A 115,343-nucleotide genomic window follows, 5' to 3' on the forward strand; every position below is an offset into this window, starting at 1 on the left:
GCGGCCGCCGACGGCGCGAACAGCCCGGTGCTGCACTTCCCCCTCACGACCGGCCTGGTCCGCACACCCGACGGCACCCTGTACGCCCTCTACGCCGCAGGCAGCTCCGCGCTCACCGGCCTGTGGAGGATCCCCGCAGGAGGCAGTGCCCGGCAGGTCGCACACCTACCCGGCGACGGCCTCCCGAACGGCCTCGCCCTCTCCGCCGACCACAGCAACGTCTACGCCGCCGACAGCGTTCTCGGCGCCGTCTACCGCATCGACCTCTCCAGCGGCACGGTCACCACCTGGGCGAAGGGGCCGACGCTCCAGCCGACAGCGCAGCTCACACGCCAGGGACGGCGCCAACGAACTCCGCCCCCTTGTGGTGGGGATGCGTCGAGTGCCGGGCGCATCCCCACCACCGGCCAACTCAGGTGACGGTGATGCGCGCCACGGAGCTGGTCGCCGTCGCGAACCGTGCGGTCGCCCGCGTTACCACGCGATAGGAGAAGTGGCCCTTGGCCTTCTCCCGCAGGGTGAACGCCGCCGTGCCGGCGGCGGACTGGCGGGCGGTGGCCACGGTGTACCAGCGGCCGGACCGGTAGACCTGGAGGTCGACGAGGGCACGGGTCTCGCGGCTGGAGGCCGTCGCCGTGAAGCGGACCGTCTTGCCGTGGGCCACGCGTGCGGCCGACGCCTTCAGGGCCAGCTTGGGGGCGACCTTGACGGTGAATGTCGAGGTGGAGACCAACTGGCGCTTGCTGTCGGTGGTGACCGCCCTGTAGGTGGCGTTCTCCTTGGGAACGAAGTCGAACCACCTCCCGGTGCCGTTCGCGAGCGTGCTGGTCTTGGCCACCGTGTGCCACACACTGCTTCCGGCGTAGCGGGCCTGCAGCGCCACCGGACGCGAGGGCACCGCCTCGCTGAGGCCGCTGCGCAGCTGCACCGCGGCCGACACCTTCCGTCCCTGGACGACCCCGGCGCGGGGCAACTGCTGGACGAACAGCTGCAGTCGGTTGGGTACGACCGTGACGGTGGTCGCGGTGGTGTGGGAGGCGCCCGTGCTGTCGGTGGCGGTGACGGCGATCTGGTGCGTACCCAGGCCCAGACCGGCCTGCGGCAGCTCCTCGGACCAGTTGGCCTTCACGTTGTGGTACCTGCAGCCGTCCAGGCCCAGGGGGGTCCAGCAGCCGTCGCTCTCCCGGTGCGTGACCACGGTGCGGCCGTCGACGGCGATCGAGACCTCGGTCAGCCACTGCTGCAGGTACTGCGGGCCCGGCAGGACCGTGTTCCAGCCGTTCGGCAGCGCCGCGGTCCAGCTGATGCCGAACTGCGTGCCGCCGTTCTCGTCGAGGGTCCTGTTGTACGGATCCACGGTGACGCTGGGGCCGGGGCTGGCGGTGACGCTGAAGCTCATGGGGGCCGAGCGGTAGCCGTCGCGGTCCACCGCGACCGCAGTCACAGTCCGGTAGCCGGCGAGGCCCGCGAACGTCGTGGTGAAGGTGTAGGGCGCCGTGCTGTCGGTGGCCGCCGGCGTATTGCCGACGATGTAGTAGAAGTCCACATGGTCGATCGGTGTACCGTCCGCGGACGGTTGGGCGTCGACGGAGAAGGTGGTCGGCCCCCACACGACCGCCTGCCGGGCGGGGGAGACGGCGGTCAGGTGGGGATTGGCGGTCCGGACGGTGGCGTCGGTCTCCAGCGTGCGGCTCTGCTCGGGCGCGGTCCCGTCGGTGGCTGTCTCGTCCACGCTGACATGGAGGTTCACCGGGCCGTCGGGCAGGTTCTTGGTGTCCAGGTGGAACCAGGCGTAGTAGCCGTTGTAGGCGTACGCGGTCCCGGTGATCGTGGTTGTGCCTCCGGAGGCGTCGGTGATCGTCAAGGTGGCGTTGCTCAGGTCCTTGACGACGAAACCCGCGTCGGGTGCGATGTCCGCGCGGATGTCGACCTGCCCCCAGTAGGCACCGGACGGCAGGGGCGCCGGGCGGGCTTGAAGCTTGGTGTCGAACGATTCGTATGTGGTGACGGCGGTGATCCCCGTGGTGCTTCCGCCAGGAGCGGGTGACGGATCGTCCGCCCAGGCGGTGGCGGGAGCCGAGAGCGCGAGGGCCGCGGCAACGGCCACGGTCGGCAATACGCTGCTGCGGCGGCGTATGACGTGTATGACGTGCTCCTAGTTCGAACCCGCGGCCCGGCCGCAGGAAGTGAGGGCCGATGACCGGCCGGAGCAGTCTAGGAGCGCCCACCCCGTCCGACCAGGGGTGGCGTACCCGGTACGGCGCTGGGGCCGTCCCTTTCGTCCCCGGAGCGGATGCAAGGTCCGGTCCGATACCAGCACACGGCCTGACCAGCCTGAAGAAGACCGCGAGCAGACAGGCCCGCGACGGCGCCTGGGTGGCCGAGCCGGCCGGTGACGTCCTCAAGGGCCGGCCGAACGGGATGCGGCTGATCGTGCGCAAGGAACGCCCCCACCCCGGAGCCCGGTCGAGATTCACCGACGCCGACGGCATACGCCCGACCTGCTTCGCCACCGACACTGCGGACACCGCCACCGCGACCCTGGAACTGCGCCACCGCCAACGCGCCCGCGGGCGAGAAGTGGCACGTGACGGGGTACGTCTTCGCCTCCCCGTTCGGTGAGCCGCTGGTGGCCAGCACCGACCACGACAGATGGAAGTGATGCGGCTCACGGTTGGTCGTTCACGGCAATGGCGGCCCGCTACCAGCACATCACGGGGGCATCCGTCGGCGGCATCATCTGGGAGGTGGCACGGGGGAGCCCGGAGGCCCCCGGCAAAGCCCCGTTGAGACAGATGAGACTGCGAACGACCAAGGACCCGACCGCTGAGCGGTCGGGCCCTTCGTCTGCCCTGGTGGGCGGGTGCGAAGGATACGAGATTCGAACTCGTGAGGGGATGCCCCCAACACGCTTTCCAATTCTCCCGAACGGTGTCCGCCAGGGTTCACGCCTGTCCTGACCTGCGTTGGAGCGAACCGCTGGGCGGCGACTGGACCCGGCCGGATGGGGGCGGATGAGACCAAAATCGAGACCGGAGGAGCCGCCGTGTTGGGCCTGGGGGCCGCCCAGCGCCACTGAGGCAACCCCTGGCCGGCGACTTTGTAGGGAGGGAACGAGGCCGGGTGGCTTCAGCGGTCGGATGCCGCTTTGGAGGGCGGTGTGCTGCGCATCAACGTGTGCTTGGTGTCGATGAGTCGAGGCGCGATTTTAAGTTCGATCTCCTCGACGGGATGGACCCGTCCGTGGTTGTCCGCCTCCGCCCGCCAGACCCGGTACTCCGCGTCCGCGTAAGCCGGGTTGATACCGACTTCCCCCTTGGGGATCGTGCCGTTGAAGGGGATCACGATGTCCATGTGGTTCCAGTAGTTCCATGCCTGCAGGGCCTTGGATTCATCGAAGTAGTGGTAGAAGTCCGGGTAGCGGCGGAACGTGCGGAGCTCGCGGTGGATGAGGTGGCCCAGCAGGGGGCCGAACTGTCGTGAGGCACTTTTGAAGTCCCAGCGCGTGCGGTGCCAGTCGTCCGGTGTCTGTCCGGGGGTGAAGAGATGAGCCGCAGTGAGGTAGCTGATGCGTTCGATGAGGAAGGTACGGGCGTGCCGCCCGTCGAGCGTCGGGTCGAGGCCGGCGAGCAGGCCTTCGAGATCGTCCAGACGGGGTCGGAACCGGGAGAGGTCGAAGCGGCCGGGTGTTCCGGGGAACGCGCTGAACAAGAGCTCCTTGTACAGCCAGTTGTTGAGCTCTCCCTGCTCTGCGAGTCGGCATGTCTCCGGGGACCTCGAGTGCAGCATCAGGTACTCGGCCAGTGCTTCGAAGTAGATGTATCCGAGAATGGGGAGATTCTGGATGGCTGCGTCGAGGATGCGGGAGAACTCGTCCTCGCTGGAACGCCCACGATGAGCGATGGAGGCGGCCAGCGACAGGAACACGGCCGAGTTCTTGGTCCGCCCGACGACCGTCTCATGCAACTGGTGCCGTTCCTCCCTGCTTAGCAGCGACTTCAGACCGTGGTAGTTGTGGAGGTGGATCGATCCGAGCCGGAGGTAGTCCAGACCCGCCAGCTCACGGTAGGCGTGGGGCGGCATGGTGACCTCCAGCACCAGGGGGGTGGGAACCCGGTCCGTCGCGCCGGAGCGGCTCAGCGTGGCAGGTACCTCTTTGGTGAGGATGTACGAGGCCAGGTTGTGCATGCGGAGTCCGCCCGCCTCGGGGATCAGGGGCGCGCAGTAGATGCTGCCCACGAGGCAGCCGCCGGAGGGCCGGAGGGCACCGTCGTGCGTGATGTGCTCGAAGGCGTGGGTGACGTGCAGGAGGTGGATCTTCTCCGCCGTGCGCAGCATGTCGAAAAGGACGTTCGTCTTGAGCAACTGCCCGTTGGGTGCTTCGTCGCTGAGACGTGAGCACCATGCGGCCCGTTGTTCCGACAGTGAGCGGTCGGTGTCGGGTGCGTAGGCGGAAGTGGGCACAGCGTAGAGCTGGTGGGCGTCGGCCCACATGCGGTGGAGATCCATCGTGGTCACCCCTCATTTGTGGTGGACTCGAAGAGATCGAATACGAGTTGCACCGACGCGTTGTCCTCCGTCGCCGATTCGCCGTCGGCTCGGTGCACGGGGAGGACGTATTCCTGTGCCTTGCGCGCCAGGTGGAGGGGCAACGGCAGGGCCAGCATGTCGCGGTAGTCCGGTGTCATGCGCAGTTGGTGTGCCAGCACCGCCCAGGCTTCCGGGTCGTCTCCAGGCTGGCAGCCGACCACAGCGACCTCCAGCAGAGCGGGGTTCCAGGCGGGCTTGTCGGTGTCAATGGTCATTCCGGTCTTGCCGTCCCTTGTGTAGGGCCGGAAGGACCAACGGGATGCCATCACCGAAGACTTCGTCGCCGACGACGATTTGGGGGAGGTGCTGGAGAACACGCGGTTGTCCTCCTGCGCCGCAGGACTTCTCCAGAAGCCCTTCGCGATTCCGATCCGTTCGGCCGCCGCCTCGTCCCCGCCCGTCTCGGACGGCCCGTCGTAGGCCCACCACTGGGGAGTCTCGTCGCCCGAGCGGTCCCGCAGCCGGACGAGACGCAGATTCGGGCCCTGGACAGCCAGGCGTTGCACGGGCCCGCCGTGGATCTGCACACGGTCCTTCTGGACGACGGCGTTCTGAAGCCAGGGCCAGAACCTGCGGGAGTTCTGCGCGTGCACCAGAAGCAGGGTCGGGGTGTCCCTCAGGCTGAAGAGGAGCTCCTGGACGGCGCCGGCGACATGGGTGCGCTGAGCTTCGAGGCGTCCCGTAGCGGGTTGATCCTCCGGTGCAGCGGTGTCCTGGCCGTCGTCCTCCTCGGCGTCGTCGAACAGGTCGTCCGGCCGGTCCTCGTCCGTCGGGTCGCAGTTATCGGGTGCGTCGTCGTCTGACACTGGAAGCGTGGCCTGTTTGGAGAGCCGCAGGAGGAACTCCGCGTACGGGAGCCAGCTGCCGTTGATATGGTCCCAGCCCATCAACGCCTGGCCACCGCGCGCATCGGGCCGGATGCGGACAGCCACGGGCACGAGGCCGGACTCCCGGGTGGGGCCGTCCGCACGCCGTTTGACGAGCCAGAATGCCACGTACTGGATGCCGGCGGGAATCGCGTCACCGAGACTGTGCTGTGGAATGAGCCGATGGCCCAACTGGCGGAGGCCATCCTGCCAGCACGATTTGAGCTTCTCGAACCGAGCCTTGATGGCCTTCTCCCGATGGTCCGGGCGGCGCTGGGTGACGACGAACTGGGTGAGCCGACGGACGTCGCTGAACCCCAGGCGCAATGCGAATTTCGGGTCGGCGTCACGCGGGCCGTAGATCCGCCGATCCAGGATCTCCACGAGCGCCAGCGTGGGGAGCGCCGGGGTGCTGACCGGGTCCACCCGTCGGGCCACGTCCTCTCGACGCCGTCCGATCGCCGTGTGGAGCGCCGCTGTCTTCCGCTTCGTCTCCTGGGGGATGTCCAGCGAGGCCGCCAGTTCTCCGACGCGCTCCAGCCGGAGCTCAACAGTGAGTTCGGGAGTCTTCCAGACCAGTGTCTCCTGTCCTGGTTCACCCTCCGGGTCCGTTTCCTCGACGCCCAGGACGGCGGCCAGCGCCTTCACTCCGGCGTCCCGGTGGATCGTCGTGTTCCACAGGAACTCCAGCTGGAGCGGCAGCCCGTCGGTCAACTCGGCGAGGTTCCGGCGGAGTTCCACGTCCGCGCGTTGCTGTCGGTCCAAGGGTTCCGGATGCACTCCGGCGTCGGGCTTCGGCGGACGGTACGGGTGTGGATTGACGGGATACCGATCGGCGCGGACCAGGTCGGGGATCCTTGGCAGGCAAGCCGGCAAGGCGGCCTCGAACCATTCGGTCAGTGGCACCCGGTCGCCGGGCATCAACCCGGGCAGGACACCGTGCGAACCCATGTGGGTGCTGTGGACGACGGCCGCAGTCACGCCCTTCGTCTGCTGGAGCCATTCCGTCGGTCGGCGAGTCAGCTCCGAGGGTTCCGGCAGTGTCTGGTGGAACGGGATCCGGGAGAGGATCCCGTCACTGCCGCCAGCTTCCCAGCGAGGCTTGCCCAGCCTCCGGTCGTAGCGGGCCCGGGCCACCGAGAAGCGCTCGGAGACCCAGGAGTCCGGGGAATCGGCGATCCAGGGGGCGTCGGCCAGCAGGTACACGGATGTGGCGCGGGCAGGGGGGAGGTAGAGGCCACTCGTCCCAGTGCGGGTGGCCCACCTGCGGACACCGCTCCTGACGTGGATCCGGATGGCTCCATCGAAAGGCACGCTCTGGAGTGTGACGGCGATCAGTGCGGAGTACCACCAGCGGACGCCTTCCTTGTCGACGTGTTCCTCCGGCGGCCACGAGATCATCTCCGCGCCCCGATCGGAGGGCCTCCGAGCCACCCCGCGGAACCTGAGCGAACCGCCTTCGTGCACGAAAGGGTTCAGCGCCAGGGCCCGGGCGATCAACGCGTCGGGAAGCAGCTGGTAGAGCCGTTCTTCCGGTTGTGCGGTGCCGCCGGGCTGGGTGAGCGTCTGTGACAGCATCGCCACGTTCCGGCGCTCCCAGGTCAGTTGTCCAAGGTCGAGCTCCTCGTTGAGCAGGCGGCGGACCAGCTTTCCGTGGCGGGGCTCGGGCCGGAGGTCCCTCACCCATGCCCGGAAGAGAGTGCCGAATACGTCGGCGGGGACCGGGTGGTGGGTGTAGAGCCACGGCTCGTCGCGGGTCACGTCGATCCACTTCGCCACCGAGACCACTTCGGGAGCCAGGGCCTGGATCAGATTGTTGAAGCGGCCGATGGGTACGGAACGATGGCGCTCCGGCCTTCTGAGCCCCTGGCGGTACAGGTCGAGAAGGGCCTCGCGGATGTTTTCCGGCAGACTGAGCGTGTAGTAGGGGACATCCCACTGCGCTCCCTCGGACGGGGTGTAGGCGGCTGCCCGGACCAGGTTGTAGGGCTCAATGGCCATGTCGTTCTCCTCGTCGGGTCGTGCGGGAGCGGGTGTCCGACCGGTACTCGGGCGTCTCCTTGAGCGCGAGGTACAACGGCTCGTAGAGGGCGCGGACGAGTTGGCGGTCTTGGAGCGGCTTGCCCGGGTCGTCCGTCAGGTACGGCTTCAGGACGTGCAGCATGCTGGCCAGCAGGCCTGTGCGGAAGGTGTCGGGACCGCGTCCGGTGGCCTCGCGCTCCGCGAACTTGGAATCGACGAACACGACGCGCGCTGGTACCCCGCCGCGTACCAGCCGGCCGATGACCTGCCACATGACGACGGCCCTGTCCCAGGTGAAGGCCTCCTTCTCCTCATCCGACAGCGCCGGCCAGGCCATCGGGCGGGTGAGGAGCCGGCGCCAGTGCCCGCGGGCCTGGCTGCGGAACGCGCGTCCGGCGGCGTCCAGGCTTGCCGAGGAGGTGACCAGTTCGTCGAAGGAGCCGTCCTTCAGGAGATACCGGGTGACCCAGCTGTTGATGCCCTGCACGGCCAGATTGATGTCGTGGGGTCTCGGATGGGGGCGGGCGAGGAAGAAGACCGAGCCGATGGCGGCCTGCCCGAGATCATTGAGGATGTTGTGGCCCCGCTCCAGGGAGAGGAGCGGGGCGATAAGGATCTTGGCTCCTGTGGTGGCGAATCTCGCGACGTCACCGCGGCGCAGCATCAGGGGCTCGTCGTCCGTGTGGGGGAAGTCCGAGGCGTCCGGGGCGGTGCCGCCGAAGGAGACCTCGGCCTCGACGTCGTCGGCGACCAGACGGCAGACCTTGCCCTGCCACTGGGGGATCCCGTGCAGGAGCTTCGCCCCGATCCGCGCCTCCTCGTATGAGCCGACGAGGAGGAGAAGGCGCTTCCGGTGGCTGCTGGTGATCAGGTCCAGCTCCTGGTCGAGGTCGCTCCTCGCCCGGCCGTCGCGGGGGCGGGCAAGCAGGTCGAGCATCAGTTCCAGGACTTTCGGTCGCCGCTCCGGACGGGTTCCTGACAAGTGCAGGGGCTTGCCGTCCGGACCCTTCAGGAAGAGCTTGCGGAACGTCGTCTGCTGGATCGCCCGGCGTTCCCTGGGCGGCGCTTTGAGGATCGCGCCGACCGGAGCCAGCACGTGGGCGCCTGCGGCAGTGCCGGCCCAGCTCGTGCCCGACATCAGCAGGACGTGCGGTGGGGCCGTGTCCCCCGGACCGGTCATCTCGTGGAGTCCGAGAAGCAGAGAGCGGCCGACGCCCGCGCACCGGAAGAACCGCAGGACGGGGCTGCTGGTACCGGGAACGGCACCGGGTTCCTCCTCGCTCAGGAACTGGAATCCCAGGATGTTTCCCATCGGCGATTCGGGTACCAGCGGGCTGAAGTCCGCCGGTGGCCGTCGCGACAGCTGGTTGTCGGTCGCCTCCAGGTTGAGACGGGCTTCGACCAGCGGCCACAGGTCCGTGAGGACGTCGAGACGGTGCTGGAGCACCGCGAGCAGGAGCATGAACTCCAGCCGGTGGGTGCGAGTCGGGAGGTCGATGCGTCCGTCGAGAGGATCCCAGAGCAGGCCGGACAGGGTCGTCTGGGCACGGCGATGGGTCTCCTCGTCGTCCAGCGTGTGGAGGAGGTCCTGGGTGAGTCGTACCAGCTCCGCATGGTCCGGATCAGTGGGGCGGTGGTCACCCAGAGGGTCGTCGCGGAACTCGTCGAGGAGGGCCGTCACCGCATCCCGTCGGGCTTCCCGCTTGTCCTTGGGGCCGCTGTCCGTGGGCTCCTGAACGTCGGACTCCTCCGGGTCGTCCTCGGTGTCGGTGTCGGTGTCGGTGTCCGGATCGAGATCGGGTTCCTCGTCCTGGTCGTCCTCCGGCTCGTGTTCACCGCGGAACCAGTCGTCCACGAGCTTCTGCTGGATCGTCCAGGTGCTGAAGTAGTCGGCTTGCACCCACGAGCTCAGCTTCTCGTGGCGCATGAGCATGGAGTAGATCCGGTTGGTCGCCGCGATCACCAGGGTGAGGGCTGAGGACCAGCGCACGACATCGGAGTCCGAGAGCTGGAGCCGGCCCCGGCGAGCCAGTTCGTTCGCGGTGTGGCTCTGCAGACTGTCGAGCCAGGAGTCGGGCGAGCGTCCCACCAGGGTGGCCGAGGGAACGAACATGCTGTCGAGCTGCATCTGCACCCGGTCGGCCTCGTCGATGACGATCAGATCGCTGCGCTGGACGGCGACCTCCAGGAAACGTGCTCGCTCCCGGTTTTGGTGGCTGGGCACGAGCCCGTAGAGAAGGCTTGCCGGGTTGGCCACCCAGATGTCCGCGTCGACCAGTTCGCCAGCGCCGCGTTGTCGTGGACAGCCACCCCAGAGTGGGCAGCCGTGTGCACGGGCGTCGGCCGGGTCGTCCGTGGTCGCGGCCGTGTCCCCTGAGGCGGATTCGAAGCCATGGGCGGACGAGGGGTCCGTGGAGGGCCGCTCGATGGGATACAGGCTGGTGCAGGGGGCTTCGGAGATCTGCGGCGGTCCCGTCGCCTCCAGGCCTCGTAGAGCGTCGAGCGGGCAGGCCGTGCTCAGATAGGTGAAGTGCTCGGCCTTGTGGGTGAGTAGGCTGCCGGTGCCCCGGGATGAGAGCCGACGGTGCATGCGCTGAGCGTTTCTGGCCCGGGTGGAGGTGCCGAGCACGGGGGCGGCCTTGATGACGTGCAGCTGGCGCAGCATCTCGAGGAGGCTCAGTTGTTCCGCGACATCGCCGACGACGACGGCGACCTTCCTTCCTTCGCGGGCGAGGTGGACGCTCAGTACGTCACGCAGAGTGCTCTTGCCCGCGCCTACCATGCCGACGAGGTGCAGCAGCCCGTCGACGGAAAGGCTTCGGCCCTCGACGAACTCCTGACCGACGGGGTCGAGGACGTCGAACTCAAGCCGGTCCACCCGGTAGTGCCAGGTCTTGTGTTTCTCCTTGATCTTGAGCTTGAGGTCCATCCATTCGGCCGTTGCGAGCAATTCGTCACGGCTGACCTCGACGGGATCCTTCCTAGGTACCGGAGTGTGTAGGGCATGCGGACGTGCCTCCAGCACGGGCAGGTAGTCGGGCAGGGAGACGGAGGTCTGGAGCTTTCCCTGGACGAAGCGGTAGGCCTGACCGGGCTCGGCGAGGGGAAGCCTGTCCCGGAGGTAGAACAGCGGCTCACTGGTCAGCGCCTCCTCGTACACGTTCCAGCGGCCCGGCGCCACGGGGTTGGCCACCCGCTGCGGAGGTAGTGAGGGGTCGGGGACGGCGTAGCCGCGGACCTCCTCGGGAAAGGAGCGGTACTGCTCGAGAGCCCGCTCCCAAGTGCGGGGCCGCCTGAGCCGCCACATTTGGTGGCGGGCGATCCGGAACGCCCGGCGGCGCTCCAGAGTGTCCTGACGGACGAGGCCGAACCGGTAGCCGCCGAGCAGGGTCCACGCGGACAGGGCGGGTTCCCCGGGGCAGAGGCGTTCCAACAGGTACAGGGCGAGCTCAACCACGCACAGACGGGTCGCGTGCCGCCGACCGGTCCCGGTCGGCCAGGCCATGTGGATCTGCGGCCTGAGTTTTGCGTACCACGAGGTTCGGTCGCGCATCAGAAGAGTCCTTCCGCTGGAGGGGGAGGCTCGGTTGGGGCGTGGCGGTCGGGAACTGCGGCCAACTGTTGGCGTGCGGCCCGTACGAGGTCGTCGATGCCCACGAGTTCGAGGCGGGCGGCGCTCGGACTGGTCTCGTGGATGCGGAACCTGTTCTGGTACCCGGTATCCGCCTGGAGCCTGATGCGTGGTACCGCCCAGAAGCAGCGGTCGTACGGCGGGTCTGCGGCCGGTGGCCGGGCTGAGGTTCCCAGCAAGGCGGCGCTGGACCAGTCCTTGACCTCCACCGCCCACGACTGTCCGCAGGGGAAGCGGACGTGCAGCCCGTAGGTGCCGTAGGAGGGCCACAGTTGTACGACGGCCCCGTACTTCTGCAACCGTTTCGCCAGTTGCCGTTCCAGGACCCCCGGCCCGGACACCCACTGACGAAGCGGGCGGATCAGCAGGTGGGTTCCGCCGTTGTCGTCCGCCTGGTACTCCCTGCCCCGTTTGACCGTGCCCCGCAGCCGGCACGCGTCCCGCTCGCAGACGAGTTCACCGTCCACCGTGGGGTGCAGCAATGTGCGGCAGTGTCCACAAGCCGTGTAGGTCCTGGTGTCGAGGTCCAGATGACTTGCCGGTGCGGAGACGTAGAGGTCGCGCAGCGGGGCTGCCAGGAGTTCGAGGCCCGTTCCGTCGCTGGGGAGTGTCGCCAGTTCGCGGCCGGTCAGGACGGGACGGTTGATCAGCAGCTCACGGAGGGCCCGGTATGTGTCGGGGCTGTCGTTGTCACGACAGAGTTCGGCGGCGTCGTCCATGGCCTGGCGCCCGACCTGCTGCGCGGTGGGGTCGACGCCGCTGAGTGCCAGTTCGTAGCAGATCTGAGTGGGTTGACGTGTATCCCGGTCCACTAGACGGGAGCCCGGCGGTGCGAGGTCGGGCGGGACGGGGAAGGACAGGTTGTCGATCGTTGATGTCGAGCACCACTCCACCAGCTGTGGGACGCTCTCCGGGGGATCGGCCTTCATGAGCAGGCAGGTGAGGACGACGCCGTCCAGGGCCTGCTGCACCGGAGGAGCGTACGGCAGGGCGAAGGTCCCCGGGTTGGGCACCTCGCTGAGGTGGACGATGGCCGTCGCGATGCCGCGCAGAAGGAGAGCCCCCTGTCGGTCGGGCCACCCCGGCGTGGCGGGGTGGTCGAACGAAGCCGTTCGAGTCGGAGTGTTGCGTGGTTGCCGCAGGCCCGGGATCACGGCTGCACCCCCTGCTCGGACGGTGTGCCGGGCGGCGGGTTGGGCTGGCACCACTCGACCATTTCGCAGTACCGGCAGTACCGGCCCGGCCGGGGCAGTGCGGTCGTGTCGGCGTGCCAGTCGACCGCCAGGTCGTGGATGACCTGGCGGGCTTCGGCCCGGTGCAGGGGGTCCGACGGATCCACGATCACCAGCCGGGCTACGTCAGGGCCGAGCAGTTCGAGCTCGACCCGAGAAGTCGTGAGGTCGCCCTGGGCGCGTTCCATGAGCAGGACGGCGAGAGCCAGTTGGGGTACCTCGCGGAGCAGATCGGTTTCGCTCGAAAGGCGGAGCCGTGCATCGGTCTTGACCTCCCGGTAGACCCAGGAGGCGCCGTCCCGGTACAGCAGGTCGGACTTGGCGGTCACGAGCACGTCGGCGGCGGTGTCGTGCATCATGATGGATTTCTCATGCACGAGCGTCGTCACCGTGGACAGCCGGTAGGGGCAGTGCCGTGCGTGGGCCGCCACCATCCGTGACCCGGTGCCCGCTTCTTCCAGGGGCACCGTCCACTTCCCGGCCGACCAGGGAGAGTTGCCGTCCGGTGCGTCCTCCGCCCGGCAGGCGACGCCCGGATGGCGCTCGTGCTGCTCTTGGATCCAGGCGTGTACAGCATGGCCTCGGACGACGGTAGGGGTGAGGGAGCGACCGGTCCGGTCCGGCAACCTCAGCCGGCGGAGGCGTTCACGGGCGGCGCACGCTTCGTCGCGGCCCGGCCGCCCCGCGTACGAGCGGCCGTTGGTGACGGACCAGATCCGGCGGGGTCGTGTGGTGTCCTCGATTCCGAGGAGGCCGGTGGTGCGGCGAAGCGCGGGGCAGACGGGTACGAGCTTGCAGTCCTCGCAGTCGTACCCGGGGACGAACTCACCGGAGGAGACAGCGCTGGCGAGCTGCGGCCTCCCGATCCTCTGGTACCGCTCCTCGATCCTCCCAAGCGTTTGTTCGTCCACCAGCCGTCGCGTTCCGTCGAGGCAACTGACCTCGCGGATGCGGACGAGATCGGGCAGTCGGGCGCCGTCCGGGGTGTCGGTTTCGAGTGGTTCGGCGTTCTCCTTCCAGCGGAACCATTCCGGCAGCCGGTGCGGGGTCCCGAAAGCGAGGACCATGGCGGTGGCGGCCAACTGGCCCTCGTCGGGCTCTGTTTCGGACAGCGGGCCGGCGACAGGGATCCACAGTTCGCGGACGGATCCGTCCGGTGAGGTGTATGGGCGACCCCAGGCGCACTGCTCGTAGCGGCGTGCGCCCCGTTCGTCGGGTTCGTCCAGGGGCGTCACCCGCACCCAGGGGTGGCGTACCGGAATCAGGCCCTGGTAGCCGCCAGCCAGGTACTGCGTGACCGCGGTGCGGGTCCATGTGGCGAGGGCCGGGTCCGCCGCCGGGCGGTCGCCCTTGGCCTGCAGCGCAAGGGCCAGTGCGGTCGCGACCGCCACGTCCTTGTACTCGATCAGGTTCAGCGCGTCACCCGCCGGGCCCAGGTTGAAGTCCTCACGGGGGTCGGCCTTGTAGCCGGGCAGTGGTCCCGCCGGAGGCTTGAGTCCGGGGCGGGCCTTGAGGGCGGTCTTATATCCGCACCGCCGTTCCGGCGTGCGGGCCGATCCCGCGAACACGCGGATTAGGTCGGTGCGGCCGCTGCTGTGGGGCGGGGGTAACCAGGTTGCCACGGTGGTCTCCAGGTCTGGACGGGCTTTGAGGGAGCACCATGAGAGCATGATGTGTGAAGTGTGTCAACCAGCTCGTTTGGGTGACTTGACTACACGGTATTCTTCCGCTTCGATACGAATCGAGTAGAGGGAGTTAACGATGACGAGTGGTGCGATGGTTACGGCCGCGGAGATCGCGCGTATCGCCGGTGTCGGGCCCGCTGCTGTCAGCAACTGGCGCAGACGGCACCCCGACTTTCCCGGCCCCGTAGCGGGGACGGCCGTAAGCCCACAGTTCTCACTCGACGAGGTCGTGGCCTGGCTCCGGGAACATGGACGTGCCGTGACGGTCTCGCCCCTCGGCGAGCTGTGGCGGCGGATGAATGCGATGCGCGACCCCGCGCGTCCCGCCGCGGTGCTGGCGTCCACTGGGGCCGTGATCGCGGGCGAGTGGCAGCCCGGCCGAGGCGACGACGGAACCGACCTGCCTCAGGAGTTCGTCGACCAGGTGGGGCGGCTCAGCGCCGACCTCGGCGCGTCGGAAGTGTTCGAAGCGTTGCTGGACCGGTGGACCCAGGCCCACGCACGGCAGGTGGAGGTCACGTCGGCACCCATTGCGGCTCTGATGGCCGAGGTGGTGGCGGCCGGCAACGGTGCGACCCCGAGGACGGTCCTCGATCCCGCGTGCGGGACGGGCGGACTGCTCAGCGCGATGGCCGATGGCGGAGCCGAGTTCCTGTACGGTCAGGACCTTGACCCCGACCTCGCCGAGGTGGCCCGGCTTCGGCTCCGACTCAGGTCCGATGCGGAGTCCGTGCTCGCGGCGGGCGACTCGCTACTCGACGACGCCTTCTCCGGACACCGCGTCCAGGCCGTCGTCTGCAATCCGCCCTTCGGCCAGCGCTCCTGGGGGCGGAACGAGCTGGGCTACGACTCGCGCTGGAGCTACGGCCTTCCTCCGAACGCGGAACCGGAGCTGGCGTGGCTCCAGCACGCGCTGGCCCATCTCGACAGCGACGGGTACGTCGCTATGCTGATGCCTGCGGCAGCTGCCGTGCGGCCGTCCGGGCGACGTATCCGGGCCGAACTCGTGCGTCGCGGAGCGCTGCGCGCGGTCGTCGCGCTGCCGTCTGGCGCCTCGTCCGTCCACGGGATGGGAACCCATCTCTGGCTCGCCGGGCCGCCGGATGACAACGGCTCGCCGCAGGTCCTCCTCATCGATGCCGAAAGCGTTCCCACCTCGGCAGTCGACGGAGCGGACGGGGCGGGCGAGTGGCCGCTGGTCCACCGCGTCGTGGTGTCCCAGTGGCGGGCGTTCCTCGACGGATCCGGGTCCGACAGCGAGGTCTGCCGGATACTGCCGGCGCACGACCTCCTCGACAACGAGGTCAACCTCACCCCGAGCCGGTACGTCCAGCGGGAGGTTGGCGACGCCGTCGACCTTCGGCGATTGGAGGAGGACCGCTCGCGTTTCGGGCAGGATCTGATGAAACTGTCGGCCGGTCCGCCGGTCGTGGCGGAAGCTGTTGCCGAGCCCCCTGCCCTGGCTTCGCTGGACGACCTCGTGCGCACGGGCGCGGTCCGGATGTGGCGCGGGACGTCCAGGCGCGATTCCGCGCGGGAGGGATTGACCGAGCACCCGGTCATCACCGTGCATCAGGGAGTTTCCCGTACGGCGCCGACGGGGCGGGTCCTTGCCCTGCCCGAGGAAGCGGTTGCCGAGGGCGATGTCCTGCTGTTCACCGGAGGAATTGAGGGAACCCGTCCGGCCGACCCGGCGGAGTACGGGGCTGTGCCGGGCCCCGGAGTCACGGTGCTCAGACCTGACCCGTCGGTGGTCGACAGCTGGTTCCTGGCGGGGACGCTCGCCCACGGTGCGAACAGGCGCTACGCGGGAAGCACGTCGAGTTCCGGCAGCCGCACGAGGATCGACAGCGCCCGCCTCTCCGTACCGGTCCAAGGCCTGGACGAACAACGGAGGATCGGGCGGGCCTTCCAACAGCTGGCCCGGTTCAACGAGTCCCTGGACCGGTTGGCCGGGGACGGGCGCGACATGGCGCAGCGACTGCAGGACGCCTTGGCCGACGGCTCCGTCGGGCCGGCGGAGCCGTCGCATAGGTGATCGCAGGCGCTGGGGCAAGGAGCCCCGGAGCGTCGACGTACGGCTCGGGAAGATCCCGGGAAATGGTGGAATCAGTGCTGAAATCCCGCAGAGGACTGGTGCTGGCCGGTCGCTACCGTCTGGATGAGTTCCTCAGCCCCGGGGGTATGGGCGAAATCTGGAAGGCGTACGACGAGAGGATGGAACGTGTCGTTGTCGTCAAATTCCCCCAGCTGCACTCCGTGCACCCGCGAGGTCAGAGGGAACTGGTCAAGCGGTTCGCACAGGAGGTGATCGCGACTGCCAGGGTCGAAGTGGCGGGGGCCCTGCAGATTTTCGACTACGGCGAGGAGGATGGTTACCCGTATCTGGTCATGGAATACATCCGAGGGTTGACCCTGAGGGATTTCATGGCGGAGCATGGCGCGTTGGAGCTGAGTGTGGTGGCCAGTGTGGCCGTGGGAATCTGTCACGTGCTGGCGGAGGCGCATGCGTTGGGGATCGTGCACCGGGACATCAAGCCTGAGAATGTCATGATCACGGAGCGGGAAGGCCTGATCAAGGTCCTGGACTTCGGTATCGCCCGATTCGCCGAGGAGACAGGCAGGACCAGACTCACGAAGACGGGGGACATGCCGGGTACCGTCGACTACATGGCCCCCGAGCAATTCGAGGGGCATGTTGCCACGGTGTCGTCAGACCTGTACTCGCTCGGCTGCGTCATCTACGAAATGGCGGCAGGGCGGCCGGTATTCAAGGGGGCCAGCGCCTTCGACTACCAGCGGTGGCACCTGTACGAGTCACCGATTCCGCTGGAACGGGTGAACCCCGACTTCCCGCGCCAATTCCTCGATCTGGCCGACTCGCTCCTGAGCAAGGACCCCGCCGACAGGCCCGGTACTGCGGACGAGGTCAATCGTTGTCTGCGTAGGTATCTGCCGAAGAGCGGGAGCCCCGCCCCCGAAGGCATGATCGAGCACGACCCGACCCTGCCGTACTCGAATCCGTGCGCCCCGATGAAACCGGTGTCCGATGCACGGAGGCGCGCCACCACCATGCCGACGACCCCGGTGTTCCGGCACCGTGATGAGGTCGAGGCCCTGCGCCGGCAGGCCGGGGAAGTGATGCTCAGTGACCCGGCCCGAGCGGCGAAACTGATCAAGGACCGGCTGCCCGCCGCGATGAGGCACTACGGGAGGATCGACAACCACGTGCTGGACCTGCGCTTCCAGCTGGCCGAAGCCCTGGAAACCGGGGGACACCGCAGCGAGGCCTTCCACACCTACAAGGAGGCGCATCACGACACTGATGGGGTGCCGGCGCTGGAGAGGTACGTCAAGGAGGCCTCGGAGGGAATGCGGCGATGCGAATGAGGCGAGCGGCGAAGGCGTTGCCCTCATACACTTCCTAGTCGATCGTGTCGGTGGGATCCTGCTCCGCCTCGCGCAGCAGCTCCAACTCCTTGTGGCGATCCGACCAGCGGGCGACGCTCCGGTCGATGTGATCGAGGTCCTCGCGCAGGGCGGCAACCGCAGCAGGGTCCCAGCCCTCTTCTTCGACCTGGCTCCTGCCGCCGACCTGCTGCGGTACGGCCGCCATGACCTTCACGTTCCTCTGCAGGGAGTCCACGGAATTCCTCACCGACGCCCAGCGGACGGCGGCGGCCGGGTAGCCCACCGCAGCCTCTGCGAGGGGTTCACCGGTGTAGGCGTGACGTACCAGGCTGTCGGTCAGTTCCCGGTGGCTGCCGGTGGCTGTGACGACTCGGTGGCCCGACTCCCCGACCTCGTACAGCTTGTCGCCCCGCCGTCCGGCGCGAACGACCTCGTAGGCCTGGAGGATGCCCCGGCGACAGGAGAGCATCGCCCGGAGCACCGTGGCAGGGGACCGGTCGTCCTCGTCCCCGGATCCGCCGAAGATCTCCCGCTGCAAGGCCATCGGCTCCGCCACCGCCATGTAGTAGACCGCCTTCACCGCGAGTTCGGTCTGGGCGACGCTCAGCCGGCCGTCATTGCCGTGACCGAGGCCGGCCTCCTCGAGCGCCTGGTCGCGCAACTGCTCGAGGGCCCGACCTCCCCCCTCATCGGATTCGATCAGGGGGCCGGCGGGCAGGTCCTCGATCTCGGGCAACCGGTAGACGCGCTGCAAGGCCGCCCGACGGGACCGGATGAAGCCGAGGTCGCCCTCCTTCCCGGCGCGCAACGGTCGGAGGATCAGTTCGACGGCGATGTCGACGCGTTCCTCGCGCTTGGGCCTCAGCTTCGCGGTCAGCGACCTGATGCCTTCGTTCACCCGCCGGCTGGTTCCGACACCGCCGCCCAACAGGGACTTGACGATGCTCGCGGCCCTGACGTCGGAATGGCGGCTGAGCCCTTTGGCGAGCACCTCCTCGGCCGTGACCGTCGCGGCGAACCAATGCTTCTCCGCGTCCGTGATGTGGGCTGGGCCGGTACGTGCCGGTTCGACGAGGCTATCCAGGACGGCGTCCGCCTTCGCTTCGTTCTCCACCGCGGGCCCGTAGGGCCTCGGTGGGCGGATGTGCGTCAGCCCGATGAAGTTGCGAACCGCGGTGTGGAAGCGCTGATTCGTCTGCGAGTGCGGATCGAAGCCCACGACGACTCGTGCCGGGACGGTGAGGGCACGCAACTTCTGGCGCTCATCCTCGCGAAGGCCGTCCCAGCCCTGCTTCTGCGCGTGCCGGATCCATCGGTTGATCTCCTTCCGGTACTTCCGGTCGTCGCGCCCCCATTCGTAGGCCACCCTGCAGGGTGAGTAGTCGAGGAGCGAGTGGACCGCACTCACACGGCTCGAACCGTCCGCGGCCACCAGCAGGGAGGCGCGGGGATGTCCATTGGCATGCACGACGGTGAGCGCGACCACCGTCAGCGGCTGCAGCACACCCTCCGCGGCGATGTCGTACGCGAGTGGGTTCTCCCGAAGCAGGCGATCCTTCGTGTCCTCAAGGCGCTGTGCCAACAGATCGGGCGTCGGGATGCAGAGTTCGAGTTCGGCGTCACGGCCGATCAAGGACCCCGGTTCGGGAGTGGTCGCCACTGTGCTGCCGGAACCGCCGAGCGGGTACTGGCGACGCCCATATTCCCGCGGGTTGGCGGGATGGGGGATCACCGAGGCGGACCAGAGCCGGGTCTCGACGATGGACAGGGTTCCGCCCTGCACTCTCAGTTCCGTTGCCTCGGTCAGCTTGCGCCGCATGTCGTCCGGGCGTACGGCGGATCGTGCCAGTGTCCAGGCCGCAGCGTCGGAGAGCCCTCGCGTCGACAAAGCGGTCGCCAGGTTGTCCACCGCTGTCGGTCGCGGCAGTTTGTAGGCCAGTGGCCGCCATCCTGACAGGGTCTCGTCTTCTCCGCCGATGGGTTCATCGTTCATGGATTGCTTCCTTGATGCGATCCACGAGAAGCAGTGCCTGCCGTGCGCGTCGCCGGTTCTCGCGGCTCTCCGGATTGTCGGACGGCTTGAGCGACAGCCGTGTGGCGTGTTCGCTGAGTGCGGCGCGCACCTGGTACCAGCCCTCGAGGGACAGAGGCACTACGTAGAGCCTCTCGCCGTTCACATTGATGACGTCACAGTGCTCTTCACGCTCCGCGATGCCTGTCCAGTGCGCGGCCAGGCGGCCGAGCGTGATCCCGTCGTCCCGGCCGTCATGCGCGGCCTGTTCAGCCGGTGGTCGGCAGTCCCACACAGCCTGCTGCAGAACAGCGGCCACCAGATTCACCTGGGACTGGTCGAGGGGAATGGGATGGTCGATCGTCTCGGTTAAGAGAGCGCTCCAGAAGTCGACCGATGAGTCCATCGGCGTGCGGCATCCGACTGCCCGGTCGTGATCGGACCGGGCAGAGCGAGAGCGCGGACATGCCGACCGCCGACCTCCACCCGTGTCGATCGCCGTACAGAAAAGCACGGGACCTCTGATGCCGTCCGGGCCCTGCATCATCCGGCCCGAGGGGGAGACTGAGGATCGTCCCTTTCCCGAGGGAGCACGGCGAGGCGACCGGGCTTCCGGCCTGTACCCGTGGCCGAGGAACGCGATTGCCATGATGAGAGGCGTCGAACCAGTCGCTCGCAACCGAGGGTAGTCAATACATCGCTCTTTGTGCAAAGCGGCGCTTTGGTCTCTTGGGGGAGCTGGAGCCGTTCACCGGAGACGGCTCGGCCCCGCCTGAATCCTTGATCGGGCTGTTCCGCAGTCCGTCATTCACCACCACCGCCTTGATGGCTGTGATCGGTTTGAGGGCGGCCGTCTGTGGTCCGCGCCGCTGCTTCCCCATGCTTCGGCAGGTTCGGACGGTAGCCGGACCCCAGAAGCGCTCAGGGTGTTGGCAGGGCGGCAACGGCAACCAAAACTGCAACCTGGGACGACGTTGGCCCGGACCGCTCAGCGGTCCGGGGCCTTCATCTGCCCAGGTGGGCGGGTGCGGACGATACGTGATTCGAACTCGTAAGGGGTTGCCCCCAACACGCTTTCCAACTGCTCGTCTGGGGGCTCAGGATGGCCGCCGACGTCCTGACCTGCAGCGGATATGTTCGACCGCCGCCGCCCGGACCGGCTGAACGGGGGTGAATGCAACCCCGACTGCAACCCTCGGGCCATCCCCACGGTCGCCCGCCTGTCGCCCTGCCTGGTGCTTGGAGCGTGTTCGCATAGAGGAGGGCCACTGACGTGTTCTCAGCAAATGATCTCCGCCAGCCGCATCGGCGACATCGCCCGCGCCGCCCTCGTCCTCGGGCGGAATCTGAAGTGATCTTCACTGAGAAACGTCACTCGCCGCAGGGCGGCCTGCCGTACTCTGCGGTAGCGGACGCCGACGACGTCATGCCGTTGCACGCCCTCGCGGGGAGGAGATCGCATGCAGGACTTTTCTGACTCGATGGAGGCCGCCGGGCCGGAGGGGAACGGCCGGAGCGATACCGTCGACTCAGCCGCTGCGGACTGTCCGTCACCTCATTCGGGTAGCAACTCGGCGGCGGCATCGACGGTCCTGGTGGAGGTGCGGCCTGGGGTTGCCGTCGCCTTCGGGGAGGTCCCTGCGGAGCTCATCGCGGAGCTCAAGCTCGATCCGGTCGACTTGGGGCTCGTGTCGGTTGACGACCGCGTGCGGATCTCGGCGGCCCTCGCCTCGATCGGCAACACGGCGACCGTGGGCGGCAACTTCGCAAACGCATTCGCCAGTGTGGAGGGGGTATACAGAGTCGGTGACGCGACGCGGGCGTTTCTGAGCGCCGGCGGAACGCTCGCCGTCAAGGACGGCGCGAATCTCGGAGCGGTGTTTGCCAACGGCCGGATAGTTCATCAGGCCCGCTGGATTCCTGTGACTGCGGTGAGCGCGGCGGGGGTCGCGGCCGCGATCGGGCCGGCACTGGCCATGGTCGCGCTTCAGATGATGCTGAGCCAGGTCGCAGGCCTCGTCAGAACCAACATCGCGCTGACGAGCGAGGTCCTCACGACCATGCGCCACGGGCAGTGGGCCGAGCTGACCGCACTCGTCGACACCGTCGATCGCGCAGTCGGCCGCGCGCGAGAGCTCGGATCGGTCACGACGACCGAGTGGGAGAAAGTCGCGGCTAAAGAGGACACCTTGCGTAAGCAGCGCGAGACGTACCGGCTGAACGTCGGTGAACACGTCCGCCAACTCGGCTGGCTCGACACACACGGCCGACGCCAGTATCTCGACACGAACGCCAAGGCAATCATCTTCGACGCCCATGCCCTCCTGTCTTCGCTCAAGGCATGGACCGGATACCAGACGCTCCACGCTGCGCGTGCGAGGGCCGCTGGACGCGAAGAAGCCGACGAGGCACGGCTCGTCGAGATCATCGAGCGCGAGACCGGCGAGGAGCTCAGCTCCGCCCTGGCCGAGACAACGAGCCTCGTCGACTCGCTGGCGCGGGAGCTGCGAATCATCGCCGAGCTCCCTGGACGCGTGCCGCTGATCGGGAAGCGGAAGGACGCGAAGAAGGCCCGCCTCACCAGTGCCCAACTCCTGGAGGCAATCCAGCCTCTTGCCGACGCTCTCCATCCACCAGTCCCGCCGCTCGAAGCTCCCGACGTTGTCTGCGCGCCCAAGTCACTGGATCTCGAGCGGTACCTTCGCATCCTGCGATGGTTCCTCAAGGACGGTGAGACCCTCCGCGTTCTCGGCCTCGATGCCCCTGCCCGGATCGGTGCGATCCTCGATGGAGCAAAGGAGAAGGTGGCGCCGGCGGTGGACAAGGGGGCGGCGAGGAATCTGGTCGCCGTCACGGATCGCCGCATCATCACGGCCAGGACGAACGCATTCCTCGGGCAGGGCGAGATCGGTCAGGAGATCCCGATCGACCGGGTGCGATATGTCCGGGCACCGGCCGCACGGGACGGAAGCGGGCGCTCGGTGATCGACCTCATCACGTCCGAGGACAACATCCGGTGGCACTTCGACTCCGACACCGACAACACTCATGTGGCCGCGCTCGCCGCCGTGCTGGCCGAGTCGATGAACATCCCGGACGACGAACAGGCTCAGCTCCGACGGCCGCGCCACGCCTCGCCGGAGGCGGGCACGAAGGGGGAGAGCGCCGGTATGAGGTCTGTGGAACCGTCTGGATCCGAGGCCCCCACCGGCGATGCCGTGTAAGTAGTTGTTAGCGAACCAGAGCATGTTGGCCTCGACTGCGGCCCAGCCTTCGCGGCCGGTGTCGGGGTCGTGGAGGAGCCCGACGTCGACCGCAACCGCGCGGGGCAGATCCTCGCCCGTGGCGGCCGACAGCCGTTAAGTGAATGCGCGGACCTCGCGCTCGTGGCCGTCGCGGTGAAACGGTGCGGTGTCGAATCGGCCGGGGACGGCGTAGGGGACTGCTGAACCTGGCCGAACAGGGGTGGATGAGACCAAAACTGAGACCAGGCAGGGCTCGGCGGCACCAACTACGCCGCCTCGCACTACAAGGACGCCGACGGCAAGGAGTTCGTCCTGGTCGGGGCGGCCAAGGGGGGTGGCTCAGAAGAGGCTCCCGCTTGATGGTCCCGGAGTCTCGTCCGACCCCACCCCCCTTCCCAGCTCTCGGCGCCCGGTCGGCCTCAGCGTCCGCTCGCCGGCGACTGAGGGAGGTTCATTCGGAGACTGGGGTCTCGGGCTTCATCTCGTATGAGTTCTGGAGGGCCTGGGGTCGGGTCCCAAGACCCTCCGTGACCTTTCGCTCCCACGGAACCTTCTGGAGGTGCTTGGTCTCCTCGATCATCGATTTGGGCTCCAGGTTGCGGTAGCTGTCGACCTCGCCGGCGGCAACCGCGGTCATCGTCGCGTATACCGGCTCAGGGTCGAACTGCGCTCGGGGGAACGCGAGTTTCGCGTAATCGAAGAGCCGCTCGGACGGGTCGTCCTCCCAACTCTCCCAGGTCTGGAACATTCGGTCATTGAAGCCGGTCAGGAACGGCCCAGGGTTGATGGTTGCAACCTCGATGCCGAATTCCTGCAGTTCATACGCCATGGTCTCGGCAATGGCTTCAACGGCGTGCTTGGAGGCGGAATAGATGCCGGTGAATGGGTTGACGTTCAGGCCTTCTCGAGAAGAGACCCAGACGATTCTTCCGGCACCCCGCTTGACCATCTGCTTCGCGATCCCCTGGGTGAGAAGAAGCGGTCCGACGACGTTGACCTCGAACTCGTGGCGGATGTTGAAGGCGGGGATGTCGACAGTGGAGCCGCCCTCGCCCACGCCTGCGTTGTTCACCAAGATCTCGACGTTCCACGCCAGCGCCTTCCGCCGATCGCCGTCATCGGTGACATCGAGTTTCTCGACCTGCAGGCTCACTCCTCGTTCGGCCGCCTGACGCTTGAGCGTCTGGACCTGCCCGTAGATCTCCACCGCTGCGATAACGTCAAAGCCCTTCTCCGCCAGTCGCATGGCGACTTCGTGCCCGAACCCGGAACCTGCGCCGGTGATGAGTACCTTCCTCAGTTCCGCCCTGCTGGCCATGGTGATGAGATTCCCTTCGGGCTGAGCGAAAGTTGATGGCGGAACCAGCCGACGCGACGTTGAGCTGCATGGCCGCCCGCTCGAGACAAGATGAGCACCACCCTCCAGCGAGGCCATGGGCGAACGCCCGCCGCGTTGCAGTGATCGCTGCATCGGTGTTAGCGGCCGAGCCGACTGCGATAGTCAATTTGGTTATTTCGCCGGTGGGCGGATCCATTGTCGGGCGGGTTTTACTATCCTCGGCGTGGCGCCACGCGCCACCGATCCACAATTAGCCCGGATGGACGGCGCCGACGCATTGCCGCAGCGCCTCCGCAACGGGACCGCGCGGCACCGGCACCCTCGACCGCCGCATCGGCGAACTCTCCGAACTCGACCGCCACCAGGTCCCCGACCACGCACGCCGCCTCATCGAAGGCTGCAAGCTCCCGACCCGCCGTACCCGGAGCGCCGCCTATGGGCCTCGCAGCCATCGGCTTGCCTCCATCAGGATCGATGGCGCTCGCCGTATCCCTGCCGGAGCGGTACGGGACTTCGTCCAGAGCCAGCCGGCGGAGGCTGCCTCATGACCAGCGTCGTGGTCGTGGTGACGGTGGGCTGCATTGGCGAAGAACAAGCTCACGGAGGTCTTTTACACAGTCGCCGACGCCGTGAACGACTGGCTCACATACGGCCTGGCTGGCCGCCTCCACGGCCACAAGTACGCCATCGATGCAGCCGTGGCAGGGATGGCACTCCGACAACAACGGCCGGTGATCATGCTGACCTCGGACATCGACGAATGGCCAGGCTCTGCGGTGATCGCGTGCGGCCCGTGGGCGTGCAGCCAGACGACCACGAAGCCGGAGAACGACGACGTGAAGCGTCCGGGCCATGTCGACGTCCAGGCTCCCCCATCGCACGGTCGAGGCGAGCAACCGGGCGTAGGCACGGATGATCAGGTCGCGGAAGTCGCGCCAGCCGAAGCCCTTTGCTTCGCCCTCGCGCCCGCGATACCGCCAGATCGCGTAGCCGTGGCGGAAGCAGCCGCGGCCTTGACCGTCCTCGGTGCCGGCGCCTGCATCGCCAGCATCGAGCCGTGGGCGAGATCAAGGAGGCTCGCGATCCGGCGGTCGCGCGATTCTGCCGACCACGCGAGCAGCAGGTCGGTCGGGGGCAGGCCGGTGACCGGGACCCCTACGACGGCAGAGCCGAGGCGGTCAGTGACGCTGTGACCTACAACGACTACGAGTCTTCCGAGTGCGACGCGATCGATGAGCTCGTCCAGGCTGGTCACGGGGCATTCGGGCACGTAGGCGGGGTCGCTGCGCAGGCGGGCGAGGGAGATGTCGGGCCGCTCGGCGAGGGGATGGTTCGCGGGTAGGAGGGCCACCGGATACTCCTGGGCGACGTCGCTGCTCTCGAGGTCGCGGAGGTCCTCGGTCGCACAGAGCAGGGCGACGTCGGCTTGCCCGGCTCGTACGGCTGTGGCCTGATCACGCGTGAAGATCAGCTGCATCGTGTCGTGGCCGTGGTGTGTCTCGTAACGGCGGTGGAGGTCACGCAGCAGCCCCGAGCCCATGCCCGGGGCGACGGCGATGCGCAAGGCGCCGTTTGCGGCATGGATCGCTCGCTGGGCAGCGCGGTCGATTGCCTGCAATGCCTTGCGGGCGTCGGTCAGGAAGACCTTGCCCGCAGGCGTGAGGCCGACGCGTCGGCTGGTCCGCTCGAACAGGGCGACACCGAGGCGTCGCTCCAACTGTGCGATGGCGCGGGACAGCGGTGGGGGTGCGATGCCCAGTCGTTCGGCGGCGCGGCTGAAATGCAGCTCCTCGGCGACCGCGATGAAGTATTCGAGCTGTCGAACCTCGAGACGATCCATACCTTCAGGGTAATGATCTGTGTGGAAGTCGGCATCGCTCCCTCCGCTTGCTGGGCGGCACGCTGGACTCGTTCTCAGACCGGCAAGAAGTCAGAGGAGAGAAAGATGGACGACGAGCGCGCGGTGGCCCAGGTGCTGGCCCGGTACGTGCGAGCGGCCGACCATCGCGACGGCGCGGCGATGTCCGCGCTGTTCGTGGAGGACGCTGTTGTCGAGATCTACTACAGCAACGGCGGTACCCGGGAGAAGCTCGCCGAGATCACCGGAGCGGAGGCCATCGGCAACGCCGTCGCCGGGATGATGGTGCCGCACCCGCCGCGCGGGTGGAGTCACCACACGACCCAGGACCACCTCGTCGAGGTCGACGGTGACGAGGCGGCACTCGACGCCCAGTTCGTTGTCTTCAGCATCCAGGGCGACGAGCGTCCGGCCGACGGCTGGCCCGCGGGGGCGTTCGGCGCGCAGGGCACGATCACCCCGATCGAGTCGGGCTACTACCAGCCCCGACTGCGTCGGGTTGACGGCGCCTGGCGCATCGTCCACCACACGATCCTCCTGGACCAGCCCATGGCCTTCCCGGGGGCGTGAGATACCGGTGGCGACAACCGAGCTGCGGCTCTTCGCGTCAACACTCTTTACCTCGCTCAGCGGTCCGCCGCGAGACGCTGTGAGGCATCGGGCCAGGGCGTGGGCTCCTGCGCGTCCTCGGCCAACGTGATCTCCTCCTCCCACCAGCCGGCCCCTTCCAGCCATTTGGTCAGCCACGCTGCCAGGGACGGCGAGTCGAGAAACCATGCTTCGGCCCAGTCGTCAGGGCCCGCGTTCGGCTCGAAGAGCAGAACGGGCGCTGCGGGATCCAAGCAGTCCACGGCGGCATACATGCCGCAGCCCCAGTCCAGGATGGGCAGCACTCCCCGAGGCCAGTAGCCGGAGGCAGCCCTGCGGAGGGGGCCGTACTCCGACACAGCCGTCCGTCCCTGTCCGATCAGGGGCAGCAGGGTGTACTCCGGGCCGAAGCCCCCGTTGGCCACCTGCCGGTACAGCAGACCGAGAAGCGTCGGCAGGGCGAAGCCGAGCTCACCCTCGGCAGCCGCGACGTCCTGGTCCGTGACGCAGGCAGGCAGAGACTCTGCCTGCTGGACGGCGCGTTCACGGACTCGCCGCACCAGGTCGGAAAGGTCGCTCATGCTTCTGCCGCCTGATCGGTGAGGTTTCGAGTGACGATGTGCGCCGAGTCCGGAGCAAGCCGGTAGATGCCCTGCAGGCTCAGGGCGCGCAAGAGCCGTCCGTCCTCGACGTACTTGAGCTTTCGCTCACCGCGCCGCCAAGTGGAGGTGAGTTGTTCCAGGCAGTCACCCGGCAGGGGCGCGTCGAACCGGATCGGGGTCCCCGGCGCACCGAGCACGACTTCCGAGATGCACCCGCTCTTCGACGGGTGCCAATGGATCAGCTTGGGATAGTCCTCGTCGGCCAACTCCGCGCCGGCTCGGTCGTAGTCGACGATCTGCCGAACCTCCATCGCGCAGACCGTGTAGAGCGCGGCCTGCCAGGCACGGATGGCGAACACCCGGCCACCAGGCACCACCCCGCGGCACAGGTCATTGGTCCACAACACGGTGTAGGAGTTCGCCACGGAACGAAACGTAGCGGTAGGCACCGACACGGCCACAGACTGGAGCAGCGGTGGGGCACCACAACCGTGCGGAACGCGCGACACCAGGGTGCAGAGATACCCTCGCTGATCCCAGGAACGGATCTGCGCTCCGGTTTCGCCCGGGCGCTCAGCTCCCGGCCCCGCCCGGACGTGATCGTCGTGCTGACGGACGGTCAAACCCCTTGGCCCTCAGCCCAGCCGCCCTGCCGCACCGTCGTTGGTCTCTTCCCCCGTCCAGCGAGGGCAGTGGACGAGGAAAACCCCGACTACACCCCGGACAGCCCACCACCCTGGGCCCGCGTTGTCACCATCAGCTGAGAAGGCGCGGTCGCCCGCATTGGGAGCCGACGCAGCGCCGGCCATCGGATTTCGGCGCGGGTCACTCACAGCCTCGGAACGGACGAGCGTCGGGCCATCAACGCCTGATCCGCCACTGCGACCACAGCATGACGAAGGCCCCGACCGGAAACCGGTCGGGGCCCTCATCTGCCCAGGTGGGCGGGTGCGGAGGATACGAGATTCGAACTCGTGAGGGGTTGCCCCCAACACGCTTTCCAAGCGTGCGCCCTAGGCCTCTAGGCGAATCCTCCGTGGGAGAGCTTACTAGATGCCGGAGGGTGCTCGCGAACCACTACCCGTGACCGGTGGGGGGTCCGAGCCGCGGTTCGGAGTGGGCGTGGGATCCGCTACTCTGGTGCCAGCCCCTCGTGCGGCGTCATCTCGCTGAACCCCCCCAGGGCCGGAAGGCAGCAAGGGTAGGTGAGCTCTGGCGGGTGCACGGGGGGTCCTGTCGTCTGGGGGGCGGTGGACGGGGGCGCCGGTTGTCGGTCCGTCCCTATATCGTCGGTGGCGTGTCTCTAGCCCTGTACCGCCGCTACCGCCCCGAGACCTTCGCGGAGGTCATCGGTCAGGAGCATGTGACCGGTCCGCTCCAGCAGGCTCTCCGCAACAACCGGGTCAACCACGCCTATCTCTTCAGCGGCCCGCGCGGCTGCGGGAAGACGACCAGCGCACGCATCCTGGCCCGCTGCCTCAACTGCGAGCAGGGGCCGACTCCCACCCCGTGCGGGGTGTGCCAGTCCTGTACGGACCTGGCGCGGGGCGGTCCGGGCTCGATCGACGTCATCGAGATCGACGCGGCTTCGCACGGTGGTGTGGACGACGCGCGCGAGCTGCGTGAGCGGGCGTTCTTCGCGCCTGTGCACAGCCGGTACAAGATCTTCATCCTGGACGAGGCCCACATGGTCACCTCGGCGGGGTTCAACGCCCTGCTGAAGGTGGTCGAGGAGCCCCCGGAGCATCTGAAGTTCATCTTCGCGACCACGGAGCCGGAGAAGGTGATCGGGACCATCCGGTCCCGCACCCACCACTACCCCTTCCGCCTGGTCCCGCCCGGCACCCTGCGGGACTATCTGGCCGAGGTCTGCGGCCGGGAGTCCATCCAGGTCGAGGAGAGCGTCTTTCCGCTGGTCGTGCGAGCCGGGGCCGGTTCGGTCCGGGACTCGATGTCGGTGATGGACCAGCTGCTGGCCGGGGCCGGCGAGCAGGGCGTGACGTACAGCATGGCCACCGCCCTGCTCGGCTACACCGACGCCACGCTGCTGGACGAGGTCGTGGACGCCTTTGCCGCGCATGACGGCGCCACCGTCTTCCGGGTGGTGGACCGGGTGGTGGAGGGCGGGCACGATCCGCGGCGGTTTGTCGCCGACCTGCTGGAGCGGCTGCGCGATCTGGTGATCCTGGCGGCCGTGCCGGACGCGGCGGAGAAGGGGCTGATCGACGCCCCGGCCGACCGGGTGGAGGTCATGGCGGGCCAGGCCCAGGCGTTCGGCCCGGCCGAGCTCAGCCGGGCCGCCGACATCGTCAACACCGGGCTCACCGAGATGCGTGGCAACGCCGCGCCGAGGCTCCAGCTGGAGCTGATCTGCGCCCGGGTGATGCTGCCCGGGGCGTACGACGACGAGCTGTCGTTGCAGGCCCGGCTGGACAAGCTGGAGCGGCGGGCGGCCCTGGGCGGGGTCGCGGCACCGGTGGCGGAGCCTGTGCATGTGCAGGTGCAGCAGGCGCCCTCTGCCCCGGCGGTCCAAGCCGCACCGCCGCAGGCTGCCCCCGCCGCCGCCCCCGAGCCGCCGAGGGCCCCTGCGGGTGCACCGGCGCCCGCCACCGCGCCCGGCGCCTGGCCGATCCCGCGCAGTTTCTCGCCCGGTGGGAGCGCCACCCCGCCGTCGGCACCCCCGGCCGCCCCGCCAACCGCACAGTCGACCGCAGCCGAGCCGCCGCAGCCCGCCCCGGCCCAGCCGGTGTCGCCGCCGCAGCCCGTGGCCGCCCAGCCGTCCGCCGCCCAGCCGTCCGCCGCCGCGCAGCAGGGAGCGGCGCAGATCCGGCAGCTGTGGCCGCAGATCCTGGAGGCGGTGAAGAACCGGCGCCGCTTCACCTGGATCCTGCTCAGCCAGAACGGCCAGGTGGCGGGCTTCGACGGCAGCGTGCTCCAGGTGTCCTTCATCAACCCGGGCGCCCGTGACAGCTTCGTCAACGGCAAGAGCGATGAGATCCTCCGCCAGGCGATCGCCGACACGCTGGGCGCCGACTGGCGTATCGAGGCCATCGTGGACCCGTCCGGCGGCTCCGCGCCGCCACCCTCCCCGGGCGGCGGTGGCAGCGGCGGCAATGGTGGCGGTGGCGGCTGGGGCGGCGGCGGTGGCTTCGACGCCCCACGGCCCGCCGCGCCCGCACCGGCCCCCGCGCAGAGCCCGGCGCCTGCACCGTCCCCGGCCCAGCAGACGGCTCAGCGCACCTCCGCGCCCACCACCCCGGCCCAGGCTCCGGCACCCGCCCAGGCCGCCCCCCGCCCCCTCCGCCGGTCGCCCCCGAGGACGACATCCCGGAGGAGGACGACCCGGACCTCAACGAGGAGGCGTTCTCCGGCCAGGACCTCATCGTCCGGGAGCTGGGTGCGACCGTGCTGGAGGAGATCCGACACGAGTAGGTCGACGGCCAGGGCGGCAGCGGCCGTCCCCGGAGGCCGTCCCCGGAGGCCGTCCCCGGTCGGCGGAGCCAGCACGTAGGCTCGACATGTCGTACGACGTCGTCATCCTCAGGTAGGAGTGAGCCGTGTTCCCCGGTGGTGGCCAGCCCAATATGCAGCAGCTGCTCAAGCAGGCGCAGAAGATGCAGGAGGAGCTCGCCCGGGCCCAGCAGGAGCTGGCCGAGGCGAAGGTGAACGGTACGGCGGGCGGTGGCCTGGTCGAGGCGACGGTGACCGGCGCGGGTGAGCTGGTGGCGCTGACCATCGCGCCCGCCGCTGTGGACCCCGAGGACACCGAGACCCTCGCCGACCTGGTGCTGGCGGCGGTACGCGACGCGACCGCCACCGCGCAGAAGATGCAGTCCGACCGGCTCGGCCCGCTCGCGCAGGGTCTCGGCGGTCCGGGCGGGGGCATCCCGGGCCTGCCGTTCTGACCATGCCGTTCTGACCATGCCGTTCCGAGCTGTGCCGTTGCCGGTTCCGCCGGATCGGACAAGAACGTCACAGGTTTTTCGGGCGTCGGACGGTGTGTCCGGCGCCCGGCTCGTTGGATGATGGCCACGGACGTCCGCCGTCGGCGGCGGCTCAGGGAAGGCATGACGTGTACGAAGGCGTAGTTCAGGACCTGATCGACGAACTGGGCAGGCTGCCCGGCGTCGGGCCCAAGAGCGCGCAGCGGATCGCCTTCCACATCCTGCAGGCGGACCCGGTGGATGTGCGGCGTCTGGCCCACGCCCTCCAGCAGGTCAAGGAGAAGGTGCGGTTCTGCGCCGTCTGCGGCAATGTGGCCGAGTCCGAGCTGTGCCGGGTCTGCCAGGACCCGCGCCGCGACCCGGCGCTGATCTGCGTGGTCGAGGAGCCCAAGGACGTGGTGGCGGTGGAGCGGACCCGCGAGTTCCGCGGCCGCTACCACGTGCTCGGCGGGGCGATCAGCCCCATCGAGGGGGTGGGCCCGGACGACCTGCGCATCCGTGAGCTGCTGGCGCGGCTCGCGGACGGCACCGTGACCGAGCTGATCCTGGCCACCGACCCCAACCTGGAGGGGGAGGCGACGGCCACCTATCTGGCCCGGCTGTGCAAGCCGATGGGTCTCAAGGTGACCCGTCTGGCCAGCGGCCTGCCGGTGGGGGGAGACCTGGAGTACGCCGACGAGGTCACCCTCGGACGGGCCTTCGAAGGGAGACGACTGCTCGATGTCTGACGCCGTACACGCCACCTCTGGCCATGCCCCGGGTGCGGAGCCGGACGAGTTCGCGGTGCAGATCGCGGACTCGGTCAACAGCTTTGTGCTGGCGCTGCACGAGATCGCCAAGGGCGACGAGCCCGGCAGCGCGGTCTCGCTGATGCTGCTGGAGGTCTCGCAGCTGCTGCTGGCCGGGGGCCGCCTGGGCGCGATCGAGGACGTCCTTCCGGACGACCGGTTCGAGCCGGACGCGGGCCCGGAGCCGGACGGCGACGACCTGCGGGAGAAGCTGGCCGAGCTGCTGGCACCGATCGACGTCTACCACGAGGTCTTCGACCCGTACGGACCGCCGGAGAAGCCCGCCACCTTCCGGATCTCCGACGACCTGGCCGGGGTGGTCACCGATCTGCGCCACGGCCTGACCCACTACCGCGAGGGCCGGATCAGCGAGGCCATGTGGTGGTGGCAGTTCTCCTACCTCTCTAACTGGGGCTCCACCTGCACCGGCGTGCTGCGCGCCCTGCAGTCGCTGGTGGCGCATGTCCGGCTGGACAGCCCGCTGGGCGACATCCCGGACGGTACCGACACCGACGACGACGGCCTCACCGACGAGCAGCTGGAGGCGCAGGCCGGGGCCCTGATGGCGGCCGAGCTGGGTCGGCACCGGCAGCCCCGCTAAGCGGGTGGACGGACCGTACCCTGGAACGGACGTCTCATCATGTGGAATATCGGCGGCCCCGGAGCCCTGCTCGTTAGACTGGGTCGACCGCAAGACACACCGATCGAGGAGCGCACGTGGGCCTTGTCGTGCAGAAGTACGGCGGCTCCTCCGTTGCGGATGCCGAGGGCATCAAGCGCGTCGCCCGCCGGATCGTGGACACCAAGAAGGACGGCCATGAGGTCGTCGTCGTGGTGTCCGCGATGGGCGACACTACGGACGAGCTCATCGACCTCGCGGAGCAGGTGTCCCCCATCCCTGCCGGACGCGAGCTCGACATGCTGCTGACCGCCGGAGAGCGCATCTCCATGGCGCTGCTGGCGATGGCGATCAAATCCCTGGGCCACGAGGCCCAGTCGTTCACCGGCAGCCAGGCAGGTGTCATCACCGACTCGGTCCACAACAAAGCGCGCATCATCGACGTGACGCCGGGCCGCATCCGCAACGCCCTGGACAAGGGCAACATCGCGATCGTGGCCGGCTTCCAGGGTGTCTCCCAGGACAGCAAGGACATCACCACCCTCGGTCGTGGCGGCTCCGACACCACCGCGGTGGCGCTGGCCGCCGCGCTGGACGCCGAGGTCTGCGAGATCTACACCGACGTGGACGGCGTCTTCACCGCCGACCCGCGCGTGGTGAAGAAGGCCCGCAAGATCGACTGGATCGCGTACGAGGACATGCTGGAGCTGGCCTCCTCGGGGTCCAAGGTCCTGCTGCACCGCTGCGTGGAGTACGCGCGCCGCTACAACATGCCCATCCACGTGCGGTCGTCGTTCTCCGGCCACGTGGGTACCTGGGTCAGCAACGAGAAGCCGACGAAGCCCGAAGGGGGCGAGATGGAGCAGGCGATCATCTCCGGAGTCGCCCACGACACGTCCGAGGCCAAGGTCACGGTCGTCGGGGTGCCGGACAAGCCGGGCGAGGCGGCCCGCATCTTCCGCGCCATCGCGGACTCCGAGATCAACATCGACATGGTGGTGCAGAACGTGTCGGCGGCTGCCACCGGCCTCACCGACATCTCCTTCACCCTGCCCATGGCCGACGGCCACCGGGCGATCGACTCCCTGGAGAAGGCCAAGGCCGTCGTCGGCTTTGAGTCGCTCCGCTACGACGACCAGATCGCCAAGATCTCCCTGGTCGGAGCGGGTATGCGTTCCAATCCCGGCGTCACTGCGGCCTTCTTCGAGGCGCTCTCGGGCGCGGGCGTCAACATCGAGCTCATCTCGACCTCCGAGATCCGCATCTCGGTGGTCACCCGGGCCGACGACGTCAACGAGGCCGTACGCGCCGTCCACACCGCTTTCGGCCTGGACAGCGAGTCCGACGAGGCCGTCGTCTACGGAGGTACCGGCCGATGACCGCCGCCGACCCCGCCCGCAAGCCCACCCTGGCCGTCGTCGGCGCCACCGGCGCCGTCGGCACCGTGATGCTGGACATCCTCTCCACCCGGGAGAACGTCTGGGGCGAGATCCGGCTCATCGCCTCCCCCCGCTCGGCCGGCAAGAAGCTGGTCGTGCGCGGTGAGGAGGTCGAGGTCATCGCGCTCTCCGAGGAGGCGTTCGACGGCGTCGACGTCGCCATGTTCGACGTCCCGGACGAGGTCTCCGCCCAGTGGGCGCCGGTCGCCGCCGCCCGGGGCGCGGTCGCCGTCGACAACTCCGGGGCGTTCCGGATGGACGACGACGTTCCGCTGGTGGTGCCCGAGGTGAACGCCCCGGCGGCCCGCAACCGCCCCCGCGGCATCATCTCCAACCCCAACTGCACCACCCTCTCCATGATCGTCGCTCTTGGCGCGCTGCATGCCGAGTTCGGCCTCAAGGAGCTGGTCGTCGCCTCGTACCAGGCGGCCTCCGGCGCCGGTCAGCCCGGCGTGGACACCCTGCGCGACCAGATCGCCAAGGTGGCCGGGACCGAGCTGGGCACCGCCACCGGCGACCTGCGCGCCGCCGTCGGCGACACCGGCCCCTTCCCGGCGCCGCTGGTGCTCAACGCGGTGCCGTGGGCGGGCTCCCTCAAGGAGGGCGGCTGGTCCTCCGAGGAGCTCAAGGTCCGCAACGAGTCCCGCAAGATCCTCGGCCTGCCGGACCTCCGGGTCTCCGCGACCTGCGTCCGCATCCCGGTGATCACCACCCACTCGCTGGCCGTGCACGCGGTCTTCGAGAACGAGGTCTCCGTCGAGCGGGCGCACGGCATCCTGCGGGAGGCCCCCGGCGTGGTGCTGTACGACAACCCGGGCGCGGGGGAGTTCCCCACCCCCAACGACGTCGTCGGCACCGACCCCACCTGGGTCGGCCGGGTGCGCCGTGCCGTCGACGACCCGCTGGCGCTGGACCTGTTCCTCTGCGGCGACAACCTGCGCAAGGGGGCGGCGCTCAACACCGCCCAGATCGCGGAGCTGATCGCGGCGGAGCTCAGCGCCGGCTGAGCGGCGCATCAGCGCCGGCTGAGCGCCGGCTGAGCGTCGACTGGGAATCGCTGAGGACTTCCTGAGTCCCACGCGCAACCGTTCGCACCTCCGGTGCGTGTCCCCCTCGGGGGAGTTCTGCGAACTCCTCCGAGGGGGCTTTGCTTTGTCCGGATAGGCCCCGGAACTGCACTGATGCCCGCGCGCGGCAGGAGGGGGGCACTGCGATGTCCACACGGCGGCCGATTACGGTGGTGCAACCACCGGCAGCCGTCGCCCCCGCAGCGCGGGCGGTGCGGGGCAGGCGGCGAAGAAAGAAGAAAGCCACCGGGGCAGTGCAACCGTGACGGGGGGTCGAGTGTCCAACAGTCGTGGCGGAGATGCTGGGTGTGGAGAGCAGAGGCGTCGGTGCGGCCGACGGCAGAGCCGTCCTGGGCCGCAGCGCCGTACAGCGCTCGGCCCTGCTCGCCCCCATGGCGGCGCCCGCCCGTCCCGCAGCCCGGAAGAGACCTGCCCTGTTCGCTCTCGCACCCGTCCCGGTCCCGGTTCCGGCTTCGGCGTCCGTCGGTGGAGCAGCCGTGATCACGCCGTTCCCGGCCGTGCTCCGACCCGCTGAGCGTGGCGGGGCAGCGACGGTGGAGACGGCCGCCGAGGGCACCAGCGTCGACCTGCTCACCGAGACCTACCGCGCGCACTACCGCTCCCTGCTCGGTCTCGCCGCCCTGCTGCTCGACGACACCGCCTCCTGCGAGGACGTCGTACAGGAGGCGTTCATCAGGGTGCATGCCGCCCGCCGCCGCGTCCGCGAGCCCGAGAAGACCCTCGCATACCTGCGGCAGACCGTGGTCAACCTCTCCCGCTCGGCCCTGCGCCGGCGCATCCTCGGGCTGCGGCTGCTGCCCAAGCCGATGCCCGACATGGCCAGCGCCGAGGAGGGGGCGTACGAGGCCCTGGAGCGCGACCAGCTCAAGGACGCCCTGCGCGGCCTCCAGCGCCGCCAGCGCGAGGTACTGGTGCTGCGCTACTTTGCCGATATGACGGAGGCTCAGGTGGCCGAGACGCTGGGCATCTCTGTGGGCTCGGTCAAGGCGTACGGCTCGCGTGGCCTGGCGGCCCTGCGGGTCCGCATGGAGGCGCAGACATGAGCGGCGGCGAACGCCCCGGCCTGCCGTCGGCCGAGGGCCCCGAACCCGGCATGCCGCAGGCACCCGGGGAGGCTCAGGAGCCCGGTGGTCCGGAGCGGAAGGCGCCGACCGGCGAACCGGTGCCGGCCGCCCACCTGCGGCTGGTACGGGACGCCTCCGCTGCTGTGGGCCGCCCGCAGACCGACCCCGACCTCGGCCATGAACTCGGCCATGAACTCGGCCATGAACTCGACGGTGGGTCTGACGGTCTGGACGCCGTGGAGCGCGAGATCCGCGCCATGCTGCGCAACGCCGTGGACGAGCTGCACCCCACGCCCGACGCCCTTCAGCGCATCCAACGCGCGGTGCCGCAGCGCCGTGCCCGCCGCCGCCAGGCATGGGTCGGCTCCGCCGCCGTGCTGCTGCTCGCGGTGGCGGCGGTACCCGCACTGCGCACCGCCGCCGGTTCGCAGAACCAGGGCCGGGTCTCGGCCGCCGGGCCGGTGCAGGACCCGGACCAGGGCGGTTCCGTTCCCTCCCCGTCGTGGGGCGACGGAGCCACCCCGCCTGCCGCCCTCCCCCTCCCGGGCACGACCACCCTCGCGCCGGGCGTCGGCGTCCGCGACCCGAGCGGCGGCTCCTTCGCGCTCTCCACCGAACCGGCGATGGGGCAGAGCGTCCCCGCTGCACCGGACGGCTGGCCGATCAACTCCGAGCAGTCGTCCCCGAAGGGCAGCGCCGACGCACCCGTCTGCCGATCCGCCCAACTGGGCGCGGGGACGACCCGGGTCGAGTCGGCCGACTCCAGCGGCAAGGTCTACGGCTCCTTCCTGGTGGTTAACTCCTCCGTCGAGTCCTGTGTCATCGACGGTGCCGGAACGGTATGGGTGAGTGCGGCGACCGGCACCGACGCGTCAAGGATCCCGATCCTGGTCCACACCGGCGGCGACCCCGCCACCGGGCTGCCCGACCCGTCGACCGGGTCCGACCGCCTGCTGCTCCAGCCCGGTGCCGGGTACCAGGTGCGGTTCGGCTGGGTGCCCGACGGCTCCAACAGCACCGCCTGTACCACCACCCCCAGCACCACCCCGAGCAGCAGTCCCAGCGAGGGCGACGGCCCCGCCGGGGAGACCGGGGGCGAGGGTACGGCGGCCGTCGCGGCCACCGCCACCGATAGCCAGGGGGCGGCCAGGAGCAGCGTCAGCCTCAGCCACACCCCGGCCGCCGGGGCCCCCATGGTGGGCCCGGCGACCATCCCCGGTGCCTGCTCCGGCACCGTCTACCGCACCGGACCGCTGCCCGCCGGCTGACCGGCCCGGCCTGCGGCCCCGGAGGGGACCTCGGAGGGGGAGGAGAAGCGGGGACGCGCCCGGCGGACGGTGTCCGGTGTGGGCGCGTCCCCGCTCCATACCCACCCGCCCGGCCGCCCGGCCGTGCCGCCGGACACTGGCTCTCGGCCGCCGAGGCTCGCCCTCCGCCGCCAGCCCGACTCGCCCCGGCTGCGCGACCGACACCGCAGCGGACCCCGCTGGCCCCCTGGTGCCCAGGGCCGGGGTGGACTCTGCCGTTGAGGCTCGCCCCCAGCTGTCGACTCGACCCGGGCTCCGTCCGTCGGGCATTGCAGCGATCGGCGGTCCCCTGCTCTCGGCCGCCGACGCCCCCAGCCGCCACCGTCCCGACTCGATACTTCACCGACACAACAGCCGACCCGGCTGGCCCCCTGGTGCCCGGGGCCGGGGCGCACTCGTTACGGTGGTGGTGTGTACCGGTTCCTCCTGACCCCGCGCTGGATCGGCATCCACCTCTTCGCGGTGACCGCCGTGGCCGTCTGCCTGTGGTTGGGGACCTGGCAGCTCGGACGGTTCGAGGAACGCGTCGAGACCCACCGCGACACCGGCCGGACCGCCGCCGCGACCACACCGGCCGCCCCCCTCGCCCAGGTGCTCGGCACCCCCGCCACAGTCCGCACGGACACCGTGGGCCGCACCGTCACCGCCACCGGTACCTACGACCCCGCCCACCAACTGCTGGTGCCGCAGCGCACCGTCGACGGCAAGCAGGGCTACTACGTCCTCACCCCGCTGCGTACCGCCGACGGCCATGCGGTCGCCGTGGTGCGCGGCTGGCACGCGGGCGACCCGCCGACCGCCGACAAGTCGCCCGTACCCACCGGACAGGTCACCGTCACCGGCCGCCTCCAGGCCCCCGAGTCCAGCAGCACCGGCGGCGCGGTCGCGGGCGGCCTGCCCGCCGGCCAACTGGGCATGATCAGCCCGGCCACCCTGGTCAACGTCCTGCCGTACGAGGTCTACGACGGCTGGGTCGCCGCCGACGACGCCCCGGCGGGCCTCACCGCCGTGCCCACCGTGCAGCCCGAGGGCGGCAACGGGCTCACCCTGCGGGCCTTCCAGAACCTCGGCTACACCCTGGAGTGGTTCGTCTTCGCGGGCTTTGTGGTCTTCATGTGGTTCCGGCTGGTCCGCCGCGAGGCCGAGGCCGCCCACGACCGGGCCCTCGGCCTGCTCCCCGAACCCGAGGAGCGGACCCCGGCACCCGGCACCGCCTGACCCCACCCGGCGGCCCGCCCCGACAGGTACGACCCCCGGAGGGTCACGGATGGACGACCGCGACTGGGACGCCCGCTACGCCGCCACCAACCTGGTCTGGGGTGCCGAGCCGAACCGCTGGGTGGCACGGCCCTCGCACCGGGCGGCACCCTGCTGGCGGTCGGCCACGACACCACCAACCTGACCGAGGGCACCGGCGGCCCGCAGGACCCCGCCGTCCTCTTCACCCGGGACGGCATCCTCGCCGACCTCGCCGACCTCGCCGACTCCGGGCTCCGGACGGTGCGCGCCGAACGCGTTCGCAGACCCGTCGCCGCTCCCGCCTCCGACGGCCCGCCCGCCGAGGCGGTCGATGCCTTGGCACGTATGGTCCGGCCGTAGGACATGCCGGGGGCTCTCCCCACCCCCGGCACACCAGCAGACCGGATCGAGCGGTCGCCCGCCAGGCCATAGCGTGGTGCGCACACCACCAGGGGGAGAACATCAGCGGAAGCACCCTGAAGCTCAAGGTCGACTGCGGCTGGGGCATCGGAACCTGCCGCGTCCACCATCTGGTGCAGGTCCCGCGCGGCGTCGAGGTCACCGTCAAGGGCGGCAACGGGGATGTGACCGCGTCCGACTTCACCACACCGCTCAACGTCACCGTCACCAACGGGGACATCTCCGCGACCGGGGTACGCGCCGCGTAGACCACCGCCGTCACCACCAACGGCGACGTCGACCTCTCCTTCGCCACCGCGCCCACCCAGGTCCGGGCCGCCTCGACCAACGGCGACGTCACCGTGCACCTCCCCGACGGCCCGTCCGACTACCGCCTGGACCTGCGGACCGCCGTCGGCGACACCCACCCCGGCGACGTACCCCGGTCGGACAGCAGCAGCCGCACCATCGCCGCAAGCACCACCACCGGCGACATCACCCTGCTCCACGACGGCAGCTGAGCCCGCCCCGGCCCCTCACCTGCACCGTTGGCCACACACAACGAAGCAGGGCCCTGCCGGATCTCTCCGGAAGGGCCCTGACTTTGTACTACTGGGTCGGGGTGGCGGGATTTGAACCCACGGCCTCTTCGTCCCGAACGAAGCGCGCTGCCAAGCTGCGCCACACCCCGGTGCCGCGCCGTCTCCGGCGCGACGAGTAGTACTCTACCGGACCGCTGGCGGGAGACGAAATCCGGTTTCGGGGTGGTGGGGCAGGGGGCTGCGCTGCTGGTCAGGGGCGGGGGACGAGGGTGAGGAGGGTGGCTTCGGGGGGGCAGGCGAAGCGGATCGGGGTGTAGCGGTTGGTGCCGCAGCCGGCGGAGACGTGCAGGTAGGAGCTGTGGCCGGAGGCGGCGTGGGTGGAGAGGCCCTTGACCCGGTCCGGGTCGATGTCGCAGTTGGTGACCAGGGCGCCGTAGAAGGGGATGCAGACCTGGCCGCCGTGGGTGTGGCCGGCCAGGATCAGGGGGTAGCCGTCGGCGGTGAAGGCGTCGAGTACCCGCAGGTAGGGGGCGTGGACCACGGCCAGGGAGAGGTCGGCGGAGGGCTCGGGGCCGCCGGAGACCTGGGTGTAGCGGTCGCGGCGGATGTGCGGGTCGTCCAGGCCGGTGAAGGCGATCTCCAGGTCGTGGATCTTGAGTCGGCCCCGGGTGTTGGTGAGGTTGAGCCAGCCGGCCGAGTCGAAGCCGTCGCGCAGCTGCTCCCAGGGGTTGTGGACCGCCCCCGAGATGCCTCGGCGTGCCCCGCCGTCCGCCGTGTTGAGGCCGTGGTTGCCGGAGAGGCGGGCGCCGATGTAGCGCAGCGGGTTCTTGGCGACCGGGCCGTAGTAGTCGTTGGAGCCGAAGACATAGGCGCCGGGGAACTCCATCAGCGGGCCGAGCGCGTCCAGGGTCTCCGGTACCGCTTCCGGGTCGGAGAGGTTGTCGCCGGTGTTGACCACCAGGTCGGGCCGGAGTGCCGCCAGGCTCTGCAGCCAGCGCTGCTTGCGGCGCTGGCCGGAGACCATGTGGATGTCGGAGACCTGGAGGATGCGCAGCGGCCGGGCGCCGCGCGGCAGCACCGGGATCTCGACTCGGCGGAGGCGGAAGGCGCGCACTTCGTACCCCGCCGAGTAGGCGAGGCAGGCGGCGCCGGTGGCGGCGATTCCCAGGGGGACGGCGTACAGCGGTCGCATCGGTCCATGGTCGCAGACGGCGGGTCAGCGTGGATCTGCGAGGGGCGGATGTGCGAGGGGCGGATGCGCGAGGGGCGGGCCGGCCGAGGTGTGCGGCTGCGGCCCGCCCCGTGAGGCAGGGAGAGGCAGGGAGGAGCGGGCGGGGTCAGTCGGTGGGGGCGCCCTTGGGCAGGCTGCGCGGTACGAAGGTGGTGGTCGCGGCCTTCTTCACGCCGTAGGTCCAGTTGAGCATCGTGGCGGCGTCCTTGAAGCGGTCCTTGGAGTCGTTCAGCAGCACGCCGATCACCAGGCGGCCGTTGCGGTTGGCGGCGAAGACCAGGCAGGGGCCGGCGGGGGTGCTGGTGCCGGTCTTGACGCCCACGGCGCCCTTGTAGGCGCCGAGCAGCTTGTTGGTGTTGTACCAGGTGTAGACCCGGCCGTTGGTGGCCTTCTGGCTGGTCTTGGTGCTGGCGACCACGGTGCGGAAGGTCTTGTTGTCCATGGCGTACCGGGTGAGCAGCGCCAGCGACCGGGGGGTGGTGTAGTTCTTGCCCTTGGACGATATGCCGTCGAAGGAGTCGTAGTGGGTGCCCTTCAGGCCCAGCGACTTGGCCTTGGCGTTCATCTTGGCGATGAAGTCCGAGGTGCGGGCGGCCATGGTCTTGCCGGTGCCGAAGTTGTCGGCGAGGGCGTATGCGGCGTCGCAGCCCGACGGCAGCAGCAGCGCGTAGAGGAGCTGCGAGACGGTGAGCTTGTCGCCGGTGCGCAGGTCCGCGGTGGAGGCGCCCTTGTTGGCGACGTAGCTGCGGTACTCCTTCTTGATGGTGATCTGGCGGTTGAGGTTCACGCCCTTGGTGCTCAGCACCACGGCGGCCGTCATGATCTTGGTGGTGCTGGCCATCTGCCGACTGGTGTCGGCGGACTTGCTCCACAGGGCCTTGCCGTTGGAGGCGTCGAGCAGGATGGCGCCCTTGGCGCCGATTCCGGAGGGCCCGGTGGCGGCCTGGGCCGGTGCGGCCGGGACCGCCACCAGCAGCGCGGCGGCGGTGGTCATGGCGGCGGCCAGGCGGCGGATGCCGGTGAACCCGGATCTCATGGGTGCTCCGTTTCAAGGCAAGTCTGATGATCGGACTGATCCGGGGAGTAGGACGTCCGATGGCCCGGAAGGGTTGTGCGCGGGAAGGAAGCCCTGGGGCGGGCCGAGGCGATCCGACAGGCTTCCCACAGGGCGGATATGACGTCACGTCACCTCATACCGGCCGACCCGGCGCCGGGGGCCCGCTTCAGGGCGCGGTCCTGGGGCGGCTGCGCCCGAACCGGTCGGCCACGCCGATAATGCGCGGCGGTACGGCGACGGGCGACGGCACAATGGGGGGTATGACGCTCAAGAAGCAGCTGAAGGACGACCTCACCGCTGCGATCAAGGCCCGGGACGAGATCCGCTCGTCCACGATCCGGCTGACGCTCACCGCGATCACCAACGCCGAGGTAGCCGGCAAGGAGGCCCGCGAGCTCTCGGAGGACGAGGTGCGCGCGGTGATCACGCGCGAGGCGAAGAAGCGCCGGGAGGCCGCCGACGCCTTTGCGCAGGCCGGCCGTACCGAATCGGCGGCGCGTGAGCGCGCCGAGGGCGAGGTGCTGGCGGGCTACCTGCCGCAGCCGCTGGGCGACGACGAGCTGGCCGCCCTGGTGGCCGAGGCCGTGAAGGAGGCCGCAGCGGGCGGTGCCGAGGGGCCACGGGCGATGGGCGCCGTGATGAAGATCGTGAACCCCAAGGTCGCCGGCCGCGCCGAGGGCGGCCGGGTGGCCGCCGCCGTGAAGCGGGCCCTGGTCGGCTGAGCGGGCCGTACGCATCAGCACACGCACCGGCAAGCCGTAAGCAGCAGCAAGGGGGCACCCCGGGAAACCGGGGTGCCCCCTTGCGCGGTGAGCAGTGAGCAGTGAGGGGAAGCGGCGGGATCAGGGGGCGGGAGTGTCCCCGTCGGTGCCGTTGTCCCCGTTGGCGTCGGCCTGGCCGCCGCCGAGGCCGGGTGGCAGCGAGAAGCCGCCGGGACCGGCGATGGTCTGACCCGAGGGCTGGCCCGGGCCGTGGCCGCGGCCGGGGCCGCGACCGGGCGCGCGGTTGTCGCCGGTCTTGTTGTCGTCGCCCTTGTCGTCGCCCTTGGGGTCGTCATTCTTGGGCTTGGGCGGCTCGGGCTTGGGGATGACGACGGTGGTGAACTGGCTGGCCGGAGTGTTGACGAGGGCTCCGGAGACGGCCGTCCGCCAGATCGGGCCCGGACCGTCGGCGCCGTAGACGCTGCTGAAGTACGTGCCGCCGATGGTGATGTTGCGCATCTCGCGGTTCTGCATCGGGTCGCCCAGCCACACCGAGGCGGCCAGGTCCGGCGTGTAGCCGGTGAACCAGGCGTTCAGCCGGCCGTCGGTGGTACCGGTCTTGCCAGCGCTCTGGCGGTCGGTGAGGCCGGCCTGCGTACCGGTGCCGTCCTGGGTCACGCCGAGCAGCAGGGTGTTTATGGTGTCAGCGGTCTTCTCCGACATCACCCGCCGGCAGGTGGACTTGGGGACGCTCAGCCGCTTGCTGCCGTAGGTGATGGAGGTGATGGCGATCGGGTTGCAGTAGGTGCCCCGGGAGGCGAAGGCGGCGTAGGCGCTGGACATGTGCAGCGGGGCGAAGCTCTCGGTGCCGAGGGTCAGGGCGCCGACCTGCTGGATCCGCTTGCCGGTGGCCGCGACACCCAGGCCCAGCTTCTCGGCCATCTTCTTTACGGAGCAGATGCCGATCTGCTGCTCCATCTGCACGAAGTAGGTGTTGACCGACTTGGCCATGGCCTCCTGCATCGCATAGGGGCCGATCTCGCTTGCGCTCTCGTTCGGCACCACCGCCCCTTCCACGTTGACCCATTGACCGTTGCAGGTCGACATGTTCGGGTAGGGCATCTTGTTCGGCGAGGAGAACACCTGGGTGGCGGGCATACCGCCGTCGATGGCGGCAGCGGCGGTGATCGGCTTGAACGTCGAGCCGACCTGCTGGCCGTTGGCAGTGCCGAAGTCGCTGCCGACGTTGAAGTTGACCTGGGTCTGGCCCTTCTTGGCGTCCAGGCCGTACGGGCGGCTCTGCGCCATGGCGAGGATCCTGCCGGTGCCCGGCTTGACCATGGTGACCGCTGCGGCGACCGGGTCCTTGGCGTACACCTTCTGGGTGACGGCCTTCTGGGCGCTTTCCTGGGCGGTGGGGTCGAGCGTGGTGAAGATCTTCAGGCCGCCACGGGAGAGCAGCTTGACCCGGTCCGCCTTGGTCTTGCCGAAGACCTTGTCGGTCTTGATCACGTTCCGCACGTAGTCGCAGAAGAAGCCCATGCCCTGCTTGGCGGTGATGCAGCCGTTCTGCGGGGGCGAGTACTTGAGGTTCATCGGGGTGGCGATGGCCTTCTCGGCCTCGGCCTCGGTGATGTGCTTGAGGTCGGCCATCCGCCGGATCACGGTGTCGCGGCGGGTCTTGGCGGCCTGCGGGTGGAGCGTGGGGTCGTACGCCGAGGGGTTCTGGACCAGGCCGGCGAGCATGGCCGCCTCGGGGAGGGTGAGGTCCTTGGCGTGGGTGCTGAAGTAGCGGTTGGCCGCCGCCTCGATGCCGTACGCCTGGTTCCCGAAGAAGGTGATGTTGAGGTAGTTGGTGAGGATCTCGTCCTTGGTGAGGTCCTCCTCCAGCTTGATCGCGTACTTCAGCTCCTGGATCTTGCGGCCCAGGGTCTGCCGGGTCGCTTCGAGGAACTTGTCCTTGTCGTCGCCGGCCTGCTCGACGAAGACGTTCTTCACATACTGCTGGGTAAGGGTGGAGGCGCCCTGGACGCTGCCGGACTCGGCGTTCTTGGTGATCGCGCGGAGCACGCCCTTGAGGTCGATGGCGCCGTGCTCGTAGAAGCGGGCGTCCTCGATGTCGACCTGGGCCTGGCGCATCACCGGGGCGATGTCGTCCAGCTTCACGATGGTGCGGTCGCGGTCGTAGACCTTGGCGATCAAGCCGCCCTTGGCGTCGTAGATATAGGACGCCTGGGACAGCGGCGGGGTCTTGAAGTCCGCTGGGATGCTGTCGAAGCTGTCCGCTGTGTTCTTCGCGGTGAGGCCGAGGGCGCCGGCGGCGGGGAGGGCCAGTCCGGCGGTGAGGAGGCCGGCCAGGACGCTGGCGCCGGCGAAGTTCACGGCGAGCTTGGCCTTGTCCAGGGGTGAGCCCGAGCGCTTCTGTGCCATGGGGAGAAGACTACGTCCTGGGAATCCCGGACAGCTGGCCATATGTTCGCTTAGGCTTGTCACAAGGTTGCGACAAGTTCCGTGATCGCTCAGTGCTCACTCTTGTGGGTGATGAGATTTGCCCGGATCGCGGGTGTATGCCAGGCGCGCTCCGGCGCCCGGAGGTCCCCGAAACCTCCGCTGGCGCACGGACCATGGCCCTCGGCTGCGGTCACTCCAGCGAGTGACGTCATGGGCACCCATAGTCCGTTCGGACCATTCGAGATTGGGCCCCGAGGGGCTGTTGCAAGTTCCCGTTCTTCCGTAACGTCCTCAACTGGCAGCGGTGAATATGCCGTTGCCGCCGTGGGGGAGCCTCGATTCGGGAGAGGACGGCGCCAGCATGAGCTGGGTTGACGACTGGAGTGCGCAGGCCGCCTGCCGCACGAGTGATCCGGACGAACTGTTCGTTCAGGGGGCGGCGCAGAACCGTGCCAAGGCGGTGTGCAGCGGGTGCCCGGTGCGTACCGAGTGCCTGGCCGACGCCTTGGACAACCGCGTGGAGTTCGGCGTCTGGGGCGGGATGACGGAGCGTGAGCGCAGGGCGCTGCTGCGGCGGCGGCCCACGGTCACCTCGTGGCGCAGACTGCTGGAGACCGCGCGGACCGAGTACGAGCAGTCGGTGACCACCGGCGCTCCGGACTACGCACAGGCCGGCTGAACCGCACCGCCTGAACCCGCACCGCCTGAACCCGCACCGCCTGAACCGCACCGCCATGGCACCGCGCTGCCATGGCACCGTCAGCCCCGGACGGTCCCCGGTACGGTTCCCGGTTCGGCTCAGGCCGGGGCGGCGCTCAGCCGCACCCCGATCTCCCGCAGGCCGTCCAGGTCATGGACGTCTCCGGGCAGCGCCGGTACCTCGGTGATGGGCACATCCGGGTAGACCGAGACAAAGCGGTCCCGGGTGCGCTGCTCACGCCCTATCACCTGCATCCGCTCGGCGTGCAGGCGCAGCAGCCCGGCGGCCAGCGACTCGGCGGCGGCTGCCGACCGGTCCGGCCCGTTCTCCGATCCCGCACCGTTCTCCGAACCGTTCTCCTCCAGGGCTTCGGCTCCGGCCAGCGCCCGCTCCGCAGTGAGCTGTGGGGCGCCGGTGGTGTGCACCCGGTTGAGCACCAGCCCGGCGAGCGGCATCCGGTCGGCCGCCAGCCGGTCGACGAAGTACGCCGCCTCGCGCAGCGCGTCCCGCTCGGGGGCGGCCACCACCAGGAACGCCGTACCGGGGGCCTGGAGCAGCTTGTAGGTGCGGTCGGCGCGCTCCCGGAAACCGCCGAACATCGAGTCCAGCGCGGCCACAAAGGTCTGCACATCCGTCAGCACATGGGCGCCGACCACCTTGTCGAGCACTCCGGTGACCAGCCCCATTCCGGCGCCGAGGAACTTCATGGCGCCGCGCCCGCCCACCTTGGCCGGGGCCATCAGCACCCGGATGAACCGCCCGTCCAGGAACGACCCCAGGCGGTTGGGCGCGTCCAGGAAGTCCAGCGCGGAGCGGCTGGGCGGGGTGTCGACCACGATCAGGTCCCACTCGTCCCTGGCGCGCAGCTGGCCCAGCTTCTCCATCGCCATGTACTCCTGCGTCCCGGCGAAGCCGGCCGACAGGGACTGGTAGAAGGGGTTCTCCAGGATCGTCCGGGCGCGCTCCGGGTCGGAGTGGGCGATGACGATCTCGTCGAACGTCCGCTTCATGTCGAGCATCATGGCGCAGAGCTTGCCGCCGGCGTCGGGGGAGACGCCCTTCACCGGACGGGGGGTGTTGTCCAGTTCGCTGAGGCCCATGGACTGGGCGAGCCGCCGCGCCGGGTCGATGGTCAGCACCACCACCCGGCGGCCGCGCTCCGCCGCCCGCACCCCGAGCGCTGCGGCCGTGGTGGTCTTGCCGACCCCGCCCGAGCCGCAGCAGACGATGATCCGGGTCTCCGGGGCGTCGATGAGCGCGTCGATGTCCAGCGTCGTGTCCTGAGTCGTGTCCGGCGTGGTGCCCTGAGCCGTGCCCTGAGCCGTGTCCGGTGTGGTGTCCTGAGTGCTGCCCGTGCCCGCGGTCACGCCGCCCCCCGCTTCTTCAGTTCGGCCGCCAGCCGGTAGAGGCCCCCGAGGTCCACGCCCCCGCCCAGCAGCGGGAGTTCATACGAGGGCAGGTCGAGTTGTGCCAGGTCGGCGCGTTGGTCGCGCTCCAGCAGCACCCGCGCGGAGTGCTCCCGGGCCTGGTCCAGCAGTGGGTCCAGCAGCGGCTCCACATGGGCGCGGACCGTGGCCGGGGTGCGGGACCGCCCGCCCAGACCGGCGTCGACCAGCGCCTGTGCCACCTCCTCGCGGTGGTCGCCGTCGACGGCGCGCACCGCCGCCTCGTCCAGCAGCGGCGGCCGGACCATGTTCACCACGATGCCGCCGACCGGCAGCCCGGCCTCGCGCAGCCCGCCGACGCCGTCCACGGTCTCCTGCACCGGCATCTCCTCCAGCAGGGTGACCAGGTGGACGGCGGTCTCCGGCGATCTGATGACCCGCATCACCGCCTGCGCCTGGTTGTATATCGGGCCGAACCGGGCCAGGCCCGCCACCTCGGTGTTGACGTTGAGGAACCGGGTCACCCGCCCGGTCGGCGGGGCGTCCATCACCACGGCGTCATAGGCGCGGCGGCCGTCCGGCCCCTTGCGCCGGGCGGCCTCGCACGCCTTGCCGGTGAGCAGCACATCGCGCAGCCCGGGCGCGATGGTGGTGGCGAAGTCGATGGCGCCCAGCTTCTTCAGCGCCTTCCCCGCGCGGCCGAGCTTGTAGAACATGTCGAGGTATTCGAGCAGCGCCTGCTCCGGGTCGATGGCCAGGGCGAACACCTCGCCGGTGGCGCCGCCCGGCAGGCCCAGCTGTGCCGGGGAGACCGAGGCGATCTTCCGCTCCTCGTAGGGGAGGGCGGCGATGCCGAAGAGTTCGGCGATGCCCTGCCTCCCCTCGACCTCGATCAGCAGGGTGCGGCGCCCCTCGGCGGCCAGCGCCAGGGCGAGGGACGCGGCGACGGTGGTCTTGCCGGTGCCGCCCTTGCCGCTGACCACATGCAGCCGGACGCCCTCCCAGTCCGGACCTCCATCCGGCGTGCGCGCCATGCTCGACCTCATCCCGCCCGGCTCCGTCCGCTTGTCCGCCTGGTGAACGCCTGCCCCGTTGAACGCCTGCCCGAACAGGGGAGTGCCCACGCGGCGAGCGTAACCAGCCCGCCCGGCGGATGGGGGGAAGCCCCCGGTGCGGAGGGGGATTTGCGGCCTTTTGTGTCGGACCTCACATGGGTGGCCGGGATGCCGGAGGGGCTGCCCGCCGCAGCCGTTAGAGTCGCCCCATGACCAAGTGGGAATACGTGACCGTGCCGCTGCTGGTGCATGCGACCAAGCAGATCCTGGACACCTGGGGCGAGGACGGCTGGGAGCTGGTGCAGGTCGTACCGGGACCCAGCAACCCTGAGCAGCTGGTGGCCTACCTCAAGCGGGAGAAGCAGGCATGAGCAAGGTCGAGAGCCGCCTGGCAGAGCTCGGCCTGACCGTGCCGGAGGTCGTCCCGCCGCTGGCCGCCTATGTCCCGGCCGTGCGCTCCGGCGACTTCGTCTTCACCTCCGGCCAGCTGCCGCTGGTCGCCGGGAAGATGGAGCACACCGGCAAGGTCGGCGACGAGGTCACCGCGGAGGAGGCCAAGGCGCAGGCCCGGATCTGCGCGCTCAACGCGCTGGCCGCCGTCAAGTCGGTCATCGGCGACCTGGACCGGATCGAGCAGGTCGTCAAGGTCGTCGGCTTTGTCGCCTCGGCCCCCGACTTCACCGGTCAGCCGGGCGTCGTCAACGGCGCCAGCGAGCTGCTGGGCGAGGTCCTCGGCGACGCCGGGGTGCACGCCCGCAGCGCGGTCGGCGTCGCGGTGCTGCCGCTGGACGCCCCGGTCGAGGTGGAGATCCAGGTACGGGTCTCGGCCGGCTGAGCCGTACCGGACCCGTACCGGACCCGTACCGGACCCGTTGGCGGCCCCGCGTCCCAGGGAGCGACCCGTTCGCTTTCCGGGCGCGGGGCCGTAGCATCCGCCCATGGGTGATCAGCACAGTGCGATGCCGCCGTCGTGGCCGGCCCGGATCAGGGCGCTGGCGGCCGGGGAGTACCAGCCGCCGCAGCCGCGCCAAGCCGCGACCGTGGTGCTGCTGCGGGACGCGGGCCCGGCGCCCGAGGCGTATCTGCTGCGGCGCCGCACCTCCATGGCCTTCGCCGCCGGGATGTACGCCTTCCCGGGCGGCGCCGTGGACCCGCGCGACGCGGAGCTGCATGTCGGCTGGGCCGGACCGCCGCCCGAGGAGTGGGCGCGGCGGCTGGGCACCGACCCGGCCACCGCGCAGGCGGTGGTCTGCGCCGCCGTACGGGAGACCTTCGAGGAGTCCGGGGTGCTGCTGGCCGGGCCCGACGGCGGCTCGGTCGTCTCCGACACCTCCGGCGAGGGGTGGCAGCGGGACCGGGCGGCGCTGGAGGCCCACGACCTCTCCCTCGCGGAGTTCCTGCGGGCCCGGAGCCTGGTGCTCCGCAGCGACCTGCTGGGCGGCTGGGCGCGCTGGATCACTCCCGAGTTCGAGGAGCGGCGCTATGACACCTGGTTCTTCGTCGCGGCGCTGCCCGCCGGGCAGCGGGCCGCCGACACCACCGGGGAGGCGGACCGGGTGGTCTGGATGGGCCCCGCCGAGGCGGTGGCGGGCGTCGAGGCGGGACGGATGGGCATGCTGCCGCCGACCGTCACGGTGCTGCGCGAACTGTCCCCGCTGACCACCGCGCAGGCGGCGCTCGCCGCGTCCGGCGACCGCAGCCTGGCCCCGGTGATGGCGGAGACCCGGGTGGACGGGGACCGGGTGACAGTGCGCTGGCCCGGGTACGAGCACCTCACGCTGGACTTCCCGGCCGGCACGGGCGGTGGACGATGACAGGCATACTCCCCGGCGCACCGCTGGCGCGGATCGGTGGCCCGGCGACCGAGCGGGCGGTCTGCGTACTGGCCCCCAACCCGTCCCCGATGACGCTGGACGGCACCAACACCTGGATCGTCGCCGAGCCGGGGTCGGACCAGGCGGTGGTGATCGACCCGGGGCCGCTGGACGAGGGGCATCTGCGGGCGGTGGTGCGCACCGTGGAGGAGGCCGGCCGCCGGGTCGCGCTGACCCTGCTCACCCACGGCCACGCCGACCACGCCGAGGGCGCGGGCCGCTTCGCCGAGCTGACCGGCACCCCGGTGCGGGCGCTGGACCCGGCGCACCGGCTTGGCGACGAGGGGCTGCACCATGGCGATGTGATCACCGTCGGGGGGCTGGAGCTGCGGGTGGTCGGCACCCCCGGCCACACCTCCGACTCGTTCTCCTTCCACCTGGTCGCCGACGGCGCGATCCTCACCGGCGACACGCTGCTGGGCCGGGGCACCACCATGGTCGCCCACCCGGACGGGCGGCTCGGCGACTACCTGGACTCGCTGCGCCGGCTGCGGGCCCTCGCCGCCGGGCACGGGGTGGTGACGGTGCTGCCCGGCCATGGGCCGGTGCTGGGCGATGCGCTGGGCGCGGTCGACTTCTATCTGGCGCACCGGGCCAACCGGCTGGCGCAGGTGGAGACCGCGGTGGAGGCGGGCCACCGCACTCCGGCGCAGGTGGTGGCTCAGGTGTACGCGGATGTGGACCGGGCGCTCTGGCCGGCCGCCGAGCTCTCGGTGCGGGCGCAGCTGGAGTACCTGGACGAGCACGGGCTGATCTGACCTGATCCGACCCTGACCGGGCCCGGGCGTCCGTACGGCGCAGGGGCCGGACACCGTATGGTCTCCGGCCCCTGCGGTCCGCTGCGAGAGGGGGGCTCAGCGGGAGCGGCGGGCGAGGCGCTCCACGTCGAGCAGGATCACCGCGCGGGCCTCCAGCCGCAGCCAGCCTCGGCCGGCGAAGTCGGCGAGCGCCTTGTTGACCGTCTCCCGGGAGGCGCCGACCAGCTGGGCCAGTTCCTCCTGGGTGAGGTCGTGCACCACGTGGATGCCCTCCTCCGACTGCACGCCGAAGCGCCGGGAGAGGTCCAGCAGGGCCTTGGCGACTCGGCCGGGGACATCGGAGAAGACCAGGTCGGACATGCTGTCATTGGTCCTGCGCAGCCGGCGGGCGATGGCCCGCAGCAGCGACATGGCGACCTCGGGGCGCGCGTGCAGCCACGGCTGGAGGTCGCCGTGGCCGAGGCCCAGCATCTTGACCTCGGTGAGCGCGGTGGCGGTGGCCGTGCGCGGGCCCGGGTCGAAGAGGGAGAGCTCGCCGATCATCTCGCTGGGGCCCAGGACGGCGAGCATGTTCTCCCGGCCGTCGGGCGAGGCGCGATGCAGCTTGATCTTGCCCTCGACCACCACATAGAGGCGGTCGCCGGGGTCGCCCTCGTGGAACAGCGATTCGCCGCGCGCGAGGGTCACCTCGGTCATCGAGGCGCGCAGCTCCGCCGACTGCTCGTCGTCGAGTGCCGCGAAGAGCGGGGCACGCCGCAGAACATCGTCCACGAGCTTCCTCCTGTTCGGCCGGGTCATCCGGCTCCCCATCATGCACGACGGGAAAACAGTGCGATCAATCACAAGGATGACGTATCCCCTGTCGATCATATGAGGAGGGGGGTGGTGTGTAGTGCCATACGGCCCGGATCGGGCACCTTCCTGATCGCTTTCCTGATCGCTGTCGGTGGTGGGCCGTAGGCTGGTCGGGTGTCCAAGACCCCTGTGCGCAGCCCGAAGCAGGAGAGCCGGCTGGGCATGGTCCGCCGGGCTCGGCGGATCAACCGTGAGCTGGCCGAGGTGTATCCCTACGCCCATCCCGAGCTGGACTTCGAGGATCCCTTCCAGCTGCTGGTCGCGACGGTGCTGTCGGCGCAGACCACCGACCTGCGGGTGAACATGACCACGCCCGCGCTCTTCGCGAAGTACCCCACGCCGGAGGACATGGCGGCGGCGGTGCCGGAGGAGCTGGAGGAGATGATCCGGCCGACCGGCTTCTTCCGGGCCAAGGCGAAGTCGCTGATCGGGCTCTCGATCGCGCTGCGGGACCGGTTCGGCGGGGAGGTGCCGGGCCGGCTGGAGGACCTGGTGACCCTGCCGGGGGTGGGGCGCAAGACCGCCAATGTGGTGTTGGGCAATGCCTTCGGCGTCCCCGGGATCACCGTGGACACCCACTTCGCCCGGCTGGTGCGCCGCTTCGGTTGGACGGAGGAGACCGAGCCGGAGCGGATCGAGGCGGCGGTCGGTGCGATCTTCCCGAAGAGCGAGTGGACGATGCTCTCGCACCGGGTGATCTTCCACGGCCGGCGGATCTGCCATGCTCGCAGACCGGCCTGCGGCGCCTGCCCGATCGCGGAGCTCTGCCCGTCGTACGGCGAGGGCGAGACCGATCCGGAGAAGGCCAGGAAGCTGCTGAAGTACGAGATGGGCGGCAAGCCCGGCCAGCGGCTCAAGCCGCCGGCCAACTTCCCCGGAGAGGCGGCGGCGATCAAGGCGATGGAGGAGGACTCCTGAGGATGGGCGTGGCGGTCGAGCGGGAGGGGCTGCCCGGTTGGCTTCAGCCGGTGCGGGACGCGGCAGAGCGGGTGGAGCCGCAGCAGTTGAGCCGGTTTCTGCCGCCGCCGGTGGGCGGACGGCGCTCGGCGGTGCTGATGCTCTTCGGCGAGCAGGCGGAGGGTCCGGACCTGCTGCTGATCGAACGGGCCAGGTCGCTGCGCTCGCACGCGGGGCAGCCGTCCTTCCCCGGCGGCGCGCTGGATCCGGAGGACGGGGACCCTAGCGGCCCGGGTCCGGTCAATGCGGCGCTGCGGGAGGCGCAGGAGGAGACCGGGCTGGATCCGGCGGGCATCCAGGTCTTCGGGGTGCTGCCAGACCTCTACATCCCGGTCAGCGACTTCGTGGTGACCCCGGTGCTGGGCTGGTGGCGGTCGCCCTCCCCGGTCGGGCCGGTGGACCCGGCGGAGGTGGCCTCGGTCTTCCGGGTGCCGGTGGCCGACCTGACCGATCCGGCGAACCGGGCCCGGCTGCGCCATCCCAGCGGCTTCACCGGGCCGGCCTTCCTGGTGGCGGGGCAGGTGGTCTGGGGGTTCACCGCCGGGGTGATCGACCGGGTGCTGCACTACAGCGGGCTGGAGCGGCCATGGGACCACTCCCGGGTGGTGCGGCTCTCCGAGGACGCCTTCGGCCTGGCGCTCGGGGAGCCCGACCGGGTCCAGGACCCCGGCCCGGAGCTGACCCCCGGCGGGTGACCCCGGCGGGCGGGTCTCCCGCACCCGCCGGGGTCGTACGACCGGTTTCTCCTGGTCACTCCATGCCCGGGCTACTCCATGACCGGGTTACTCCATGACCGGGATGGGGGCCTGCTCCGCCTTGTCCTGGTCCTGGCCGCCGCCGTGGCCGCGCAGCGGCACCTCGCGGATGAAGAACGCCAGCACCAGGGCGACCAGCACAAACGGGATGCCCACCAGGAACAGGTCGTCCAGGGCCTTGACGAAGCCATTCAGCACGATGTCCTGGAGCTGCACCGGCAGCTGCTCGATGGCGGCCCGGCCGCCCGAGGTCAGCTTCTCCTCGCCGCCTGCGGCGAAGCCGCCGCCGCCCTGTCCCTTGAGTCCGGCGGCAGCCACACCCTCGCTGATGTGGTGGTTGAGCCGGCTGGTGAGCACGGTGCCGAAGATCGCGGTACCGAAGGCGCCGCCGATGGAGCGGAAGAACATCGACCCGGCGGTGGCGGCGCCCATGTCCTTCATCTCGACCGAGTTCTGCACGGCCAGCACCAGCACCTGCATCACACAGCCCAGGCCGATGCCCATCAGCACCATGAAGAGGCCCAGCAGCCACATCGAGGTGTCCAGCCGGAGCCGGGAGAGCAGGACGAGCCCGACGATGGTGACCGAGGTGCCCAGCAGCGGCCACATCTTGTAGGTGCCGGTCTTGCTGATCACCCGACCGGAGATGATCGAGGCGGCCAGGAGGCCGATCATCATCGGGATCATGCGCAGGCCCGATCCGGTCGGCGAGTCGCCGCGCACCACCTGGAGGTAGATCGGCAGGTAGATGATGGCGCCGAACATCGCCAGGCCCACCACGAAGCCGATCCCGCTGGTCAGCGAGAAGGTGTGGTCCCGGAAGAGGTGCGGAGGCATGATCGGTTCGGCGGCCCGCCGCTCCACCAGGGCGAAGAGCACCAGCGCCAGCACGCCGCCGACGCCGAGCAGCAGGGTGGTGGCGGAGGTCCAGCCGTTGGCGGTGCCGCTCCAGGAGGTCACCAGCAGCAGCGCGGTGACACCGCCGACCAGCAGGGCCGCGCCCGCCCAGTCGATGGTGTGCTTCTGCTTCCGCTGGTCGATCTTGAGTACGGCGGCGGCCACGAAGAGCGCCACCACACCGACCGGCAGGTTGATGTAGAAGATCCACCGCCAGCTGAGGTGGTCGGTGAAGAAGCCGCCGAGCAGCGGACCGGCCACGCTGGACACGGCGAAGACCGCGCCGAAGAGGCCCTGATAGCGGCCTCGGTCACGGGGCGGGATGACATCGCCGATGATCGCCAGCGACAGCGACATCAGGCCGCCGCCACCCAGGCCCTGCACGGCGCGGAAGCCGATCAGCTGGCCCATGTTCTGGGACATGCCGGCCAGCGCGGAGCCGACCAGGAAGATCACGATGGCGAAGAGGTAGACGGGACGGCGGCCGATCTGGTCGGAGATCTTGCCGTAGAGCGGGACGGCGGCCGTGGAGGTCAGCAGGTACGCGGTCACCGTCCAGGACATGTGGTCCAGGCCGTTGAACTGGCTGACGATCTTCGGCATGGCCGTACCGACGATGCTCTGGTCGAGCGCGGCCAGGAACATGCCGAGCATGAGTCCGAACATCACCACCAGGATCTGGCGGTGGGTCATCGGCCCGGAGGTTTTCGCCGGGACATCAGCGGGGGGTATTGAGTCTTCTCGCACCATTTTAATTCTACCATATTTAGTTGCTTGGAGCAACTTCCCCTGATGCTCCCCTCATGAACCACCGGCTGGAATGGGGCGTATGCCCGCATGATGAGGGCCGCAGCGGGGGAGTCAGTGCATGGGCCCAACGCCCACCGCGCGAGGAGAGCCGTGGGAGGGTGTCCGGGTGAACGTCCTGGATGTACTGCTGATCGTCGCCGCTGTCGGCTTTGCCTGGTCCGGCTACCGGCAGGGGTTCGTGGTCGGCATCCTCTCGGTGGTGGGGTTCCTGGGCGGTGGGCTGGCCGCCGTCCAACTGCTGCCGCTGGTCCTGAAGCATGTCAGCCCCGGCACGGCCTCCTCGGTGGTCGCCGTGGTGGTGGTGATCGTGCTGGCCTCGATCGGACAGGCCGTCACCACCCACTACGGCTGGCAGTTGCGGGGCCGGATCGGCAGGCGGCGCGGCCAGGTCGTCGACGCCGCCGGCGGGTCGGTCGTCAATGTGGTCGCCATGCTGCTGGTGGCCTGGCTGATCGGCTCCGCGCTGGCGGGTACCTCGCTGCCCACCATCTCCAAGGAGGTCCGCAGCTCCCGGGTGCTCGGCGAGGTGCAGCAGGCGCTGCCCGCCAGTGCGCCCAACTGGTTCTCCGACTTCAGCTCGGCCCTCGCCCGCAATGGCTTCCCCCAGGTCTTCAACCCCTTCGAGAACGAGCCCATCACCGAGGTGGAGGCGCCCGACCCGGCGCTGGCCGGCAGCGTGGCGGTGGCCAACGCCCGGCGGTCCGTGGTCAAGGTGGTCGGTACCGCCACCAGTTGCAGCAAGACCCTGGAGGGCACCGGCTTCGTCTTCGCCCCGCACCGGGTGATGACCAACGCCCATGTGGTCGGCGGGGTCAATGAGCCCACCGTGCAGATCGGTGGCGTCGGCCGGCTCTACGACGCCACCGTGGTGCTCTACGACTGGCAGCGGGATGTCGCCGTCCTGGACGTGCCCCGGCTGGAGGCCCCTGCGCTGACCTTCGCCGGCGAGGCCGGCACCAACGACAGCGCCGTGGTGGCCGGCTTCCCCGAGAACGGCTCCTTCAACGTCCAGCCGGCCCGGCTCCGCGCCCGCATCCAGGCCAACGGCCCGGACATCTACCACCGGGGCCAGGTGGTCCGCGACGTCTACTCGGTGCGCTCGCTGGTGCGCCAGGGCAACTCCGGCGGCCCGCTGCTCACCCCGGACGGCCGCGTGTACGGGGTGATCTTCGCCAAGTCGCTGGACAGCCCCGACACCGGCTATGCCCTCACCGCCGCCGAGGTGCTGCCCGACGCCCGGCAGGGCGCCGCCTCCACGGCACGGGTGGACACCCAGGGCTGCGCGCTCTGAGCGGCGCGGACCTTTGAGCGGCGCGGCCCTCCGAGTAGCGCGGTTCTGCGAGCGGCGCGGTTCTGCGAGCGGCGCGGCCCCTGAACGGCCCGGCTCTGCAGGCGGCGTGGCGCTCCGAGTGGCACGGCGCTGGGGGCGGTGCGGGCTGATAGCGTCAGCGGCGCTCACCCGGTCGGCCCAGCCTCAGTCGGTGCCGCGCCCGGGCGGGCATGGGTCCAGGCGTGGTCAGCGCCCCAGCGGGGGCAGGGGGAGAGCCGGCGGCATGATGGGTCATTCGCACGCGGTCAGCGGAGCCATGCTCTACGCGGCCTCGGCACCGTTTCTGCCGCCGCTGCTGCTCGACATACACCTTCAGCCCAGCGACATACTGATGGGCACCGTGCTCTGCGCCGGCGCGGCCCTGCTGCCCGACCTGGACCACCACGACGGCACCATCGCCAACTTCCTGGGGCCGCTGTCCAAGCTGCTCTGCCGCCTGGTCGCCTGGATCTCCGGCGGCCACCGGCACGCCACCCACTCGTTCCTCTTTGTCGCGCTGATGTCCGCCGGCACCTGGGCGGGGATCAGCTACGCGGGGCGGTGGTTCACCCTGGGCATGACCTTCTTCCTGCTGGCCCTGGCGATCCGGGCGCTGCACCTCTGCCCGCCGGGCCATGGGACCTCGGCGTGGATCACGGTGGTCGGCCTGGCGGCGCTCGGCACCGCCGGCATCGACCGGTGGATGCCCAATGCGCCGGGCTGGCTCCCGTACGCCGTCGGCCTGGGATGCCTGGCGCACCTGCTCGGCGACTGCCTCACCAAGCAGGGCGCACCGCTCTTCTGGCCGCACCGGCAGCGCTACGAGACCGTGCTGATCAAGCACACCGGCAACAAGGTGGAGACCAAGGTGCTGGTGCCGCTGATGAGCGTCGCCACCGTGGCGCTGCTCTGGTTCACGGCGCTCTCCCCCACCGTGGTCGGCTGACGCCGCGCCGCCGGGGCGGGAGAAGCGCGGTCAGGCGCGGGTGCCCGGGCGGAGCCGGGCGGTCATCCAGCGGGCACGCCGCCCGAGGATGTGCGGAATGCCCAGCCGTCCGGCCTCCTCCGGGCGCAGCGCTGCTGGGCCCGGATCGGCGGCGGTCTGGTCGAGGGAGGGCGTCGGCGCGGTGGTCCTGCGCCGGGTCCGGGACGCGTGGGCACGCTCGTGCATCCAGGTCATGGAGAACCCATGCCCGTGGGGCCGCTGGGGTAATCGCCTGCGGGCGACTCCAATTGGCCTATGCACGTGTCCTATTAACTTATGGTCAGCATGTGAAGGTATGGTAGACGGCTGGTGTGTGGCTTACCGGTCCAGTGAGCCGTCCCGCAGCCAGGTCACCAGCTCCGAGGTGAACCCGGCCGGGTCCTCCTCATGCGGGAAGTGCCCGATGTCGTCCAGCAGCCGCCAGTGGTACGGCGCCTGGACGTACTCCCCGGACCCCGCCGCCGTACCGGTCAGCAGGACCGGGTCGAGGGCGCCGTGCAGATGGAGCGTGGGCACCCGCACCGGGCGCTTCATCCGGCGGGAGAACTGGAAGCCGTCCGGCCGTGCCATCGACCGCATCAGCCAGCGGTAGGGCTCGATCGAGCAGTGCGCGGTGCTGGGGATCTGCATCGCCTGCCGGTAGTTGGCGATGGACTTCTCGTCCAGCGCCGCGGTGGCCGTCCAGGCGTGCAGATAGCGGGCGACCTGCTCCGCGTCGTCCGCGATCAGCTGCCGCTCCGGCACCCACGGCCGCTGGAAGCCCAGCACATGCTCATACGCCGCCAGTTGCCGGCGGTCGCTGAGCAGCGCCCGGCGCAGCCGCCGTGGATGCGCCGCGGAGACCACTGCCAGCCGCCGGACCAGCGACGGGCGCATCACCGCGGCCACCCAGGCCAGGAAGCCGCCCGAGTCATGGCCGACCAGCGCGGCGTCACGCTCGCCCAGCGAGCGGATCACTCCGGTGATGTCCAGCGCCAGATTGGCCGGATCGTAGCCGCGCGGGGTGCGGTCGCTGCCGCCGACCCCGCGCAGGTCCATCGCCACCGCACGGAAGCCGGCGTCGGCGAGGGCGATCAGCTGGTGCCGCCAGGTCCACCAGAACTGCGGCCAGCCGTGCACCAGCAGGACCAGCGGCCCCTCGCCGAGCTCGGCGATATGGAAGCGGGCGCCGTTGGCGGCCACGTCCCGGTGCGTCCAGGGGCCGTCCAGGCGGACGTTCCAGGTGCCCGGGGCGGGGGACTGGGCGGGGTTCTCGTGGAGCGGCATACCGAGAGCGTGTCATATCGGGGCCCGGGCCGGGCCCGGCACCCGACCGGTGCTCCCTGCCCGGTCCGGCCTGCCCGAGCCTGGCTGCCCGATCCTGCCTGCCCGGTCCTGCCTGCCCCGCCGGATGGGGCCGCCGCCGCTCAGCGCTCCAGGACGGCGTGGATCTCCTGCTCGGTGGCCGGCCGGGGCCGGGCCTTCCTCAGGACGTCGGCGGTGGCCTTGGCGCCGTCGATGGTGCGCTGCGGCTTCTCGACCTTCTTGAAGGAGCGCAGCGCCAGCAGCCCGAGCACCGCCGCCAGCACCAGGTAGACGCCGGCCACGATCAGGAACGACCAGCCGAGGGTGATCCCCAGTGCGTGCAGGCCGTAGGCGAAGGCGAAGCTCAGCATCGGGATGGCCGCCAGCGCCACCACCCCGGCGACGGCCAGCGAGGTGCCGCCGGCCACCCCGCGCTTGACGTCCTGCCGGATCTCGGCCTTGGCGAGCGCGATCTCGTCGTGGACCAGTGAGGAGAGGTCGGCGGTCGCGGCCGAGAACAGCTGACCGAGCGAGCGGTCCCCGTCGCCGCTGAACGCGGTGCTCCCGCTCGTGGACAGGCCGTCGGCTCCTGCGGACATCGCGGTCCTCCTCGTTGGCAGTGCGTGCGATACGCCCTCAGATCATGCCCTTACCGGCCGTACGGCCACCACTCGACCCCTGCCCGCGTGGCGGGGCGTCACTCGGGCGGCGCCTCCGGGGCCCCGCTGCGGGGGTCGTTCTGGTAGACGTCGGGGATGCCGTCGCCGTCCTCGTCGCGCTCCTCCTCTTCCCACAGCTGCCGGTAGTGCCGGTTGCGCAGCCGCAGCAGCACGCACGCCAGCAGGGCGCAGAGCAGCGACCCGACCAGGACGGCCGCCTTGGCGCGGGCGGCCAGCTCCGGGTCGCCGGGGAAGGCCAGTTCGCTGATCAGCAGGGACACGGTGAAGCCGATGCCGGACAGGGTGGCCAGCGCGTACAGGTCGGCCCACTTCAGGGAGGGGTCGAGTTCCGCGCGGGTGAAGCGGGCGGTGAGCCAGGTGCCGCCGAAGACGCCGACCGACTTGCCGAGCAGCAGCCCCAGGACCACGCCCAGCGGCGCCGCCCCGGTGACGACCTCCCGCAGGGCGCCCGGCGAGACCGCCACCCCGGCCGCGAAGAGCGCGAAGACCGGTACCGCGAAGCCGGCCGAGAGCGGGCGCACCCGATGCACGATCCGCTCGGCCGGGGAGTGCTGCTCGCCCTTGTCCGGGGTGCAGCGCAGCATCAGGCCCATGGCCACCCCGGCCACCGTGGCGTGCACTCCGCTCTCGTGCATCAGCGCCCAGACCACCAGTCCCAGCGGTACATAGAGGTACCAGCCATGGACCCGGCGGCGGTGCAGCAGAAAGAAGACGACCAGCCCGGCGAAGGCGGCCAGCAGTGCCCAGAGCTTGATCGCCGAGGTGTAGAAGACGGCGATGACCAGGATGGCGCCCAGGTCGTCGACGACGGCGAGGGTGAGCAGGAACGCCCGCAGCGCGGACGGCAGATGGGTGGAGACCACGGCCAGTACGCCGAGGGCGAAGGCGATGTCGGTGGCGGTGGGGATCGCCCAGCCGGCCGGATCGCCGCCGCCGCCGAGGTTCACCGCCGTGTAGACCAGCGCGGGCGCGGCCATGCCGCAGAGCGCCGCGACCACCGGCAGCGCGGCGGCCCACCGGTCCCGCAGGTCGCCGACCGTCAACTCGCGTTTGAGCTCGATCCCGGCGACGAAGAAGAAGACCGTCAGCAGGCCGTCCTTGGCCCAGGTCTCCAGCGTCAGGTCCAGATGGAGCGGTGCGGCCGGGCCCACGGTGAACCCGCGGACGCTCTCATAGGTGTGCGGCCAGAGGTTCGCCCAGACCAGCGCCACCACGGCGGAGGCCAGCAGCAGGATGCCGCCCACGGTCTCGGTGCGCAGTGCCTCGGCGACCTGCATCCGCTCGGGGAGCGACAGGCGGCCCAGCAGGCGGCGGGACCTGGACGGGGTGGGCGGCACGGTGGCCACGCGGGGACCTCCTGGGCGGTCGGCGGCATGAGGATGCACCTGTGGTGCAGTGCCGACCAGACTTCCCGGCTCACCCTGGAGATTGCGCTATGTGGGACCACCCTACCGGGTGACGGGACAATTGCTCCTTCACTCTGGGAAACGCCGTCCGCCCCGGCGGATCGCTGGGGCGGACGGGAGCGGACGGGAGCGTGCGGGGGCGTTGCGGGGTGCTCAGTCCTCGCCGGGGGCGCTCGGCAGCTTGGCCTGGATGAGGTCCATCACCGAGGAGTCGGTGAGGGTCGTCACGTCGCCCAGAGCGCGGTTCTCGGCGACGTCGCGCAGCAGCCGCCGCATGATCTTGCCGGAGCGGGTCTTGGGGAGCTCGTGCACCACCAGGATCCGCTTGGGCTTGGCGATCGGGCCGAGCGTCCGGCCGACGTGGTTGCGCAGCTCGGCGACCAGGTCCTCGCTGTCGGCGGCGGTGCCGCGCAGGATCACAAAGGCGACGATGGCCTGCCCGGTGGTCGGGTCGGCGGCGCCCACCACGGCCGACTCGGCGACCTTGGGGTGGGAGACCAGCGCCGACTCCACCTCGGTGGTGGAGATGTTGTGGCCGGAGACCAGCATCACATCGTCCACCCGGCCGAGCAGCCAGATGTCGCCGTCCTCGTCCTTCTTGGCGCCGTCGCCCGCGAAGTAGCGGCCCTCGAAGCGCGACCAGTAGGTGTCCAGGTAGCGCTGGTCGTCGCCCCAGATGGTGCGCAGCATGGAGGGCCACGGCTCGGTGAGCACCAGGTAGCCGCCGGAGCCGTTGGGCACCTCGGCCGCCTCGTCGTCCACCACCGTGGCGGAGATGCCGGGCAGCGCGCGCTGGGCGGAGCCGGGCTTGGTCTCGGTGACGCCGGGCAGCGGGCTGATCATCATGGCGCCGGTCTCGGTCTGCCACCAGGTGTCCACGATCGGGCAGCGGCCGCCGCCGATGTTCTCCCGGTACCAGACCCATGCCTCCGGGTTGATCGGCTCGCCGACGCTGCCCAGCACCCGCAGGCTGCTCAGGTCGAACTTGGCAGGGATGTCGTCGCCCCACTTCATGAAGGTGCGGATTGCGGTGGGGGCGGTGTACAGGATGGTGACGCCGTACTTCTGCACGATCTCCCAGAAGCGGCCCTGGTGCGGGGTGTCCGGGGTGCCCTCGTAGATCACCTGGGTGGCGCCGTTGGCCAGCGGTCCGTAGACGATGTACGAATGCCCGGTGACCCAGCCGATGTCGGCGGTGCACCAGTAGACGTCGCTCTCCGGCTTGAGGTCGAAGACCGCGTGGTGGGTGTAGGCCGTCTGGGTGAGGTAGCCGCCGGAGGTGTGCAGGATGCCCTTGGGCTTACCGGTGGTGCCCGAGGTGTACAGGATGAAGAGCGGCTGCTCCGCGTCGTGCGCCTCGGGGGTGTGCTCGGTGGACTGGCCGCCGACCGCGTCGTGCCACCACAGGTCGCGGCCCTCGGTCCAGGCGGTCTCCTGGCCGGTGCGGCGGACCACCAGGACGTGCTCCACCTGGGGGCAGCGCTCCACGGCCTCGTCGATGGCGGGCTTGAGGGCCGAGGGCTTGCCGCGCCGGTAGCCGCCGTCGGCGGTGATCACCAGCTTGGCGTCGGCGTCCTGGATGCGGGAGGCGACCGCGTCGGCGGAGAAGCCGCCGAAGACCACGGAGTGCGCGGCGCCGATCCGGGCGCAGGCCAGCATGGCCACCACGGCCTCGGGGATCATCGGCAGGTAGACCGCGACCCGGTCGCCCTTGGCCACACCGAGCTCCAGCAGCGCGTTGGCGGCCTGCGAGACCTCGTCCTTGAGCTGGGCGTAGGTGAGGGAGCGGCCGTCGCCCGGCTCGCCCTCGAAGTGGATGGCGACCCGGTCGCCATGGCCGGCCTCAACATGGCGGTCGACGCAGTTGTAGGCGACGTTGAGCTTCCCGTCGGCGAACCACTTGGCGAACGGCGGGTTGGACCAGTCCAGGACCTCGGTCGGCTCTGTCGCCCAGCTGAGGCGGCGTGCCTGCTCCGCCCAGAAGCCGAGCCGGTCGGCTGCGGCCTGCTCGTACGCGGTGGCGGTGACGTTGGCGGCTGCGGCCAGCTCCGCAGGCGGTGCGAAGCGGCGCTCCTCCTTGAGCAGATTGGCCAGGCTCTCGTTGCTCAACGCGCACTCCTCATCGAGATGATCACGGGATGGTCCCATCGTCCCGCGGCCTAGCTCACCAGGCCAGGACCCATGATGACAAGGGGACCCCCGAAATTGGTGTAGACCTCTCTCGATTCAGGCGGCGCTGCCGGACTCCTCCGCGTCCACCGGCACAAACACCCCGGCCACCGGATCCAGGAGGTGGGCCTGGGCCGCGGCGAGGTCGAAGTACATCCCCGACAGGTGCAGCCGACCCTGGGCGGTCCTGGCCCGGACGGTGGGGTGCGCCGCCAGATTCTCCAACTGCTGCACCACATTGGACAGGCAGAGCCGCTCCAGCTCGTCCCCGGGGCGGTCGGCGAAGCGGGCCGGTGCCCGGTGCGCCCGGGCCAGCGACGCCCGGCCGTTGCGCAGCCAGCGGCCCAGCGAGGTGGGCGCGTCGGAGGGCCGGTGGACGCCCCGCAGCAGCGCCTGCATGGCGCCGCAGCCGGAGTGCCCGCAGACCGTGACGCTGCGGACCCGCAGCACCTCCACCGCGTACTCCACGGCTGCGCCCACCGAGTCGTCGGCCGGGTCCTCCGGGGCGCCGGGCCCCTGCGGGGGCGGTACCAGATTGCCCACATTGCGCACGGTGAAGAGGTCGCCGGGGCCGCTGCTGGTGATCATGCTGGTCACCATCCGAGAGTCGGCGCAGGTGATGAAGAGCTGCGAGGGGGCCTGCCCCTCCCGCGCCAGGCGGGCCAGCTCCTGGCGGACCAGCGGGGCGGTGTGCTGCTGGAAGCCCCGTACGCCGCCGAGCAGGCGGTCGAGTGGGCCGCCGTCGTCCTGCTGTTCTCGGGGGCGGTCCGACCAGGGCGTCCAGGGGGCGCGGCGAGGGTGGTGGTGGGGCGGGACGGCCGGCGTCGCGGTGGGCGGGGTGCCCGGGGCGTCGGTGGTCATGGTGTTCCTGTCGGTCGGGAACCATCAAGAACCGGCAAGGTTCGGTAAACGGAGAGTAATGACGGTGTCGCTCGGCGGCATCTCCGCAGGGCCTGGGCAGGGTGGAGGTTCGCTCTCCCGGGCGAGGCGGCCGGGGGGCCGGGCACAGCGCGGCGCCCCTTCCCGCCGGTACGGGAAGGGGCGCCGGGCCGCAGGGGGTGGGGCTGCGACGGGGAGGTGCGTGGCGGTCAGCCGACCCCGGCTCCGGCCACCGCTCCGGTCGCCAGGTGCCGCTGCTCGCCGAGGATGAAGTCCGGGTCGACCTGGGAGGCGAGGTCGGCGCCGGTCCTGGCATTGCCCCAGGTCTCGGCGTTCCGCCGGTGGAAGTGGACCATCTGGCGGGTGTAGCGCTCCCAGTCGCGGAGGGCGTGGGCGGCGTCCACCTCCTGCTGGAGCATCCGCAGGACGCCCCGGTTGCCCTCCTCCAGGTCGGCGAAGCGGGGCTCGGCGCCCTGCTCCAGCCGGCGCACCCAGTCGGAGTGGCCGAAGGCCGCGATCAGGTCGTCGCCCGCCTCGCGGCGCAGATAGGCGAGGTCGTCCGGACCCTGCACCTTGTTGCCGATCACCCGCAGGGCGATGTCGTAGTCGCGGGCGTACTCCTTGTACTGGCGGTAGACGGAGATGCCCTTGCGGGTCGGCTCGGCCGCCAGGAAGGTGACGTCGAACCGGGTGAAGAGGCCGGAGGCGAAGGAGTCCGAGCCTGCGGTCATGTCCACCACGACATACTCGCCGGGGCCGTCCACCAGGTGGTTGAGGTAGAGCTCCACGGCGCCGACCTTGGAGTGGTAGCAGGTCACCCCGAGGTCGTCCTCGGTGTAGGCGCCGGTGGCCATCAGCCGCACCGGGGCGCCGTCCAGGGTGACGGTGCGGGCGCAGCGCGCGTACACCGGGTTCTGCTCGGTGATCCGCAGCAGGCGGGAGCCGCTGCCGGGCGGCGTGGTCTTGATCATCTGCTCTGCGGAGGCGATCCGTGGATTGCCGCCGCGCAGGTACTCCTTGATGTGCGGCAGCTCGGCGCCCATCGAGGGCAGCGCGGCGGCCTGCTGCTCGTCCAGCCCGAGGGCCTGGCCGAGGTGCTGGTTGATGTCGGCGTCCACGGCGACGACCGGGCGGCCGGCGGCGGCGAGGTGGCGGATGAACAGCGAGGACAGCGTGGTCTTGCCGCTGCCGCCCTTGCCGACGAAGGCGATCTTCATGGTGCGGGCTTCCGTTGTGGGAGGGGGGCGGATGCTAGACGACAATAGTTATCGTCTCCGATAGTGCGTATCGTAGCGGCAGGTCGGCACTCTGTGATCGCTGAAGTATCCGAATGGTCCGAACGGGTGACGGCGTATCCACGGCGTATCCACGGCGTATCCACGATGTATCGACGGTGGGCGGGGACGTATCGACGGTGGGCGGGGCGGGCCCCGGCGGTGCCGTCCGCCCGGCCGGTCCGTACGCTCGACCGCGTGAGCACTGCTGCCGATCCCCTCGCCCCGCTCGCCGAACTGCCCGGCGTGCCACAGGCCGTCGCGGAGGTCCGCCGCGCCGTCGACCGGCTCTACGGCCACCGGGTGATGCGCCGCCGCGCGGCCGAGGTCACCTCGGAGGCGGCGTTGCGCGGGGCCCGCGCCTCCGCCGCCATCGAAGGCGCCGACTGGCCGCTGGAGGAGGTCCGCCGCCGCACCGACTTCGGCGTCGACGGCGAGCCCCGCACGGTGGGCGGGGCGCTGCGCCTGGCCGCCGAGGCCGGGCAACTGCTGAGCGTCTGGCGGACCTCGCCGTTGCAGGTGCTGGCCCGGCTGCATCTGCTGGCGGCCGGGGACGGCGCCGACGCCGTCGGGCGGCCGCGCCGCCCGGGGGAGGCGGCAGCCGAGGTGTTCCCCAAACCGCTGGCCGCCGCCGAGACCGCCGGAAGCCCGGCGGACTCAGCGGCCCGGCCGCTCCCGTCTGCGGCAGAGCTGCCGCCGGTGCCCTCCTCCGACGAGGTGGCGGCGCGGCTCGACCAACTGGCCGGACTGCTCGCGGCCCGCGCCGACCGCACCACCACCGCCGGGCCGAACGCCACGGCTGCCCCGGCGCTGGTGGTGGCTGCCGTGGTGCATGGCGAGCTGATGGTGCTGCGGCCGTTCACCTCGTACAACGGCCTGGTCGCGCGGGCGGCGCAGCGGATCGTACTGATCGCGGAGGGCCTGGACCCCAAGGCCATCTGCCCGGCCGAGGTCGGCTTCGCGGAACTCGGTACGGACGCCTACCGCGCCGCGCTGGGCGGTTATGCCTCGGGAAGCGCGGAGGGGATGGCTGCCTGGATCACGCACTGCGGGCAGGCGCTGCGGCTCGGCGTCCGGGAGAGCACGGCCGTCTGCGAGGCGATGCAGCGCGGCATGGTCTGAGGGGCATGGTCTGAGGGGCATGGTCTGAGGGGCATGGCCTGAGGGGCATGGTCTGGGCCGCTGGTCCGCTCAGGAAGTCCGGAACAGCACAATGCGGCGGCACCTTGTGGAGAGGTGCCGCCGCTGGCACAGCGGCCGAGTGACCATGCGTGCACCTGTCTCATGCCCATCAGGCGGGGATCTTTGCCCTTCGCCTGGTGCGGCGGCCCGGTTAGCGGGTCGGCTGCACGTGGGTGCCCGGCTGCTGTGCTCGGTCCGTGGGGCCAGGACTGCGTCATCAACGGTTCCTTAACGGTTCCGTCGGGTCTCGCGGGCCGTTGATTCCTTTGTAGCTCTCTTCCCGGGTAAGCGGAACCCCGCGTTGCTTTTCTTTACCTTTCGCGATCCGCCGGCAGGTGCTCCGTCAGGACGTCTGCGTACGGCGCCGGGAGCTGTACCAGACGAGCCCCGCCGCGGTGGCTGCGGCGCCGATGGCGGCGGCGGCCAGTACCGGACCGCTCGGCACCCGGAAGGTGGGGATCCGCTGCCGCAGCTGCACCGGACGGCTGAACGCCAGCACCGGCCAGCTGCGGGCCAGCGCCTCCCGGCGCAGCGCCCGGTCGGGGTTGACCGCATAGGGGTGGCCCACGGTCTCCAGCAGCGGCAGGTCGGTCACCGAGTCGCTGTAGGCGTAGCAGCGCTCAAGGTCGTAGTCCTCGGTGCCGGCCAGCTCCTTGATGGCGGCTGCCTTGTTCTCGCCGTAGGCGTAGTACTCGATCTCGCCCGTGTAGCAGCCGTCGCGCTCCTCCAGCCGGGTGGCGATGACATGGTCGGCGCCCAGCATCTCGCCGATGGGCTCGACGAGTTCGGCCCCGGAGCTGCTGACGATGACCACGTCGCGGCCGGCCGCGTGGTGCTCCTCGATGAGGGAGGCGGCCTCGTCGTAGATCAGCGGGTCGATCAGCCCGTGCAGCGTCTCGGCGACGATCTCCCGCACCTGCTGCACATTCCAGCCGCGGCAGAGCGCCGAGAGGTAGTCGCGCATCTTCTCCATCTGGTCGTGGTCGGCGCCGCCCAGGAGGAAGACGAATTGTGCGTAGGCGCTCTTCAGTACGGCCCGGCGATTGATCAGGCCGCCCCGATAGAGGGGCCTGCTGAAGGCGAGTGCGCTCGACTTGGCGATGATGGTCTTGTCGAGGTCGAAGAAGGCGGCGGTACGGGTCGGGCGGGGCGTCCGGAACGGCTGTTCCTCCGGGCGTCCTGAGGTTTCGGCCTGGTTCTCCACGAGGTCGAGGATAGGCGCCCGCCATTCGGCGTACTCCCTGGCGCGCGGGTTTGTGTTTCGGGGCCCTCGGGTACACCATGGAAGTCACGGATCGTTCGCGACCGTGCTAACCCGGTCCGACTCCTCCCCCCCCCGAGTCGGCCGTGGATGACGACCCCCGCTCTCCCCCCGGCGGGGGTCGTCGCACGTCCGGAGCCGTTTCGGCCGCATCATCGGCCGCCGTGCGGCGCCCGATCGGGCAGGGAACCGCACGGCTGGTCCATCCGCTGGCGAGAGGTCTCCGCCGCTCCTTCGTCACTCTGGGTTGTTTGTCACCGAGGGTGACCGGCTGTCCTGGCCGTCCCGATCTGTTGTAGCCGACCTGTGGTGGCTGTCCTGCCGTCCCGTTCCGTCCGCGCCTGTCGATCGGTGAGGACGTCTGTGGCCCGTCGGCGGTTCCCGCAGTCCACACGATGGCGTGGAAGCCACCCTTGGGGGTGAATCGAGTTCTCCACAGCCCCGGGTTATCCACAGCTTTTGGGCTGCTGCTGGCGGCAGTCGCCGGTCCGTCCCACCGTGGAGGCCGCGCGGTCCGACCGGTCCGCGTGGAACCGCACACGGGGAGACGACCATGGCAGAGCCGTCGACGGAACACGGGCCTTCCGAGGTCCCGCCGGTCACCGGACCGCTGATCATCAGCGCGGACGAGGAGCTGATCGAGCGCCTGCTCAGGCTGTGCGCGGCAGCCGGGGCCGAGCCCTGCGTCCTGCGTGGCGCCCCGCCCGACCGACGGCAGTGGGAGCGCGCACCGCTGGTCGTGGTCGGCGACGACCTCGCGGAGCGGTGCGCCGGGCTGCCCCGGCGGGGCGGAGTCCTGCTCATCGGCCGCGACCTCGACGACTGCGAGGTGTGGGTGCGGGCGGTCGGCGTCGGCGCCGACCATGTGCTCTTCCTGCCCGACGCCGAGGCATGGCTGCTGGACCGGATCGCCGACGCCGCAGAGGGCGTCGGCGCCCATGCGCTGACCGTCGCCGTGCTCGGCGGGCGCGGCGGCGCCGGGGCCTCCACCCTCGCCTGCGCACTCGCCGTGACGGCTGCCCGCGAGGGGCACCGCACCATGCTGATCGACGGCGATCCGCTCGGCGGCGGGCTGGACGTCCTGCTCGGCGGCGAGGGCGCCTCGGGGCTGCGCTGGCCGGACCTCGCCGGCTCCCGGGGCCGGGTCAACGGGCATGAGCTGGAGAAGGCGCTGCCCAGCCTGCACCGCCTGGCCGCGCTCTCCTGGGACCGCAGCGACACCCTGACCATCCCACCCGAGGCGATGCGCTCGGTACTGGCCGCCGCACGGCGGCGGGGCGGGCTGGTCGTCCTCGACCTGCCCCGCCACCTGGAGCCAGCGGCGGCGGAGGCCCTTGAACAGGCCGACACCGGCCTGCTGGTGGTCCCGGCCGAGCTGCGGGCCATGGCGGCGGCCGGGCGCGTCGCGGCGGCGGTGCGGATGCGCCTCGCCGATCTGCGGGCCGTGGTCCGGGTACCCGGCTGCGCGGGAATCGACGGCCGGGAGGTCGCCCGAGGGCTCCACATGGACCTGGCGGGTGAGCTGGCAAGCGAACCGGGCCTGACAGCGGACGTGGAACGGGGCACCCCACCGGGCCTGCGCGAGAAAGGGCCGCTCGCCCGCTTCTGCTCGGCCTTCCTCTCCCAGGCCGTGCCTCCGCCGGCGGCCGGACGGAGCGCGGTCGCATGAGCGGCGGGATCGGAACCCGGCGGCTCGGCAGGCGCCCGCTCGGCCTTGGGCCTGGTCCGGGTGTGGGTGTGGGTCCGGGTGTGGGGCCGCGTCCGGCGAAGTCCACCGGGGGTGCTGCCGGAGCTGAGGGGCAGTCCGCCGCCCTGGTCGACGCCGTACGGCTGCGCCTCGCCGAGCTGGGCGCGGAGCCCACCACGGCCTCGGTCGCCGCCGCACTGCGCGCCGAGCGGCCCCCGCTCGGCGGCAGCGACGTCCTGGAGGCCGTGCATGCCCTGCGCTCGGAGATCGTCGGAGCCGGACCGCTCGATCCGCTGCTCGCCGATCCGGAGGTCACCGACGTCCTGGTCAACGCGCCCGACGAGGTCTGGGTCGACCGGGGAACCGGCCTGACCCGGGCGGCGGGGATCTCCTTCCCCGACGCGGCCGCCGTGCGCCGACTGGCCCAGCGGCTGGCCACCGCCGCCGGGCGGCGGCTGGACGACGCCCGGCCCTGGACCGACGCCCGGCTGCCCGACGGCACCCGGCTGCACGCCGTCCTGCCGCCGCCGGCCGTCGGCTGCACCCACCTCTCGCTCCGGGTGGCCCGGCCGCGCGCCTTCACCCTGGAGGAGCTGACTGCGGCGGGATCGCTCTCCCCGAGCGGGGCGCGACTGCTGCGCGCGCTGGTCGCGGCCCGGCTGTCCTTCCTGGTCAGCGGGGGTACCGGCAGCGGCAAGACCACCCTGCTCGCCGCGCTGCTCGGGCTGGTGGACCCCGGCGAGCGGATCGTCCTCGCCGAGGACTCGGCAGAGCTGCGCCCGGCCCATCCGCATGTCGTCCGGCTGGAGGCCCGGCCGCCCAACCAGGAGGGACTCGGCCGGATCGACCTCCGCGAGCTGGTGCGCCAGGCCCTGCGGATGCGGCCCGACCGGCTGGTGGTCGGGGAGGTTCGCGGGCCCGAGGTGCTGGACCTGCTGACGGCGCTCAACACCGGCCACGAGGGCGGTTGCGGCACAGTGCACGCCAACACGGCGGCCGATGTGCCCGCGCGGCTGGAGGCCCTGGGGTCGATGGCCGGGCTCGACCGGGCCGCCCTGCACAGCCAGCTCTGCTCGGCCCTGGACGCGGTGGTCCACCTGGTGCGCCACCCCGGCAGCGGGCAGCGCCGGGTCGCCGAGGTCCATGTACTGCTGCGGGACCGGGCCGGGTTCGCGGTCACCGCCCCGGCCGCCGTGCTGTCGGCGGACGGCGACTGCCATCCCGGGCCCGGCTGGGGCCACCTGGTGGCGCGGTGCGCCGCCCGGGGCATCGACCCGGGCGGGGGTGGTCTCCGGTGAGCCCGTACGCCGCCGGGCTGCTGTGGGCGGCGCTGCTGGGGCTGCTCGCGGCCGGGGCACGCGGTGCGGTGGTCCGCCGAGGCCGTACCCGCCGCCGACGGCTGCTCGCCGCACCGGCCTCACCGGACGGCCACTCGGACGGCTCGCCGGATCGGCCACCGGCCCCCCGGCCGGGCAGCAGGATCGCTGCCGCGCTCAGGGCCAGGCGTACGCCCCGCTGGGCCGTCCCCGAACTCCTGCTGGTCCCGGCCGGGTTGCTGGGCGGCTGGTCGCTGGGCTCACCCGTCCCCGCGCTGGCCGCGCTTGCCGCCGTACACCCGCTGTACCGATGGCGGCTGGGACGGCAAGGGCGCCGCGCGGAATGGCTGCGGGAGGCTGCGGTCGTCGAGCTGTGTACGGCGCTCGCCGCCGAACTGCGCACCGGAGCGGTGCCCGGCCAGGCGCTGGAGTCCGCAGTGGCGCCGGGCGGGCCCACGGCGGAGGCGCTGCACCGTGGGGGCGTCGACACCACCGCGCTGCTCGCGGCGGCCCGCTTCGCCGGGGATGTACCGGCGGCGCTGCGGCGGACCGCCCGGCTCCGGGGCGCGGCCGGGGCGGCGGCGGTCGCCGCGTGCTGGCAGGTCGCGTCCGACAGCGGGGCCGGGCTGGCTGCGGCGCTCGACCGGGTCGCGGAGGCACTGCGGGCCGACTGCGCCCTGCGCGAGACCGTTCGCGGCGAACTGGCCGGCCCCCGGACGACGGCGCTGCTGCTTGCGGTGCTGCCCCTGTTCGGCCTGCTGCTGGGCAGTGCGCTGGGCGCCGAACCGCTGCGGATGCTGCTGCACACCCCGGCCGGGCTGGGGTGCCTGGCGGCCGGGGTGGCGCTGGAGGCCGCCGGGCTGGCGTGGACGGCGCGGATCGTGCGCGGGGCCGAGGGCGTGGGCGCGTGCGCGTGCTGACGGCGGCGGGTGGCGGGTGGTCGGGGTCGGTTCGGCGGGAGGAGGGGCGTGATGGCCGCTCAGGTGGTGGTCGGGGCTGCGGCGGCGGGCGTGTGCGGATTGCTCTGCGCTGCGGCGGCCGGGCGGGCACGGCGTATGGCGCGGCGCCGGGGTGCGGTGCTGGGCAGGGCGGTCGGGTCGGAGCTGCGACCACTGCGACCACGTCCCGGCAGGGTCCGGGCGGCGGCACAGCGGCTGCGGGCGGCGGACCGCCACTCGCTTCGGCGGCTGGCGCCCTGGGCGGCGGGCGCGGGAGCCGCACTGCTCGTCGGCGGGATCCCGGGTGCCCTGCTGGGCCCGGTCGCAGGGGTCGCCCTGCATCGCGTACTGCGGCGGATGCCGCCCGCCGGAGCCGGAGCGCCTGCGGCCGACCACCGCCTGGAGGCGCAACTGCCGCTCACCGCCGAACTGCTGGCCGCCTGCCTCGGGGCCGCAGGCGTCCCCTCGGACGCCGCCGAGGCCGTCTCGCGCGCGGTCGGCTCCCCGATGCGGGACCGGCTGGCAGCCGTGGCGGCGGAGCTGCGGCTGGGCGCGGACCCGGCCGACTGCTGGGAGCGGCTGGGCGACGGCTGCCCGGCCCTCGCCCCGCTGGGCCGCTGCCTCGCCCGGGCGGGGACCAGCGGTGCACCGCCCGCCGCCACCCTGGCCCGGCTCGCCGAGGAGCAGCGCGGGGCGGCGACCCGGTCCGCCACCGCACGCACCCGGCGGGCCGGGGTGCTCGCCACGGCCCCGCTGGGGGTGTGCTTCCTGCCGGCCTTCGTACTCATCGGCATCGTGCCCGTCGTCTCCGGGCTTGCCTCCGCCTTCCTGGCTCCGCGCTGAGAACCGTTCCACCCATCACCTGTGAGGAGACCTCCATGGCCATCACCCTCCGACTGTTTCCTCTGGCGCAGCCCCCGGTATTCGGGCTGTGCGGCCCGCGCCTGCGGTGGCTGCCGGACCGGCTCCGGCTGCCGGTCCGGCTGCGCCCGCTCGCGTTGCTGCTCCGTCGTCGGCTCACGGCCGGCCGGGGCCGGGACGCCGGAATGACCACCGCTGAATACGCTGTGGGAACGGTCGCGGCCTGCGGGTTCGCGGCCGTGCTCTACAAGGTGGTGACCAGCGACACGGTCAGTGGCGCAATCACCAAGCTCGTCCAGCGGGCGCTCGATGCGGGCTTCTGAGCGGTTCCGCAGGGGGCGGCGGCGCGGTCGGCCCGGCGTGGGGGAGGCGGGGTACGCCACTGCGGAGACCGCGGTCGCGCTGCCTGCGGTCGTCCTGCTCACCGCGATGCTGGTCTGGGGCGTGCTGGCGGCAGCCGCGCAGATCCGCTGCGTGGACGCCGCCCGGGTGGGGGCCCGGGCGGCGGCCCGTGGTGAGAGCGAGGCTGCGGTGCTGGCCGTCGCCGGGGAGGCGGCCCCGGCCGGAGCGGAGGTCCGCGTGGTGCGCGGCGCCGAGACGGTGCGGGTGGCGGTCGCGGCTCCGTTCAGGGGGCCGGGCGGGCTGGTGCGGGTGCTGTCGGTGCGGGTTGCCGCCGCGGCGGTGGCCGCCCGGGAGGACGTACTGCCGGATCTGCTTCCTGCTCCGCCGCCTGACTCGTCGCCGGGTGCTCCGTTCGGTCCGCCCTTGCCCGGTTCACCGCCCGGTTCACTGCCTGGTTCGCCGCCGGGCGGCCAGGGAGGTCGGCCATGACGCGGATGGCGGACGACCGGGGTTCGGCCACGGTGTGGCTGCTGGCGCTGGCGATGCTGGGGTGCTGCGCCTTCGCGGCCGTACTGGGCCTGGGCTCGGCGGTGGCGGCTCGCCACCGGGCTGAGTCCGCCGCCGACTTGGCGGCGCTGGCCGCCGCCCAGCGGCTGCTGCTGGAACCGGCCGGAGCGTGCGGGCGGGCCGAGCGGATCGCCGCCGCGCACCACGCCCGCCTGGCGGCGTGCGCGATGGGCGACGACGCGGTGGAGGTGCGGGTGGAGGTGCCGGTGCGCGGGCTGCCCGGTTTCTTCCCGCCGGCCGGGGCGCGGGCCCGGGCCGGACCACTCCGGGCCGAGGAGTCCGAACCGGGGACGCCGGCGGCCGTCGAGCCCACCACCTCCGCCGACCGGGACGGCCCCGGCCCCTACCCCGGCTCCGGCCCGGCGTTCCGACCGACCGGGTCAGACGGCGCCCGCGAGCAGCACATCCAGCAGCCGGACGGCCGCCGCCTTGTCCAGCGGGTCGTTGCCGTTGCCGCACTTGGGCGACTGGATACAGGACGGGCAGCCGCGTTCGCACTCGCAGGCGGCGATGGCCTCCCGGGTGGCCGTCAGCCACTCCCCGGCCCGCTGGAAGCCCCGCTCGGCGAAGCCGGCGCCGCCCGAGTGGCCGTCGTACACAAAGACCGTGGGCAGGCCCGTGTCCGGGTGCAGCGGGACCGACACCCCGCCGATGTCCCAGCGGTCGCAGGTGGCGAAGAGCGGCAGCAGTCCGATGGAGGCGTGCTCGGCGGCGTGCGCGGCGCCGGGCAGCTGCTCCGGGGTGATATCGGCCTCGATCAGCTGATCCTCCGTCACCGACCACCACACGGCGCGGGTCCGCAGCGTGCGGGGCGGCAGGTCGAGCCTGGTCTCGCCCAGCACCTCGCCGGTGGCGATCTTCCGCCGCAGAAAGGAGACCACCTGGTTGACGACCTCCACCGAGCCGTAGGTGAGCAGCGCGTCCCCCCACTTCACGGTGGTGTCGGTGCCCAGCACGGTGATCGCGGTGGTGTCCCGGGCAACGGTGGTGTACGGCGGGTTGGCCTCCTCCACGAGGGCCACCGAGCCTTCCAGGTCCAGGTCCCGCACCAGGTAGCTGCGGCCCTGGTGGAGGTGGACGGCGCCGGTGTGGACGGTGGCATGGGAGGCGGCCGCGTCGACCGTGCCCAGCAGCCGCCCGGTGTCCGCCTCGACGATCTGCACCGGAGCCCCGCCGCCGCCCCGAATGTCCACCGCGTCGGCGGCCCGCTCCCGCCGGGTCCAGTACCAGGCGCCACCGGCCCGCCGCCGCAGCAGTCCGCGCCGCTCCAACTGGTGCAGCAGCGGCTCCGCCGAAGGCCCGAACAGTTCCAGGTCGGCCGGTCCGAGCGGCAGCTCCGCCGCCGCCGCGCAGAGGTGCGGGGCCAGCACATGAGGGTTGTCGGGGTCCAGCACGGTGGACTCCACGGGCCGCTGGAAGAGCGCCTCCGGGTGGTGCACCAGATAGGTGTCCAGCGGATCGTCCCGGGCGATCAGCACGGCCAGCGCACCCTGCCCGGCACGCCCGGCGCGGCCCGCCTGCTGCCAGAGGGAGGCCCGGGTGCCCGGGTAGCCGGCCAGCAGCACCGCGTCCAGGCCGGAGACGTCCATCCCCAGCTCCAGCGCGGAGGTGGACGCCACCCCCAGCAGCCGCCCCGAGTGCAGGTCCCGCTCCAGGGCACGCCGCTCCTCGGCCAGATAGCCGCCCCGGTAGGCCGCGACCCGCCCGGGCAGCCGGCGGTCGATCTCGGCCAGCCGCTCCTGGGTCTGGAGCGCCACCACCTCCGCGCCGCGCCGCGAGCGGACGAAGACCACGGTGCGGGTCGCCTCCGTCACCAGGTCGGTGAGCAGGTCGGCGGCCTCGGCGGTGGCGGTGCGGCGTACCGGCGCCCCCTGCTCGCCCACCAGTTCGGTCAGCGGTGGCTCCCAGAGCGCGAAGACCAGGTCCCCGCGCGGCGAGGCGTCATCGGTCACCTCGGCGACCGGCAGCCCGGTCAGCCGGGAGGCGGAGGCACCGGGCTCGGCGGAGGTCGCGGAGGCGAGCAGGAAGACCGGTTCGGCGCCGTAGCGGGCGCAGATCCGCCGCAGCCGGCGCAGCACCTGCGCGACATGCGAGCCGAAGACGCCCCGGTAGGTGTGGCACTCGTCGACCACCACATAGCGGAGCGCCTTGAGGAAGGCGGCCCAGCGGGTGTGGGCGGGCAGGACGGAGCGGTGCAGCATGTCCGGGTTGGTGAGCACATAGGAGGCGTACTGCCTCACCCATTCGCGCTCCTCCACCGGTGTGTCGCCGTCGTAGAGCGCCGCGCGCACCCGGGGCGGCGCGAGTTCGGCGGCGCGGCGGCGCTGGTCGGCGGCGAGCGCCTTGGTGGGGGCGAGGTAGAGCGCGGTGGCGCCGCGTCCGTTGGGCGCCTCGGTGCCGTCCAGCAGCGCGCTGAGGACGGGCGCGAGGTAGCCGAGCGACTTGCCGGACGCCGTTCCGGTGGCGATCACCGTGCTGCGGCCCGCCAGCGCGAGTTCCATCGCCCGCGCCTGGTGGGTCCACGGACGCTCCATGCCGAGCGCCGCCGCGGCCTCGACCACCTCCGTACGGATTCCGGACGGCCAGTCCGCATGGCTGCCTGGCCGGGCGGGCAGGTGCTCCGTATGGGTGAGCCGATCTTGCCGTCCGCGGATGGTGGACAGCCTCTCAAGTACGGCGGCGGGTGGGCGGCTGCTGGGCGGCATAAGGACCCAGTGTGTCACCGTCGTGACGCAGAATCGTCGCAAGGCGTCGTGCTGCCCTGGTCGCAGGTGGTTGAATGCCATCGCGGGTGGCGACCGCCCGTCCCGGGCGGTCGAGATCGCAACGAAGCAAGGCAAGGTGCTGGAGGTTCCGTGGACCTGTCCCTGTCGACCCGTACCGTCGACGACCGCACAGTCGTCGAGGTGGGCGGCGAGATCGATGTGTACACCGCCCCGAAGCTGCGGGAGCAGCTCGTCGAGCTGGTCAACGAGGGTCACTACCACCTGATCGTCGACATGGAAGGCGTGGACTTCCTCGACTCGACCGGTCTGGGTGTCCTCGTCGGTGGCCTGAAGCGCGTCCGCGCGCATGAGGGGTCGCTGCGCCTGGTGTGCAACCAGGAGCGCATTCTGAAGATCTTCCGGATCACCGGCCTCACCAAGGTGTTCCCCATCCACAACACCGTGGACGAGGCCGTCGCGGCGACCGACTGAGCCGACGCGCCCCCGGGGCCGTCCGCACGCGGTGCGGGCGACCCCTGGGGCGCGGCTCACGGCAGCACGGCAACGATCCGAGGGGAAGCCATGGCAACCGTCGAACTCCGTTTCAGTGCGCTCCCCGAGCATGTACGCACCGCGCGGCTGGTGGCCGCCGCGGTCGCACGCCGCGCCGGGGTCGACGAATCCGTCCTGGACGAGGTGAGACTCGCGGTCGGCGAGGCATGTTCGCGGGCCGTCGGGCTGCACCGCCGCTCCGGGGTGGAGGACCCGGTGCGGGTCACCCTGGTGGAGCAGGAGAAGCGGTTCCTCATCGAGGTGGGTGACGGGGTCGGCCATGAGTCGGAGCCCGCCACCCCGGCAGCCGCCGGTGACACCGACGACTCCGCCGAGGACGCGATGGGCCTGGCCGTGATCAGCGGCCTGGTCGACGACCTGGACGTCGGCAGCGACGACATCGGCGGCGTGATCCGGATGAGCTGGCCGGTGGCGGTGCACGAGGTCTCCGTCTGAACCGCCGTCCGCACCGAGCACCGACGACACCGCGTACCGACGACACCGCGTACCGACGACTGACGAGGGGCGCCCCCGGCCGGGGCGCCCTTCGCCGTATGGCAGCCCCCGGGGCCGGAGTCCCGGGGCCGGACTCCCGGGGCCATTGGTCCTGCCGCGGGAAGGCCGCTCGCCCCGTTGGCCGGGAGCAGTCCGTCATTGGAGAATTGCCCGGAGTGGTGGCGAAGTGCTGTTGATGGCAGCGTTGTCGGTGCTGCTGGTCTGTTTTGATCAAGGGTTGGTCCATACAATCCTCGGCATTCGGCCGGTACCGCAGGGTCCGGCCCGATGTGTTGCAACGCCCGCACTGCCGAGCAGTTATGTGCGCACCGCTCAGGTCGCGGCTGTTCCTGCGGTTCTGCCCCGACCTCCTGGCCCACTGCGGCCGGCGGCGCCGATATGCCAGACGTCAAGGAGGACTGATGGCGGGGCTCATCCATACGGCAAGCACGCACGCATCGACCACAACCCTCCATCCACCGCTCGCCGACTCCCCCTCGGGCGTCCAGGCGGTCCTGACCGGCACCAACCTGACCCTGGTGGTCGTGGTCGGTGTGGTCGCCCTCGCGGCCCTGGGTGTCGCGCTGGTCCTGGTCCGCCAGGTACTCGCCCACGACCAGGGCACCGAGTCCATGAAACGGATCGCCGCCGCCGTCCAGGAAGGTGCCAACGCCTATCTGACCCGGCAGATGCGCACCCTCGGCATCTTCGCCGTGGCGGTCTTCTTCCTGCTGATGCTGCTCCCCGCCGACACCGCGAACCAGCGCATCGGCCGCTCGCTGTTCTTCCTGGTGGGAGCGGGCTTCTCGGCCGCCACCGGCTATCTGGGCATGTGGCTGGCGGTACGCAGCAACGTCCGGGTCGCCGCTGCGGCCCGCGCCGCCACCCCCGCCGCGCCCGCGATCAGCCCTACCGAGGGCGGCCCGACCACCGCGCCGGATGTGCGGCTGGTCTCCCACCGGGCCATGCGGATCGCCTTCCGCACCGGCGGCGTGGTCGGCATGTGCACGGTGGGCCTGGGCCTGCTGGGCGCGGCCGGGGTGGTGCTGATCTACCGCGCCGACGCGCCGAGGGTGCTGGAGGGATTCGGCTTCGGCGCCGCGCTGCTGGCGATGTTCATGCGAGTCGGCGGCGGCATCTTCACCAAGGCTGCCGACGTCGGCGCCGACCTGGTCGGCAAGGTGGAGCAGGGCATCCCCGAGGACGACCCGCGCAATGCCGCCACCATCGCCGACAATGTCGGCGACAACGTCGGCGACTGCGCCGGCATGGCGGCCGACCTCTTCGAGTCCTATGCCGTCACCCTGGTGGCCGCACTGATCCTCGGCACGGCCACCTTCGGCGACGACGGCCTCGCCTTCCCCCTGGTCGTCCCGGCGATCGGCGTCATCACGGCGGTGATCGGCATCTTCGCGGTCTCCCCCCGGACCAGGGACCGCAGCGGTATGACCGCGATCAACCGTGGCTTCTTCATCTCGGCGGCGATCTCGCTGCTGCTGGTGGCGGCTGCGGTCTTCGCCTTCCTGCCGTCCAGCTTCGCCGGGCTCGGCCATGTCCCGGCCTCGATCAGCGGCCACAGCGGCGACCCGCGCGTCTTCACCCTCGCCGCGGTCGCCATCGGCATCGTGCTGGCCGCGGTCATCCAGCAGCTCACCGGCTACTTCACCGAGACCACCCGCCGACCGGTACGCGACATCGGGAGGACCTCCCTCACAGGCCCTGCCACTGTCGTGCTCTCCGGTATCTCGGTGGGCCTGGAGTCGGCCGTCTACTCGGCGGTGGTGATCGGTGCCGCCGTCTACGGCGCGTATCTGCTGGCGGGCGGCTCCATCGTGCTGGCCCTCTTCGCGGTGGCGCTGGCCGGCACCGGCCTGCTCACCACCGTGGGCGTGATCGTGGCGATGGACACCTTCGGCCCGGTCTCCGACAACGCGCAGGGCATCGCCGAGATGTCCGGCGATGTGCACGGCGCGGGGGCGCAGGTGCTCACCGAGCTGGACGCGGTGGGCAACACCACCAAGGCCATCACCAAGGGCATCGCCATCGCCACGGCGGTGCTGGCCGCCACCGCGCTCTTCGGGTCCTTCACGGACGCCATCAGCACGGCGGTCGACAAGGTGGGCCCGGCGGCCCACGGCAACACCCTCTCGCTGGACATCGCGCAGCCCAACAACCTGGTGGGGCTGCTGCTGGGGGCGGCGGTGGTCTTCCTCTTCTCCGGTCTGGCGATCAGCGCCGTCTCGCGCTCCGCCGGGTCGGTGGTCTTCGAGGTGCGCCGCCAGTTCCGCGACCACCCCGGGATCATGGACGGCAGCGAGACGCCGGAGTACGGCCGGGTGGTGGACATCTGCACCAAGGACGCGCTGCGCGAGCTGGCCACTCCCGGTCTGCTGGCGGTGCTGGCGCCGATCGCGGTGGGCTTTGCGCTGGGGGTCGGCGCGCTCGGCTCGTTCCTGGCCGGCGCCATCGGCGCGGGCACCCTGATGGCGGTCTTCCTGGCCAACTCCGGAGGTGCCTGGGACAACGCCAAGAAGCTGGTCGAGGACGGCCACCACGGCGGCAAGGGCAGCGACGCCCACGCGGCCACGGTGATCGGCGACACGGTCGGCGACCCCTTCAAGGACACCGCAGGGCCGGCCATCAACCCGCTGCTCAAGGTGATGAACCTGGTCTCGCTGCTGATCGCCCCCGCCATCGTCAGGTTCAGCTTCGGCGCGCACGCCAGCGTGGCCCTGCGGGTCGCGGTGGCGCTGCTGGCGCTGGCCGTGGTGGTGGGCGCGGTGTACATCTCCAAGCGGCGCGGTGTCGCGCGGGGCGATGACGACGGCGACGAGGGCACCGTCACCCGATCAGCGGATCCGGCAGCGGTGCACTGACGTCCCGGGTCGGCTGATCCCCGTCGATCCGCCGACGCCTGTGGTGCCGCCCGGCCGTCCCTGCGGGGTACGGTCGGGCGGCACCACAGGCCCGGGGCGGATCAGGTCCCGATGTCCCGGCGCCGGAAGGCCCACGCCCCCAGTGCCACCAGCACCGCGCAGCCGAGGGCCAGCACCCCCGCGTCGGCCCACTGGAAGCCGTGCTTCAGCGGCTCCCCGCCCGCGTAGTAGTGGAACGGGGAGAGGGCCCGCGTCCAACCGAGGCGAATCTGCGGGCCGAAGGCGTTCAGCGCATAGGACACCACGCCCACTGCGGCGGTGACACCGAAGACCAGCCCCCGCCGCCCGACGAAGCAGCCGATGCACACCGCCAGGGCGCCGAAGAAGGCGCCCAGCAGCGCCAGCCCCAGGCACTGGGCGGCGAATTCGGCGGCCGAGACGGTGGTCAGCTCGGCCGGGCTGCGGATCGCCAGCATCATCAGCAGCACCGCGGCGGCGATGGCGGCCGAACCGGTGGCCAGCGCGCCGTACCGGTGCAGCACCAGCCGCACCCGGCCCATCGGGTGGGCCAGCAGCAGGTCCAGGAAGCCGGACTCCTCGTCGCCCGCGATGGCCCGGGCGCCGGTGGCCGCCCCATGGAAGAGCACCAGCAGCGGGATCACCACGCCGAACGGTGTGGAGCCCAGGTAGCCGGCGGCGGAGGAGAGGTCCTCCATGTTGAACGCCTGCTTGAGTCCGTCCGGGAGGCTGTCGGTGAGGTCACCCATGGCGCCGCCGACCTGCGGGTAGAAGCTCGCGTACATCGCCCCGGCCAGCGCGGTGCCCACCGTCCAGCCGATCAGCGGGCGGCGGCCGTCGCGCAGCGTCTGGCTCCACAGGGTGCGGGGCAGCCGGCTCTGCGGAGGGGGCTCAGGCGGCCTGGACTCAGGCGGCAGGGTCTCAGGCGGCGACGCGGTCGTCATGGCCAGCTCCGTTCCGGTAGTACGTGAAGAAGAGCTCCTCCAGGTCGGGCTCCTCGCACAGCAGCCCGGTGACGGTGTACCGGGCCGCCGTCTTGACCAGCGCGTCCGGGCTGCCGGCGATCCGGCAGCGCAGCCGGGAGCCGTCCACCTCGACCTCGGTGACGCCGGGCAGCCGGCGGAACTCCTCGGCCGGTGCCGGGCCGTCGAAGTGCAGCTCCACGGTCCGCACCGCGCGCTCGCGCAGCGCCGCCACGGTGTCCACGGTGACCAGCCGCCCCTCGCGGATGATCGCCACCCGGTCGGCGACCGCCTGCACCTCGCTCATCACATGCGAAGACATGAAGACGGTGCGGCCGTCCGCGCGGGCCTCCCGGACCAGGTCCAGGAAGACGTGCTGGACCAGCGGGTCCAGGCCGGACGTGGGCTCGTCCAGGATCAGCAGCTCCGGCTGGTGCATGAACGCCTGCACCAGGCCGACCTTCTGCCGGTTGCCCTTGGAGAGCGACCGGATGCGCGGCGCCGGCTCCAGGCCCAGCCGCTCCGCCAGCGCGTCGATCCGGCGCTCCGGTACGCCACCGCGCAGCGCCGCCAGGAAGGTCAGGCACTCACGTACGGTCTGCCGGCCGTCGACGGTGAAGTCGCCTGCGAGGTAGCCGATCCGCCGGTGCAGCTCCACCGCGTCGCCGCGCGGGTCGAGACCCAGGACGGTCGCCCGGCCGCCGCTGGGGCGGATCAGGTCCAGCAGCAGGCGGATGGTGGTGGACTTGCCCGCGCCGTTGGGGCCCAGGTAGCCGAACACCTCACCGCGTTCGACATCCAGGGTGAGGTCGACCAGGCCGCGTCGGCGGCCGTAGGTCTTTGCCAGCTTCTCCAGCTGGATCGCCTTGTCCATAGCAGAGAGGCTACTGAACCTTCAGTAATACGTGAAGCTTCAGAAGCGTTAAGATTCGCTATGCGGCGGCATCCAGCAGGAGGAGGGCATCCCATGGCCGATACATCCGCGACCGCCGAGCGGCTCGCGCTGGTCCTGACCCAGGCCGGAATGCAGCGGATGGCCGCCCGGGTGATGTGCGCCCTGCTCTACACCGACCAGGAGACCACCACCGCCGGTGAACTCTGCGAACAGCTCGGGGCGAGCGCGGGGGCGGTGTCGGGCGCCCTCAAGTCGCTGGTCTCGCTCGACCTGGCGGAGCGGGTCCCGGCCCCCGGCGACCGGCGCGACCACTACCGGCTGCGCCCGGACGGCTGGGCGGTCATGTCGTCCAGTCAGAACCGCCTGCTGGACGTCATGGTGCAGGCGGCGGAGGAGGGCATCCAGGCGGCCGGTGAGGAGAGCGTCGCGGGCCTCAGGCTGCGCGAGATGCGCGACTTCTACGCCTATATGCAGCGCGAGCTGCCGGCCCTGATCGACCGCTGGCATGAGCAGCGCGGGATGCGCTGAACCTCACATATCCGGAGGATCGGGCTTCGGGGCCGTCATGGGCCTCGCCCTGCCGTGTAGGTTCCCAGGCGGTGCACCACGACCGACCGTCAAGCCGAAGGGACCACTCCGGTGAAGATCAAGCTGCTGGCGCTGCCCGCTGCGGGCGCCCTCCTCGCCCTCGGTGCCACGGCGTGCAGTGACAACACCGCGCAGCTGGAGTCCTGGGCCAAGGCCGTCTGCGATGCCGCCAAGAACCCCATCTCGCAGGCCAATGCCGCACTCGCCGACACCGGCCGGGTCAAGCAGGGCGAGAGCCCCGACCAGCTGCGCAAGCGGCTCTCCGGTGACATCGCCGTCCTGGGGCAGGCCAACCGGCAGATCGCGGCGGCGGTGGACGCGGCCGGAGCGCCGAAGATCGACAACGGTTCGGGGTTGCAGCAGCAGGCCGTGGACGAGCTGGGCAGGGCCGCCGCCGGATACCAGGAGGTCCAGAAGAAGGTGGACGCGCTGCCGACCGGCGACCAGGCCAAGTTCGCCGACGGGCTGAAGAGCGTCGGGGACCAGGTGCAGCAGTTGGCTCAGCTCTCCAGCTCGGCCATCGCCAAGGTGCAGACCGGCGATCTGGGCCAGGCCATCGCCAAGCAGCCCGGCTGCAAGACGGCTGCGGGCGACTCCGCCTCCGCGCCTGCCTCCGGGCCCGCCGCCTCGGCACCCGAGTCGCAGCCCGCTGCGTCGTCGTCGGCGTCGTCCGGGTCGCCCTCGGCGCCCGCGTCGGCGTCGCCCAAGGCGTCGGCCTCGGCTCCCAAGGACTGAGCCGGGCCGCGCCGGGTGCGAGCGCCCGGCGCGCGGGCGGGGAGAATGGGCGCGTGACGACAAGCACCGCCCCCGCCGACCCGTACCTCCCGGCCCTCGACCGCGACCGCATCGCCCGCCTGCGGGAGGCGCTGCTGGCCGCCGACTTCACCGCCGACGGCTGCCTGGAACTGCTCGGCGCCACCGCGTACGCCGCGCTGGCACGCAGCGAGACGGTGCCCGCGCTGCGGGCCACCCGGGGCACCAGCCCGCTGGAGACCCTGGTCCGGCTCTTCCTGCTGCGGCAGCCGGTGCCGTACGAGCGCGCCGCAGCGGCCCTGCCCGCCGCAGACTGCCTGGCCGACGGCTGGTTGCGGCAGGACGGCGGCGAGGTGCGCGCCACGGTGGATGTCCGCCCGTACGCCAACGAGGTGGCCGGAGCCGAGAGCGCCGACGCCTGGGTGGTCTCCGACCTCGGATGCGCGGTCGGCGGCGCGGGCGGCATCGGAGCGGCCGGTGCCGCCTCGGGCGTGGCCCGCCGGGACCTGGTGCTGGGCGTCGGCGGGGCGTCCACCACGCTCGCCGGGATCACGGTCCGCCGACCGGTGCGCGAGACCCTGGACCTGGGCGCCGGCTCCGGGGTGCAGGCGCTGCACGCCGCCCGCCACTCCGGCCGGGTCACCGCCACCGACGTCAACCCCCGGGCGCTGCACTTCACCCGGCTGACGGTGGCGCTCTCCGGCTTCGGCAATGTCGAGACGGCGCAGGGCAGTCTCTTCGAGCCGGTCGGGGAGCGGCGCTTCGACCTGGTCGTCTCCAACCCGCCGTTTGTGATCTCGCCCACCGGGCGGTTCACCTACCGGGACGGCGGTATGCCCGGCGACGAGCTCTGCCGGCGGCTGGTGCGGGAGGCGGCGGACCATCTGGCGCCCGGCGGCTACTGCCAGTTGCTCGCCAACTGGCAGCACATCCGCGGCGAGGACTGGCATGAGCGGCTGGCCGAGTGGGTCGCCGGTACCGGCCTGGACGCCTGGGTGGTGCAGCGGGAGGTCCAGGATGTCGCCCAGTACGCGGAGTTGTGGCTGCGCGACGCGGGGGACCACCGGGCCGCCGCCGAGGCCACCGAGGCCACCGAGGCCGCCGGGAGCGGCTATGACGCCCGCTACGACGAGTGGCTGGACGCCTTCGAGTCCGCCAAGGTCGAGGGGATCGGCTTCGGCTGGATCACCCTGCGGGCGTCCGGCGCCGAGCAGCCCGCCGTCCATGTGGAGGAGTGGCCGCACCCGGTGGAGCAGCCGCTCGGCCCGCATATCGAGCGGTGGTTCGCCCGCCAGGGCTTCCTGCGGACCCGCGACGACGCGGTACTGCTGGCCGCCCACTACCGGCTGGCGCCGGAGGTGGTGCAGGAGCAGGTCGGTGCGCCGGGCGCGGAGGACCCCGAGCATGTGATCCTCCGTCAGAACCGTGGCATGCGGCGGGCAACCAAGGTGGACACGGTCGGCGCGGGCTTCGCCGGAGTCTGCGACGGCACGCTGGCCGCCGGCGACATCGTGGATGCCATCGCCCGGCTGCTGGGCGAGGACCGGGTGATGCTCCGCGACCGCGTCCCGCAGTCGCTGCGGCTGCTGGTGGAGCAGGGCTTCATCGAGCCTGTCGAGCCCGTCGGCCCGGTCGGCTGATCCGGCCGCGCGCGACTGTCCACAGCCTGTGGACAGTCCGCCGTAGGGGCCGTCCGGTCCACCCTTTTGTCGCCGTCTCTTCGCCCGCCGTACCCGCCGGGTCGGTGCCGCGTTGACCTGCCACCGGGATGCTCGGCACGGCAGCCGATCCGCAGCGGATCGGCCGCGGCGAGCGACACGGCGAGCGATGCGGCAGCGGGGGAGGGGCGGACGGGTGGAGGCACCGGCGGCGGTCACGGCGGGGGCAGTGTTCGCGCTCTTCGGCGGCGCGCTGCTGTGCTGGTGCGCCGCCGAGGTACGCCTGCGCCGGTATCTGCGCCACCACGGGGTCCCGGCGGTCGCCCGGGTGGTCGCCGACAGCCACGCCGCCGAGACCGACGACCCCACGCCCGCGCTGGCGTACAGCACCGCCGACCGCGCCGAGTCGCTGGTCTCCCGGCCGCGCGGGCACACCCCGCTGAGCAGGCCCGCCCGGCTCTCCCCGGGCACCCTGGTGCAGATCTGCTACGACCCCCGGCGCCCCGCACGGATGGCCCTGGCGGACGGCCTGCGTACGGCGCCCAGCGACGCTTTCTGGACGATTCTCGGCGTCGGCAGCCTCGCCGTCGGCCTGGCCGTGCTCCTCTCCGCCGTCGGCCGCTGAACCGGAGCGCAGACCGCAGCGCAGACCGCAGCGCAGTCCGGAGCGCACCGCAGCACCCGCAGCGCCGCGTCGAACCCGAGTGCCGAGAAAGTCTCCCGGGCCCGGCCGAGGCCCCCCGTTACGTAAAGGGCATGCCAAGAAACCGGTCCCGCCCCCGCTCAGGAGGTGGTCCGCGCGGCGGGAACACCCGGCATCGGGTTACCGTTCGAGTGGCGTCGGTCGGCCCCGCCGGTGAAAAAGCGGGATCCGTCCGTTTGACAAGGGTGGCCGGGGTACGGTCACACTCCGCAGTTGGGGGTGCGTCGTGCAACGCGGCGGGCCCCGGCGGAGGCCGGGTCGAACGGCGCGCGCCCGACACAGGAGCCGCGCATCACCGGCCGGCCACCACCCACGACCGGGAGAGAAGAGCAGAAGGTGTCCCCGACCAGCGAGACCGCCCGCGACGGACGTCGACTCGTCATCGTCGAGTCGCCGGCCAAGGCGAAGACGATCAAGGGCTATCTGGGCCCCGGGTACGTCGTCGAGGCGAGCGTCGGGCACATCCGAGACCTCCCCAGCGGCGCCGCCGAGGTACCCGCCAAGTACACCGGCGAGGTGCGCCGCCTCGGCGTCGACGTCGAGCATGACTTCGAGCCCATCTATGTCGTCAACTCCGACAAGAAGAGCCAGGTCGCCAAGCTCAAGTCGCTGCTCGCCGACGCCGACGAACTGCTGCTCGCCACCGATGAGGACCGCGAGGGCGAGGCCATCGCCTGGCACCTCCAGCAGGTGCTCAAGCCCAAGGTGCCGGTGCGCCGGATGGTCTTCCACGAGATCACCAAGGACGCCATCCAGGAGGCCGTCCGCAACCCCCGCGACCTCAACCAGCGCCTGGTCGACGCCCAGGAGACCCGCCGCATCCTCGACCGGCTCTACGGTTACGAGGTCTCCCCGGTGCTCTGGAAGAAGGTCGCCCGCGGCCTCTCCGCCGGCCGGGTGCAGTCGGTGGCCACCCGCCTGGTGGTGGAGCGCGAGCGCGAGCGGATCGCCTTCCGCTCCGCCTCCTACTGGGACCTGGTCGGCACCTTCTCGACCGGCCGCGCCGGCGACGCCGCCGACCCGGAGTCCTTCGGTGCCCGGCTCACCACCGTGGACGGCCGCCGGGTCGCCACCGGCCGCGACTTCGGCCCCGACGGCCGGCTCAAGGGAGCCTCCGCCCAGGTGCTGCACCTGGACGAGACGGCCGCCCGGGCGCTGGCCGCCGCCCTCGCCGACACCGCCTTCGCGGTGCGCAGCGTGGAGTCCAAGCCCTACCGGCGCTCCCCGTACGCGCCCTTCCGCACCACCACGCTCCAGCAGGAGGCCAGCCGCAAGCTGGGCTTCGGCGCCAAGCGCACCATGCAGGTCGCCCAGAAGCTGTACGAGAACGGCTTCATCACCTACATGCGAACCGACTCCACCACGCTCTCCGAGACGGCGGTGGCGGCAGCCCGCGCCCAGGTGAAGCAGCTCTACGGCGAGTCGTACCTGCCGGACGCCCCCCGGGTCTACGCCAGCAAGGTCAAGAACGCCCAGGAGGCGCACGAGGCGATCCGCCCCTCCGGCGACCGCTTCCGCACCCCGGCCGAGACCCGGCTCTCCGGCGACGAGTTCCGCCTCTACGAGCTGATCTGGATGCGTACCGTCGCCTCCCAGATGAAGGACGCGGTCGGCCAGTCCGTCACCGTCCGGGTCGGCGGGCACAGCGCGGACGGCCGGGATGTCGAGTTCTCCGCCTCCGGCAAGATCATCACCTTCCACGGCTTCCTCAAGGCATACGTCGAGGGCGCCGACGACCCCAACGCCGAACTCGACGACCGCGAGCGCCGGCTGCCCCAGGTCACCGAGGGCGACCCGCTGGCCGCCGAGCAGCTCGCCCCCGAGGGCCACGCCACCAAGCCCCCGGCCCGCTACACCGAGGCTTCGCTGGTCAAGGAGCTGGAGGAGCGGGAGATCGGCCGCCCCTCCACCTACGCCTCGATCATCGGCACCATCCTCGACCGGGGCTATGTCTTCAAGAAGGGGACGGCGCTGGTCCCCTCCTTCCTCTCCTTCGCCGTGGTCGGCCTGCTGGAGAAGCACTTCGGCCGGCTGGTCGACTACGACTTCACCGCCCGCATGGAGGACGACCTCGACCGCATCGCCCGTGGCGAGGCCAAGGCGGTGCCGTGGCTGCGCCGCTTCTACTTCGGTGACGGCGACGTCGACGCCGCCTCCGCCGCGCACGCCGGAAACGGCGACGGCGACCACCTCGGCGGCCTCAAGGAACTGGTCACCGACCTGGGCGCGATCGACGCCCGCGAGGTCAGCTCCTTCCCGGTCGGCGACGGCATCGTGCTGCGCGTCGGCCGCTACGGGCCGTATGTCGAGCGGAAGGGCGAGGACGGCGCCGAGCAGCGCGCCGACGTCCCCGACGACCTGCCGCCGGACGAGCTGACCGTCCAGCTCGCCGGGGAACTGCTGGCCAAGCCCACCGGCGACTACGAGCTGGGCACCGACCCCGCCACCGGCCACGCCATCGTGGCCAAGGACGGCCGCTACGGCCCCTATGTCACCGAGATCCTCCCCGAGGACGCTCCCAAGACCGGCAAGAACGCCGTCAAGCCGCGCACCGCCTCGCTGCTGAAGTCGATGTCGCTGGAGACGGTGACCCTGGAGGACGCGCTCCGCCTGCTCACCCTGCCCCGGGTGGTCGGCACCGACCCCGCCGACGACCAGGAGATCACGGCGCAGAACGGCCGCTTCGGCCCGTACCTCAGGAAGGGCACCGACTCCCGGTCGCTGGAGACCGAGGAGCAGATGTTCACCATCACCCTCGACGAGGCCCTGGCCATCTACGCGCAGCCCAAGCAGCGCGGTCGCCGCGCTGCCGCGCCCCCGCTCAAGGAGCTGGGCGCCGACCCGGTCAGCGGAAAGCCGGTGGTCGTCAAGGACGGCCGCTTCGGCCCGTATGTCACCGACGGCGAGACCAACGCGACGCTGCGCAAGGACGACGACGTCGAGACCATCACCCCGGAGCGGGGCTTCGAGCTGCTGGCGGAGAAGCGCTCCAAGGGCCCGGCGAAGAAGACCGCCAAGAAGGCCCCGGCGAAGAAGGCGGCGGCCAAGAAGACCACCACCGCCAAGGCCGCCACCACCACCAAGACCGCCGCCAAGACCGCCGCCAAGACCGCCGCCAAGAAGACGGCGGCGAAGTCCACCGCCAAGAAGGCCCCGGCGAAGAAGACCACGGCGAAGGCCGCTGCCCCGGCCGAGTCCGGCTCCGCCGGCCTCCCGGTCTCCGAGCAGGTCTGACCGGCCCGGTGGGCGGTCCCGGCAGCGTCCGGGCCGCCCACCGCCGGTCACAACCGTGTCATGAGCGCATATGCGGACAGTCACCTCTCCGTTTGAAGCGGCGCCGGACGGTTAGGCTGGCCGCATGACGCGTGACGAGCAGCCACAGCCCAGGGCCGAGGCCGCGGCGGCAAAGGCGCCGCCCACGTCAGCGCCGGCACCTTCCGACCCACCCGCCCCCGGGGCGGAGGAGCACGCCGCCGCCGGCGGCCCGCGCACCGCACCCGAGGTCGCCCCCGCCGGGACCCCGGGCGAGCGGGCCCGCGCACTGCTCCGCATCCGCCCCTACCGCCGGCTGTGGACCGCGCAGCTCATCGGCGGCACCGCCGACCGGCTCGCCCTGCTGGTCCTGCTGGCGCTCACCGCCCAGGCATCCGCCGCAGAACAGCTCTTCGGCGGCGGCTACCGGGGCCTGGCCTTCACCCTGGTCGCCGTGTTCGCCGCCCGCCTCGCGGCCACCCTGCTGCTCGGCGCGGTACTGCTCGCCCCCCTGCACGGCCTGCTCGCCGACCGGCTCGACCGCCGCTGGACCCTCATCGGCTGCGACGTGCTGCGCGCCGCCCTGGTCGGTGTCGCACCCTGGTGGATCGTCTGGACCGGCCACAACGCCGCGACCTGGCTCTTCGCCACCGTCTTCGCCGCCGGCGCCGCCGAGCGGGTGTGGAGCGTCGCCAAGAGCGCCACCGCCCCCGCCCTGCTGCCCGCCGCCACCCCCTACGCACCGGCCGTCGAGGCCAGGCCCGCCGGCTCCCAGCTGGCGACCGTACGCTCCCTCGACCTGGCCACCGGCTGGGCCACCGTGCCGCTGGCCGCCGCCGTCCTGGTCGCCCTCACCCTGGTCGGCAATGTCATCGCCACCGGCGCCGACTGGCTGCGCGCCCACCAGGCCACCACCGCCGCGCTCGGCGCCGCGCTGCTCTTCGCCGCCTCGGCCGTCCTGCTGTACCTGCGGACGCTGCCCTCCGGCCGCGGTACGGCAGCCGCCCCCCGCTCCCCGCTCCAGAGCCTGCGCGCCCCCTCGGACGCCGCCGGTCCGGTGCTCTCCCGGGGCCGCACCGGCTCCGCCCCGTTCTTCACCTTCGCCATCGCCGCCGCCTGCGCCGCCATGGCCGGGGTCGCCTCGATCGCCCTGCTGCACGCCGCCGACCGGGGCGCCGGTCCGATCGGCTACGGCCTGCTGGTGCTGGCCGCCACCGGCGGCCCCGCACTGGGCATCCGCACCGCGCGTGCGACGCTGCCCACCCTCTCCCGGCGGCGGCTACTGGCGCTCGCCCTCGGCGTACTCGGCCTGGCGCTGATCCTCGCCGGGCTGGTGCCCGACTACGTCCTGGTCCTGGTACTGACCGCGCTGGCCGGTACCGCCGCCGGCACGGTGATCACCACCGGCCGGGCGCTGCTCCAGCAGGAGACCGAGGAGACCAGGCAGCCCAAGGTCACCGAGCATCTGCACGCCGTGCTGCGGGCCGTCATCGGCGCCGCGCTGATCGTCGTACCGCTGCTCGCCGCCGCCATCGGCACGCGGCAGTACGGCGACCGGACCCCCGGCACCTTCTCCTTCAGCGAGGGCGGCGCCGGGCTGGCGCTCGCCCTCTGCGGACTGCTCACCCTCGCCCTCGCCGCCGTCGTCCTGCTCCGTACCGACGACCGACGCGCCACCGCCCCCTTCGGCCGCGACCTGTGGAACGCCCTCCAGGGCAGCCCGCCCAGGGCCCCGCACCGGGCCGGCACCGGCTACTTCATCGCCCTGGAGGGCGGCGACGGCGCCGGGAAGTCCACCCAGGCCCAGGCACTCGCCGAGTGGATCCGCAGCAAGGGCCACGAGGTCGTCCTCACCCGCGAACCCGGCGGCAGCCCCGTCGGGCAGCGGCTGCGCGCCATGCTGCTGGACGTCGGCAACACCGGCATCTCCCACCGGGCCGAGGCCCTGCTCTACGCGGCCGACCGCGCCGAACACGTGGAGAACGTCATCCTGCCCGCCCTGGAGCGCGGCGCCGTGGTGATCACCGACCGCTATATGGACTCCTCCATCGCCTACCAGGGCGCCGGACGCGACCTGTCCGCCACCGAGGTCACCCGGATCTCCCGCTGGGCCACCGGCGGGCTCGTCCCCGACCTCACCGTGCTGCTCGACGTCGACCCCGAAGCCGCCCGGGAGCGCTTCACCGAGGCGCTGGACCGGCTGGAGTCCGAACCCGGCGAGTTCCACCGGCGGGTCCGGGCCGGGTTCCTGGCCCTGGCCGCCGCCGACCCCTCCCGCTACCTGGTCGTCGACGCCGCCCGGCCCGCCGGAGCCGTCACCACCGCCATCCGCCACCGGCTCGACCGCGAACTGCCGCTCTCCGAGCAGGAGAAGGCCCAGCGCGTCGAGCAGGAGCGGCTGGCCAGGGAAGAGGCCGAGCGGCGGGCCGCCGAGGAGGCCCGCCGCAAGGCGGAGGCCGAGGAGGCCGAGCGGCAGCGGCAGGAGATGCTCGCCAGGCTCCGCGCCGAGGAGGCCGAGCGGGAACGCCTCCGCAAGGCCGAGGAGGAGCAGCAGGCGGCAGAGGCCGCGCGCCGGCTCGCCGAGGAGGAGGCCAAGCGCCGCGCCGAGGAGGAGGCCCGCCGCCGCGCGGCCGAGGAGACCCGTCGCGCGGCCGAGGAGGAGGAGCGGCGCCGCATCGAGGCAGAGGCCGCCCGCCAGACCGAACTCCAGCGGCAGCGCGAGGTCCAGCGGGCCGAGCAGCGCCGCCGCGCCGAGGAGGCGCTGCAACGGGCGGAGGAGGCCCGGCTGCGCGCCGAGTCGGCCGCCGCTGCGGCTGCGGCGGCGGCCGGGGCCGACTTCGACGACATCACCACTGAGCTGCCGCAGGCCGCCCTCGGTGGCGTCGACCCGGACGGTGCCACCACGGAGATCTCCGAGGAGGACCGGCTGGCCGCCGTGGAGGCGGCCGGTCCGCCGCCCCGGGTCTCGCCGGCCGAGAAGACCGCCCCGATCCCGCGCTTCCAGCCCGGACCGGGCTTGCCAGGCTCGCCGGGTTCGCCTGCCGATGAGACCGCGGTACTACCCAGGGTGCCGGGCACGCCCGCCGGGGCGGACAAGCCCGTGGACCGGGCGCCCAGCTGGCTGTGGCGGCCCGACCCGCAGGCCCCGGCGGGGGAGCAGCCGGTGGAGCGTACCCGCGAGATGCCCGCCGTCGGCCCCGAGGCGCTGGCCGCCCGGGGCGGGGGCGACCGGCCGAGCCGCCCCCGCCCCGACTGGGCCGAGGAGACCCCCCTGGACGACCTCCCCAGCCTCACGGACCGGCTGCTCGGCCCCCGCGAGGAGCAGTGGGAGTACCCCGACGAAGGCCCCCGCCCCCGCGACTGACCCCACCCCGGAGCCCCGGCCCCACGCCGGGGCTCCGCCATGCCGCCCCGCTGCCGCCCCAGGGGCCGCGCCGGGGCGTGCCCGTGGCCAGGCTGTGGGGTCGCCGCGCGGAGCCTGCCCCGCCGCCTCGCCCCTCTCCCGCCTCAGGGCCCCGGCCCCCACGCCGGGGTTCCCGCCATCCCGCCCTTCCCCGCCGCCCCAGCGGCCCGGCCCCCCGCCGGGGCGTACTCCTGGCCAGGCCGTGGGGTCGCCGCGCGCGGTGCCTGCCCCGCCGCCTTGCCCCGCTGCCGCCGCTGGGGCCCGGCCTCGCACCGGGATTCCCGCCTTGCGGGGGCTGGCGTGTGCAGGTTCCGGCTTCCCGCGCCGGGGCGTCCGCTCTGCCCGTCGTCCCCGCACCCGCACCCGCACCCGCACCCGGCACCCGTACCGCCGACGCCGCCCACCGCCGCAGGGGCCCCGTGCCGGGGCTCCCGCCGTGCCCTCGCTGTCAGAGGCTGCCGTGCCGTGCCGTCCGTATCGCCGCCACAGCCTTCCCGGGTCCCTTGCTCGCACCGTCGCCGCCGACTGGACCTACCGCCGCAGGGGCCCCGGACCTCCGCCGGGACTCCCACCCTGGCAGTCCTGATTGCCGTCCCTGAACGACCCGAGTCCTGCCCCGCCGCAGGGTCCCGTGTCTCCGCGCCGGGGCTGCTGCTCTGCGCCGCTTCTACCTCCAGCGCCCCGCCACCCGCAGCAGGCTGTCCGACCACCGGACTAAGCTCGGCAGGACAACACCAGCCCCGGCATCAGCAGAGCAGAAGCGTGGAGATGGCCCCGTGAGCGTGTGGGACGACCTGGTCGGCCAGGAGCGGGTGGTCGAGCAGTTGACCGCCGCTGCCGTGGCGGCGCGGGCCGTCGCGGCCGGCGGCGGCGCGGGGGCCGGGTCGGCGATGACCCATGCCTGGCTGTTCACCGGCCCGCCCGGCTCCGGCCAGGCGACCGCCGCCCGCGCCTTCGCCGCCGCCCTTCAGTGCACCAGCCCCGACCTGGAGCTGGGCGGCACCCCGGGCTGCGGGTTCTGCGACGGCTGCCACACCGTGCTCGCCGGCAGCCACGCCGATGTGAAGACCGTCCGCAACGACGGCCTGTCCATCCCCGTCCGCGACATGCGTGAACTGGTGCTGCGGGCCTCCAGCTACCCCACCGGCGGCCGCTGGTCCGTCATCCTGCTCGACGACGCCCACCGCCTCACCGAACAGGCCGCCAACGCGCTGCTCAAGGGCGTCGAGGAGCCGTCGCCCCGGACCGTCTGGCTGCTCTGCGCCCCTTCCGTGCAGGACGTCCTGCCCACCATCCGGTCCCGCTGCCGGCTGCTGGTGCTGCGTACCCCGCCCGCCCCGGCCGTCGCCGACATGCTGGTGCGGCGCGACGGCGTCGACCCCGCGCTGGCCGAGGTCGCCGCCCACGCCTCGCAGGGTGATCTGGACCGCGCCCGCCGCCTCGCGGTGGACGAGCAGGTCCGCGCCCGCCGCGCCGATGTGCTGCGCATCCCGCTGGAGGTCTCCGACATCGGCGGCTGCCTGGCCGCCGCCCAGCGGCTGGTGGACACCGCCAAGGCCGACGCCGAGCAGCTTGCCGAGACCCGGGACGCCAAGGAGACCGGCGACCTCAAGGCCGCCTACGGCGCCGCCGAGGGCCTGGGCAGCCGGGCCCCGCGCGGCATGGCCGGTGCGATCAAGGAACTGGAGAAGCGGCAGAAGAGCCGCGCCACCCGTACCCGGCGCGAGACCCTCGGTGTGGCGCTGATCGAGTTGCTCGGCTTCTACCGCGACGTACTCGCCCTCCAGCTGGGCAGCACCGGCGCCCTCGCCAACCAGGACCAGCGGACCGCCCTGGAGCGGGTCGCGTCCGCCGGGCCGCCGGAGTCCACCCTGCGCCGCATCGAGGCTGTGCTCGCCTGCCGCACCGCCCTGGACCGCAATGTCGACCCGCTGCTCGCCGTGGAGGCCATGACCATCGCCCTCCGCGCCGGCTGACCACCGCGCAGAGCCCCGCCCCCGCTGCCCCGCCCTGCCTCCGCCACCCGGACACCGCCGGAAGGCCCCCGCCATCACTCACTCGTACGAGTGATCCAGGCGACCCGGCCGGAGCGGTCCCGGCCCGCCCCCGCGCCGTCTTGCAGGGTGAGATGCCAGTGCGCCCCGCCGCGGCCGACGCGGACCTCCGGGGCGCCGGCCCGCCCCGGAGGTGCTGCGCCCATGGTCCGTCCGGCCCTCGTCCTGATCCTCCTCACCATCACCGCCGCCGCGCTCCGGCTCGCCCGTTCCGCGATCACCGGCTGGCGCGAGCAGACGGCCGGGAAGGCGTACGGGCTGCCGAGCGACCGCCGCCGAGCCCTGCTGCACGGCGCCGGCGCGACCGGGTCGGGACTCTGCGCCGCCGCGCTGCTGGCCACCCTCACCACCGGCAGCCACACCCACAGCCACACCACCAGCACCACCAGCGCCACAACCACCACCACCTCGCCCTCCGCGGCAAACCCGCCGCGCACCACCGGCCAGGCCGCCCCACCCCCCGCCTTCTCCACCATCGGACACCCCGCAGGCGGCGAACTCCTCCAGGGATCGCTCCCCACCGCCGACGGCACCCTGCGCGCCGTCCGGGTCTGGCTGCCGCCGCAGTACGCCGAGAACCACGACCGCACCCGCTTCCCGGTCGTCGTCCTCCAGGCCGGCTCCCCGGGCCGCACCGCCGACACCGAGACGCCGTATGTCTTCGACGGCTTCGCCGACGCCGTACGGCAGCACCGCGCCGTACCGTTCGTGGTGATCGCCCCGCAGTCGGCGCCCGGCACCCAGCGCCCCTGCGACCTGCTCGCCGCCGCCCCCGAAGCCGTCCCCGACGACGCCGTGCTGCGCACCGCCGTCGTCGCCCGCTTCCGCACCCTGCCCGCCGGACCGGAGGGCTGGCAGACCCTGGGCGTCGGCCCCGGGGCCCCTTGTGCCGCAGCCGCCGGACTGGCCCGCCCCGACCTGTACGGCGCGGCGGCGGCCGTCTCCGGGACGTACGACGCCCCGGTCCTCGCCCGCACCGCCGCCGAAGGACGCCCCGGACCCGCCACCCCGAGGCTGCTGCTCGCCGCCGCCCGGAGCGACCCCGCCGGACGGGACGGCGCCCGCAGGCTCCGCGACGCGCTGCGCGCGGCGGGCGGCCATGCTGTCGGCGCCCGGGTGCGCACCTCCGAGGTGGTCCGGGACGTCCAGGCCGACCAGGAGCGGGTCCGCCTGGTCAGGGTCGCCGTGCAGTACCTCGCCGAAGCGCTGCCCGGCGCACTCCGCCGCAGCTGAGCCCCGCCGCACGCCGTCACGCCCCGACACGCCCCCGGACCGGTGGCGGACCCGGGCCGTCCGACCTGCGGCGGCTACGCTCGGCGCAGTCCGGGCCGCCGAGGCGTCCGGAACCCCGAGACGGAGGAACGGTGCGATGAGCGGGGCGAAAGGCGCACGCGGAACGCGGATGCGGCACGGCGGTACCGCATTGCTGGCCGCATGCGGACTGCTGCTGACCGGCTGCTCATCGGACGGCGGCTCCGCGCAGCCGTCCAGCGGCACCCGCACCGCCGCCGCACCAGGTGCCACCAGCGGCGACGCAGCCACCCCCGGCGCCGCCGCCGTCCTCAAACCCCTCCCCGCAGCCACCCCGGCCGCCCTGCTCCCCTACTACCGGCAGACCCTCAACTGGCACGCCTGCGACCGCTCGTTCCAGTGCACCACCTTCAAGGTGCCGCTGGACTACGCCCACCCCGGCAGCGGCGACCTCACCCTCGCCGCCGCCCGCAAGCGGGCCACCGGAGCGGGCTCCACCCGGCACGGTTCGCTGCTGCTCAACCCGGGCGGGCCCGGCGGCTCGGCCATCGGCTACCTCGAAGGGGTCGCCGACATGTACGCCCCGCCGGTGCGCGCCGCCTACGACCTCGTCGGCCTCGACCCGCGCGGTGTCGGCCGCAGCAACCCCGTCCGGTGCCTGAACGGCCCCCGCATGGACGCCTTCGCCGCCGCCGACACCACCCCCGACAACCCGGCGGAGGTCGACGCCCTGGTCAAGGCCGACCAGGAGTTCGCGGCCGGCTGCCGGCAGCACTCCGGCCGCAGCCTGCCGTACCTGGGCACCGTCGAGGCCGCCCGCGACATGGATGTGCTGCGGGCCCTGCTCGGCGACGACAAGCTGACCTATGTCGGCAAGTCGTACGGCACCTACCTGGGCGCCACCTACGCCGGACTCTTCCCCACCCGCGTCGGCCGGATGGTCCTGGACGGCGCCCTCGACCCCTCCCTCGACTCCACCCAGGCCGCCCTCGGCCAGGCGACCGGCTTCGAGACCGCCTGGGCCGCCTTCGCCCGCGACTGCGTCACCCACCGCGACTGCCCGTTCGGCCGAACCGTCGCCGAGGCAGGCCGGTCCCTGGACGCCCTGCTGCGCTCCATCGACCGCACGCCGCTGCCCACCGGCACCAGCCGCCGCCTCACCGAGGCCCTGGCCACCACCGGGGTCATCCAGGCGATGTACGCCGACTTCCTCTGGCCCCAGCTGCGCACCGCCGTCAAGGACGCCCGGCGTGGCGACGGCGCCGGGCTGCTGAGCCTCGCCGACTCCTACTACGAACGCCGCCGCGACGGCAGCTACGCCAACCTGATGCCCGCCAACATGGCCATCAACTGCTTGGACATGGCCGCCCCCTTCACCGACCCGCAGCAGGCGAGCGCCGCCGTGCCGCGCTTCGTCCAGGCATCCCCGCACTTCGGACGGGCCATGGCCTGGATGTCGCTGGCCTGCGCCTACTGGCCGGTCAAGCCCACCGGCCGCCCGCACACCATCACCGCCGCCGGCGCCCCGCCGATCGTCGTCATCGGCACCACCCGCGACCCGGCCACCCCCTACGCCTGGGCCAGGTCGCTCGCCGGTCAGCTCTCCTCCGGCCGGCTGCTCACCTTCCAGGGCGACGGCCACACCGTGTACGGCGGCCGCAGCGACTGCATCGACACGGCGGTCAACACCTACCTGCTGGAGGGCGAGGCCCCGAAGGACGGCAAAGTCTGCTCCTCCTGAGTCTGCTCGTCCTGAATCTGCTCGTCCTGAATCCGCTCGTCCTGGGACTGGCGTCCGGGTCGGCCCCGAATGGCACAATGCCTTCGCCGACCCGAACGCCTGACCAGGAAGGGAAGCCGCCGTGCTGGGAGTCACCGACCTGGCCACCTACACCCTCGGCGCACTGCTCATCGTGCTGCTGCCGGGCCCCAACTCCCTCTACGTCCTCTCCGTGGCCGCCCGCCGCGGCATCCGCACGGGTTACCGCGCGGCCCTGGGCGTCTTCCTCGGCGACACCACGCTGATCGTGCTGGCCTCCGCCGGAGTCGCCTCACTCCTCAGGGCCAACCCCACCCTCTTCGACGTGGTCCGATACGGCGGCGCCGCCTACCTGGTCTGGATCGGCATCGGCATGCTCCGCTCGGCCCGCGACCTCTGGCGCGAACACCGCACCGCCGCCACCCCGGCCCCAACCCCCGCCCCCGCCGCACCCCCGGAGCCCGCCACCGAACGCCCCTTCCGCCGGGCCCTGGTCATCAGCCTGCTCAACCCCAAGGCGATCCTCTTCCTGCTGAGCTTCTTCACCCAGTTCGTGGACCCGTCTTACGGGAAGCCCGTCCTCTCCTTCGCGGTGCTCGGCGGCATCCTCCAGACCTTCAGCGTCCTCTACCTCTCCGCCCTGATCCTGGCCGGCACCGCCCTGGCCTCCGCCTTCCGCCGCCGCCGACGCCTCTCGGCCGGCCTCACCGGCGGCCTCGCCGCCCTCTTCGGCGGCTTCGCGGTGAAGCTGATGATCTCCTCCAGCATCTGAACCCCCGACTGGATCACTCCCAGACCTGTGTAGACTGTCCCGCGTTGCCAATGCGACCCCCGTCTCCCCGACGGCCAGCACTGGCACTGCCGCCTTAGCTCAGTTGGCCAGAGCGACGCACTCGTAATGCGTAGGTCAAGGGTTCGATTCCCTTAGGCGGCTCCACGGTGAACCCCAGGTCAGGCCTCTGACCTGGGGTTCCTTTTTACTGTTGACCTTGAAATTCGGGCTAAACGGACGCTGGTGGGTTGTGCCTCGCAATGCGTAGGTCGCAGTTTCACATGCTGTCGCCGATGGGTTGCCGCAAGGCTGTGGCCTGCTACTTTGCTCAGCTGAACCACGGAGTCCGTCAAGATTGTGATGTCGTCGGTGGACAGTCGGTGGACAGCTGTGCGTGACGGGCCGTCGGAAGCTCTCCCGCCGAGCCCGGCTCCTGGCGCCAGCCGGGCGGTCCGGGTGCTGTGATCAGCGGTCTCGCCCTGCCATGTGAACCCTCCTCCCGGACCATCAAGATCCGCTATCAGAGTGTCCAGGTCACAGGGATCACCTCAGGTAACGCCAGTGTCTGTCGCTCGTTGAGCCTCAAAGGGGTTACTTGGCAAGTGGTGGGGCCGCTACGGTTCTCGCGGGGTCGAGCTTGTAGGGGGGAGCTATCGGTGATCCAACATCAACTGCAGTACGCGCAAGGCCGGTTCCGGTGGATTGCTCAAGAAGCATTCGGGAACGAGTTCGAGAAGCTCTTCCACCGCGTGATGGAGCACTGCCACCCCGACTACCTCCCGATCAAGACGAGTGGTTCCCTCGGGGACCTCGGCGCTGATGGCCTGTGCACGCGTTGCCGTCGGCTCTACGCCTGCTACGCCCCAGAGACCTTCAGCGTCGCTAAGGTGCGCACGAAGTTCATCAGCGACGTGGAGAGCGCGATCGTCCAACGCCCTGAGCAGTTCGACACCTTCGTGTTCGTGCACAACGATCAGCGAGGCATCCACCCGGTTGTCGCAGGATTGCTGTCCGAGGCGGGCAAGGACTACCCAAAGATCTGCTTCCAGCAGATGGGGCCGCAGAAGATCTGGCACGAGGCGATGCGCCTCGGCCGCCCGGCGATGGAAGACGTTCTCGGCGAGAAGATCCCGATCGATGAGGTCGTCTACAAGATCGGCATGGCGGACATCGAGACCCTGCTCAAGCACCTGGCAGACAATCGAAACGCTCGGGCAGGGAGCGGTCCTGTCGCATTGCCCACTGTCGTCAAGGCCGACTTTAACGAGCTCTCACCCTGGGCGCGGCAGGTACTGCAGGACGGTCGCCCCTACGGCTACCTCATTGATCAGTATTACCGGGACGGCATGGATATGCGCGAGCGGGATGAGGTCGCGGACGGATTCCGCGCATACTACGACCTGGCCAGGGAAGAGTATGCCGCTGACACTGATGAGATCATGTGGCAGATGTTGCGGTATGTCCTTGGACAGGACGCTGGCAGTTGGAAGCGCGAGGAAGCGGCCAAGGCTGTCATTGCGTGCTTCTTTGACGAATGTGACATCTTCGAGGTTCCACCGGTTGGGTGGCAGCCGGTTCACACGGTCCAGGGAGGTTCCGCATGATCACCCCGACGAAGGGGATCGCACCAGACCGCGCCCTGCTTGCCGTGGGGGCCCAGGTGGTCATGCAGTTGGATCGCCCGCTCACTGTCAGCCAGACCTGGGCTCGTCTGCGGGAGTGGCGACGTGAGCACAACCATACGGCTCCGCTCTCCTTCGGCTGGTTCGTCCTTGCCCTGGACGTCCTGCACGCGTTGGGTGTTGTCGAACTGCGTGACGACTTGCTCACCGTGAGGAGGGGAGATGCTGCACCAACTTTCGGCTGACGATGATCGATTTAAGACTGTTACGTTCCAGCCGGGGCTAAATCTGTTGGTCGCCCAGACGACCGTGCTCTCCCGCGCTACGGACAGTAGGAACGGCGTGGGAAAGTCCAGTCTGATCGAGCTTCTCCACTTCCTCTTTGGAGCTCGGGCCGAAAGCAAGCATCTTGCTTGTCGGCGAGAGCTGCGCACAACAACCTTTTCCCTTCAGCTGGACTGGCCAGGTCGGGTCGAACTGCTCACGGTCCGACGTCGGGGCGCCGACGCGAAGAGGGTCACACTTGACCCGGACGTCACCGCTGGTGCGCCGACGCTGTATGCAGCACCGAAAACGGTCGCCCTGGGTGAATGGCAGGAACTCGTCGAGAGACACCTTTTTGGCCTCGGTTCTGGACATCCTGGCGTGAGCGGGCGCACCCTGCTGTCCTTCTTGATCCGCAAGGTGGGAGACCACGGTTTCAACGAGGCAGTGCGAAGCTTCTCCCGACAGCCAGAAGCCCAGGCAACGACCAACCTGGCCTATCTCTTGGGCCTGGATTCAGATCTGGCTGCCCGTTATCAGGATCTTGCGGCTAAGAAGGCTGCCCGTGACCAGCTCAAGAAGGCAGTCGACGACCCGGTCTGGGGCCGCGTAGTCGGGAAGACGGCTGATCTTCGCGGTCAGATCGCTGTGCAGACGGCGAAGATCAGAAGCCTGCGCGAGCAGATTGCGACTTTCCGAGTGGTGCCGCAGTACGAGGTGCTTAAGGAACGGGCCGATGTACTCTCCGCTCAGATTCGCGACCTTGGTACGCAAGACGTCATGGACCGGCGGAACCTGGATCACCTGGAGAGGTCCGTAGCCGAGACAGCCGACCCCGAGGTGCGCTATCTTGCGCAGGTCTACGAAGACCTCGGCGTCGCGCTTCCGGAGCAGACACTGAAGCGATTCCAGGATGTTCGTGAGTTCCACACAGCAGTCGTCCGAAACCGGCGCACCTATCTGCAGGAAGAGATTGAGGTCACGCGAGCTCGTCTCGATGCGCGACGGGCTGAGCGAGCGCGGTTGGACGATGAGCAGAGCCGTATCCTCAAGGAGCTGAGCGAAGGTGGCGCGCTGGATGCGCTGACGACGCTACAGAAAGCACTGGGCCAGGAGGAAGCAGCACTTGGCGCGCTGCAGCACCGGATGGCAGCCGCCCAGACGGTGGAGGCCAGCAGCCGAGAGATCGAGGAAGCCCGGCTCGATCTGACTCGTGCGGTGGAGACAGATCTGGAAGAGCGTCACGGCCAGATCTCCCAGGCGACGATTCTTTTTCATGAACTCGTCGAGCGCTTGTATGGCCGAGGCAGAGAGGCTTATCTCTCCATTGAGCCCGGCAGAAGCAGCCTTAAGATCACCCCTAAGATCGACAGTGACGCCAGTCAAGGCATCAACAAGATGGCGATCTTCTGCTTCGACCTCACGCTTGCCGTGATCGCCCACCGCGAAGGCCGGGCACCGGATTTCCTTGTCCACGACAGTCACATGTTCGATGGAGTGGACGATCGTCAGGTGGCGCGGGCGCTTGACTTGGCGGTGGAGATCATGGCTGAGGAGCGCATGCAGTACATCGTTACCATCAATGAGGACGACCTGGACAAGGCGCGCAATCGGGGATTCGACGCGAATCGCTATCTGATTGATCCGCTCTTGACCGATGCATACGAGGAGGGCGGGCTCTTTGGCTTCCGATTCGATGATCGGTTGAGGCATGAGGATTCTTCTGGTGCCGGCGCCAGGTGATCTTTGGTAGCAGCCTCTCGAAGTCGCGACGCTGATCCTGGGAGCCGATGTATGGTCGGCCACCATTGGACGGGATGGGTTAACCCGGTGACCGGCGGTGCCGAAGGCGAGGTGCTGCACCCGCTCGATTTCACCCCGTACAGCGATGCGCCATCGCGCGCCGCGTTCTCGGCCGAGGCCGTAGCCGCTGACCGTGACCGGCTGGCGTCCCAGCAGAGCTCGACGACGGCTGGGAAGTCACCTTCGACTCGTACAGCCCGGCCGGTGCCCTCGAGTGGCGCGGCTACACGACTGTCCAGTCGGTCACCGTGCTGTCAGAACGGCCACCTGTGACCGATCTCGTCGAAGGCCAGGTACGACGCCATGACAGAGGAATTGACGAAGGACCACGAAGCTGCGGAACGTGATCCCCGGGAGCACGGCTACTGCGTGCTCGAATCGGTGATCCCGGCGGCACAACAGACCGAACCGCGATACCGGATAGTCGAGTTGACCGAGCAGGAAGGCAGGGACGGCACTGCGTTCGTGACCGTGCGGCCTGGCCTGGGGCAGATTGACGCCTATCCTTCGCCGGCTCCGCCAGGACCCCGATTGACCATCGACATGTGGTGACTCGTACTTGTACGCAGGTCTGACGGCCAGCAGCCGAGGGCATTCGTGCCGACCGTCAGCGGTCGGCGGTGCCTGGCGGTACGACCCATTCGGTGGGTTGGCCGGTGAGGGAGGCGATCATGTCGAAGTCGCCGTCGTAGTGGAGCACCGTCAGCCGGTTCAGCTCTCTGCCGTGGCGGCGATGAGAAGGCCGGGGAGCGACAGCGTGCGGTGGTAGCCGGCGTTGAGTGCGTGGCGCTGGACCTCCAGTGCGCGGGTGAAGGTGTCGTCATCGCTGCGCGGGTAGTCGAAGGCGTGGAGCCAGGTGCTGATGCGCGTTGCCTCCGCGCTGTCCCGGGCTGAATGGGCCATCTCGTACTCGGTCGGCTGGCACACGGCGAGCACGTAGCGCTCGTGGAGCGGCTTGAGGACTTCCTTGACACTCGGTTTCATCCAGCGGGCGAGGGCGGACTTGTCGATCAGATAGCGGTCCTGCATCAGGCGGCGCGGCCCCGTCGCGTTTGAGGGAGCAGTGGTCGTTGCGGGGGCCGGTGCTCTCGACGATTTCGCTGAAGTCGAGCTCGCTGGCGTCCATGGCGTCGAAGCACTCCTGCCGCAGGTGGCGTTTGACGGCGTCTTCCATGGCGAGGCGCACGGCCTTCGCCTTTGTCCTGGTGCCGAAGATGCGCATGGCTTCGGCGACGCCACGCTCAGGCCTGGCCGTGCGCCTGCTGGGCGTGCCTGGGGAGAAGGCCTACCAGTAGCAGCGTCAGGAAGTTCAGGCCCGCGGCGATGCCGAAGACCAGTTCTGCGGCGGCGAGGTAGGAGTGGACGGACGGGTGTCCGACCCGGGCGAAGAACACCGTGCCGAGGGCGGCGACGCCGATGGCGCCGGCGAACTGCTGGACGGCGTTGAGCATGCCTGCGCCGGTGCCGACTTCCTCGGTGGTGGCATCGCCGAGGATGAAATCGACCAGCGGGATGAACACCAGGCCGGAGCCGAAGCCGGTGAGCAGCAGCGCGGGCGTCAGCTTCCAGGCGGTGATGTCGGTGCCCCAGTGGGTGATGGACCACCACAGGGCCAGCAGGCCGATGACGGCGATGGACAGCCCCAGGTGCAGGCTGGCGCGGCCCAGCTTCTCGGCGAGCACGGCGCCTGCGAGCAGGACGGCGACGGCGGTGCCGAGGGCCCAGGGGATCAGCGTGAGACCTGTCTGGAGCGGCGTCCAGCGCATGCCCAGTTGCAGCAGCAGGTTGATGACGAGGACGAACGCGCTCAGCGATGCGTAGAACCCGGCCACGAGCATCAGGCCGACGACGAAGCTGCGCTTGCGGAACAGCGACGGTGCGATGACCGGGTGCTTGCTGTGCCGTTCGGAGACGACGAACAGTGCGAGCAGGACGACTGCGGCGGCCATCATGACGTAGGTCCAGGCGGGCCAGCCGAGGTCGCGTCCCTGGATGAGCGGGATGATGAGCAGGGCCGAGGCTGCGGTGAGCAGGCCGACGCCGGTGAGGTCGAGGCGGGCGGTCGGGTCCTCCCCGCCGCTGCGGGGCAGTACGCGCCAGGCGAGCGCGGCGGCGATGATGCCGAACGGGACGTTGATCAGGAAGATGGAGCGCCACTGGCTGCCGAACAGGTCCAGGTGGAGCAGCCAGCCGGCCAGGATGGGCCCGGCCACGGTGGCCAGGCCCATCAGCGGGCCGATCGGCATCAGTGCCTTGCGCAGGTGCTGGGGCGGGAACACGACCTTCATCAGGGCCAGACCCTGCGGGATCATGACCGACCCGCAGAGGCCCTGCACCGTGCGGGCGACGATCAGGAAGACCACATTGGGGGCGAGACCGCAGGCCAGCGAGGCCAGGGTGAAGCCGGTCATGCCGAGCAGGAACAGCCGTCGGCGCCCGAGCAGGTCCCCGAGCCGTCCTGAGGTGACCAGGCCGAGCGCGAAGGCCGCGGTGTAGGCGCTCAGCACCCACTGCACGGTCACCTGGCCGCCGCCGAGGTCGGCGCGGATGGACGGGCCGGCGAGGTTGGCGACGCTGGAGTCGATCAGATCCATGATGTCGGCCAGGAACACGACGGCCAGGACGAGCCATGCGGTGCGCAGCGGCAGGGTGCTGGTGGTGGGCGCTTGGGAGGGGTGCTGGGTAATGGACACGAACACCGTTCTACAGTGGAACGCTGTTCTGAACAACACGAATCGTGTTCTTCGTGACCCAGAACACTGTTCGTCGGTTCGCTAGACTGCCCGTATGTCACCGACTCCGCAGCAACGGCGCGCAGCGCGGCACCAGCTCGGCACCGGCTCGACCGCACCCGCGGCCCGGCGTGGACCGTCCGGTGGGCGCAAGAAGCCGATCACGGTCGATGCCATCATCAGCACCGCGTTCGGCATCGTGGAGAGCGAGGGGTACGAAGCCCTGACGATGCGGCGCCTGGCCACTGAGCTGGAGACGGGACCGTCGTCGCTCTACGCCCACGTGGTCAACAAAGAGGACCTGGACGAACTGCTCATCGGCCGTCTCTGCGCCGGGATCGACCTGCCCGAGCCGGACCCCGCCATCTGGCGGCAGCAGCTCATCAGCGTCTGCACCCAGCTGCGCGACCAGTATCTGCGGTACCCGGGTATCTCCCAGGCGGCCTTCGCCGCCGCTCCGTCCAATCTGGACACGCTGCGCGTCAGTGAGGGAATGCTCGCCATCCTGCTCGCCGGGGGCATCGACCCGCAGGCTGCCGCCTGGGCGATCGACTCACTGTCGCTCTACGTCAACGCCTACAGCCTTGAGGTCTCCCTGCTCAACAGGCGACTCCGCCGCAGTGACGACGGCTGGGTCGTCAGCCGAGACGAACTGCTGCGCCGATTCGCCGCACTGCCCGGCACCTTCCCCCAGACCAGGCGCTATGCCGCTGAACTCACCGCCGGAACCATCCACGACCGTTTCGACTTCACCATCAACCTGATGATCGACGGGCTCTCGGGTTCACGGTGATCGATCAACTCCTGGCTGAAAATGGACCGTCCGGGTCGGTCGCGCGGTCCGGCATATGAGCAGAATGGCTGTCGGTCTTGCGTGGTGATGTATGCACCGCCGATTATGGATACAAGCGGGATTCTATTGCGAGGGTGGGGTTGTTGCCATGAACACCGTGTGTTGCTGTTTCTGTTCCGTCGAAACGGTGCTCTTGATGGATGACTTGGCCTGGGGCTGATCGGTCGCCCCAGGCCAAGTCGTGTCACAGCTCGCCGACCTCGCGTGCGTCACGTGCCGCGATGAGATCCAGTACGTGCCGGGAGAGCCCGTTGAGCGTGGGGTTCTCCGCGATGGCGAGTACGCTGAGGGGGATCCCTAGCTCCTCTCCGACTGCGGTCGCCATCCTCATGGCCAGCAGTGAGGAAGCCCCGAGGGAGAAGAAGTTGTCCCCCTCCTCGATACGCATGTCGGGCTCTCCGAACAGGTTCTGCCACGTGCCGGAAATGCGTGCGCAGACCTCGTCGTAAGTGGGGTCGGCCGGAATGTGGGAGACGGTCATCGTCGAGCCTTTCTCACCGGGTGGAACTGTCCGGGGTGAACTTGTCGGCGTTGTGGGCGTGTATGAGGTCGGCGATCTGGGCCGAGGCGTCGAACGGCCGGCTGCGAAATCCGGCGATCTGGGCGCCGATGTCTTCCGCCGACTTGTTCTGGCTGTACTTGAATATCCCGTCGATATGGTCGACGGGCAGCTCGAATGCGACGATCTTCGTACGGAACTCCTCGACCAGCTCCCGGGGGACCCGGTCCAGCGTCCACGGCTTCTTGGGCAGTCGGCGGGCCTCCTCGGCCGCGATGAGGTCGTCGATCTGTCCGAGCTGCCCTTCGTCGTCCAGCAGCCGCGCCCGCCCGTAGACATGCGCCGCCGAGTAGAGCCAGGTCGGGAAGTGCTCCTCGGTGGCGTAGTCGTCGGGGCAGATGTAGGTGTGCGGGCCGAGGAAGGCGACCATCACCTCCGCGCCCTCGGCGAGCACTGGCACCACGGGGTTGACCTTCGCCAGGTGTGCGCGGAGCCGGCCACGGGGACCGTGCTCGGGTCCCCGGTCCAGCACGAACGGGATGTGCGTGCCGTGCGGGCGGCCGTCGACCACGGCGGTGAGCAGCCCGAAGCGGTGCGCTTCGATCAGCTTGTGCTGCCGGTCCAGGTCGTCCGAGCGGTAGAGCGGCGGTGCGTACATGGGGCCATCCTCGGGTCGGCTCGGGTGCGGCTGTCAGCGGGTGCAGAGCCAGCGGGCCAAGGTGCCGGTGCCGTAACCGGTGGCGCCGGCGTTGTAGTAGCCGTCGATCCTCGGAGACCAGGCCGGTTCCGTGATCTCCAGGTGGGCCCAGGCGCCCGGCGGGGCGAAGCGGCGCAGAAAGGCGGCGGCCGTGGCTCCGTCGCCGCTGGGCGGGCCGGCCGCTCGGAGGTTGGCGAAGGGCGCCAGAAGCTCGTCGTCGTACTCGTCGACCAGGGGCAGCCGCCACAGCAGCTCCCCGGCCTGGTACCCGGCTGCGGTGAGGTCGGCCGCGAGTCCGTCGTCGGTACTCCAGAGTCCGGCGGCCTTCGGGCCGAGCGCGGCGGCCACGGGCAGGCCGAGCGCGGAGACGCCGACGGTGCGGTGGGCGCCCAGCCGCGCGGCCAGGTGCAGTGCGTCGGCGAGCATCAGGCGTCCATGCGCGTCCTCGTGGTTCAACTCGACGGTCGCGCCGGAGGCGGTTGTCACAAGGTCCCCGACCCGCAGGGCGCCCGGCCCTGCGGCCTTCGCCACGGCGGGGATGAGCAGCTGCACCTCCGACCGGCCGCCGACCGCTGCCAGGGCGGTCGCAGCGCCGAGTACCGCGCCGGCGCCCGCCATGAACTTCTTCGCTCCCTGGACCGCGCCGCCCGAGCGGAGCACGCCCCGGTCGTCGTAGGTGAGGCCGAGGCCGATCACCGCGACGGGCGGGCCGACCGGCGCGGCCGGGCGGTAGTGGAGCCGGATGAGGCGGGCCGGATCGGCGCCGCCGGCCGCCGCCGCGCAGAAGCCGGTCAGCCGTTGCTTGCGGCACTCGGCCTCGTCCCACACCTCGACGGAGAGACGGCTGCCCGGCGTGGCGAGCCCGACCGCCTCCTCGGCGAGCCGCTGGGGCGTGATCAGGTTGGCCGGAGCGGCGACGAGTTCGCGGGCCAGCACCACGGCGTGGGTGAACGCCTCGGCCCGGCTGAGCATCCGGCCGGTGTCGGCGGCGCCAAGCAGCTCGACCGACTCCGGCTCCTGCGGCAGGTCGGAGCCGTAGTCCGCGCGGAACCGGTCCGGCAGTACATTCCACCGTCCGCAGTGGACGGCCAGGCTGAGCCCCTCCGCGAGGTGTTCGACGAGGTCGAGACCGGGCCCGCCGGGGCCACCGCCGTCGGGCCCGGGGACGCGCCACGACGGCAGGGCCACGGCGACCCGCCGGTTCGGCCCGCTGGTCAGCGTGCGGGCCACCGCAGCCCCGGCCCGCCGCGCGGTGTGCGGCGTCACCTGCTGCGCCCTGCCCAGGCCGAACAGCACCAGCCGCTCGCACCGGCCGGGCAGCCCCGGACCGGCGACCAGCTCGTCCCGGGCACCGCTGAAGGAGCCGTGGGCCAGGAGCCGGGCCACCGCGTCCCGAAGCGGCGCGTCGGCGCCGCGCGGCCACGACAGCCCGGACGGGACGTCGTCGCCGGCGAACACGCCGAGCGCAAGGACCTCGCCCGACCACCGGTCCGGTGTGAGCGCGGACGTCGTCAGCTTCACCAGGTCTCCTTCATCAGGTCTCCGGTTCTTCAGGGTGCCGGATCCGGGGCTCAGGCGCGGGTGATGCGCAGGCCGCCCATGTACAGCGCGTCGAGCTCGGTCTTCAGAAAGAGGTCAAGCGCCTCCTCGGGCAGCTCGACGATCGGCTCCCCCGGGCCGTTGAGCGAGGTGTTCATCACCACGGGTACACCGGTCCTGCGGTGGAAGGCGGAGATCGCCGCGTGGTAGCCGCCCGAGGACGCGTCCACCGTCTGTATCCGCGCGGTGCCGTCCACATGGGTCACCGCAGGGATCTCCGTGCGCCGGACCGTCGCGTTGAAGAGCATGTACGGCGACGGCAGTGGGGTGTCGCGGAACCACTCGGCGGCATGTTCGGCGAGGACGGCGGGGGCGAACGGGCGCCAGTGCTCACGGCTCTTGATCCGGTTCACCCGAGGCCAGTTACCGGCGTCCCGTGGGTCGGCCATGATCGAGCGGTGCCCGAGCGCACGCGGGCCCGCCTCGCTGCCGCCCTCGAACCAGGCGACCACCAGGTTCGCGGCGAGGTCGTCGGCGGCCCGCTCCGCCATCTGGTCGACCCCGCCGAGGTCCTCCACATGGATGCGGTCGCCCACCGCGGCGACCGCCCGCTCGACGTCTCCGTGCGTCGGGGCGCAGCCGAGGTACGGGGACGGGAAGCGGCCCCCGTCCGACGGCTCCGGCAGCGGGTTGCCGAGGATCGAGTGGTGGACCGCGAGCGCCGCTCCGATGGCGATGCCGCCGTCGTCGCAGGCCGGTTCCACGAAGACTCGCCGAAACGGTCCCTGCTGGGCGATGTGGCTGTTGGAGGGGCAGTTGAGTGCGGTGCCGCCGGAGAGGCAGAGCGCGGGCACGTCCATCCCGGCGGCCCCCAGGGAGGCGTGCAGCGCCCGTACGGCCTCCATGCGCACCTCCTCGAAGAGCTTCTGGGTGCTGGCGGCGATGTCGGCGTTGATCGGCGCCGTCGCCTGCTCGGGATTGCCGTACGGGGTGAGGTCGTAGCCCATCCGCTCGGCTTCCCGGCGGCAGTGCCGCAGCCATGCGGTGGCGATGTCCGCCGGGAAGCGCCCGCGCAGGTCGGCGTGGTTGCCCACGAACCGCGACGAGTGGAAGCGGGGACGGCCGTAGGCGGCCAGGCCCATCAGCTTGCCGGCCGGGCCCACCACACCCAAGCCCAGCGCAGCGCCGACGCGGTCGTACAGACCGCCCAGACCCAGGTGGTGTGGGCTGAGCGGGTACAGTGCCTGCTCCCGGCCCAGGTAGTACATCCCGCTGTGGTAGCTCTCGCCCTCCGCATAGCCGTCGTGGGTGAGCACCGCCGCCTGCCGGAAGCCGGAGCCGTAGTAGACGCTCCCCGCGTGGGCGAGGTGGTGGTGCACCGCGTAACCGGGGATGGCGACCCCGGCCAGCGTCACCCGGACCGGCAGGTGGAAGCCGAACCTGAACCGCTCCTCGACCCGGGCGGGCGCGGCTGCCAACTCGGCCAGACCACGGCCCTCGTCCCACTGCGGTGTGGTCGTGAAGTCGTCGATCCAGGGCGTGGCGGAGATGTCCGCCCGCTCGACGGAGCCGTACTCCGGGTAGAGCCGGGCGTAGGAGCGGCCCAGCCAGGTGGCGGCCAGGTCGGGGTCGTAGAGGAAGTCCAGCAGCGTCCCGCCGCCGCGCCGTGCGGCGGCGTCCAGCTCCTCCTCCAGCAGGGTGCACGGGCGGCCGAAGTCGTCGGTTGCCGGGTACGCGACGGAGAGCGCCGCCGGGTCGTCGACGATGAGCTCCACATTCTGGGTGGAGCAGACCGCCACCGCGTCGAGGTCCGAGGCGGGGATGCCGGCCACGTCCAGGGCCCGCCGGACGGTCGCCACGTCGAGCGTCGCGGCGTGCTTGACCCGGGTGTGCCGCTCGCGCAGCACATATGAGGCGATGACACCGTCACGCACGACCGCCGCAGCGGCGTCGTGACCGAAGTGAAGGCCGAGGACGATCATCGAGTCTCCTGGTGCTGCGTCCGGAAGGGGTCATCGGTGCGTCGGGTCGGTGCATCGGCAGGGGAGGTGCTGGAGGGCGTGAGGGTCACATCAGCGTGAGCCCGCCGCCGCCGAGCCAGGTGTCCAGCCGTTCCCGTACCGAGATCTCGGCCGGCGGGTGGAAGGCCAGGCCACGGCTGGCGCCGAGGGCGTCGAGCCCCTCGCTCCCGGTCACAAAGGGCATCCCGCCGGCGAGTTCGAGGGCGCGGTCGGTGGCCTCGGCGATGGCGCGCTGGGCTGTGTAGCGGACCAGCAGCGCGCGCCCGAGCAGGTCGTCGTCGCACCGGCCGTCGTCCACCTCACGGGCCGTGCACTCCAGCGCCGCACCGGCCGTCTCCAGCGGGGCCAGCGCCGCCACCCGGTCGCCCGGGGTACCGCGCTTGCCGCTGAGCACCCGCTCCACCTGGCCGATGGCGACCCCCAGGTAGGCGGCGGTGATGAGCAGTTGGAACCAGAGGAGGTTGGAGACGAACCGCCCGGAGGACAGCGCAGCGTCGCCCAGCGGGATGATCATGGAGTTCGGGACGTGCACGCGGTCCAGCTCCACCGCATCGGTCTCGGCGGCGCGCAGCACCCGGTTACGCCAGAACGGCTGCCGCCGCAGCCCGGCAGCCGTCGCCGGGATCATCAGGATGAGCAGCTGGCCCTCGTAGGCGGTCCCGGCGGGCGCGATCGCGGACATGGACAGCAGGCCCATCGAACCGGTCAGCGAGCAGGGCCGCTTGGACCCCGACACGGTCACACCGCCGTCGGCCGCGCAGACCTCGATGCCCGGCGTGAACAGGTTCCGGCCGACCTGGCCCTCCGCGCCGCAGGACGCGACGAGGTGGCGGGCCGTCACCACCTCGCGCAGGATGTCCGCGGCCTCCGCGCCCAGCGCACTGGCCAGCCAGGCGACCTTGTAGTGGTGCATGGTCGACGCGACGGCGAGTGAGGGCGCCCGGCTGCCGATCGCCTGCTGGAGCCGCACCCCGTCCCGGCAGCCCAGACCGGCGCCGCCCATGGCGGTCGGGATCAGCAGATTGCCGCCGCCTGCCCGGCGGAAGGCCCCGAGCACCCCGCTGTCCGGGTCCTCCGCCGCCGCGACGCCCAACCGCGCCAGCCGCTCGTCGAAGCCGGGCAGGCAGCGTTCGAGCAGGGCGCGCTCGGCACCGAGCAGGGTCATCCGCGCGCTCCTTGCACCTGGAAGGGAAGACCGGCGCTGCCGACGGCGGCGGTCTGCTCGACCACCTCGGCGATCCGGTCGGCCAGCCGCACCGCGCCCGCGCCCCGGACGACCGAGAAGTGGTCCTCGGCCACCGTCCGCACCGTGAGCGGCAGCGCGGTGGGCCGCGCGGTCGGAAGCGCCCTGTCGAGCGGCATCAGGGCGGGGAAGGCGTCGTGCCGGGTGCCTTCGGCCCGGATCAGCAGCCAGGGCGGGGCGGGCCGCTCGGCCGGCAGCGCGGCCTGCCAGCCGACCGGTACATGGCGCTCCAGGATTTCGGAGTTGTCGCGGTAGAGGGTGAAGAGCCGCAGCAGCTCGGCCGGTTCGACCGGGCCGTCCAGCAACCCGGCGGCCACCAGGGCGTCGTGGGCGGCGAGCAGCCGCTCGTCGTCGGTCGCGCCCGGGGCCCCGGCGGGAAGCCGTTCGGCGAGGTCGCCGCGCCCGGTCAGGTCGCCGAAGAAGCCGGCCAGCCGGACGGAGAGGTCGGGCGCGCATGCGTCGGGACGGCCGACAAACGCATCGACGGTGGTCAGGGAGGTCACCGTCCGGCCCGCACGCTCCAGGAGCACCGCCGTGTGCAGGGCCACCGCGCCGCCCATCGACCAGCCCGCCAGGTGCAGCGGGCCCGTGGGCAGCGCCCCGAGGAGGGCGCGGGCGTAGTCGCGTGCCATGGCGTCGACACTGTTCGCGGGGTTGCTCCGGCCGGTCGGCCCGGCGGCCCGCAGCCCGTGCAGCGAGACCAGCGCCGCTGTGCTGCTCCGGGCCTGTACGGCGGAGACGATCGGCTGGTAGCACAGCACATCGCCGCCGATCGGATGCACAAACACCACATGCTGCGCTCCGTCGCCGCCCAGTCCGACCAGCGGCCCCGGGCCGTCCCCGGACGCCGTTCCGGCGTCACAGCCGAGCAGTGCCGCCTGGTCGCGGACCGTCCTGCTGGCGAAGAGCGAGGCGAGCGGCAGCCGCCTGCCGAAGACCGTCTCGATCCGGCGGAAGAGCCGCACCGCGCCCAGCGAGTTGCCGCCGAGGGCGAAGAAGTCGTCGGTGACATCGCACACGGCCGGGCCGAGCAGTTCCCGCCAGAGGTCGAGCAGGCGGGCCTCCGTCCTGGTTGCCGGGCCGCGCCGGTGCCCCTCGGCCGGGCCGCCGGGGTCCGGCCGGTCGGACCCCGGCGCGGTCCGTACGGCGTCGGCCAGCCGGTCGAGCAGCGCCTTGCGGTCCACCTTGCCATTGCCGCTCAGGGGCAGTTTGGGAAGGTCAAGTACGAGCGAGGGCACCATGTACGGCGGCAGTGCGCGGCCGAGCGCGGCCCGTACCGCCTCGCTGTCAGGCTTGGCCTCGCCGTCGGGCCCGGCCGTGCCACCCGGCCCGAGGTCGGCCCACTCGGGGCGGTCCCGGACGGTGAATGCGGCGAGGAACGGTTCACCGCGTGAGGTGTCCACCAGGGCGACCGCCGAGCAGATGCCGGGCAGCCTGGTCAACTGGGCCTCGATCTCGCCCAGTTCGACCCGGTAGCCATTGATCTTCACCTGCTGGTCGGCGCGGCCCAGGAACTCCAGGACGCCGCCGGGCCGGTAGCGGGCGCGGTCGCCGGTGCGGTACAGCCGCTCGCCGGTGCGGGGGTGGTGGAGGAAGGCGGCGGCGGTGCGCTCCGGCTCTTCGAGGTAGCCCGAGGCCAGCCCGGCGCCGCCGATGTAGAGGTCGCCGGGCACCCAGGTCGGGCTGTCGGCCTGACCCCGGTCCAGGACGTGCATCGTCTGGTTCGCCAGCGGGGTCCCGTAGGGGACGCTCTGCCAGCCGGTCGGCAGGTCGGCGGCGGGGAAGATGTTGGACCAGATCGACGCCTCGGTGGCCCCGCCCATCACCACGACCTCGGCACCGGGGCAGGCGTCGGCCAGCCGGTCCAGCAGCGGCAGGGGCACCCAGTCGCCGCTGAGCATGACCAGGCGCAGCGAGGAGAGCAGCTCGCGGGCCCGGTCGCCGAGGTACTCCAGGGTAAGCAGCAGCAGGGCCGGTACCGAGTTCCACACGGTCGCGCCGTGCCGGTGCACGTACTCCGCCCAGGTCTGCGGGTCCGGTACGGGGCTGTCCGGCGGGCAGACCACCGAGCCCCCGCAGCCGAGCAGCGCGAACTGGTCGAAGACCGACAGGTCGAAGGCGAGCGAGGAGACGGCGAAGACCTTGTCGCGGTCGCTCAGGGCGAAGCGCGAGGTGAGGTCCTGAAGCGTGTTGACCACCGCCCGGTGGGTGATGGCCACGCCCTTGGGGTCGCCGGTCGAGCCGGAGGTGTAGATGACATAGGCCGTGCGGTCGGGGGAACCACCGGGCGCTTCGCGGCCGGGGTGCCGCCGCGCGGGACCGCCCGGGGGGACCGGGCCGTCGTTGACGGGGATGACGCGCACCTCTTCGGGGAGGCATGCGTCCAGCTCCGGCCAGGAGTCGCCGACCAGCGCGCGGGCGCCGCTGTGCCGTAGGACGGCGCTCACCCGCGCTGCGGGCCAGCCCGGGTCGATCGGCACATAGGCGCCGCCGGCGCGCAGCACTCCCAGCACGGCGACCGACTGTGCGCGGCCTCGCGGCACCCGGATGCCGACCAGGCGGGGCCCGCCGGGGTCGTCGCCGACGCCCAGCGTGCGCAGCCGGAGCGCGAGTGCTGCGGAGGCCGCCTCCAGTCCGGCCCGGCTCAGGGTGCCTGCGGCGTCGTGCACGGCCGGCGCGTCCGGTGCCGCGCCGCAGGACGCCACCGCAGAGGAGTGCAGGGTGCCGGAGGGCAGCGGCGTACCGGTGTCATTGGCCCGCAGCCGGTCGGCCAGCTGGGCGGCGGGCAGCGCCGGCGGCCCGGGCCTGGACCACTCCTCCTGGGCGTCGGCCAGGGCGCGCAGCCTCGCCTGGTGGTAGTCGGCCAGTTCCTCGACCAGGCGCGGCGGATAAGCGTCCTCGGCGTAGTCGAAGTTGCAGACCAGCTCCCCGGCCTCCTCGTAGACCTGGTGGTCGAGCAGGATCTGCGGGGTGCTGATGGAACTGTGTACAAGCGCGGCGCCCGGCAGCGGCAGCAGAAAGCCGCCCGGGGCCCCGTCGACCAGGTCCAGCCCGCTGGTGAAGACCACCGGCGCCGGGCTGCCGGTGCCCGCCCTGAGACCTTGCAGGATGCGGCTCACCTCGACGCCGGAGACCTCCAGCTCGGCCAGATCGGCGTAGAGCCCGCGTTGCACGAGGCGGCACCGGTCGGTGAAGGCCGCCTCTGGCTGCGACGGGCCGTAGCCGACCAGCACGGTGGTGCTGGCGTTGCCCCAGACCCGGGCGATGTCCGGGTGGCTGCCGGGGCGGTGCGCGGCCAGGACGGTCAGTACCCCGGCGGCTCCGTCGGACCAGCGGTGCAGCGACTCGACGAAGAGCCCGAACAGCGCGCTGCCGGCGGGCAGGCCGGCGGTTGCTGCATGCGCCCGCAGGCGTGCCCATGAGGCGGGGTCGAGGCGGGTGGAGAGGCGTCGCAGCGCGCTGCCCCGGGGCGGCTCGGGCTCGGCTGGGCTGTCGGCGGGCGGCTGCGGCGGGAGTAAGGGTTCGGCGGCCGGCACGGGGACGGGCGGTTGCGGCGCGGAGGGCAGTACGGCGGAGGGCAGCGCTGGGGCGGGCGGCAGTTCGACGGCCCGCCGCTCCCAGTAGCGCCGGGCAGAGCGGTGCGCACCGGCGGCTCGCCGCTCCTCAAGCCCCCGGACGTAGTCTCGGAAGGAGAGCACCACGGTCTGCGGGAGGTAGTCCGGATCGGCGCAACATCGGGCCAGTTCGGTGAAGAACAGCTGGGTCGTGACGCCGTCGAAGGCGATCAGCCGCAGGGCGATCTGGAGCCGGGCCGTGCCGTCGGGCAGCAGGACGAGGCGGACCAGGAAAGGGCGCCCCTCGGCGTACGGGGGCAGATCCTCGGCGAGGCGTTCACGCAGCAACAGCAGTTCCCGCTCGGCCGGCCCGCCGGGCAGCGCCGTCAGGTCACGCCGGTCGACCATGCGTGGCTCGGGCCCGTCGTGGACCGGCCGGATCTGCTGGGTGCCGTCGGCGGAGACGGCCAGCCGCAGCGCCCCGTGCGCCCGGCGCAGCAGGCTGAGGGCGGTCTGCAGCGCGTCCGGGTCCGGCAGCGCCTCGGCCGGGAAGGCGTACTCGTGTACGAACACCGCAGGCGCCGAGTGGTCGTAGAACTCCTGCTCGCCGATCAGATACGCCTGCTGGAGGTCGGTCAGTGGGAAGGGGGCGTGCGCGGACTCGGGGGACGCGGTGAAGTGCCAG

Annotated in this window: 87 protein-coding genes, 3 tRNA genes, 1 other RNA gene and 8 pseudogenes (2 of these 99 running past the window's edge); 58 read left to right on the forward strand and 41 right to left on the reverse strand. The window is 71.3% G+C overall.

Going from position 1 to position 115,343, the window contains the following annotated elements; all coding sequences use genetic code 11:
* On the forward strand, window positions 1-488 hold the end of the coding sequence (locus C7M71_RS32920) for an MBL fold metallo-hydrolase (protein ID WP_322975221.1). It extends 667 nt beyond the left edge of the window; the window shows 488 of its 1,155 coding nt (coding positions 668-1,155); its start codon lies beyond the left edge, outside the window; it ends in the stop codon at window positions 486-488.
* Here the strand turns inward: C7M71_RS32920 and C7M71_RS16450 are convergent.
* The gene (locus tag C7M71_RS16450; RefSeq protein ID WP_111489630.1) at window positions 413-2,107 is read right to left on the reverse strand and encodes an Ig-like domain-containing protein; all 1,695 of its coding nucleotides are present in this window, start codon (window positions 2,105-2,107) and stop codon (window positions 413-415) included. The two genes, C7M71_RS32920 and C7M71_RS16450, sit on opposite strands and share 76 nt — an antisense overlap.
* A gap of 254 nt (window positions 2,108-2,361) precedes the next feature.
* On the opposite strand from C7M71_RS16450, the pseudogene C7M71_RS31840 reads away from it, so the two are divergent.
* Window positions 2,362-2,592: pseudogene (locus C7M71_RS31840) on the forward strand (IS1380 family transposase); the annotation flags it as partial.
* 537 nt (window positions 2,593-3,129) lie between these two features.
* On the opposite strand, the gene C7M71_RS16460 reads toward C7M71_RS31840, so the two are convergent.
* Genes C7M71_RS16460 through C7M71_RS16480 form a run of 5 tightly spaced genes read right to left on the reverse strand, consistent with a single transcriptional unit; the run spans window position 3,130 to window position 13,909 of the window.
* Window positions 3,130-4,509 (reverse strand): hypothetical protein, encoded by a 1,380-nt coding sequence (locus C7M71_RS16460; RefSeq protein WP_229759137.1) that lies wholly within the window; start codon window positions 4,507-4,509, stop codon window positions 3,130-3,132.
* Window positions 4,510-4,514: 5 nt separating this feature from the next.
* A complete protein-coding gene (locus tag C7M71_RS16465; protein ID WP_111489632.1) occupies window positions 4,515-7,457 on the reverse strand; it encodes a pPIWI_RE module domain-containing protein in 2,943 nt (980 codons plus the stop codon).
* Entirely contained in the window at window positions 7,447-11,031 is a 3,585-nt protein-coding gene (locus C7M71_RS16470; RefSeq protein WP_111489633.1) for a pPIWI_RE_Z domain-containing protein, read from the reverse strand. Before C7M71_RS16470 ends, C7M71_RS16465 begins: the two co-directional genes overlap by 11 nt.
* On the reverse strand, window positions 11,031-12,317 hold the full coding sequence (locus C7M71_RS16475) for a pPIWI_RE_Y domain-containing protein (protein ID WP_322975169.1): 1,287 nt from the start codon (window positions 12,315-12,317) through the stop codon (window positions 11,031-11,033). Before C7M71_RS16475 ends, C7M71_RS16470 begins: the two co-directional genes overlap by 1 nt.
* Window positions 12,260-13,909 carry a PD-(D/E)XK nuclease family protein gene (locus C7M71_RS16480; RefSeq protein ID WP_162824276.1) on the reverse strand — a complete coding sequence of 550 codons (1,650 nt, stop codon included), beginning with the start codon at window positions 13,907-13,909 and terminating at the stop codon, window positions 12,260-12,262. Before C7M71_RS16480 ends, C7M71_RS16475 begins: the two co-directional genes overlap by 58 nt.
* Window positions 13,910-14,285: 376 nt before the next feature.
* On the opposite strand from C7M71_RS16480, the gene C7M71_RS16485 reads away from it, so the two are divergent.
* Both C7M71_RS16485 and C7M71_RS16490 read left to right on the forward strand, forming a co-directional pair.
* On the forward strand, window positions 14,286-16,064 hold the full coding sequence (locus C7M71_RS16485) for an HsdM family class I SAM-dependent methyltransferase (protein ID WP_162824277.1): 1,779 nt from the start codon (window positions 14,286-14,288) through the stop codon (window positions 16,062-16,064).
* 62 nt (window positions 16,065-16,126) lie between these two features.
* Complete coding sequence (locus C7M71_RS16490) at window positions 16,127-17,416, forward strand: serine/threonine protein kinase (RefSeq protein ID WP_111489637.1); 1,290 nt, start codon at window positions 16,127-16,129, stop codon at window positions 17,414-17,416.
* 34 nt (window positions 17,417-17,450) lie between these two features.
* Here the strand turns inward: C7M71_RS16490 and C7M71_RS16495 are convergent, their stop codons facing one another.
* Window positions 17,451-19,430, reverse strand: coding sequence for a hypothetical protein (locus C7M71_RS16495; RefSeq protein ID WP_162824278.1), 1,980 nt, complete (start codon window positions 19,428-19,430; stop codon window positions 17,451-17,453).
* On the reverse strand, window positions 19,420-19,854 hold the full coding sequence (locus C7M71_RS16500) for a hypothetical protein (protein ID WP_111489639.1): 435 nt from the start codon (window positions 19,852-19,854) through the stop codon (window positions 19,420-19,422). The genes C7M71_RS16495 and C7M71_RS16500 overlap by 11 nt, the downstream gene beginning before the upstream one ends.
* A gap of 1,054 nt (window positions 19,855-20,908) precedes the next feature.
* On the opposite strand from C7M71_RS16500, the gene C7M71_RS16505 reads away from it, so the two are divergent.
* The gene (locus C7M71_RS16505) at window positions 20,909-22,672 is read left to right on the forward strand and encodes a hypothetical protein (protein ID WP_111489640.1); all 1,764 of its coding nucleotides are present in this window, start codon (window positions 20,909-20,911) and stop codon (window positions 22,670-22,672) included.
* A 472-nt stretch (window positions 22,673-23,144) separates the two neighbouring features.
* On the opposite strand, the gene C7M71_RS16510 is transcribed toward C7M71_RS16505, so the two are convergent.
* On the reverse strand, window positions 23,145-24,011 hold the full coding sequence (locus tag C7M71_RS16510) for an SDR family oxidoreductase (RefSeq protein ID WP_111489641.1): 867 nt from the start codon (window positions 24,009-24,011) through the stop codon (window positions 23,145-23,147).
* A gap of 686 nt (window positions 24,012-24,697) precedes the next feature.
* On the opposite strand from C7M71_RS16510, the pseudogene C7M71_RS31845 reads away from it, so the two are divergent.
* Window positions 24,698-24,834 (forward strand): annotated as a pseudogene (locus C7M71_RS31845) (DNA-binding protein); the annotation flags it as partial.
* Between the two features lie 114 nt (window positions 24,835-24,948).
* On the opposite strand, the gene C7M71_RS16520 reads toward C7M71_RS31845, so the two are convergent.
* Window positions 24,949-25,872 carry a LysR family transcriptional regulator gene (locus tag C7M71_RS16520; RefSeq protein ID WP_111489642.1) on the reverse strand — a complete coding sequence of 308 codons (924 nt, stop codon included), beginning with the start codon at window positions 25,870-25,872 and terminating at the stop codon, window positions 24,949-24,951.
* A 105-nt stretch (window positions 25,873-25,977) separates the two neighbouring features.
* On the opposite strand from C7M71_RS16520, the gene C7M71_RS16525 reads away from it, so the two are divergent.
* Window positions 25,978-26,460: a nuclear transport factor 2 family protein gene (locus C7M71_RS16525; RefSeq protein ID WP_111489643.1), complete on the forward strand. Its 483-nt coding sequence runs from the start codon at window positions 25,978-25,980 to the stop codon at window positions 26,458-26,460.
* A 56-nt stretch (window positions 26,461-26,516) separates the two neighbouring features.
* On the opposite strand, the gene C7M71_RS16530 is transcribed toward C7M71_RS16525, so the two are convergent.
* Both C7M71_RS16530 and C7M71_RS16535 read right to left on the reverse strand, forming a co-directional pair.
* Window positions 26,517-27,059 (reverse strand): SMI1/KNR4 family protein, encoded by a 543-nt coding sequence (locus C7M71_RS16530; RefSeq protein ID WP_111489644.1) that lies wholly within the window; start codon window positions 27,057-27,059, stop codon window positions 26,517-26,519.
* Entirely contained in the window at window positions 27,056-27,505 is a 450-nt protein-coding gene (locus C7M71_RS16535) for a hypothetical protein (RefSeq protein ID WP_111489645.1), read from the reverse strand. Before C7M71_RS16535 ends, C7M71_RS16530 begins: the two co-directional genes overlap by 4 nt.
* Before the next feature lie 114 nt (window positions 27,506-27,619).
* Between C7M71_RS16535 and C7M71_RS31855 the strand changes: the two are divergent.
* Window positions 27,620-27,844 (forward strand): annotated as a pseudogene (locus C7M71_RS31855) (DUF2201 family putative metallopeptidase); the annotation flags it as partial.
* Window positions 27,845-28,031: 187 nt separating this feature from the next.
* On the opposite strand, the gene C7M71_RS16545 reads toward C7M71_RS31855, so the two are convergent.
* Window positions 28,032-28,116 (reverse strand) — tRNA-Ser (locus C7M71_RS16545).
* A gap of 106 nt (window positions 28,117-28,222) precedes the next feature.
* On the opposite strand from C7M71_RS16545, the gene ffs reads away from it, so the two are divergent.
* The 13 genes and pseudogenes from ffs to C7M71_RS30705 form a co-directional block, all read left to right on the forward strand.
* Window positions 28,223-28,319, forward strand: an RNA gene (gene ffs / locus C7M71_RS16550) — signal recognition particle sRNA small type.
* 58 nt (window positions 28,320-28,377) lie between these two features.
* Window positions 28,378-30,512 (forward strand): annotated as a pseudogene (locus C7M71_RS32640) (DNA polymerase III subunit gamma and tau).
* 125 nt (window positions 30,513-30,637) lie between these two features.
* Window positions 30,638-30,985, forward strand: a complete 348-nt coding sequence (locus tag C7M71_RS16560; protein WP_111489878.1) for a YbaB/EbfC family nucleoid-associated protein — start codon at window positions 30,638-30,640, stop codon at window positions 30,983-30,985.
* Window positions 30,986-31,152: 167 nt separating this feature from the next.
* Complete coding sequence (gene recR, locus C7M71_RS16565) at window positions 31,153-31,752, forward strand: recombination mediator RecR (protein ID WP_111489879.1); 600 nt, start codon at window positions 31,153-31,155, stop codon at window positions 31,750-31,752.
* Complete coding sequence (locus tag C7M71_RS16570) at window positions 31,745-32,413, forward strand: DUF5063 domain-containing protein (protein ID WP_111489880.1); 669 nt, start codon at window positions 31,745-31,747, stop codon at window positions 32,411-32,413. Before recR ends, C7M71_RS16570 begins: the two co-directional genes overlap by 8 nt.
* Window positions 32,414-32,529: 116 nt before the next feature.
* Window positions 32,530-33,810 (forward strand): aspartate kinase, encoded by a 1,281-nt coding sequence (locus C7M71_RS16575; RefSeq protein WP_111489881.1) that lies wholly within the window; start codon window positions 32,530-32,532, stop codon window positions 33,808-33,810.
* Window positions 33,807-34,877 (forward strand): aspartate-semialdehyde dehydrogenase, encoded by a 1,071-nt coding sequence (locus C7M71_RS16580; RefSeq protein WP_111489882.1) that lies wholly within the window; start codon window positions 33,807-33,809, stop codon window positions 34,875-34,877. Before C7M71_RS16575 ends, C7M71_RS16580 begins: the two co-directional genes overlap by 4 nt.
* A 452-nt stretch (window positions 34,878-35,329) precedes the next feature.
* Window positions 35,330-36,001 carry a SigE family RNA polymerase sigma factor gene (locus C7M71_RS16585; RefSeq protein WP_111489911.1) on the forward strand — a complete coding sequence of 224 codons (672 nt, stop codon included), beginning with the start codon at window positions 35,330-35,332 and terminating at the stop codon, window positions 35,999-36,001.
* Window positions 35,998-37,290, forward strand: a complete 1,293-nt coding sequence (locus C7M71_RS16590) for a hypothetical protein (protein WP_111489883.1) — start codon at window positions 35,998-36,000, stop codon at window positions 37,288-37,290. Before C7M71_RS16585 ends, C7M71_RS16590 begins: the two co-directional genes overlap by 4 nt.
* Window positions 37,291-37,740: 450 nt before the next feature.
* On the forward strand, window positions 37,741-38,547 hold the full coding sequence (locus C7M71_RS16595; RefSeq protein WP_111489884.1) for an SURF1 family protein: 807 nt from the start codon (window positions 37,741-37,743) through the stop codon (window positions 38,545-38,547).
* Window positions 38,548-38,596: 49 nt separating this feature from the next.
* Window positions 38,597-38,731 (forward strand): hypothetical protein, encoded by a 135-nt coding sequence (locus C7M71_RS32645; RefSeq protein ID WP_265737661.1) that lies wholly within the window; start codon window positions 38,597-38,599, stop codon window positions 38,729-38,731.
* Window positions 38,732-39,101: 370 nt separating this feature from the next.
* On the forward strand, window positions 39,102-39,236 hold the full coding sequence (locus tag C7M71_RS32650; RefSeq protein WP_265737662.1) for a hypothetical protein: 135 nt from the start codon (window positions 39,102-39,104) through the stop codon (window positions 39,234-39,236).
* An 18-nt stretch (window positions 39,237-39,254) separates the two neighbouring features.
* Window positions 39,255-39,488 (forward strand): annotated as a pseudogene (locus C7M71_RS30705) (DUF4097 family beta strand repeat-containing protein); the annotation flags it as partial.
* A 96-nt stretch (window positions 39,489-39,584) separates the two neighbouring features.
* On the opposite strand, the gene C7M71_RS16610 reads toward C7M71_RS30705, so the two are convergent.
* The 3 genes from C7M71_RS16610 to C7M71_RS16620 form a co-directional block, all read right to left on the reverse strand.
* Window positions 39,585-39,658 (reverse strand) — tRNA-Pro (locus C7M71_RS16610).
* Window positions 39,659-39,759: 101 nt separating this feature from the next.
* A complete protein-coding gene (locus C7M71_RS16615) occupies window positions 39,760-40,701 on the reverse strand; it encodes a metallophosphoesterase (protein WP_111489886.1) in 942 nt (313 codons plus the stop codon).
* 145 nt (window positions 40,702-40,846) lie between these two features.
* Entirely contained in the window at window positions 40,847-41,776 is a 930-nt protein-coding gene (locus C7M71_RS16620) for a D-alanyl-D-alanine carboxypeptidase family protein (protein ID WP_111489887.1), read from the reverse strand.
* 281 nt (window positions 41,777-42,057) lie between these two features.
* Between C7M71_RS16620 and C7M71_RS16625 the strand changes: the two genes are divergently transcribed.
* A complete protein-coding gene (locus tag C7M71_RS16625) occupies window positions 42,058-42,519 on the forward strand; it encodes a GatB/YqeY domain-containing protein (protein WP_111489888.1) in 462 nt (153 codons plus the stop codon).
* A 120-nt stretch (window positions 42,520-42,639) separates the two neighbouring features.
* Here the strand turns inward: C7M71_RS16625 and C7M71_RS16630 are convergent, their stop codons facing one another.
* Window positions 42,640-44,928: a transglycosylase domain-containing protein gene (locus C7M71_RS16630; RefSeq protein ID WP_111489889.1), complete on the reverse strand. Its 2,289-nt coding sequence runs from the start codon at window positions 44,926-44,928 to the stop codon at window positions 42,640-42,642.
* Window positions 44,929-45,310: 382 nt separating this feature from the next.
* Between C7M71_RS16630 and C7M71_RS16635 the strand changes: the two genes are divergently transcribed.
* Window positions 45,311-45,628, forward strand: a complete 318-nt coding sequence (locus tag C7M71_RS16635) for a WhiB family transcriptional regulator (protein ID WP_175607696.1) — start codon at window positions 45,311-45,313, stop codon at window positions 45,626-45,628.
* Window positions 45,629-45,747: 119 nt separating this feature from the next.
* Here the strand turns inward: C7M71_RS16635 and C7M71_RS16640 are convergent, their stop codons facing one another.
* Both C7M71_RS16640 and C7M71_RS16645 read right to left on the reverse strand, forming a co-directional pair.
* Window positions 45,748-47,016, reverse strand: coding sequence for an ArsA family ATPase (locus C7M71_RS16640; RefSeq protein ID WP_111489891.1), 1,269 nt, complete (start codon window positions 47,014-47,016; stop codon window positions 45,748-45,750).
* A complete protein-coding gene (locus C7M71_RS16645) occupies window positions 47,013-48,068 on the reverse strand; it encodes an ArsA-related P-loop ATPase (RefSeq protein ID WP_111489892.1) in 1,056 nt (351 codons plus the stop codon). Before C7M71_RS16645 ends, C7M71_RS16640 begins: the two co-directional genes overlap by 4 nt.
* Window positions 48,069-48,298: 230 nt before the next feature.
* On the opposite strand from C7M71_RS16645, the gene C7M71_RS16650 reads away from it, so the two are divergent.
* The 4 genes from C7M71_RS16650 (at window position 48,299) to C7M71_RS16665 (ending at window position 50,721) form a co-directional block, all read left to right on the forward strand.
* Window positions 48,299-48,460 (forward strand): DUF4177 domain-containing protein, encoded by a 162-nt coding sequence (locus tag C7M71_RS16650; RefSeq protein ID WP_111489893.1) that lies wholly within the window; start codon window positions 48,299-48,301, stop codon window positions 48,458-48,460.
* The gene (locus C7M71_RS16655) at window positions 48,457-48,924 is read left to right on the forward strand and encodes a RidA family protein (protein ID WP_111489894.1); all 468 of its coding nucleotides are present in this window, start codon (window positions 48,457-48,459) and stop codon (window positions 48,922-48,924) included. The genes C7M71_RS16650 and C7M71_RS16655 overlap by 4 nt, the downstream gene beginning before the upstream one ends.
* A gap of 103 nt (window positions 48,925-49,027) precedes the next feature.
* Window positions 49,028-49,903: an NUDIX hydrolase gene (locus C7M71_RS16660; protein WP_175607697.1), complete on the forward strand. Its 876-nt coding sequence runs from the start codon at window positions 49,028-49,030 to the stop codon at window positions 49,901-49,903.
* The gene (locus C7M71_RS16665; RefSeq protein WP_111489896.1) at window positions 49,900-50,721 is read left to right on the forward strand and encodes an MBL fold metallo-hydrolase; all 822 of its coding nucleotides are present in this window, start codon (window positions 49,900-49,902) and stop codon (window positions 50,719-50,721) included. The genes C7M71_RS16660 and C7M71_RS16665 overlap by 4 nt, the downstream gene beginning before the upstream one ends.
* Window positions 50,722-50,817: 96 nt before the next feature.
* Here the strand turns inward: C7M71_RS16665 and C7M71_RS16670 are convergent, their stop codons facing one another.
* Complete coding sequence (locus C7M71_RS16670; protein WP_111489897.1) at window positions 50,818-51,492, reverse strand: Crp/Fnr family transcriptional regulator; 675 nt, start codon at window positions 51,490-51,492, stop codon at window positions 50,818-50,820.
* Window positions 51,493-51,690: 198 nt separating this feature from the next.
* On the opposite strand from C7M71_RS16670, the gene nth reads away from it, so the two are divergent.
* Both nth and C7M71_RS16680 read left to right on the forward strand, forming a co-directional pair.
* The gene (gene nth / locus C7M71_RS16675; protein WP_407675909.1) at window positions 51,691-52,494 is read left to right on the forward strand and encodes an endonuclease III; all 804 of its coding nucleotides are present in this window, start codon (window positions 51,691-51,693) and stop codon (window positions 52,492-52,494) included.
* A 2-nt stretch (window positions 52,495-52,496) separates the two neighbouring features.
* Window positions 52,497-53,228 carry an NUDIX hydrolase gene (locus tag C7M71_RS16680; RefSeq protein WP_111489899.1) on the forward strand — a complete coding sequence of 244 codons (732 nt, stop codon included), beginning with the start codon at window positions 52,497-52,499 and terminating at the stop codon, window positions 53,226-53,228.
* Between the two features lie 87 nt (window positions 53,229-53,315).
* Here C7M71_RS16680 and C7M71_RS16685 read toward each other — a convergent pair whose 3' ends face one another.
* Window positions 53,316-54,878: an MDR family MFS transporter gene (locus C7M71_RS16685; RefSeq protein ID WP_162824279.1), complete on the reverse strand. Its 1,563-nt coding sequence runs from the start codon at window positions 54,876-54,878 to the stop codon at window positions 53,316-53,318.
* A 223-nt stretch (window positions 54,879-55,101) separates the two neighbouring features.
* Here C7M71_RS16685 and C7M71_RS16690 point away from each other — a divergent pair, with 223 nt between their 5' ends.
* Window positions 55,102-56,286 carry a MarP family serine protease gene (locus C7M71_RS16690; RefSeq protein ID WP_111489901.1) on the forward strand — a complete coding sequence of 395 codons (1,185 nt, stop codon included), beginning with the start codon at window positions 55,102-55,104 and terminating at the stop codon, window positions 56,284-56,286.
* A gap of 262 nt (window positions 56,287-56,548) precedes the next feature.
* Window positions 56,549-57,250, forward strand: a complete 702-nt coding sequence (locus C7M71_RS16695; protein WP_111489902.1) for a metal-dependent hydrolase — start codon at window positions 56,549-56,551, stop codon at window positions 57,248-57,250.
* 30 nt (window positions 57,251-57,280) lie between these two features.
* On the opposite strand, the gene C7M71_RS16700 is transcribed toward C7M71_RS16695, so the two are convergent.
* The 7 genes from C7M71_RS16700 to C7M71_RS16730 all read right to left on the reverse strand — a co-directional run bounded on the left by C7M71_RS16700 (window position 57,281) and on the right by C7M71_RS16730 (window position 64,924).
* The gene (locus tag C7M71_RS16700) at window positions 57,281-57,484 is read right to left on the reverse strand and encodes a hypothetical protein (RefSeq protein WP_111489903.1); all 204 of its coding nucleotides are present in this window, start codon (window positions 57,482-57,484) and stop codon (window positions 57,281-57,283) included.
* Window positions 57,485-57,607: 123 nt separating this feature from the next.
* Window positions 57,608-58,555 (reverse strand): alpha/beta fold hydrolase, encoded by a 948-nt coding sequence (locus C7M71_RS16705; protein ID WP_111489904.1) that lies wholly within the window; start codon window positions 58,553-58,555, stop codon window positions 57,608-57,610.
* A gap of 140 nt (window positions 58,556-58,695) precedes the next feature.
* Window positions 58,696-59,172, reverse strand: a complete 477-nt coding sequence (locus C7M71_RS16710; protein WP_111489905.1) for a phage holin family protein — start codon at window positions 59,170-59,172, stop codon at window positions 58,696-58,698.
* A gap of 98 nt (window positions 59,173-59,270) precedes the next feature.
* Complete coding sequence (nhaA, locus tag C7M71_RS16715; protein ID WP_229759140.1) at window positions 59,271-60,530, reverse strand: Na+/H+ antiporter NhaA; 1,260 nt, start codon at window positions 60,528-60,530, stop codon at window positions 59,271-59,273.
* 282 nt (window positions 60,531-60,812) lie between these two features.
* A complete protein-coding gene (gene acs / locus C7M71_RS16720) occupies window positions 60,813-62,768 on the reverse strand; it encodes an acetate--CoA ligase (protein ID WP_111489906.1) in 1,956 nt (651 codons plus the stop codon).
* 117 nt (window positions 62,769-62,885) lie between these two features.
* Window positions 62,886-63,689, reverse strand: coding sequence for a carbonic anhydrase (locus C7M71_RS16725; RefSeq protein ID WP_175607698.1), 804 nt, complete (start codon window positions 63,687-63,689; stop codon window positions 62,886-62,888).
* Between the two features lie 227 nt (window positions 63,690-63,916).
* Entirely contained in the window at window positions 63,917-64,924 is a 1,008-nt protein-coding gene (locus tag C7M71_RS16730; protein ID WP_111489907.1) for an ATP-binding protein, read from the reverse strand.
* A 255-nt stretch (window positions 64,925-65,179) separates the two neighbouring features.
* Here C7M71_RS16730 and C7M71_RS16735 point away from each other — a divergent pair, with 255 nt between their 5' ends.
* Window positions 65,180-66,103: a Fic family protein gene (locus C7M71_RS16735; RefSeq protein ID WP_111489913.1), complete on the forward strand. Its 924-nt coding sequence runs from the start codon at window positions 65,180-65,182 to the stop codon at window positions 66,101-66,103.
* A 403-nt stretch (window positions 66,104-66,506) separates the two neighbouring features.
* On the opposite strand, the gene C7M71_RS16740 is transcribed toward C7M71_RS16735, so the two are convergent.
* Entirely contained in the window at window positions 66,507-67,367 is an 861-nt protein-coding gene (locus C7M71_RS16740) for an HAD family hydrolase (protein WP_111489908.1), read from the reverse strand.
* Between the two features lie 610 nt (window positions 67,368-67,977).
* On the opposite strand from C7M71_RS16740, the gene ssd reads away from it, so the two are divergent.
* From ssd to C7M71_RS16775, 7 genes and pseudogenes are all read left to right on the forward strand, one after another.
* Window positions 67,978-69,093, forward strand: coding sequence for a septum site-determining protein Ssd (gene ssd / locus C7M71_RS16745; RefSeq protein ID WP_111489909.1), 1,116 nt, complete (start codon window positions 67,978-67,980; stop codon window positions 69,091-69,093).
* A complete protein-coding gene (locus C7M71_RS16750) occupies window positions 69,090-70,409 on the forward strand; it encodes a TadA family conjugal transfer-associated ATPase (RefSeq protein WP_111489910.1) in 1,320 nt (439 codons plus the stop codon). Before ssd ends, C7M71_RS16750 begins: the two co-directional genes overlap by 4 nt.
* Window positions 70,406-71,347, forward strand: a complete 942-nt coding sequence (locus C7M71_RS16755; RefSeq protein WP_229758770.1) for a type II secretion system F family protein — start codon at window positions 70,406-70,408, stop codon at window positions 71,345-71,347. The genes C7M71_RS16750 and C7M71_RS16755 overlap by 4 nt, the downstream gene beginning before the upstream one ends.
* 51 nt (window positions 71,348-71,398) lie before the next feature.
* Window positions 71,399-72,208, forward strand: coding sequence for a type II secretion system F family protein (locus C7M71_RS16760; protein WP_114914398.1), 810 nt, complete (start codon window positions 71,399-71,401; stop codon window positions 72,206-72,208).
* 35 nt (window positions 72,209-72,243) lie between these two features.
* Window positions 72,244-72,549, forward strand: a complete 306-nt coding sequence (locus C7M71_RS16765) for a DUF4244 domain-containing protein (RefSeq protein ID WP_111491303.1) — start codon at window positions 72,244-72,246, stop codon at window positions 72,547-72,549.
* Window positions 72,536-73,057, forward strand: a complete 522-nt coding sequence (locus C7M71_RS16770) for a TadE family type IV pilus minor pilin (RefSeq protein ID WP_322975170.1) — start codon at window positions 72,536-72,538, stop codon at window positions 73,055-73,057. The genes C7M71_RS16765 and C7M71_RS16770 overlap by 14 nt, the downstream gene beginning before the upstream one ends.
* A gap of 5 nt (window positions 73,058-73,062) precedes the next feature.
* Window positions 73,063-73,386 (forward strand): annotated as a pseudogene (locus C7M71_RS16775) (Rv3654c family TadE-like protein); the annotation flags it as partial.
* 129 nt (window positions 73,387-73,515) lie between these two features.
* Here the strand turns inward: C7M71_RS16775 and C7M71_RS16780 are convergent.
* Window positions 73,516-75,921 carry a DEAD/DEAH box helicase gene (locus C7M71_RS16780; protein ID WP_111491313.1) on the reverse strand — a complete coding sequence of 802 codons (2,406 nt, stop codon included), beginning with the start codon at window positions 75,919-75,921 and terminating at the stop codon, window positions 73,516-73,518.
* Window positions 75,922-75,990: 69 nt separating this feature from the next.
* Here C7M71_RS16780 and C7M71_RS16785 point away from each other — a divergent pair, with 69 nt between their 5' ends.
* The 3 genes from C7M71_RS16785 (at window position 75,991) to C7M71_RS16795 (ending at window position 79,763) form a co-directional block, all read left to right on the forward strand.
* A complete protein-coding gene (locus C7M71_RS16785; protein ID WP_055586761.1) occupies window positions 75,991-76,332 on the forward strand; it encodes an STAS domain-containing protein in 342 nt (113 codons plus the stop codon).
* Window positions 76,333-76,422: 90 nt separating this feature from the next.
* Window positions 76,423-76,848: an ATP-binding protein gene (locus tag C7M71_RS16790; protein WP_111491304.1), complete on the forward strand. Its 426-nt coding sequence runs from the start codon at window positions 76,423-76,425 to the stop codon at window positions 76,846-76,848.
* A 461-nt stretch (window positions 76,849-77,309) separates the two neighbouring features.
* The gene (locus tag C7M71_RS16795) at window positions 77,310-79,763 is read left to right on the forward strand and encodes a sodium-translocating pyrophosphatase (RefSeq protein ID WP_111491305.1); all 2,454 of its coding nucleotides are present in this window, start codon (window positions 77,310-77,312) and stop codon (window positions 79,761-79,763) included.
* A 101-nt stretch (window positions 79,764-79,864) separates the two neighbouring features.
* On the opposite strand, the gene C7M71_RS16800 is transcribed toward C7M71_RS16795, so the two are convergent.
* On the reverse strand, window positions 79,865-80,725 hold the full coding sequence (locus C7M71_RS16800) for an ABC transporter permease subunit (protein ID WP_229758771.1): 861 nt from the start codon (window positions 80,723-80,725) through the stop codon (window positions 79,865-79,867).
* On the reverse strand, window positions 80,703-81,617 hold the full coding sequence (locus C7M71_RS16805) for an ABC transporter ATP-binding protein (protein WP_111491306.1): 915 nt from the start codon (window positions 81,615-81,617) through the stop codon (window positions 80,703-80,705). Before C7M71_RS16805 ends, C7M71_RS16800 begins: the two co-directional genes overlap by 23 nt.
* A gap of 93 nt (window positions 81,618-81,710) precedes the next feature.
* On the opposite strand from C7M71_RS16805, the gene C7M71_RS16810 reads away from it, so the two are divergent.
* The 15 genes from C7M71_RS16810 to C7M71_RS30710 all read left to right on the forward strand — a co-directional run bounded on the left by C7M71_RS16810 (window position 81,711) and on the right by C7M71_RS30710 (window position 102,072).
* A complete protein-coding gene (locus C7M71_RS16810; protein ID WP_111491307.1) occupies window positions 81,711-82,166 on the forward strand; it encodes a GbsR/MarR family transcriptional regulator in 456 nt (151 codons plus the stop codon).
* A 111-nt stretch (window positions 82,167-82,277) separates the two neighbouring features.
* A complete protein-coding gene (locus C7M71_RS16815; RefSeq protein WP_111491308.1) occupies window positions 82,278-82,961 on the forward strand; it encodes a hypothetical protein in 684 nt (227 codons plus the stop codon).
* 53 nt (window positions 82,962-83,014) lie between these two features.
* Window positions 83,015-84,619 (forward strand): DUF7059 domain-containing protein, encoded by a 1,605-nt coding sequence (locus tag C7M71_RS16820; RefSeq protein ID WP_111491309.1) that lies wholly within the window; start codon window positions 83,015-83,017, stop codon window positions 84,617-84,619.
* Between the two features lie 214 nt (window positions 84,620-84,833).
* Window positions 84,834-85,262: a DUF3592 domain-containing protein gene (locus C7M71_RS16825; protein ID WP_111491310.1), complete on the forward strand. Its 429-nt coding sequence runs from the start codon at window positions 84,834-84,836 to the stop codon at window positions 85,260-85,262.
* 414 nt (window positions 85,263-85,676) lie between these two features.
* Window positions 85,677-88,574 carry a type I DNA topoisomerase gene (topA, locus tag C7M71_RS16830; RefSeq protein WP_111491311.1) on the forward strand — a complete coding sequence of 966 codons (2,898 nt, stop codon included), beginning with the start codon at window positions 85,677-85,679 and terminating at the stop codon, window positions 88,572-88,574.
* A 124-nt stretch (window positions 88,575-88,698) separates the two neighbouring features.
* Window positions 88,699-91,956, forward strand: a complete 3,258-nt coding sequence (tmk, locus tag C7M71_RS16835) for a dTMP kinase (RefSeq protein WP_114914399.1) — start codon at window positions 88,699-88,701, stop codon at window positions 91,954-91,956.
* Window positions 91,957-92,771: 815 nt separating this feature from the next.
* Window positions 92,772-93,971: a DNA polymerase III subunit delta' gene (locus tag C7M71_RS16840; protein ID WP_111495241.1), complete on the forward strand. Its 1,200-nt coding sequence runs from the start codon at window positions 92,772-92,774 to the stop codon at window positions 93,969-93,971.
* Between the two features lie 222 nt (window positions 93,972-94,193).
* Window positions 94,194-95,282, forward strand: coding sequence for a hypothetical protein (locus C7M71_RS16845; protein WP_114914400.1), 1,089 nt, complete (start codon window positions 94,194-94,196; stop codon window positions 95,280-95,282).
* Between the two features lie 136 nt (window positions 95,283-95,418).
* Complete coding sequence (locus C7M71_RS16850) at window positions 95,419-97,041, forward strand: alpha/beta hydrolase (RefSeq protein ID WP_111495407.1); 1,623 nt, start codon at window positions 95,419-95,421, stop codon at window positions 97,039-97,041.
* 121 nt (window positions 97,042-97,162) lie between these two features.
* Window positions 97,163-97,831, forward strand: a complete 669-nt coding sequence (gene leuE / locus C7M71_RS16855; RefSeq protein ID WP_114914401.1) for a leucine efflux protein LeuE — start codon at window positions 97,163-97,165, stop codon at window positions 97,829-97,831.
* Window positions 97,832-97,919: 88 nt separating this feature from the next.
* Window positions 97,920-97,996 (forward strand) — tRNA-Thr (locus C7M71_RS16860).
* 491 nt (window positions 97,997-98,487) lie between these two features.
* On the forward strand, window positions 98,488-99,435 hold the full coding sequence (locus tag C7M71_RS16865) for an ABC-three component system protein (protein WP_111493035.1): 948 nt from the start codon (window positions 98,488-98,490) through the stop codon (window positions 99,433-99,435).
* Window positions 99,432-99,698, forward strand: coding sequence for an ABC-three component system middle component 6 (locus C7M71_RS16870; RefSeq protein WP_111493036.1), 267 nt, complete (start codon window positions 99,432-99,434; stop codon window positions 99,696-99,698). Before C7M71_RS16865 ends, C7M71_RS16870 begins: the two co-directional genes overlap by 4 nt.
* Window positions 99,676-101,460: an ABC-three component system protein gene (locus C7M71_RS16875; RefSeq protein WP_111493037.1), complete on the forward strand. Its 1,785-nt coding sequence runs from the start codon at window positions 99,676-99,678 to the stop codon at window positions 101,458-101,460. The genes C7M71_RS16870 and C7M71_RS16875 overlap by 23 nt, the downstream gene beginning before the upstream one ends.
* Window positions 101,461-101,823: 363 nt before the next feature.
* Entirely contained in the window at window positions 101,824-102,072 is a 249-nt protein-coding gene (locus C7M71_RS30710; RefSeq protein WP_162824280.1) for a hypothetical protein, read from the forward strand.
* Window positions 102,073-102,127: 55 nt separating this feature from the next.
* Here the strand turns inward: C7M71_RS30710 and C7M71_RS16885 are convergent.
* From C7M71_RS16885 to C7M71_RS16895, 3 genes and pseudogenes are all read right to left on the reverse strand, one after another.
* Window positions 102,128-102,549: pseudogene (locus tag C7M71_RS16885) on the reverse strand (PIN domain-containing protein).
* Window positions 102,550-102,670: 121 nt separating this feature from the next.
* Window positions 102,671-102,742 (reverse strand): annotated as a pseudogene (locus tag C7M71_RS33230) (type II toxin-antitoxin system VapB family antitoxin); the annotation flags it as partial.
* A 19-nt stretch (window positions 102,743-102,761) separates the two neighbouring features.
* Window positions 102,762-104,213 carry a DHA2 family efflux MFS transporter permease subunit gene (locus tag C7M71_RS16895; RefSeq protein ID WP_322975171.1) on the reverse strand — a complete coding sequence of 484 codons (1,452 nt, stop codon included), beginning with the start codon at window positions 104,211-104,213 and terminating at the stop codon, window positions 102,762-102,764.
* Between the two features lie 94 nt (window positions 104,214-104,307).
* Between C7M71_RS16895 and C7M71_RS16900 the strand changes: the two genes are divergently transcribed.
* A complete protein-coding gene (locus C7M71_RS16900; protein WP_111493039.1) occupies window positions 104,308-105,045 on the forward strand; it encodes a TetR/AcrR family transcriptional regulator in 738 nt (245 codons plus the stop codon).
* Window positions 105,046-105,289: 244 nt separating this feature from the next.
* Here C7M71_RS16900 and C7M71_RS16905 read toward each other — a convergent pair whose 3' ends face one another.
* From C7M71_RS16905 to C7M71_RS16930, 6 genes are all read right to left on the reverse strand, one after another.
* Window positions 105,290-105,586 (reverse strand): acyl carrier protein, encoded by a 297-nt coding sequence (locus C7M71_RS16905; protein WP_111493040.1) that lies wholly within the window; start codon window positions 105,584-105,586, stop codon window positions 105,290-105,292.
* 13 nt (window positions 105,587-105,599) lie between these two features.
* Window positions 105,600-106,262 (reverse strand): FMN-binding negative transcriptional regulator, encoded by a 663-nt coding sequence (locus tag C7M71_RS16910; protein ID WP_111493041.1) that lies wholly within the window; start codon window positions 106,260-106,262, stop codon window positions 105,600-105,602.
* 33 nt (window positions 106,263-106,295) lie between these two features.
* The gene (locus tag C7M71_RS16915; RefSeq protein ID WP_114914402.1) at window positions 106,296-107,822 is read right to left on the reverse strand and encodes a leucyl aminopeptidase family protein; all 1,527 of its coding nucleotides are present in this window, start codon (window positions 107,820-107,822) and stop codon (window positions 106,296-106,298) included.
* A 50-nt stretch (window positions 107,823-107,872) separates the two neighbouring features.
* On the reverse strand, window positions 107,873-109,822 hold the full coding sequence (locus C7M71_RS16920; RefSeq protein ID WP_111489538.1) for a carbamoyltransferase family protein: 1,950 nt from the start codon (window positions 109,820-109,822) through the stop codon (window positions 107,873-107,875).
* A gap of 85 nt (window positions 109,823-109,907) precedes the next feature.
* Entirely contained in the window at window positions 109,908-111,026 is a 1,119-nt protein-coding gene (locus C7M71_RS16925) for an acyl-CoA dehydrogenase family protein (RefSeq protein ID WP_111489537.1), read from the reverse strand.
* Window positions 111,023-115,343: the 3' portion of a non-ribosomal peptide synthetase gene (locus C7M71_RS16930; protein WP_111489536.1), read on the reverse strand. Its footprint extends 203 nt past the window's final position; 4,321 of the gene's 4,524 nt are visible here — the last part of the coding sequence; the start codon falls outside the window, past its right edge; the stop codon is at window positions 111,023-111,025. Before C7M71_RS16930 ends, C7M71_RS16925 begins: the two co-directional genes overlap by 4 nt.

Source organism: Peterkaempfera bronchialis (genome assembly GCF_003258605.2).
In the GTDB taxonomy this organism is placed as follows: Bacteria; Actinomycetota; Actinomycetes; order Streptomycetales; family Streptomycetaceae; genus Peterkaempfera; species Peterkaempfera bronchialis.

What these genes read in the sequence shown, in the direction of transcription:
- C7M71_RS16905 (WP_111493040.1), bottom strand. Translation starts at nt 105,586, where the DNA reads ATGACCGTCTCCCACATTCCGGCCGACCCCACTTACGACGAGGTCTGC.
- C7M71_RS32645 (WP_265737661.1), top strand. Translation starts at nt 38,597, where the DNA reads ATGGACGACCGCGACTGGGACGCCCGCTACGCCGCCACCAACCTGGTC.
- C7M71_RS16770 (WP_322975170.1), top strand. Translation starts at nt 72,536, where the DNA reads ATGCGGGCTTCTGAGCGGTTCCGCAGGGGGCGGCGGCGCGGTCGGCCC.
- C7M71_RS16765 (WP_111491303.1), top strand. Translation starts at nt 72,244, where the DNA reads ATGGCCATCACCCTCCGACTGTTTCCTCTGGCGCAGCCCCCGGTATTC.
- C7M71_RS16460 (WP_229759137.1), bottom strand. Translation starts at nt 4,509, where the DNA reads ATGGATCTCCACCGCATGTGGGCCGACGCCCACCAGCTCTACGCTGTG.
- tmk (WP_114914399.1), top strand. Translation starts at nt 88,699, where the DNA reads ATGACGCGTGACGAGCAGCCACAGCCCAGGGCCGAGGCCGCGGCGGCA.
- nhaA (WP_229759140.1), bottom strand. Translation starts at nt 60,530, where the DNA reads ATGCAGGTCGCCGAGGCACTGCGCACCGAGACCGTGGGCGGCATCCTG.
- C7M71_RS16665 (WP_111489896.1), top strand. Translation starts at nt 49,900, where the DNA reads ATGACAGGCATACTCCCCGGCGCACCGCTGGCGCGGATCGGTGGCCCG.
- C7M71_RS16525 (WP_111489643.1), top strand. Translation starts at nt 25,978, where the DNA reads ATGGACGACGAGCGCGCGGTGGCCCAGGTGCTGGCCCGGTACGTGCGA.
- C7M71_RS16790 (WP_111491304.1), top strand. Translation starts at nt 76,423, where the DNA reads ATGGCAACCGTCGAACTCCGTTTCAGTGCGCTCCCCGAGCATGTACGC.
- C7M71_RS16465 (WP_111489632.1), bottom strand. Translation starts at nt 7,457, where the DNA reads ATGGCCATTGAGCCCTACAACCTGGTCCGGGCAGCCGCCTACACCCCG.
- C7M71_RS16795 (WP_111491305.1), top strand. Translation starts at nt 77,310, where the DNA reads ATGGCGGGGCTCATCCATACGGCAAGCACGCACGCATCGACCACAACC.
- C7M71_RS16490 (WP_111489637.1), top strand. Translation starts at nt 16,127, where the DNA reads ATGGTGGAATCAGTGCTGAAATCCCGCAGAGGACTGGTGCTGGCCGGT.
- C7M71_RS16645 (WP_111489892.1), bottom strand. Translation starts at nt 48,068, where the DNA reads ATGGCGCGCACGCCGGATGGAGGTCCGGACTGGGAGGGCGTCCGGCTG.
- C7M71_RS16900 (WP_111493039.1), top strand. Translation starts at nt 104,308, where the DNA reads ATGTCACCGACTCCGCAGCAACGGCGCGCAGCGCGGCACCAGCTCGGC.
- C7M71_RS16805 (WP_111491306.1), bottom strand. Translation starts at nt 81,617, where the DNA reads ATGGACAAGGCGATCCAGCTGGAGAAGCTGGCAAAGACCTACGGCCGC.
- C7M71_RS16650 (WP_111489893.1), top strand. Translation starts at nt 48,299, where the DNA reads ATGACCAAGTGGGAATACGTGACCGTGCCGCTGCTGGTGCATGCGACC.
- C7M71_RS16590 (WP_111489883.1), top strand. Translation starts at nt 35,998, where the DNA reads ATGAGCGGCGGCGAACGCCCCGGCCTGCCGTCGGCCGAGGGCCCCGAA.
- C7M71_RS16520 (WP_111489642.1), bottom strand. Translation starts at nt 25,872, where the DNA reads ATGGATCGTCTCGAGGTTCGACAGCTCGAATACTTCATCGCGGTCGCC.
- C7M71_RS16810 (WP_111491307.1), top strand. Translation starts at nt 81,711, where the DNA reads ATGGCCGATACATCCGCGACCGCCGAGCGGCTCGCGCTGGTCCTGACC.
- C7M71_RS16850 (WP_111495407.1), top strand. Translation starts at nt 95,419, where the DNA reads ATGAGCGGGGCGAAAGGCGCACGCGGAACGCGGATGCGGCACGGCGGT.
- C7M71_RS16680 (WP_111489899.1), top strand. Translation starts at nt 52,497, where the DNA reads ATGGGCGTGGCGGTCGAGCGGGAGGGGCTGCCCGGTTGGCTTCAGCCG.
- C7M71_RS16470 (WP_111489633.1), bottom strand. Translation starts at nt 11,031, where the DNA reads ATGCGCGACCGAACCTCGTGGTACGCAAAACTCAGGCCGCAGATCCAC.
- C7M71_RS16510 (WP_111489641.1), bottom strand. Translation starts at nt 24,011, where the DNA reads ATGGCCAGCAGGGCGGAACTGAGGAAGGTACTCATCACCGGCGCAGGT.
- ssd (WP_111489909.1), top strand. Translation starts at nt 67,978, where the DNA reads ATGGCAGAGCCGTCGACGGAACACGGGCCTTCCGAGGTCCCGCCGGTC.
- C7M71_RS16705 (WP_111489904.1), bottom strand. Translation starts at nt 58,555, where the DNA reads ATGCCGCTCCACGAGAACCCCGCCCAGTCCCCCGCCCCGGGCACCTGG.
- C7M71_RS16570 (WP_111489880.1), top strand. Translation starts at nt 31,745, where the DNA reads ATGTCTGACGCCGTACACGCCACCTCTGGCCATGCCCCGGGTGCGGAG.
- C7M71_RS16870 (WP_111493036.1), top strand. Translation starts at nt 99,432, where the DNA reads ATGATCACCCCGACGAAGGGGATCGCACCAGACCGCGCCCTGCTTGCC.
- C7M71_RS16750 (WP_111489910.1), top strand. Translation starts at nt 69,090, where the DNA reads ATGAGCGGCGGGATCGGAACCCGGCGGCTCGGCAGGCGCCCGCTCGGC.
- C7M71_RS16615 (WP_111489886.1), bottom strand. Translation starts at nt 40,701, where the DNA reads ATGCGACCGCTGTACGCCGTCCCCCTGGGAATCGCCGCCACCGGCGCC.
- C7M71_RS16845 (WP_114914400.1), top strand. Translation starts at nt 94,194, where the DNA reads ATGGTCCGTCCGGCCCTCGTCCTGATCCTCCTCACCATCACCGCCGCC.
- C7M71_RS16760 (WP_114914398.1), top strand. Translation starts at nt 71,399, where the DNA reads ATGGCCGCTCAGGTGGTGGTCGGGGCTGCGGCGGCGGGCGTGTGCGGA.
- C7M71_RS16530 (WP_111489644.1), bottom strand. Translation starts at nt 27,059, where the DNA reads ATGAGCGACCTTTCCGACCTGGTGCGGCGAGTCCGTGAACGCGCCGTC.
- C7M71_RS16920 (WP_111489538.1), bottom strand. Translation starts at nt 109,822, where the DNA reads ATGATCGTCCTCGGCCTTCACTTCGGTCACGACGCCGCTGCGGCGGTC.
- C7M71_RS16625 (WP_111489888.1), top strand. Translation starts at nt 42,058, where the DNA reads ATGACGCTCAAGAAGCAGCTGAAGGACGACCTCACCGCTGCGATCAAG.
- C7M71_RS16495 (WP_162824278.1), bottom strand. Translation starts at nt 19,430, where the DNA reads ATGAACGATGAACCCATCGGCGGAGAAGACGAGACCCTGTCAGGATGG.
- C7M71_RS16875 (WP_111493037.1), top strand. Translation starts at nt 99,676, where the DNA reads ATGCTGCACCAACTTTCGGCTGACGATGATCGATTTAAGACTGTTACG.
- C7M71_RS16725 (WP_175607698.1), bottom strand. Translation starts at nt 63,689, where the DNA reads ATGACCACCGACGCCCCGGGCACCCCGCCCACCGCGACGCCGGCCGTC.
- C7M71_RS16660 (WP_175607697.1), top strand. Translation starts at nt 49,028, where the DNA reads ATGGGTGATCAGCACAGTGCGATGCCGCCGTCGTGGCCGGCCCGGATC.
- C7M71_RS16800 (WP_229758771.1), bottom strand. Translation starts at nt 80,725, where the DNA reads ATGACGACCGCGTCGCCGCCTGAGACCCTGCCGCCTGAGTCCAGGCCG.
- C7M71_RS16580 (WP_111489882.1), top strand. Translation starts at nt 33,807, where the DNA reads ATGACCGCCGCCGACCCCGCCCGCAAGCCCACCCTGGCCGTCGTCGGC.
- C7M71_RS16780 (WP_111491313.1), bottom strand. Translation starts at nt 75,921, where the DNA reads ATGGCATTCAACCACCTGCGACCAGGGCAGCACGACGCCTTGCGACGA.
- C7M71_RS16500 (WP_111489639.1), bottom strand. Translation starts at nt 19,854, where the DNA reads ATGGACTCATCGGTCGACTTCTGGAGCGCTCTCTTAACCGAGACGATC.
- C7M71_RS16730 (WP_111489907.1), bottom strand. Translation starts at nt 64,924, where the DNA reads ATGAAGATCGCCTTCGTCGGCAAGGGCGGCAGCGGCAAGACCACGCTG.
- C7M71_RS16635 (WP_175607696.1), top strand. Translation starts at nt 45,311, where the DNA reads ATGAGCTGGGTTGACGACTGGAGTGCGCAGGCCGCCTGCCGCACGAGT.
- C7M71_RS16620 (WP_111489887.1), bottom strand. Translation starts at nt 41,776, where the DNA reads ATGAGATCCGGGTTCACCGGCATCCGCCGCCTGGCCGCCGCCATGACC.
- C7M71_RS16630 (WP_111489889.1), bottom strand. Translation starts at nt 44,928, where the DNA reads ATGGCACAGAAGCGCTCGGGCTCACCCCTGGACAAGGCCAAGCTCGCC.
- C7M71_RS16910 (WP_111493041.1), bottom strand. Translation starts at nt 106,262, where the DNA reads ATGTACGCACCGCCGCTCTACCGCTCGGACGACCTGGACCGGCAGCAC.
- C7M71_RS16685 (WP_162824279.1), bottom strand. Translation starts at nt 54,878, where the DNA reads ATGACCCACCGCCAGATCCTGGTGGTGATGTTCGGACTCATGCTCGGC.
- C7M71_RS16695 (WP_111489902.1), top strand. Translation starts at nt 56,549, where the DNA reads ATGATGGGTCATTCGCACGCGGTCAGCGGAGCCATGCTCTACGCGGCC.
- C7M71_RS16710 (WP_111489905.1), bottom strand. Translation starts at nt 59,172, where the DNA reads ATGTCCGCAGGAGCCGACGGCCTGTCCACGAGCGGGAGCACCGCGTTC.
- C7M71_RS16925 (WP_111489537.1), bottom strand. Translation starts at nt 111,026, where the DNA reads ATGACCCTGCTCGGTGCCGAGCGCGCCCTGCTCGAACGCTGCCTGCCC.
- C7M71_RS16655 (WP_111489894.1), top strand. Translation starts at nt 48,457, where the DNA reads ATGAGCAAGGTCGAGAGCCGCCTGGCAGAGCTCGGCCTGACCGTGCCG.
- C7M71_RS16585 (WP_111489911.1), top strand. Translation starts at nt 35,330, where the DNA reads ATGGCGGCGCCCGCCCGTCCCGCAGCCCGGAAGAGACCTGCCCTGTTC.
- C7M71_RS16700 (WP_111489903.1), bottom strand. Translation starts at nt 57,484, where the DNA reads ATGACCTGGATGCACGAGCGTGCCCACGCGTCCCGGACCCGGCGCAGG.
- C7M71_RS30710 (WP_162824280.1), top strand. Translation starts at nt 101,824, where the DNA reads ATGACAGAGGAATTGACGAAGGACCACGAAGCTGCGGAACGTGATCCC.
- C7M71_RS16505 (WP_111489640.1), top strand. Translation starts at nt 20,909, where the DNA reads ATGCAGGACTTTTCTGACTCGATGGAGGCCGCCGGGCCGGAGGGGAAC.